We start from the raw sequence: 100314 nt of genomic DNA, 5'->3' as shown, positions 1-100314 counted from the left end.
GACCTCCGGCCGAGCGACCTCCGGCCGAGCGACCTCCGGCCGAGCGACCTCCGGCCGAGCGACCTCCGGCCGAGCGACCTCCGGCCGAGCGACCTCCGGCCGAGCGACCTGCGAGTGGCCCAGGCGCTCGCCGACGTGGTTGCCGTGGCCCTGGTCCGCCGCACCCTCGAACCGGCCACGGTGCTCGCCACCCTGGCGTGACCGCTACCCGTCCGACCCATCGCGACGCCGTCGCTCCCGCGACGGAAACGACCGCACCCGTAAACGACCGCACCCGGACCGCTCCGGCCGCCGTGTTCGGCGGCCTGCGGACCGGGTGCGGTCGGTGAGACGCTGCGACCTGAACGAGCGCAGGTCGAAGAGCGTGACGCGGGGTCAGGCCTTCTTCGTCTCCCAGAAGATCTTGTCGATCTGGGCGATGTAGTCCAGGGCCTTCTGGCCCGTGGCCGGGTCGGTCGAGCCCTTCGCGGCCGAGAGGGCCTTGAGGGCGTCGTTGACCAGCTGGTGCAGCTCCGGGTACTTCTCGAAGTGCGGGGGCTTGAAGTAGTCGCTCCACAGCACCGAGACGTGGTGCTTGGCGAGCTCGGCGCGCTGCTCCTTGATGACGGTGGCGCGGGCCTGGAAGTGGGCGTCGTCGTTGGCGGCCATCTTCTCCTGGACGGCCTTCACCGACTCCGCCTCGATGCGGGCCTGGGCAGGGTCGTACACACCGCAGGGCAGGTCGCAGTGAGCGCTGACCTTGACCTTGGGGCTAAACAGGCGGGAAAGCATTGAGCTGTCCTTCCTCGTGATCGTCTTCTCAGGTGGGACATTACTCCGTGAGGGACGGGTTTTCGCGAGTGCCCCCATGGGCTTAGGACAAAAGTCCAGGGTGAGACTGGGACTCGTGGAGGATGGAACCGGGGAGGTGCCGGGGATGCCGGAGCTGTCGCAGGAGACCGAGCGCGGGAGGGCTGTCCTGCCCTTCGGGGCCGCCGAGGTGACGGGGCCGTCCATGGTGCCCACGCTGCATCACGGGGATCTCCTCGTCGTGCAGTACGGGGCCAGGATCAGGCCCGGTGACGTCGTCGTACTGCGCCACCCGTTCCAGCAGGACCTGCTGGTCGTGAAGCGGGCGGCCGAGCGGCGCGAGGGAGGCTGGTGGGTGCTGGGCGACAACACATACGCCGGCGGGGACAGCACGGACTACGGAACCGTGCCCGAGGAGCTCGTCCTCGGGAAGGTGCGGTTCCGGTACCGGCCGCTGAGGAAGGGTCAGCGCTCGCCGTTCACGCTCGCGCGCTGGGCGCTGTCAGCCGCGCGGCCGGTGCTCTCCGACCGGTCGGCCTCCAGGCGTTTTCGGGCGCGGTAGGCGGCGACGTTCGCCCGGGTCGCGCAGCGGTCCGAGCAGTAGCGCCGGGAGCGGTTCGTCGAGGTGTCGAGGTAGGCGTTGCGGCACGGCGCGGCCTCGCACAGGCCGAGGCGGTCCACGCCGTACTCGGTGAGGTGGAAGGCCAGGCCCATCGCGGCGATGGCGGCGTACCCCGCGGTCGCGTTCGACGGATGGTCCGCCAGGTGCATGTGCCACAGCGGGCGGCCGGTGTCGTCCCGGAAGTCGTGGCCCGAGATCTGCGGGCTGACCGGGAACTCCAGCAGCAGGGAGTTCAGAAGGTCCACGGCGAGCGTCTCGTCGTCGCCGTCCGCCGCCTCGAAGACCGCGCGCAGCCGGGCCCGTACACCGCGGAAGCGGGTCACGTCCGAGTCGGTGGCGCGGCGGGCCGCCGACGCGTTGCCCCCGAAGAGGTCACGGATGGACTCGACCGAGGTGAGCGCGTCCTTGCCCCGGGCCGGCTCCTCGCTGTTGACGAGACGGACGGCGTAATCCGAGTAATAGGCCAGTTCCACTTGTAGTCCTTACAGGGGCGCTCTATGGTCGTGCTGCGGACACGTAATGGCTAATGGTGTCTCCAGGGTATTACACGCTGGAGGGGAAAGGGGCTTTCATGACGACCACTCTCGGTTCGGACTGGCACGCGTGGCAGAAGAGCTGGGACCGGCAGCAGGAGTGGTACCTGCCGGACCGTGAGGAGCGCTTCCGGGTCATGCTCGACATGGTCGAGGCGCTGGTGGGCCCCGAGCCGCGTGTCCTGGACCTCGCGTGCGGTACGGGAAGTATCACGGCCCGGCTCTTCGAAAGGTTCCCGAAGGCGGTCAGTACCGGCGTCGACCTCGATCCGGCGCTCCTGGCCATCGCCGAGGGCACCTTCGCGGGTGACGCCCGGGTCACGTTCGTCACGGCGGATCTCAAGGACCCCGACTGGACCTCCCTGCTGCCGTACGACTCGTACGACGCCGTCCTCACGGCGACCGCCCTCCACTGGCTGCACAGCGAACCCCTCGCGGCCCTCTACGGCCAGGTCGCCGGGCTGGTCCGCGACGGCGGTGTGTTCATGAACGCGGACCACATGATCGACGAGGCGACCCCGCGGATCAACGCGGCGGACCGTGCGCAGCGGCACGCGCGCATGGACGAGGCGAAGGCCGCCGGTGTCCTCGACTGGGCCGAGTGGTGGCGGCTCGCCGCCCAGGACCCCGTACTCGCCGAACCCACCGCGCGCCGCTTCGAGATCTACGGAGAGCACGCGGACGGCGACACCCCGTCCGCCGAGTGGCACGCCCGCGCCCTGCGGGAAGTGGGCTTCGCGGAGTCCCGCGCGGTCTGGCGTTCGCCGTCGGATGCGCTGGTCCTGGCCGTCAGGTAACCGGCAGTTCTCGCCCCCGCCGCCCCTTCCCGTCCCGTCCCGTACCTGGGGGCTGCGCCGCCAGACCCCCGCCATCGCGCTTGCGCGCTCATCCTCAAACGCCGGACGGGCTGAAAGGGCGCTTTCCAGGGGCGCGGGGAACTGCGCGATCAGCCCCCACCGGCCCGCAGGCGTCGGCCCGCAGGCGTCGAACCGGCCCGGCGCAAGCCGAACGCGGAGGGGCCGTACGGAGAATCCGTACGGCCCCTCCGCGCAATCCGCCCAACCGCCGGACGGCTAAAGCACCTTCGACAGGAACGACTGCGTCCGTTCATGCTGCGGGTTCGTCAGCACATCACGCGGGTGGCCGGACTCGACCACCACACCCTCGTCCATGAAGACCAGCGAGTCGCCGACCTCCCGGGCGAAGCCCATCTCGTGGGTGACGACGATCATCGTCATACCGGACTCGGCGAGGTCGCGCATGACGTCGAGGACGTCGCCGACGAGCTCCGGGTCGAGAGCCGAGGTCGGCTCGTCGAAGAGCATCAGTTTCGGTTCCATCGCGAGCGCCCTGGCGATGGCTACCCGCTGCTGCTGGCCGCCGGAGAGCTGCGACGGGTAGCTGCCCGCCTTGTCGGCGAGCCCGACCCGGTGCAGGAGCTGCGCCGCGCGCTCGCGCGCCTGGGCCCTGCTCACACCCTTGACCTGGACCGGCGCCTCCATGACGTTGCCGAGCGCCGTCAGGTGCGGGAACAGGTTGAAGCGCTGGAACACCATGCCGATGTCCCGCCGCTTCAGTGCGACGTCGCTGTCCTTGAGCTCGTACAGCTTGTCGCCCTTCTGGCGGTAGCCGACCAGCTCCCCGTCCACGTACAGCCGTCCGGCGTTGACCTTCTCCAGGTGGTTGATGCACCGCAGGAACGTCGACTTGCCGGAGCCGGACGGGCCGATCAGGCAGAAGACCTCACTGGGCTTCACTTCGAGGTCGATGCCCTTGAGGACCTCGACCGGGCCGAACGACTTGTGGACGCCTTCGGCCTGCACCATCGGTGTACCGGAGGCCGCCTTGGCCACGTTCTTGGTCATGTCGGCGCTCATGCGCTGGCCCCTCCCCCCGAGCGGTTGGACAGTGACAGCATGTTCGCCTTGATCTTCTGGAACGGGGTGTCCGGGAGAGCACGGCTCGAACCGCGGGCGTAGTACCGCTCGATGTAGTACTGCCCGACGCTGAGCACCGAGGTCAGGACCAGGTACCAGGCGGCGGCCAGGAAGTACATCTCCACCGGTGCGCCCGACGACTGGCCGATGTCCTGGGCGTACCGGAACAGTTCGGCGAACTGGACCACCGACACCAGCGAGGTCGTCTTCAGCATGTTGATGACCTCGTTGCCCGTGGGGGGCACGATCACGCGCATCGCCTGCGGGATCACGATCCGGCGCAGGGTCTTGCCATGGCTCATGCCCAGGGCGTTCGAGGCCTCGGTCTGGCCCTCGTCGACCGACAGCAGGCCCGCGCGGCAGATCTCCGCCATGTACGCGGCCTCGTTCAGACCGAGCCCGAGGAGCGCCGTCAGCAACGGCGTCATGAAGCTCGACCAGTAGTCCTTGTAGATCGGACCGAGGTTGATGTACTCGAAGACCAGTCCCAGGTTGAACCAGACGACGAGCTGGACCAGGACCGGGGTGCCCCGGAAGAACCAGATGTAGAACCACGCGATCGACGAGGTCACCGGGTTGTTCGACAGGCGCATCACCGCGAGGAGGATGCCGCCCGCGATGCCGATCACCATCGACAGGACGGTGAGGAGCATCGTCTGGCCGACGCCCTTGAGGATCCGGTCGTCGAAGAAGTAGTCCGGTACGGCACCCCAGTTGATCTTGCCTTGGGCGAACGCGTAGATGATCGATACGAAGATCGCGATCGCGACGACGGCCGAGACGTACCGCCCGTAGTGCCGGACCGGGATGGCCTTGATGGCCTCGGGTCCGCCTGGGGGAGTGTCCTCGGGGTCGGCCGTCTTGCCGATGTCAACAGTCACGGATGTTGCCTTTCAGCGCCGCTGGTCGCGCGGTCACTTGCCGCCGTTGAGGGTGGCTTCCTTCACGGCGCCGGCTTTGACGCCCCACTTCGCGATGATCTTGTCGTACTCGCCGCTCTTGATGACCGCGTCGAGCGCGGCCTTCAGGGCGTCCCGCAGCTCGGTGTTCGACTTGGCGACCGCGATGCCGTACGGGGCGGCCTCGACCTGCTCGCCGACGACCACGAAGTCCTTGCCGCCGCCGGAGGTCTTCGCCGCGTACGCCGCGACCGGGAAGTCCGAGGAACCGGCGTCGCCGCCGCCCGAGCGCAGCCGGGTCTGGGCCTGCTGGTCGTTGTCGAAGGCCTCGATGGAGAGCTTCTTGCCCGCCGGGCACTTCTTGGCCTGATCCTTGGCCAGGTCGTTGGAGACGGTGTTGCGCTGCACCACGACCTTCTTGCCGCAGAGGTCGTCCCAGGTCTTGATGCCCTGGTCATCGCCCTGCTTGGTGTAGATCGAGACGCCCGCGGAGAAGTAGTCGATGAAGTCGACACCCTCGCCGACCTTCTTGCCGGTCTCGGCGTCGATGCCCTCCTGGCGGTCCTTGGTGTCCGTCATCGCCGACATCGCGATGTCGTACCGCTTGGAACGCAGGCCGGTGAGCAGGGTGTCGAACGTGCCGTTCTCGAACTCGAACTTCACGCCGAGCTGCTTGCCCATGGCGTCGGCGAGGTCGGGGTCGATGCCGATCGTTTTGCCGGAGTCGTCCTTGAACTCGACCGGCGCGTACGCGATGTCCGAGCCGACCTTGACGACGCCCTTGTCACGGACGGCCTTGGGCAGCTTGTCGGCCAGCGGGGCCGCGCTGGAGTCCGCGGTGTCCGAGCTGCCGCTGTTCTCGTCCTTGGTCTGGTCACCGCAGCCGGTGAGCAGCAGTGCGCCTGCGACCGCGATCGCACCGACCGCGGCTATCCGGGACTGCGCGGCGGTCGTGCGACGGGTGGAGCGTGCGGTCATGGTGGGTTCCTCCGGCGGGTGGGTGGAGTTGCCGATGGGTCGGCAGTAGCCGATGGGTCGACGAGAACACACACCTTCGGGTGTCGCGACCTCGTGTGATTAGGGCATCTTGCCATTCGGACTCGGCTCTTCAGGGTGCCCGCCATGTCAAAATCGGATAACGGGTGACCCTCGAACCGGACTGGGTCAGTCCGGCAGGACCGGATCCTGTGCGGAAAACCTTCGTGAACACCGGAAGATCTTCGGTGAATGCCGCGATGCGGGCAGCTGATTCTGGGCACTCGAGACACCGTGCTGCTTATGGGTTGTTCATTCGCCAAACGTGTTTGTTCGACTCATTCGGTCATGCGTCATGTCACCGGTATGTGACCTTCGCGCTCCGCTATACGAGCCCGGCCCCTCCGGTACGTGGCCTTCGGCCGTCCACGTGTGACCTTCGCTCCATCGACTCGTCTGCGGTGCGGTCCGTCCGGTAAGAAGGTTCCTTACACCCCTCATCCGGGGCTCAGGGCGCGTGTGCGGCGCGTCCGTCGCGCACGTCCCGTACTCAACAGTCGTCAGGGACATGCGCGGTGCCCGCCCGCTCCTCACCCGGAGCGGCAACCCTCAACCATTAAGACTTAAGGGGTAAAACAAAGTGGCAGCGGAGATCGTCAATCCTCGCAGCGACAGCAGTACGGATCAGGACGGCGGGGCCGAGCCCCTCGATTCCTTCGACCCGGCGTTCGCGCTGCACCGTGGCGGCAAGATGGCCGTGCAGGCCACCGTGCCCGTCCGTGACAAGGACGACCTGTCCCTGGCGTACACGCCCGGCGTCGCGAAGGTCTGCATGGCCATCGCGAAGCAGCCGGAACTCGTCCACGACTACACATGGAAGTCGTCCGTGGTCGCCGTCGTGACGGACGGGACCGCCGTTCTCGGGCTCGGTGACATCGGGCCCGAGGCCTCGCTCCCCGTCATGGAGGGCAAGGCGATCCTGTTCAAGCAGTTCGGCGGGGTCGACGCCGTGCCGATCGCGCTGGACTGCACGGGCGTCGACGAGATCGTGGAGACCGTCGTGCGGCTCGCGCCGTCCTTCGGCGGCGTGAACCTGGAGGACATCTCGGCGCCCCGGTGCTTCGAGATCGAACGTCAGTTGCAGGAGCGGCTGGACATTCCCGTCTTCCACGACGACCAGCACGGGACGGCCGTCGTCACACTGGCAGCCCTGCGGAACGCCGCGCGGCTGACCGGGCGGTCGCTCGGGCAGTTGCGGGCCGTGATCTCGGGCGCGGGTGCCGCGGGGGTGGCCATCGCCAAGTTCCTGCTGGAGGCGGGGCTCGGGGATGTCGCCGTCGCGGACCGCAAGGGGATCGTGTCGGTCGACCGGGACGATCTGACCCCGGTCAAGCGGGAGCTCGCGATCATGACCAACAAGGCGGGTCTTTCCGGCTCGCTGGAGGCCGCGCTCGCCGGAGCCGACGTCTTCATCGGCGTGTCCGGCGGTACGGTGCCGGAGCCGGCCGTGGCCTCCATGGCCGAGGGCGCGTTCGTGTTCGCCATGGCGAACCCGAATCCCGAGGTGCACCCGGATGTCGCCCACAAGTATGCGGCGGTCGTCGCCACCGGGCGGTCGGACTATCCGAACCAGATCAACAACGTGCTGGCGTTCCCCGGGATCTTCGCGGGGGCGCTGCAGGTGCGGGCCTCCCGGATCACCGAGGGGATGAAGATCGCGGCGGCCGAGGCGTTGGCCTCGGTTGTCGGGGACGATCTTGCCGCTGACTATGTGATTCCTTCGCCGTTCGATGAGCGGGTCGCTCCGGCGGTCACCGCGGCGGTTGCCGCGGCGGCGCGGGCCGAGGGCGTGGCTCGGCGGTAGCTTGCGTAGCCGCTTGGCCGTTCGGCAGCTTGGCCGGTTCGGTGGTGGGGTTCGGGTCTCGTCCTGGTGGGCGGGGCCCGAATTTCGTGGGCCGGAAGTTGCTGGAGGTTCGGCCGAGTGGGTGGCTGGTTGGTTGGCTGCGGGTGCGTGGGGGCTGGTCGCGCAGTTCCCCGCGCTCCCAAAAGCACGGGGCCGCGCCCCTGTTCTCCTGGCCTTGTTCTCCTGGTCTTCAGGGGCGCGGGGATCTGCGCGACCAGCCCCAGCCGTCCGCGGATGACACACACGCAGCGACCCCGCAGGCCGCAGTCGAGACACGTTGTTGCCCCCGGTGCCCAGGGCCGTCCGGGGGACGTGTGTCACAGAGGGATGCGGTTTCGCCGGAGGCGGGTGCGGCCTAGGGTCGGGGCATGTTCGCTGCCTACGCTGCTCGTATCGACCGTGACCAGCCCCTGAACGGCCTTGAGCTGGGTGAGCGGCCCGCTCCTGACGTCCGGCCCGGCTGGACGACCGTGAACGTCAAGGCCGCCTCCTTGAACCATCACGACCTCTGGTCGCTGCGCGGTGTGGGCCTCGCCGAGGACAAGCTGCCGATGATCCTCGGATGCGATGCCGCGGGCATCGACGAGGACGGCAACGAGGTCGTACTGCACTCCGTCATCGGGCAGACAGGGCACGGCGTCGGGCCGAAAGAGCCGCGGTCCATCCTCACCGAGCGATACCAGGGGACCTTCGCGGAGCAGGTCTCCGTGCCTGCGTGGAACGTCCTGCCCAAGCCCGCGGAACTCTCCTTCGAGGAGGCTGCCTGCCTGCCCACCGCATGGCTGACGGCGTACCGCATGCTCTTCACCAACGCGGGCGTACGGCCCGGTGACTCGGTTCTCGTCCAGGGCGCCGGAGGGGGTGTCGCCACGGCCGCTATCGCGCTCGGCAAGGCCGCGGGGCTGCGGGTCTTCGCCACCAGCAGGGACGAGGCGAAGCGCAAGCGGGCTCTCGAACTCGGTGCCGTCGACGCCTTGGAACCCGGGGCCCGGCTGCCGCAGCGCGTGGACGCGGTCATCGAGACGGTCGGCGCCGCCACCTGGTCCCACTCGGTCAAGTCCCTGAAGCCGGGCGGCACCCTGGTCATTTCGGGCGCCACGAGCGGTGACCGCCCCTCGCACGCCGAGCTGACCCGCATCTTCTTCCTCGAACTCAAGGTCGTCGGCTCCACGATGGGCACCAAGGACGAGCTTGAGGACCTGCTGTCCTTCTGCGCCGCCACCGGCGTCCGCCCCGTCATCGACGAGGTCCTTCCGTTGGACCGGGCCCGCGAGGGCTTCGAGCGGATGGAGTCCGGTGAACTCTTCGGCAAGGTCGTTCTGACCGCCCCCTGACGCCCCGTTTGCCCATACGAACACACGGACAGACGGTCACACGAACACACGGGCAGACGGTCATGCGCCCGTCTGCCCGTCTGCCCGTCTGCCCGTGTGTTCGTGTGACCGTCTGTCCGTTTTCCCGTTTCACGCGTGCGGCTTGGGTCGTCTCGCACACCCGCATGGACCCATGTGTCAATCACGGTTGACATGCCGGGGTGTGTCAATCTAGGTTGACATCATGACCGAAGCAACGGATCTCGCCGAGCGCGCGGGTGATCGCGATCCGCGGATCGGGCTGCGGGCCGTCTCCGCGTTGCGGCGGCTGCTGGAGCAGCTCGAAGCGGTGCAGGTGCGCAGTGCGCGCAATCAGGGTTGGTCGTGGCAGGAGATCGCCGCGGAACTGGGTGTCAGCAGGCAGGCTGCGCACAAGAAGCACGGGAGGCAGTGATGTTCGAACGGTTCACCAAGGACGCCCGCGCGGTGGTTCTCGGCGCGGTCGGCCATGCCGAGCGGCTGGACGCGGAGAGGGTCGAGGAACAGCACATGCTGCTGGCGCTTCTCGATCGTGAGGCCAGCCGTGCGTCGTTCGCGCTGATGTCGCTGGGGCTCGGCGGACACAGTGGGTCCGTCGAGCGAGCTCTGGCCGAGGCCCGCCGCCGCGGCGGGCTCTCCCGAGCCGACACCGACGCGCTCTCGGGGCTGGGCATCGATGTCTCGGCGATCGTCTCGCGCGTCGAAGAGGCTCATGGCGAGGGTGCGTTGGAAGCTGCGCACGGGGACGGAAAGGGGGGCGGCAAGGGTGACGGCAACGGCGGCGGCAAGGGCGGCGGACGGGGCCGGGGGTGGTGGTCCGGGTTCGTTGGCGGGCGCCGTCCCTTCGCCCAGGGCGCCAAGGATCTCCTCACGGAGTCCCTGCGCATCGCCCTCGCCCAGCAGGACCGGCACGTCGGCGACGAGCATCTCCTGCTCGCCCTCACCGCCCGCCCCGGCGTCCCCGCGGAGGTCCTGGCCGACCACGGGGTGACCTACGCGTCACTGCGGCGTGTGTTGTACGGCGGGGGAGAGGCGAAGGCGGGCTGAGGAGGCGGGCGGTGGTGGGATGGTTGCGCCCGTGGTGGTGCCTGGGGTGGGGCCCGTCAGTCGCGCCCCGCATCTCGGAGGGACCCGCACTTCCCGGCCCGCCGGCCGGGCCCGTGTCCCGCAACCCGGAGGAGCCTTCCCTCCTCGGCCTGCCGGCCGCGGAGGGGCTGCCTGAAGAGGCCGAGGCCGCCTCGATCGTCCGGGCCGGCTCCCGGACTGGCGAGGCCGTCTGGGCCTCCTCCCCGGATGCTGAGGCCGTCTGAGCCGGCCAGGCCGTCGCAGCCGCCCGGCGGACGGGCGGACGGCAGCGCGCCGCTCAGCTCTTGGATGTCCGGAGCGCCGCACTTATGTGAGCCGCCGCCGACGACAAGTGGCGGCGGGCATCGCGCAGCTGTTCCTCCGACACCCCGTGATCGCGGGCCGCGTCGCGGATGTCGTCGCGGAAGCGGTCCAGCAGTCGGTCGAGGTCCCGGGCGGGATCGCCCGTGGAGTCCTCGTGGGCCCAGGAGGGCTCGTAACCGGCGGGGAAGTCCTCCGGGGTGTCCGTGTAGTCGGGCCTCTTCGTCTCAGTCCCAGTCCCAGTCCCAGCCCCAGCCCCAGGCCCGGTTCCGGTGCCTGCCCCCGTCTCAGGCCGGCCGAAGCCGAAGTCCTTCCCGAACTCGTTGCCGAAGTTCTTGCCGAACTCGCCGAACTCCTTGGCGAGTTCGGTGAGGCCGTCCCGGACACCCGTGGGCCAGTCGCCCCGGGTGAAGTGCTCCTGCACCTGGTCCTGGACGCGCTTGGCGATGCGCTGGAGCTCCTCCTGCGCCTGGGCCCGGACCCGCTCCTGGGTCTCCTTGGCCTGGTAGCGGGCGCGCTGGGCCTCGTCGCGGGCCCGTCGGCTCTCGTCCTTGGCGCGCCGGGCCTGCTCCTTCCACTCCTGCCTGACGCGGCGCATCTCCTCCTTGGCGGCGCGCCATGCCTCCTTGTCCCCGAGGTCCGTGAAGTCCCCATGGGCGCCTTCGCGTTCACCGTGTCCCCTGGCTCCGGCACCGGTACCGGCACCGGTGGAGCCCCGCCGGGCCTCGCTCGCCGCCGCCCGCATCTCGCGGCGCAGATCCCCCGCGGCACCGCGCACATCGGCGCGGATCTCCGCGGCCAGCTCGGCGACCGACTCGCGGATCTCCAGCTCCAGATCGGCCAGTTCACCGCTGCGGTCGGCCAGCTCGGCACGGCCGGCGTCCGTGATCGCGTACACCTTCCGCCCGCCCTCGGTGGTGTGGGTGACCAGGCCCTCGGCCTCCAGCTTGGCCAGTCGGGGGTAAACGGTGCCGGCCGACGGTGCGTACAGCCCCTGGAAGCGCTCCTCCAGGAGGCGGATCACCTCGTAACCGTGACGCGGTGCTTCGTCGAGCAGCTTCAGCAGGTAGAGCCGCAGGCGGCCATGGGCAAAGACGGGAGCCATGTCAGAGCCCCTTCTGGTGGGTCGGGCCGTCGGGTGATCCGTCGGCGGCGTCGGGAGCGGGATGCTTGGAGGAGGCGGGGGACCCGGCGCCACTGGCACCGCCGGGTACTGCGCTCTCGGGCACCGCGTCCTTGGGCACCGCGTCCTCGGGTACTGCGCTCTCGGACACTGCACTGTGCCCGTCGCCGGACGTGGGCGGAGGTGCCGTCGCGGAGGCCGACTCGGACTTGAGGGGCTCCGGCCCGGTCTCGGACGCGAATCCCGTTCCGGTCGTGTCAGCAACCGTGTCCTTCGGTTCATCCTCCTCGACGTCCGCCCCCTTCTCGAAATCCACTCCCGCGTCCCACGGCCCGTCCTCCGCCGGAGGCCTCCGTAGCAGCGCGATCGAACCGGAGACGGTGGTCGCCTTCAGCCGTCCGTTCCCCGCGCCGAGCCTGCCGGTGATCTTCTTGGCGCCCCACTGGCCGCCGACCCGGAGGTCTTCGAAGGCGCTGTAGACGGTGCCGCTCGCCGAGTCCACCTCCACCTCCGCGTCGGCCGGATGCGGCAGGCGGACGGCGATCTCCCCCGAGATGCTGGTCAGGCTGATGTCGCTGGCCCGGCCGGTCGGATCGAGGTCGACGATCACGGAGCCGCTGACCGAATCGACCCGCACGGAGGGACTTGAGCCCTCGATGACGGTCAGATCACCGGAGACGGAGTTGAGCCGGAGGTCGCCCGTGAGGGCCTGGGCCTCCACGTTCCCCGACACGGTGTCCGTGCGGACCGGGCCGGAGAGCCCCACGAGTGTGGTGTCGCCGGAGACGCCTCTCACCACAGCCCGCCCCTCGATGCCGGAGATCACGGCGGTGGCGCTGACCACGCCCACCTCGACGCGGGTGTGCGCCGGAACGGCCAGGGAGACCACCGCGCTGCGGCGCCAGCCCTTGCGGTCGAGCCACTTGAGGAAGCCCTTCCAGGGCAGGTCCTCGTAGGCGACCGTGAGTATGCCGTCCTTCTGGGTCACCATCAGGGGCGGACCCTCTATCGAGGACACTTCGAGGCGGGCGGAACTCTCGTCGATCCCCACGACGTTCACCGTTCCACTGGCGACGCGCACGTGGAGAGCCGTCACCGGTTCGTCGAACGTGAGCTTCCTTGGCTCTGCGACGGACCACTCGGACATGGTGCGGACCTCCTCGGCAGGGGCGGGGCACAACACGCCATATCGCGTCTTGTGCTAGACACGATATATCGCGGATCCACGAAGTCAAGGCACCCGTTCCGGTGATCCAGGGGGATGTAATGCGATCAAAGATGCATAATCTGGACTCGTTTTGCCCGTGAGTCGCAGGGATCGCACCTTTGGTGGCTTGGGACGCCGGCCCCGTCATCCCGTCGACCGGGTGTTTCTCGCCCCCGCCGCCCCTACCCGTCCCGTCCCTGGGGGCTGCGCCCCCAGACCCCCGCTGTCGGCCTGGACGGCCTCGTCCTCAAACGCCGGACAGGCTGAAGACCCGCCGGACGGGTATGAAGGGGCGCCGGGTGGGCTGAAGGCGTCCCGGACGGGCTGAAAGACACGTGCGTCGGGCTCGAAGAGCCAGCCCCGTCTACTCCTCGTCGTCCTCGTCGTCCAGGCGTGCCAGCCAGGTCGCCAGTCGTTCCACCGGTACCTCGAAGTCGGGATTCAGGTCGACGAACGTACGCAGTTGCTCGGCCAGCCACTCGAAAGTGACCTCTTCCTGGCCGCGCCGCTTCTCAAGTTCCTCGATACCGCGGTCGGTGAAGTACATGCGTAGTGCTCCGTCGTTCTCGCTGAAAGGCTGTAGAGCAGGATAGGCCGAGCGCATCCGCGCTCTTGGCGCACACTGGCTCGATGCCCGCCGCGTCGGCGGGGTATGTCCTACGGGACGGTCGTGCGCACACGGCACGTGCGGCCTACCGGCCTACCGGCCTGCAGGCCGTCGAAGGCGGCCCGGCCGTCGTCGCCGGCCACGGTGTGACGCCGTGGGCCGGAAGGAGGGAGTCAGGGGATGGGCGTACAGGACGATGCACGGGAGGCCGAGGAGCCGCTGCCGGATCTTCTCGCGATGGGGCTGGCGGAACTGAGGGCGATCGACCACCCTGTGCTCGCCGAGGTGCTGGCGGAGCTCCGGGAGCGAGCGGAGCAGCCGAGCGAGATGCTCTGGGGGTTCAATAACGCCTTCTGAGCCGCCAGGGCCCCGGCCCGGGGCCCTGGAGCACCGAATGGGGCGAGCGCGGCCTGGCGTACGGGACGGGGTGAGCGCTGCCGGGGTGAGTAAGGCGGCCGCACCTGCCGGTTCCGGTCGATCCCCCGGTCGAACCGGACAGGTTCGACCGGGTCGCGTTTGTGATGGCGAAGGTGCCGGGAATGGCGCTGCGGACGGGCGGCCCCGGGAGACGGACAGCGTCGGGGCGCCGCGGTGCGGCGGCAGTGTGGGACGCGGCAATGAGGGACACGGGGAACAACTCGACAGTTTGGGGGTGGCGCGGTGGACGGTCAGGTGATGTCCGCACCATGTGTCCCGGCCGCTCCCTTCCGGCAGTTCATCGTCAAGGTGCACGGGAGATGCAACCTCGCCTGCCGCTACTGCTATCTCTACGAGGGCCCCGACCACACCTGGCGGGACCGGCCCGCCGCCACGCCGCCCGAGGTGCTGGAGCAGGCCGCGTACCGCATAGGCGAACATGCGGCGGCACACGGGGTGACCGCTCTGTCCCTGGTTCTGCACGGCGGTGAACCCCTCCTCGCGGGGGCGGACACGCTCGCCCGTTTCACCACGCTCGTACGCCGGAGCGTCCCCGCGACCTGCACGGTGCATGCCACCGTCCAGACCAACGCCACCCTGCTGACCAGGCACCGCGTCGGTGTGCTCGCCCGTCATGGCATACGCGTCGGCATCAGCCTCGACGGAGGCCTGCCTGCCCACAACGCCGAACGCGTCGATCGCACCGGACGCCCCTCCTGGCCCGCCGCGGTGCGGGGCGCGCGTCTGATGGCCGATCACTTCCCGGACGCCTACGCCGGAGTGCTGACGGTGGTCGACCCGGTCGCTGATCCCGTCGCCGTCTACGAATCCCTGCTCACCCTGCGCCCGCCGGCCCTCGACCTGTTGCTGCCGCACGGGAACTGGTCGGCGCCGCCGCCCCACATCGGGCCGCCGGACGGGGAGACCGGGCGCCGGCCGGCGCCGTACGGCGACTGGCTGTGCGCGGTCTTCGACCGCTGGTGGGCCGGGCGGCGCAGGGAGACCCGGGTGCGCCTCTTCGAGGAGTGCATCGCCCTGCTGACGGGACTGCCCGCGGCCACCGAGTCGCTGGGCCTCGCCCCCTTCGACGCCGTCGTCGTGGAGACCGACGGAAGTATCGAGCAGGTCGACTCGCTCAAGTCCGCTTTCGACGGCGCCGCCCGGACGGGTCTCGACGTCTTCCGGCACGGTTTCGACGAAGCGCTGCGCCATCCCGGCGTCGCGGCCCGGCAGGCCGGTGTCGCGGCCCTGGGAGCCCACTGCCGGGTCTGCCCCCTGCTCGCGGTGTGCGGCGGCGGTCACTACGCCCATCGCTACCGTGCCGGAGAGGGCTTCGCCAACCCTTCTGTCTATTGCCTGGACTTGCAACGCTTCATCCGGCATGTGGCCCGGCGGCTCGCGGCGGCAGTATCAATACCGGCAGCGGACCGCATCCCGGCCGAAACGGACGTTCACGGAGGAGACACGCCTTGATCCCGTCGGTGCTGACCGAGCGGGCCTTGAGCGAACTGGGCCGCACGGCAGGCGGGCCCGACACGCTCGCCCTTCTGCAAAGAGACCAGTACCTACGGCGCCTGCTCCTGCTCCGGGCGGTCCTGGAAGCCGTCGACGCGGCCGACCCGCAGGTGTGCCCCAGGCCGCTGCGCGACCGGCTGAGGGAGGACTGGGCGTTGCTGGAGGAGGCGGACGAGGAGGTCAAGTCGGGAGTTCCGGTGCTCGGTGACGAAAGCATCGTTCGCCGGTCTCCCGCCCGCGCCTTGATCCTGTACCCGCTCGTCGGTCCCTGGGCCCTCAGCTGCCTGCGCGCACTTGGCGCGGTACCGGCCGCCCGTGCGGCGCGTCGGCAGCAGGCCGATGCCGTGCGCCGCGCTCTCGCCCACTTCGGTGCGCTCGCCGCGGCGGCCGCGGTACGGGCGGGTGTGTCCTTCTCCGTACGGCTGACCGCGGGAGAAGGCACGCTGAGCCTGCCGTCACTGGGGGCGCTGCGTACGGCTGAGGCCAGGGAGGGAGCGGTGGACGTCGTCCACCGCGGCGGTCGTACGGTCCTGCGTCGGCACGGCTGTGCCGACGTGGTGGTGGACGATGTGAGCGACGCCCGCGCGGCTTCCGGGGTCAGAGCGGCCACGTCCTCCCGAGCCGACTCCTGGGTCCCGGCGTACAGCCTGCCGGGCCTGCTGCCCGACTCCGCTTCCGTATCCCTCGACGACCTCGATCCCTACCGCATGGTGCACGGCGACCTTCGCCGCCAAGGGCTGAGCGGGCCGGCGACCCTCGACGGGGCGGAACGCGAGCAGTGGCTCCGCTCCTGGGCAGGGGTGCTGCCGATGCTCCGGCTCGGGGGTGAGCACCGGGTGGCGGAGGCCGTCGCACTCCTGCGCTGCCTGGTGCCCCTGGTCGTGCCGGCGGGATCCGGAGAGCAGGGGCGGACGGCGGGAAACTGCAGCGGGACCCGGCGAGAGGCCTTCGGGGCCGTGCTGAGCAGTACGCCGCCGACGTCCGCCACCTTCGCGGCGACCCTGGTGCACGAGGTCCAGCACGCCAAACTCGCGGCTCTCGGCGACATGGTGGTGTTGCACCGAGAAGGCCCGCAGGAACGGTACTTCGCACCATGGCGACCGGATCCCAGACCGTACGACGGGCTGCTGCAGGGGGTCTACAGCCATGTGGCGCTTGCAGACTTCTTCCAGAGGTGTGCGCTCGCCGTTGCGGTTGGTCCTGGACAGCGGGAAGCCGCCTGGCGAGAGCACGCCCGCTACCGGGAGCAGGTGCGGGTGACGCTGCCGGTGATCGCGGGGGCGGACTCTCTCACGTCGTCAGGGCGCCGGCTGGTCGACCAACTGGCCGGCGAGTGCGAGCGGATGAGTGAGAACCCTCCTCCCAGCGGCGCCCGGACCCAGGCTGAGGCAGCGGTCAATACCGCTCGTGCGCTCTGGCTTCGCTCCCGTGCGCCCTCCGGATGAGCGAAAAAATTGGCGTGTCCGCAAGGGTATGACGTGTCACGAAGGAGCATAATTAGGATGTAATCAGACGCAAAATGACGTGCGTGGGGCGATGTGTTCAAGTTCTGCCACCAAGAGTGCTCAGAATGTCAACTCCCGCTAGAGAGCGGTCTGTTGGATAGTCCCTCTGCGCCTTTAGAATGCACGCGTTTTGAAACGCGGGGGAGGCCGCTGCATGTCTGAAAGCCGCGCGCCAGCCGGAGCGGCTCACAGGCATGTCCGCGAAGACTCCGTCACGATCAGCTTTGCCGGTTACGACCGGGCCTGGGCGGCCTGGATCGGTCATGTGCTCGAACGGCGCGGGCTTCACGTCGTGTACCAGCGGTGGGCGGGCTCTCCGGAGATCCTGCTGTCGGACCATCTGCGAGATCTGAAGCTCGCCCGGGGGCGCATCCTCATCATTCTCAGCAGGTGGTACTTCCAGCTCGGACCGCGGACGCACGAGGAGTGGAACGTCGCACTTCGTGAGGTGGTGGCTCCCGACCCGGAGCGGTTCGCCGCGGTTCTGGTCACCGCGGAACCGGTGCCGACGGCGACTGCCGTCCTTGCCGCCATGGATTTGGGCGTCGTGGGGTCGGAGGAAGCCGAGCGGCGGGTGTTCGACCGCCTCGACCGGCTGGACCTGCTCCGTCGGCCCTTACCGGAACCTCGTGTCGGCGCGCGGCGGGTGCCGCGCTTCCCGACCGCCTCTCCGGAGATCTGGGGACCGACGGTACCGAGCCGCAATACCCGTTTCACCGGGCGGGAGGAACTGCTGAACGACGCGTACGAGCTGTTGCAGGATGCCGAGCCGGGTACAGGTGTCGTGACCTTCCACGGCATGCCCGGAGTGGGCAAGAGCCAGCTGGCCGCGGAGTTCGTGTACCGGTTCTGTCTCGAGTACGACGTCGTCTGGTGGGTGCGTGCCGAGACGCGGGCCGTCTACCGGCGCACCTTGGCGGAGCTGGCGCCGAAGCTCGGACTGTCCACCGGCGCCGACTACGGGGAGCGGCTGCGCGCGGTGCGTGACGCGCTGCGCCGGGGCACTCCGTACGCGAAGTGGCTGCTGGTCCTGGACGGTGCCGACGAACCGGAGCAGATCTCGGACCTCGTGCCGACCGGTACCGGCCACGTCCTGATCACTTCGCGCAACCCGCAGTGGCGGGAACACAACAGCCGGCTGCTGGAAGTTCCGGTGTACGACCGCGCGGAGTCGGTGGCTTTCGTCAGCCGCCGCGCCCCGCGGCTGACCAGGGTCGAAGCGGGTCAGCTCGCGGAGGCGCTGGAAGACCTGCCCCTGGTGCTGGACCAGACGGCCGGCTGGCTCAACGACTCCGACATGTCGGTGGCCCAATATGTCGAGCTACTTGCTGGAAACAACGATCAGAACGTGGTGCGCGTGTCCGCTGATTTCCCCATGCCCTTCCAGCGTGCCTGGTCGATACTGCTCAGCAAGCTGTACGAGGCTGTTCCGGAATCGGTCGACCTGCTGCGGCTGTGTACTTTTTTCGCGCCGGGGCTTATCCCCGTGAGCCTCCTCAGGAAGGTGTCGACCGACGGTCTGCCCGAGCGCGTCGCCGGTCTGCTGGACGACCCGCAGGTATGGGCGAAGGCGGTCGGACAGCTGCAGCGCTACTCCGTCATTCCCGAGGAACCCCGGACTGTCGAGGCCGACGAAACCGGCGAGGCCGTCACTCCGGACGAACCTTTCTATCTGCACCGGATGGTCCACCAGATCGTGGGCCAGAACATGCCGGCCGAGGATCGCGCACTCTTCATCGATGTGGTGCGACGGGCGCTTGTGACGGCTGATCCGAACAGGCCGGACGACCGCAGGTCATGGGACAGCTATGCCCAGCTTGTGCCGCATCTCAAGTACGCGGACGTACTGGGAAGCGAGGACCGCGGGGCGCAGCGCCTCATCCTCAACAGCCTGCGCTACCTGTACAGCTCGGGTGAGTACGCGGCCGGCCTCGAACTCGGCGAGCACACCATGGAGGCATGGCGAGCCCTGCTCGGTGAGAACCATCCGAAGGTCTGGGACGCGGCTCATCACTACGCCAACCTTCTGCGTGCGGTGGGCGACTACCAGCGCTCGGAAGCCATCGTGCGTGCGGCGGTGGAATACCTGAAGGAGGCGCAGGGAGAGGATTCGCTGGCGCACTTGCGTGCGGTCAACGGACTGGGGGCCGACCTGCGTGCACTCGGCCGGTACGAGGAATCATTGGAACTCTCCCAGTGGTCAGCCCGGATCTGCCGCAGTTCGTTGAGCGAGAACTCCGTGACGACCTTGCGCGCCGAGAACAACGTCGCTGTTTCCCTGAGGCTCCTCGGCCGGTACGAAGAGGCGCGGGAGCAGGACCGGCGTACGTTGGAGGAGCTACGGGCGAAGCGGGGGCCGGGGCACCCGGAGACGCTGCTCTCCGAGAGTCACTACGCGCTGGACCTTCGCCTGTTGGGCCAGTACAAGATGGCTGGATCGATCCAGCGGGAGAACCGACGTGAGTTGAAAAAGGCCGTAGGGCCTGACCACAGCTGGGTCCTCTTGGCCGAGCACAACCTGGCGTTGTGTCTGTACGACGGTGGCGATCGGCGAGAAAGCGGAGCACTTCTTGCCGACCTCCGGGAACGCAGCGAGCGCGTACTGGGGGAGACGCATCCCTCCACACTGATCATCACTTCCAGCCACGGCTGTTTCGTCCGTCGTCACGGTGACATCGACGAGGCGTACGCCGCCGGCGAGTCCGTGCTCGCCCGCTACGAGGTGATGTTCTCCGACGGGCACCCCTACATCGCGGGAGCCCGGGTGAACCACGCACTGGTCCTTCACGATGTGGGCGAACGCGATCAAGCGCACGCGTTGGCCGAGCAGGCGCTGGCAGGCCTGACCGGGACCGTGGGGAAGGATCACCCCTGGACGTTGGGCTGCGCCGTCAACGCCTCCGGGGTACGCAAGACCATGGGGAACTTCGACGGGGCCGCCGAGCTCAGCTCGGACACCGTCGTCAGAGCCACCGAGACCCTGGGCCGCACACATCCACTGACCCTCTGCGCACGCATCGCTCACGCGGACGATCTACGGGGCCTCAGAAGCAGTCAGCAGGCCGACAAGATCGAGCAGGAAGCGCTGACGGACCTGATCGCCACGTTCGGCGCTCAGCATCCCCAGGTCGTTTCGGCCCGTTCCCGCAGACGGCCCTTCTGGGACTTCGAACCGCAGCACACCTGAGCCGGGGAAGTGAACTCTCCGACGTATACCTTCATATGTACCAGGGAATGAAGCCAGTTCCCGTCCAACGGCGACAGTCGACACCCGTAGAAAACCGGAGAGTTGAACCGGGGGGACGTGTGGTGATTCTGGTGGGCCCCGTGCCGGAGGGCGCGGACGGACCCATCCCCGTCCAGGTCGAGGTGAACCTCGACCCGGGCGCCGATGGCGGTCCCGATGACGGTCTCGCAGCCATCTACGGGGACGAGGAGGTCAGGGGGCGGGCCACGCAGCGTGTCGTGGAGGTGGCCCACGACGCCTACACGGAAGGGCTGGAGCTGGCCAGGCGGTGCGCCGCGCAGGCCGTCAGCCAGTTCCGTGAACTCACGGACGACCTGCGTCCGGATGAGATCGAGATGCAGTTGTCGATAAAGGTCGACGCGGGCATGGCGGCGTTGGTCACCAGCAAGGCCGAAGCGCAGCTGCAGGTCACGTTCCGGTGGCGGACCGCCGCCCGGGCCGAGGCGTTATCGGGCAGCGAAGGGGGAACCGACTCGTGAGCCGTACGACCGGAGCCATACGCATCCTTCCCTACAGCCGTGTGGTGGGACAGAACGATCTCAAGCTGGCGCTCGAACTGAACTACGTGGCACCGCGGATCGGCGGTGTGCTGATGGCCGGGGCGCGGGGCACTGCCAAGTCCACGATCGTCCGCGCCTTCGCGCTGATGGCGCACGCGGAACTGCCCGTCACCCTCCCCATCAACGCCACCGACGACCGGGTGGTGGGGGGCTGGGAGCTGGAGGCGCTGATGCGGGGCGAGGCCCGCCCGCAGCCGGGACTGCTCGAAGAGGCGGCCGGGAAGGGACTCCTCTACATCGACGAGGTCAATCTGCTCGACGACCACCTCGTCAACGTCATCCTCGACGTCGTCTCCACCGGCGTGCTGTCCGTGCAGCGCGAAGGGCTCGCCACCGCCAGGCAGGTCACTTTCGGCCTGGTGGGCACGATGAACCCCGAAGAAGGCTGGCTGCGGCCGCAGTTGCTCGACCGGTTCGGGCTCATGGTCGCCGCGCAGCAGCAGGACACGGACGCCCGGCACCGGACGATAAAGACCGTGCTGACCTTCGAGGAGGAGCACCAGAAGGACGAGTCGCCCTGGCTGGCCGAGGCCGCGCGGGACAACGCCGCCACCCGGGACCGGCTGCAGCGCGCCAAGGACCGGGTAGGCACGATGCGGGTCCCGGACGACGTGGTCCACCTGTGCGCCCAGGTGGCTCAGCGGGTGGACGCCGTCGGACAGCGCGGGGAGATCGTGGCGACACTGGCGGCCCGTGCGCTCGCGGCCCTGGAGGACGCGGACGCCGTGGAGCCCGGCCACCTCCGGCAGGTGCTGCCGATGGCGTTCCGGCACCGTCGGCCCGAGACCGCCCACGGTGGCACGTTCGAGTGGGCTCCCGACGACGAGGCCCGTGTCAAGGACCTCTTCGACGCGGGCTGAGACAGACGATGTCCACCGAGCCGCCGAGCGACGCCGTCCGACGCGCCGGCACCGACACCGATCCGGAGCGGGGAGCGCGGCACCAGCAGGGGGAACAGCCGGACGACCTCGCCCTTCGCCTGTGCCGGGCTCTGGTCTGTGCCGCGGTCGACCCGGCGCTCTGCAGCGTGCTGCTGTTCGACCTGGAACCCCGGCTGCTCGACCCGGTGGCCCTCCTCTTCCGCCGGATCCTGGCCGGCGCCGGGCAGCCGGAGGCCCCGCTGGTCATGCTGGGCGCCACCAGCCGGGACGAGGATCTGTGGACGAGGGCCGCACTGCGCCAGGAAGCGGAGGGCATCGCCTTCCACCTGGAGCCGGGCCCGCTCATCCAGGCCGACGGCCGGCCCGGGGCGCTCCCGCCCGTGGTCGCCGTGCCGGACCTGTGCCGCCTGAGCGTCGCCGGGATGCGCGGCGCCGTCCAGCTGTTGGGCGCCGACGTGGCGGTGGTCGAGCACGCGGGACTGAGCCAGACAGCCTGGCCCCGGGCCCGCTGGCTGGCGGCCTGCGGCTCGGCCGACGCGGGCCGGATCAGCAGCCACCTGCTCGACCGGTTCGCCATCCGGCTGCCCGCAGCCGACCTGCGGCTTCCCGACGCCGAGCGGCTGCTCGGCTCCCTGCCACCGGCCTGGCTCGAGCGCGCCGCCCGGGCCGTCGGCGGGAACGACGCACCCGCCGTCACCGTGACCGACGAGGCGATCACCCGCGTCGGACGTCTCCTGGGCCCGGACACCGGCGTGCGCAGACAACTCGCCCTCGCCCGGCTCGCCCGGGCGCTCGCCGCCCTGGAGGGGGAACACACGGCCGGTGTCGCGCACTGCGACGAAGCGGCCCGGCTCATGGGCCTGGCCGTCACCGAGTCGCCCCAGCCCGCCGGACCGGCGGCCGGTCCGGCGCATGCCGCGTCGGCTCCGCCCCGCCCCGTGCCGCGGCCGCGTGGTGACACCGTGCGACGCGGACAGGGCGACCAGACCGAGCGCCGCTGGGCCGAAACCGGACAGACGCTGCTGGAGACCGAGCCGGCCGAAGGCGTCGGCAGTGCCCCGGGCGGCACACCGGCCGTCTTCGCCACGCCCTATCCGGAGGACCGCGCGGACGTACTGCGCGACTTCGCCCCGCTGCGCAGCCCATGGCAGCGGACGCCGGGGACCGACCCCCAGCGCGGCGTGGTCATCGGCTCCCGGCGGGCCCGGGACCTGAACGACCTCGCCTATGTGCGCACCGTGCGCGAGGCCGCGGTGCACCAGCGCGTCCGCCGCACCGAAAGCTTCACGGTCTCCCCCGCCGACCTGCACAGCCATGTCCGGGCCGGCGCTCCGGAGCGCCTCCTCGTCCTGGTCCTGGACCACACGTGCCGCGGGGACTGGGACTGGCAGGACACCCTCACCCCGTACCTCCAGTGGGCCTACACCATGCGCGCCGCCGTCCACGTCGTGGAGATCGGCGGCGCGTGGGCGGCCGACGAACTGAAGGCGGAGTCCTTCGCCCTGCGCAGCGTGCTCGACCCGCGGCTCCTCGCCGCCCTCTACCGGCCGCCGGGCCGCGCGAGCCCGCTTGCCCACGGCATCGAACAGGCGGCGCTGGCCCTGCGCCGTGCCTTCCGGCAGCACGGCAGCGGTCTCGCCGAGGCATGGCTGGTCGTGGTCACGGACGGGCGCGGCAACGTCCCGCTGCGAGCCAGTCACACGGGACGGCTGGGTGGCCCGGTGGGCGCCGAAGGGGTGGAGGACGCGTTGAACGCCGCGGCGGAAGTCAGGAGCATGGACCGCATCCGCTTGCAGACGGTCGTGGTCGACGCGGGACGCGAACCGTACGGGAACCTGCCGGCCGCCCTCGCGGACACGCTGGGCGCCGCCGTGGTCGAAGGGCGCGGCAGGGGTCCGGACACCGGCCGGGGAGGGGACGCCGGTGAGTGGTGAGCCGCCGCGCGGTCCCCGCTGGCTGACGGGCGCGGGCAGCGCGATCCGCCGGGCGCCCTTGCCCCGCCCCATGGACGCCGTGCGCCGCGAACTCCCGTCGCTGCTGCACCTGCTGCACCCGCCGGAGGCTCCGGTCGGCATGGGCCGTGTCGACGCCAGGCTCCAGGAGCGGCTGGAGAACGGGTACGCGGTGCTCCGCGTCATGCGTGCCGCGGGCGCGGACGGGCGGGACGGCTACCGGTTCCGCGGCTGGTGCGGCGACCTCACGGTCACCTGCGCGCCCGGACCGACCCGGCTCACCGCTCCGGCCGTCGCCCTGGGCAACCTGACGCAGCACGGCCTGTACCCGTCCGAGATCCTGCGCGGGATAGGGCACTGGTCGGACAACCAGGGCGAACTGGCCTCCTGGATCAACAGAGCCCGCGCCAGGCACGGCGACGCGCTGCGCCTCATCGTGTGGGACGACACCGGCTACGAGCTGCCGTGGGAGGCGTTCCGGGTGCCACCGGACCAGGAACACGGCCTGCTGGGCGGCCTGCTGGGCGCCCTGCTCGTCCTGACCCGCTGGACCACCGTGCACGACGGCAGTCAGGATCTTCCGCCGCGCCCCACCGGCGAGTGCCACGGCAGTGTCCTGGCCTACCTGCACCGGGACATGGCCGACGACTCCCACGTCTTCGCGCCGTACCTGCACCGGACGCACCGCGGGATGACCTCCTTCCTGCGGGCCCTCGACGCCACGGACCAGGAGGATCCCACCGGCCTGGTCTACATGGGCTGCCACGGCACCTACGGCGACGCCGTCATGAGCCTGACGCTCGCGGAACGCACCTGGGCGGAGTACAACGGCGAGGACATGCGAGTACTGGGCAGGGACGGCTCCCTGGTGTGCCTGAACGCCTGCCACTCGGGACGCTTCGTCAACAACGTCGGACAGGGCGAGAACGCGCTGCGCGGATTCGCCGAACTCTTCCTGCGCAAGGGAGCGGGCGGCTGCATCGTCACCGCCGGGGAGGTCGGGGACCAGGACGCACGCGTGCTGATCCAGCGGCTGATGCGCCAGGTCGCCGGGCGGCCGGACCTCCCGGTCCCGGAGAGCTTACGGGCCTTCAGAGCCGGGGTCCTGGAGGACTTCGGCAGCCTGGCGGCCATCCCGACAACGCGCAACGATGACGGTCACGTGGACGCGGTCGGCCAGAAGCGGGTCATGCGGCTGCTGTATGCCTTCACCTTCCAGTACTACGGTCATCCGCTCACCACACTGCGACTCGTCACCGAGAAAGGGCACAGCGCCTGGGGAGAGGGTTCGTGATGAACCTCGACGACCACACCCTCCTGATCGAGCCCGTCGTGGCCTGGCCGCGGGAGGCCGAGACGCAGTGCGAGTACCTGGTCACCGTCGATCTGCGGGGTCCGCTGACCGAGGACGGGGACACGGCCGAGCGCTGGCCCTACCCCGACGAGGAGTTCACCTTCACCGTCGCTCTGGACGGTTCGCCCTACTTCGTCTGCACCGCCCTCGACGAGCCGAGCGTCGTCCTGCACCGGTTCGGCGGTACGTACGGACCGGTCCGTTTCCGGGTCTCGACCGGGCGCGCGACCGGACACGCGTCGCTGTGGCTGACGGTCAACAACCAGTGGGGCGTACCGGTCCGCAAGGCCGAACTGCTGTCGGAGATCCGGGAGCGCGTGCCCGGCAGCGCGCCCGCCGCCCGGCTGGCGGAGGTCATACGGGAACGGACGTCCGCGGCCGGTTCCCTGCCGGCCCCCAGGCCACCGGAACGGGCCGGTGACCTCTCCCGGACCGGCTACGGCCCGGACAGGGACGGCGGCCACCACCGTGCGACCGGCCGTCACCGCGCGACCGACCGGCGGAGCGCGCCGGACAGCCTTCCGGAGCTCGGGCCGCCGAGCAGGCCGCGACGGCTGCGCACCGGGCGGCAGACCGTCACGCTCAGCTTCTCGGGCGTCCACCGCAGCTGGGCCGACTGGATCGGACGCCGCCTCGAACGGCACGGCCACCGCGTCGTGCACCAGCGGTGGGGCCCGCCGCCCGGTGTGTCCGTCGAGGAGTCGCTGCGCGACCTCCTGCTGGCGCCCGGGCCCGTCCTGCTGCTCCTGAGCGACCAGTTCTTCAGGCTCGGCACCCGCACGGTCCAGGAGTGGGACGTGGCCCTGCGCGAGGTCGTCGTACCGAACGCGTGGCGCATCGCGGCGGTGACCGTGGCCCCCTCGGCTCCGCCCGCCGGGGCGGCCGTGCTCGATGCGGTCACGCTCCACGACGTGGGAGCCGAGGAGGCCGAACGGCGCCTCCTGGACCGCCTCGACCTGCCGTCCGATCCGCCCCCCGGGGCGTCCGAGGACACGCGTTCCGGCCCGCCGTTCCCCGTGCACACCCTCCGCGTGTGGGGCCGGGTCCCCGAGCGCAACGACCGCTTCACCGGCCGGCTGGCGCTGCTCAACACGGTGTACGAGGCGCTCCAGCGCGAGAGCCGGGTCACCCTGCACGGCCTGTCGGGCGTGGGCAAGACCCAGCTGGCCGCCGAGTACGCCTACCGCTTCTCCTCCGGCTACCACGTGGTGTGGTGGGTGCACGCGGGCAACCGGGCCGCGTTCCGGCAGGGGCTGGCCGACCTGGCGCCCGAGCTGGGACTGCCGACCGGGACCGAGTACGGCGAGCGGCTGCGCGCGGTGCGTGACGCGCTGGGCCGCGGCGACCCGTACCCGCGGTGGCTGCTGGTCCTGGACGGCGCCGACGAGCCGGACGACATCAGGGACCTCGTACCGACCGGCACCGGACATGTGCTCCTCACCTCGTGCAACCCGAACTGGGGCACGCGTCCCGGCGCCATGGTGGAGGTCTCCGGCTACGACCGCGACGAGTCGGTGGCGTTCATCCGGCGGCGGGCACCCCGCCTGACGGAGCCGGACTCCCACCAGCTGGCCGAGGCGCTGGGGGACCTGCCGCTGGTCCTCGACCAGACCGCGGGCTGGCTGGAGGAGTCCGGCATGCCGGTCGCCGAGTACCTCCAGCAACTCCTGGTGGGGGACACGGACCGGGACACCCTGGTCCAGGTGTCGGCCGACTTCCCGATGACCTTCCGGTCCGCGTGGACGTTCCTGCTCGACAAGTTCCGCGAGACCTCACCGGACGCCGTGCAACTGCTGCGGCTGTGCACGTTCTTCGCCCACGACGCGGTGCCCGTGCGGCTGCTGCGCGGGACTCCGGCCGACGGACTGCCGCCGGCCGTGGCGAGGCTGCTGACGGACGACGCCTGCTGGGGCGCCGCCGTCGAACGACTGCGGAAGTACTCGGTGGTCCGGGTGGAGCACCCGCCGCAGGACCCGTCGGACGAGTTCCTCACCGTGCACCGGATGGTCCACCGCACCGTCCGGCACGACATGTCCCCGCAGGAGTACGGGGACTGCGCCGAGGTGGCCCGGCGCGTGCTGGTCGGAGCGGACCCGGGCAGCCCCGACGACACCGGTGTGTGGCGGCGGTACGCCGAACTCGTCCCGCATCTGGACCATGCGGACCTGCTGTCGCGCACCGATCCGGACGTCCAGGAGTTCGTTCTCCACTGCCTTCGCTACCTCTACCTCTCGGGTGAGTACGACACGGGTGTCCGGTTCGCCGAACAGGCGCTGGAAGCCTGGCAGGGACACCAGGACGAGCACTCCGAACGGCTGTGGGACCTCGGCCACCACTACGCCAACCTGCTGCGGGCCATGGGCGCGTACGAGGACAGCGAGATCGTGAACCGGGCGGCGGTCGAGGAGCACCGCGCGACGGGCGGCGTACGGGAGTGGCGGTATCTGCGCGCGCTCGGCGGCCTCGCCGCCGACCTGCGGGCACTCAGCCGCTACGAGGAGTCGCTGCACCTGTCGGAGGAGGTCTGCGAGGGCTATACGGAACTGCGGGGGCAGGACCACCCCGCCACTCTCGGGGCCCAGAACAACCGGGCCGTCTCGCTCCGGCTGCTCGGCCGCTTCGGGGAAGCCCTGGAGATCGACCGACGGGTGCTCGGTCTGCGCGGTGAGATCCTGGGTCCGCAGCACTTCCTGACTCTCTACAGTGAGCTCTACTGCGCGATCGACCTCCGGCTGCTGGGCCGCTATCAGGAGGCCCTGGAGATGCAGCGGGAGAACACGGTCCTGCACCGGGAGGCGCTGGGCGACGACAATCCGCAGACGCTCCGTGCCGTCTACAACCTGGCCCAGTGCATGTACCGCACGGACGACCTGGAGGCCGCGGGGAAACATTTCGCCGCCGCGCGCGTCAAGAGCGAACGGGTCCATGGCAAGCGGCACTCGGACACCCTGGTCTTCGCGAGCGCCCACAGCTGCTTCATGCGCGAGCACGGAGACATCGACCGGGCACGCGAGCTCAGCGAGCGCGTGGTCGACCGGTACGAGCGTCTGCTCGGGCCGGACCACCTGTTCGTCGCCGGCGCCCGGAGCAACCAGGCCCTCATCCTCCGCGCTGTCGGCGAACGGACACAGGCCCGCCATCTCGCCGAGCGGGCGCTGGCCGACATGACGAGCGCCGTCGGACCCGAGCATCCCTGGGCCCTCGGCTGCGCGGTCACCGCCGCGATGACGCTGCATCTCACCGACCGCGTCGAAGAGGCCGTCGAGCTGGGCCGGGACACGGTGGAACGGGCCGGCCGGATCCTGGGCCCGGACCATCCGCTGACGCGAGTCGCCCGCCGCGCCCTCGACGCCGACCTGCACGCCCTGCGGGGCGAGGACGTGCCCGCCCCCGAAGAGCGGGCACGCCTGTACTGGAACTTCGAGCCGCAGACGACCTGACACGGCGCCCGCCCCGGCACCACGGACGGAGGGCCCGGCCCCGAGCCGAAGCTCGGGGCCGGGCCCTCCGTCCGTACAACCACGCCCGTACGGCCGCCGGTCAGGCGTCGAACACCTCGCGCACCAGCTGCTCCTGCTCCGCCTGGTGGCGCTTGGCGGAGCCCACCGCCGGGGACGAGCCGGCCGGACGCGAGATGCGCCGCAGCCGCTCCCCGTGGGGGACGTCCGCGCCGACCGCCAGGTCCAGGTGGTCGATGAGGTTCAGGGCGATGAACGGCCACGCGCCCTGGTTCGCCGGCTCCTCCTGGGCCCACAGGTACTTCTCGGCGTTCGGGTACTTGGCGATCTCCGCCTGGAGCTCGGCACCCGGGAGGGGGTACAGGCGCTCGATGCGGATGACGGCCGTGTCCGTGATGCCGCGCTTCTTACGCTCGCCGTCGAGGTCGTAGTAGACCTTGCCCGCCGTGAACACGACCTTCTTCACCGCCGCCGGGTCCACCGAGTCGTCCCCGATGACCGGACGGAAGCCGCCCGTGGTGAACTCCTCCGCCTTCGACGCGGCCGCCTTCAGACGGAGCATGGACTTCGGGGTGAAGACCACCAGCGGCTTGTGGTGCGGGTTGTGCACCTGCCACCGCAGGAGGTGGAAGTAGTTCGACGGGAGCGTCGGCATGGCGACCGTCATGTTGTTCTGCGCGCACATCTGGAGGAAGCGCTCCGGGCGCGCGGACGAGTGGTCCGGGCCCTGGCCCTCGTAGCCGTGCGGGAGAAGCAGCGTGACGCCGGACGTCTGGCCCCACTTCTGCTCCGCCGACGAGATGAACTCGTCCACCACCGTCTGGGCGCCGTTGACGAAGTCGCCGAACTGCGCCTCCCACATCACGAGGGACTCGGGACGCGCCAGCGAGTAGCCGTACTCGAAGCCCATCGCCGCGTACTCGGAGAGCAGCGAGTCGTAGCAGTTGTAGCGGGCCTGGTCCTCCGAGAGGTACTGCAGCGGGGTGAAGTCCTCGGCCGTTTCCCGGTCGATGAGCACCGCGTGACGCTGGCCGAACGTGCCCCGGCGGGAGTCCTGGCCCGAGAGGCGCACCGGGGTGCCCTCCAGGAGCAGGGAGCCGATCGCGAGTGTCTCGCCCATGCCCCAGTCGATCGTGCCGTCCTCGACCATCGACGCGCGGCGCTGCAGCTGGGGCAGCAGACGCGGGTGGACGGTGACGCGGTCGGGGATGTTGACCTGGGACTCGGCGATCCGCTTGACGACCTCCTGGGAGACGGCCGTGGTGACCGCCACCGGGAACTCGGGCTTCACGTCGGGGGTGTGCGCCTCGGACGGTGCGGACGCCGCCTCGCGGACCTCGGTGAAGACCTTCTCCAACTGGCCCTGGTAGTCCTGCAGCGCCTGCTCGGCCTCTTCCAGCGTGATGTCACCCCGGCCGATCAGCGACTCGGTGTAGAGCTTGCGCACCGAGCGCTTCTTGTCGATCAGGTCGTACATCAGCGGCTGGGTGAAGGCCGGGTTGTCGGACTCGTTGTGACCGCGGCGGCGGTAGCAGATGAGGTCGATGACGACGTCCTTGTTGAACGCCTGGCGGAACTCGAAGGCCAGGCGAGCGACGCGGACGACGGCCTCGGGGTCGTCGCCGTTCACATGGAAGATCGGCGCCTCGATCATGCGGGCCACGTCGGTCGCGTACATGGACGAACGCGAGGACTCGGGAGCCGCGGTGAAGCCGACCTGGTTGTTGATGACCACGTGGACCGTGCCGCCGGTGCGGTAGCCGCGCAGCTGCGACATGTTCAGGGTCTCGGCCACCACGCCCTGGCCCGCGAAGGCCGCGTCACCGTGCAGGGCGACCGGCAGGACGGTGAAGTCCGTGCCGCCCTTGTTGATGATGTCCTGCTTGGCGCGGGCGACGCCCTCCAGGATCGGGTCGACCGCCTCCAGGTGGGAGGGGTTGGCGGCCAGCGAGACCTTGATCTGCTCGCCGTCCAGGCCCGTGAAGACACCCTCGGCGCCCAGGTGGTACTTGACGTCGCCGGAGCCGTGCATCGACTTCGGGTCGAGGTTGCCCTCGAACTCCCGGAAGATCTGCGCGTACGACTTGCCGACGATGTTCGCGAGGACGTTCAGGCGGCCGCGGTGGGCCATGCCGATGACGACCTCGTCCAGACGCGACTCGGCGGCGGAGTCGAGCACCGCGTCGAGCAGCGGGATGACGGACTCGCCGCCCTCCAGGGAGAAGCGCTTCTGGCCGACGTACTTCGTCTGCAGGAAGGTCTCGAAGGCTTCCGCCGCGTTCAGCCGGCGCAGGATGCGCAGCTGCTCCTCGCGCTCCGGCTTGCTGTGCGGGCGCTCGATGCGGTCCTGGATCCACTTGCGCTGCTTCGGGTCCTGGATGTGCATGAACTCGACGCCCGTGGTGCGGCAGTACGAGTCGCGCAGCACACCGAGGATGTCGCGCAGCTTCATCAGGGACTTGCCCGCGAAACCGCCGACCGCGAACTCGCGCTCCAGGTCCCACAGGGTGAGCCCGTGCTCGGTGATGTCCAGGTCGGGGTGCTTGCGCTGGCGGTACTCCAGCGGGTCGGTGTCGGCCATGACGTGGCCGCGGACCCGGTAGGAGTGGATCAGCTCGAAGACCCGGGCGGCCTTCGTGACGTCGTCGTCGTGCGAGGCGTCGATGTCCTTGAGCCAGCGGACCGGCTCGTACGGAATGCGCAGGGCCTCGAAGATCTCGTCGTAGAAGCCCTTCTCACCGAGAAGGTAGTTCGCGACGACGCGGAGGAACTCGCCGGATGCGGCGCCCTGGATGACCCGGTGGTCGTAGGTCGACGTGAGCGTCATGACCTTCGCGATGCCGAGCTTGTTCAGGGTGTCCTGGGAGGTGCCCTGGAACTCCGCCGGGTAGTCCATCGAGCCGACGCCCATGATGACCGACTGGCCGGGCATCAGACGCGGGACCGAGTGGACGGTGCCGAGGCCGCCGGGGTTGGTCAGGGAGACCGTGACACCGGTGAAGTCGTCCATCGTCAGCTTGCCGTCACGGGCCCGGCGGACGATGTCCTCGTAGGCCTGCCAGAACTCGAAGAAGTTCAGCGTCTCGGCCTTCTTGATGCCCGCGACAACCAGCTGGCGGTCGCCGTTGGGCTTCACCAGGTCGATGGCGAGGCCGAAGTTGACGTGCTCCGGCTTGACCAGGGTCGGCTTGCCGTCCTTCTCCACGAAGGAGTAGTTCATGGACGGCATGGCCTTGATGGCCTGCACCATCGCGTAGCCGATGAGGTGGGTGAAGGAGATCTTCCCGCCCCGGGCACGCTTCAGGTGGTTGTTGATGACGATGCGGTTGTCGAAGAGCAGCTTCACCGGGACCGCGCGCACGGATGTGGCCGTGGGGACCTCGACGGAGGCGTTCATGTTCTTCGCGACCGCGGCACTCGGGCCGCGCAGCGTCACGTACTCCGGCCCGCCCGAGGACGCTTCGGCCCCCGACGCGGGCGCGGCGGCGGCTGCGGCCGGCTTGGCCGCGGCGGGCTTCGCCGGGGCGGCAGCCTGAGCCGGGGCCTTGGCAGGAGCGGCAGCCGCGGGCTTCGCGGCAGCCGGCGCGGCCTGGGCCTGAGGGGCCTGAGCCGGAGCGGCCTGGGCCGGTGGCGCGGCGGGGGCGGCCGGAGCCGCCTTGGCCGACGCCGGTGGGGCGGTGGTTCCCGCGGCCCCCGTGGCCGCCGTACCCGCTGGAGCCGAGGCGGCCACACCGCCTGGCTTGTAGTCGGCGAAGAAGTCCCACCAGGCTCGGTCTACCGAATTCGGGTCCTGGAGGTACTGCTGATAGATCTCATCGACGAGCCACTCATTGGGACCGAACGCAGCGGCAGGGTTCTTGCCCGCTTGGCCTTCGGTGGAGATGCTCGAGTTACTGGGGGACTGTGGCGACACGGCGGCAACCGCCCTCTTCCGCTTCACAAGGTGATGGACAGCGGGAATAAAGGCTACGCCCCCCGGACCGCCTAGGTCAGTCCGGGCCTGGCCATCGTCGCGTAAGTCACATCGAAACCCGTGTTTCGGTGGTGGAAATGGCGGGAAACAAGCGGGGTTCCGATGCCGAACGGACGCGTCGGGCCAGGACTACGACCGCGAAAGGCCGAGTCCCCGTGCGCGGAACGCACGATGACACGTGTCCTGCTGCCCGATCACGAGGATCTTGGGCTCTCTCTCGGAACCCTACGTCAACCTGTCCAGCGAGGGCACTCCTGGAAGAGTGACCTGGATCCGGCAACCGCGCTCGGATTCGGCCACGCCGATCCGGCCACCGTGCAGATCGACCGCCCAGCGGGCGATCGCGAGCCCCAGACCTGTACCGCCGTCGCTGCCCGGACCGTGCGGTGCGACGACCCCGCCGCGGTTGAACCGCTCGAAGACCCGGTGCCATTCCGAGCGCGGGATGCCCGGGCCCTCGTCCAGGATTTCGAGGTCCAGGGACTCCGGGCCGTCGCCGCGCCGGGCCCGTACCGTGACGCGGCCGTGCGGCGGGCTGTGCTTGACCGCGTTGTCGATGAGGTTGGCGACGACCTGGTGGATCCGCTCCGGGTCCGCGTGCGCGGTCAGCTCGGGCGGTGACACGTCGAGGTGCAGATGGACGTCCGTGCGCGTGTGGCTGCCGGAGCCCGAGGCGATGCCCGCGCGCGCGGAGGCCACCATGTTGGCCTCCTTCAGGACGCCCGACAGGTACGGCCACACCTCGAAACGGCGCTTGCGCAGCGGTACGACGCCGTTGTCCAGGCGCGAGAGGTCGAGGAGCGTCTCCACCAGCCGCCCGAGCCGCTCCGTCTGCTTCAGGGCCGTGCGCATCGTCTCGGGGTCGGCGGCGGAGACACCGTCCACCACGTTCTCCAGGACCGCGCGAAGGCCCGCGATGGGGGTGCGCAGCTCGTGCGAGACGTTCGCCACGAGCTCCTTGCGCTGACGCTCCTGCGCCTCCAGGTCGTCGGCCATGCGGTTGATCGTCTGGGCCAGGTCGCCCAGTTCGTCGCCGCGGTCGGCGCCTCTGACCCGGCGCGTGTAGTCGCCGTGCGAGATACCCCGCGCCACGGTGCTCATCTCGTCCAGCGGGGCGGTGATCGAGTGCGCCACGAACTGGGTGATCAGCAACGTCGCGATCATCGAGAAGACCGTGATGAAGCGCAGCTCCGTCTCGGTGCGCACCGCGATCATCAGCAGACCGGTGGTGATGAAGACCGCGACGACGACCAGCGTGCCGAGTTTCGTCTTGATGGAGAAGGGGCGCACGTCACTCCAGGAACGTGAACCGGAAGCCGTGCCCATGCCCACGCCCATGCCCGTGTCCATACCCGGGCCTGGAGTCGCGCCCGGTGTCGTACCGGTGATGAGCGGAGCCGAGCCCGCTCCCGAGGCCGAGCCCGCCCCCGAGAAGGCGTTTGCGCCGCCCGCGCCCGCGCCGGAAGCGGCATCAGGAGCGGGAGAGGTGTTGGACACGGTGCCGGAAGCGGTGCCGGATACGGGATCAGGAGCGGCGCCGGACGGCGTGCCGGTACCGGAGGCCGGGCCGGAACGTGAACCGGTGACCAGCCCCGCACCCGCTTTGACGCCCTTGCGCAGTACGCCGAGACCCCTCATCACATCAACCCCTCGATCAGGGTGCCCGACTCTAGGGCGTCGGGGTCTCCAGCGCGTAGCCCACACCGTGCACCGTACGGATCCGCTCCGCGCCGATCTTCCGGCGCAGGGCCTTGATGTGGCTGTCCACGGTCCGGGTGCCGGAGGCGTCCGCCCAGTCCCACACCTCGGCCAGCAGCTGCTCGCGAGAGAGCACCGCGCGCGGCGTGTTCGCCAGGCAGACCAGCAGGTCGAACTCGGTGGGAGTGAGGTGCACGTCGTCGGAGCGCACCCGCACCCGGCGCTGTGCGTGGTCGATCTCCAGCTCGCCGAGGCGCAGGATGCCGGAGCGCGGTGTGGACGCGGCCAGCGCGGCCCGCTCCACCCGGCGTAGCAGCACGTGCACGCGCGCGGCCAGTTCCCGCATGGAGAACGGCTTCGTCATGTAGTCGTCGGCGCCTACGCCGAGTCCGACCAGCATGTCGGTCTCGTCGTCGCGGGCGGTGAGCATCATCACCGGCACCGGACGGGCCGCCTGGACCCGGCGGCAGACCTCCAGGCCGTCGAAGCCCGGCAGCATGATGTCGAGGATCAGCAGGTCGGGCTGCCATGCCTCGGCCGTGTCCACGGCGGCCGGTCCGTCGACCGCTGTTTGCACCAGGAACCCCTCGGCGCGCAGCCGGGCGGCGATGGCGTCGACGATCGTCGGATCGTCCTCGACCACCAGCACCCGGCGCTGAGCGCCCGGCGTGGCCGCCGTGCCGTTGTGCGAGGTGTGTGTCTGCTCCATCGCCCGCCCCTGAGTGTGCTTTCCGGAACCAGTGGGGTGATTCCATGACTGCGCTTGACGCTTGAATGATCCGCGTCAGAGCAGCAGGGTACGGGCAGTGACCGCCGCTCGGCTATCCAGGTCTTACAGCGAGATGCACCACGTCCGGAACGCCCCGGGCAACCGGGATCTCTTCGGTACGCACCCGCTGGAACCCGGCATTCCGCAAGCTTCTTGCGAAATCGGGTGATGGTTTGGCCGACCAAACAGCGAGTACGCCGCCCGACCTCAACACCCGTGCGCACGCGGCCAGTCCGGCCCCTGAATAGAGGCCTCCGTTGCCCTCTGTGACGGTCCACTCGGGCCCGTTGTCGATGTCGAGGCACAGTACGTCGTATGTGTCCGATGTCTCATTGACGTAAGTGACGAGATCGACCTCGATGATCTCGGTGCGCGGATCCGCGAGTGAGTCGCCCGACAGCTCCGCGAGCGGCCCGGACCGGTGCCAGTCGATGATCGCCCGCTCCCGCTCCACGACCGCGATACGGCCCCAGCGGGCCTCGGCCACTGCGTGGGCGAGGGAGAATCCGACGCCGAGACCGCCGATCAGGACCTCCGGTCCGCAGCGTCCGTCCAGCGCCCCGAGCGCGGCGTCGACCAGGCGCCTCTCCGAGCGGCCGTCGGAGGTGTCCATGAGGAAACACCCGTTGGCGATGATCTGCAGCAGTTCACCGTGACGGCGCAACACGACCTCGCCGTACGGCCCCTCGCGGCGGTCGATGACTTCGGGATTTCCGTGAGAAGTGTCGTACGAGGCGGTCATGGGCCCATCCTGGCAAGTTCACCCCGACGGGGCAGCCGAATTCCGCCGAGCCGGGCGGCACCGGAGCCGGTGACGGTGCCCCGCAGGGAGCCCGGTGGCGGGGCCCTTGTGACCCGGAGGCCCGGCCGGACGTTCAGTGCGGGATCACCCAGTCCGGCGTCCAGGTCCCGGCGGTGTCGTGGCCGGCCCCCGTGGCGGCGAGGTGGGCGCGGAGGGTGACCAGTGCCGGGTGAAGGTTGTCGCGGTGCCAGAGGAGTGAGTGCGGGTAGACGGGCGCCGGGTCGGTCACCGGGATGCGGCGCAGGCCGTGGCCGGCGGGCCAGACGAGGCGGGTCTGCCCGCCCATGAAGGTGGCCAGGGCCGGGGTGTCGGCGATGGTGTCGAGGAGTGCGTCGGAGCCGAAGTTGGGGCCGGTCGCCTCGATGGTGAGGCCGAACTCGGCGACGAGGTCCTCGTAGTAGGCGGCCCACTCCGTGCCGGGGACGATGCCGGGCATCCAGATCCGGTGCCCGGCGAGCTGGGCGACGGTCACCGACCGGGCGCCCGCCAGTGCGTGGGCGGGGCCGGTGAGGAGCTGGAGCGGCTCGTCGAGCACCCGGACGGCCTCGATGTCCTCGGGAAGGGGCCGGCCGGGCACGGCGACGGCCCGGAAGGACGCGTCGATCGCACCGGATCTGATGGCGGCGACGGCCGTCTCGACGTCGAACAGCATCACCACGTCGAGCTCGATGTCGGGGTGTGCGCGGTGGAAGCCGCGCAACAGACCCGACTGCGCGCTGCGCGAGGCGATCACGTCGACGCGCAGCGGACGGCGGCCCGTGCGCACGGACGCGACCGCGCGCTCGGCGACGCGCAGCAGCTCGCGCGCGTGGGGCAGGAACGCCTGCCCGTCGATGGTGAGCTCGGCGCCGCGCGCGGTGCGGGTGAACAGCCGCACGCCGAGCTTGCGCTCCAGTGCGGCGATGCGTTTGGAGACGGCCTGCTGGGTGACCGCCAGCTCGGCGGCGGCCTCCTGGAACTGCCCCGTGTCGGCTGCGGCGACGAAGGTCCGGACGGTGTCGAGATCCATCCCGAAACCCTATGGCCACAACCATTGGTTGTGGCGTGCGGCTCTGCGGTTGTTTGATCCCGAGGTGCGGCGCTCGCTTTGATTGCTGCCGATCGCGGATCGGTTGTGTGAGAGAGCAGCGAGAGAGCGGCGAGGGACGGCGGGCATGAGGACATGAGGAGCGGGCCCCGGCTGGGACATCTGCTCGGGCCCCGGCTGGCACATGCGCTCGGGCATCTGCTCGGGCCTCGGCTGGGGCGGCGGTTCGGGTGGCTCTGGGGTGCGTACGCGACCAGCGCGCTCGGCACGTGGCTCGCCTTCGGCGCGTTCCCGCTGATCGCCATCCAGGTGTTGCACTCCGGACCGGGCGAGGTCGCCGCGCTCTCCTCCGTGGGGGCTGCGGTGGGTGCGGTCGTGGCGGTGCCGCTCGGCCCGTGGGTGGAGTTCCGCCGCAAGCGGCCGGTGCTCATCGCGACGGATTCGGTGCGGTTCGCGGCGCTGCTGACGGTCCCCGCCGCGTTCGCGCTCGGGGTGCTCACCTTCCTTCAGCTCCTGCTGGTCTCGGCGATCGTCGCGGCGGCCGACATCAGCTTCCGTGCCGCCTCCGGCGCGTACCTGAAGACCCTGCTGCCGACCGAGGACCTGCTCGTCGCCAACGCCCGATTCGAGTCCACGGCCTGGACGACCACGATCATCGGACCGCCGCTCGGCGGTGCGGCGATCGGTCTCCTCGGTCCGGTGGCGACGGTGGTGGCCGACGCGGTCAGCTACCTGCTCTCGGCCCTGGCCATCCGCGCGATGGGCACCCGCGCAAGGGGCGGCCCCGAGCCGCGGCCCGAGCCGAAGCCGGAGGCCGAGCGCCCGAAGCCCGAGCGTCCGCGGGCCGCGCGGATGCGGCCCGCGGACCTGCTGGACGGTTGGCGGTACATCCTCGGCGACTCGACGCTGCGTCCGCTGTTCTTCAACACCGCCTTGTTCAACGGCCTGGTGATGGCCGCCCAGCCGCTGCTGGCCGTCCTGATGCTCGGCCGACTCGGGTTCGCACCGTGGCAGTACGGCCTCGCCTTCGCCGCGCCCTCGATCGGCGGGCTGCTCGGTTCGCGGCTGGCCCGACCCCTCGTCACCCGGTTCGGACAGCACCAGGTTCTGGTCGTGGCCGGGGCGCTGCGCGCGGTCTGGCCCATCGGCCTGGCCTTCCTGGGGCCGGGCACCGGCGGGCTGCTGCTGGTGGTGGGCGTGGAGTTCGGGCTCATCTTCTGCTGCGGGGTCTTCAACCCCGTCAGCGCCACCTACCGCCTCGAACGCACCGCGACCGGCCGGGTCGCCCGCACGCTGTCGGCCTGGGCGGTGACGACCAAGGCCACGACCGCGCTCCTGACAGCCGTCTGGGGCGTGCTGGGCACCCTGCTCGGCCCGCGTACGGCCATCGGTCTGGCCGGCGTGCTCCTGCTGGCGACCCCGCTGCTGCTCCCTCGCCGCGTGGCAGCGCTTCTCCCGGAGCCGGAGCCGGAGCCGGAGCCGGAGCCGGAGCCGGAGCGGGGGCAGGGGCAGGGGCGGGAGTCGGAGCAGGCGTGCGAGAAGTGATCGCTCACAGCGAACAGCGCCCGGGGAACAATCAGGGACTCACGTGCATTGAGTGTGCATAGCTCAACTTGAATGATGAAGGGGAGATCATGGCTTTGACGTCGGAACCGCTCACTCTGCCCGTGCTGCCGCTCGACGACGAGGTCGTGCTGCCCGGCATGGTGGTGCCTCTGGATCTCAACGACGCCGAGGTACGCGCCGCGGTGGAGGCCGCACAGGCCGCCGCCCCGTCCACCGGTACCAGCAAGCCGAAGGTGCTGCTTGTTCCGCGGATCGACGGCACGTACGCGAACACGGGCGTGCTCGGCACGGTCGAGCAGGTGGGACGCCTCGCCGACGGCGACCCCGGCGCCCTGATCCGCGGCCGTGGCAGGGTGCGTGTCGGCGCCGGTACGACCGGGCCGGGTGCGGCCCTGTGGGTGGAGGGTGTCCAGGTCGAGGAGACCGTGCCGGACCCGCTGCCCGGTGCCGTGACCGAGCTGGTCAAGGAGTACAAGGCGCTGGCCACCAACTGGCTGAAGAAGCGCGCCGCCTGGCAGGTCGTGGACCGCGTCCAGCAGATCGACGACGTGTCCACGCTCGCCGACAACTCCGGCTACTCGCCGTTCCTGTCGACCGCGCAGAAGGTCGAGCTCCTTGAGACCACCGACCCGGTGGCCCGGCTGAAGGTCGCCACCGAGCAGCTGCGCGAGCACCTCGCCGAGCAGGACGTCGCCGAGTCCATCGCCAAGGACGTACAGGAAGGCGTGGACAAGCAGCAGCGCGAGTTCCTGCTGAGGCGGCAGCTGGAGGCCGTGCGCAAGGAACTGCGCGAGCTGAACGGCGAGGCGGAGGGCGAGGAGTCCGACGACTACCGGGTGCGCGTCGAGACCGCCGACCTCCCCGGGAAGGTCCGCGAGGCCGCGCTCAAGGAGGTCGAGAAGCTGGAGCGCTCCAGCGACCAGTCGCCCGAGGGCTCCTGGATCCGCACCTGGCTCGACACCGTGCTCGAACTCCCGTGGAACGAGCGCACGGAGGACGAGTACGACATCCAGGGCGCCAAGTCGATCCTGGACGCCGAGCACGCCGGACTGGAAGACGTGAAGGAGCGGATCACCGAGTACCTGGCGGTCCGCAAGCGCCGTAACGACCGGGGCCTCGGCGTGGTCGGCGGCCGTCGGGGCGGCGCCGTGCTCGCGCTCGTCGGCCCGCCCGGCGTCGGCAAGACCTCGCTCGGCGAGTCCGTCGCCCACTCCATGGGCCGCAAGTTCGTCCGGGTCGCCCTCGGCGGCGTACGGGACGAGGCGGAGATCCGCGGCCACCGGCGTACGTACGTCGGCGCGATTCCCGGCCGTATCGTGCGCGCCATCAAGGAGGCCGGGTCCATGAATCCGGTGGTCCTGCTGGACGAGATCGACAAGGTGGGCTCCGACTTCCGGGGCGACCCGGCGGCGGCCCTGCTCGAAGTGCTCGACCCGGCCCAGAACCACACCTTCCGGGACCACTACCTGGAGGTCGAGCTCGACCTGAGCGACGTGGTCTTCCTGGCCACCGCCAACGTGCTGGAGGCCATCCCGGAGGCGCTGCTCGACCGTATGGAACTGGTGCGGCTCGACGGGTACACCGAGGACGAGAAGGTGGTCATCGCGCGGGACCACCTGCTCCCGCGCCAGCTGGAGCGGGCCGGTCTGGAGGAGGCCGAGGTCACGCTGGAGGAGAGCGCGCTGCGCAGGCTGGCCGGCGAGTACACCCGCGAGGCGGGCGTACGGAACCTGGAGCGGTCCGTCGCACGGCTGCTCCGCAAGGTCGCTGCACAGCACGAACTCGGTGAGCGGAAGCTGCCGTTCACGGTCGGCGCGGACGATCTGCGCGCACTGATCGGCAGGCCGCACCACGTGCCCGAGTCCGCCCAGATCCCGGCCGAGCGCCGCACGGCGGTGCCCGGCGTGGCGACGGGCCTCGCGGTCACCGGCGCGGGTGGTGACGTCCTCTTCGTCGAGGCGTCGCTGGCCGACCCGGAGACGGGTGCGGCGGGTCTGACCCTGACCGGCCAGCTGGGCGACGTGATGAAGGAGTCGGCGCAGATCGCGCTGTCCTTCCTCCGCTCCCACGGTGCCGAACTGGAACTGCCGGTCGGCGACCTGAAGGACCGGGGCGTGCACATCCACTTCCCGGCGGGCGCGGTACCGAAGGACGGCCCGAGCGCGGGTGTCACGATGACGACCGCACTGGCCTCGCTCCTGTCCGGACGCCTGGTCCGTACGGACGTGGCCATGACGGGCGAGGTCTCGCTCACCGGCCGGGTGCTCCCGATCGGCGGCGTCAAGCAGAAGCTGCTCGCCGCGCACCGGGCGGGTGTCACCACGGTGATCATCCCGAAGCGCAACGAGCCCGACCTGGACGACGTCCCGGCCGAGGTCCTGGAGAAGCTCGACGTCCACGCCGTGACGGACGTCCGCCAGGTCCTGGAACTGGCGCTCGCGCCGGCGACGAACGGCGCGGTCACGGAGGTTCCGGTGGCGGCGTGACGGGCGCCACCGGTCAAGGAAGGCCCGGGTCCCTCTTCGCGAGGGGCCCGGGCCTTGCGCGTACAGATGTCAGGATCAGGTGTACGGGCCGCTCAGCCGTTGGCCAGCGCGACCACCCGGTCGAGGGTGCCGTTGAACTTGTTGTGGTCGCCGACGGTGGGGCCGGACGACGTGTACTGCCACATGGTGTAGTAGCTCCAGCCCGCCGGGAGGGTGCCCGCCGCCGAGGCGTAGCGGGCGATCCAGAGCGGGTTGGCGGAGGCGAAGCCCGCGTAGTCGCCGGTGCACTGGGTCCACCAGCTGGTGGCCGAGTAGATGACGGCGTCACGGCCGGTCCGGGCTTTGTACTGGTTCAGGAAGTCACGGATCCAGGTGACCATCGCGCTCTGCGTCTTGCCGAAGCAGGCCGCCCCGTACGGGTTCCACTCGATGTCGAGCGCGCCCGGCAGCGTCCTGCCGTCCTTCGACCAGCCGCCGCCGTGGTCCACGAAGTAGTTGGCCTGCGCGGCGCCGCCCGTCGTGTCGGGGGTCGCGAAGTGGTACGCGCCCCGGATCATGCCGACGTTGTACGAGCCGGTGTACTGCTGGGTGAAATAGGGGTTCGTGTAGTACGTCCCCTCGGTGGCCTTCACATAGGCCCATTTCACCCCGCTGCTCCACAGGGCCGGCCAGGCGACGTTGCCCTGGTGGCTGCTGACGTCCACGCCCTCCGTCTGGGTGGCACGGGAGGTCGGCAGGCCGCCCTGGCCGTCGTGCGGGATGACGCCCATGCCCATGTGGGCGGAGCCGCGGGCCGGGACGTCGGCCGCCCGGACGGGCTGGGCGAGGAGCAGCGAGAAGGCGAGGAACAGGATGCCCACCGCGCTGAGGCGCGCCTTGCTGAGGCGCGTCCTGCGTAGGCGTGTCCTGAGGTGGTCGAGTTCGCGCGAGCGGTGGGCCGTTCCGGATCTGTGCACGGACATGTGCGTGCCTCCGAAGGCTCGATGGTGCTCAGCGGTGGTGCCTGGGTAAATATGGCGTGGGCATGCCATTCAGTACCTGTTGAAGAAGCTACGCACGTGGACGCCGGGCGGGGAAGGGTGCCCGGAGTCCGCCGTTGGTCTATTCCTGCGAAATACTGGCCGAGCTGCGGCAATGGCGGCCTTCGGTGAAAACTTTCAGGATCGGGAAACCGGGTCATGGGTGCTGACGTGCACGAGGACGGTAACGACGAGGGGCACCGGACACGATCCGGCGCCCCGCCGAGTGGTGTGCCCGCAGGCGCCGTTGACCAGGAGTTCCTGGCCCTGGAGCGCGAGTTGGCCGTCCTGCTGCGGCGGGCCCGTGCCTCGTCCGGCGAGATGGTCCGCGAGGTCCACCCCGACCTGGAGTCCTCCGCGTACGGCCTCCTCGTACGCCTGGAGGAACTCGGCCGGCAGCGGGCCACCGAGCTTGCCGCCTACATCGGCGTCGGCAAGGCCACGATGTCGCGTCAGCTGCGGGCCCTTGAGGAACTGGGGCTCGTCGCCCGCGAGCCGGATCCGGCGGACGGGCGGGCCTGGCTCGTCCACCTCACGGAGGAGGGGCGGGAGCGGTTCGGCACGGTCCGGGACGCTCGTCGGGCCCGGTATGTGAGGGAGCTGGCGAACTGGGACCGTGGAGAAGTGGCTGAGCTGGCCCGGTTGTTGCATCGGTTGAACCGTGGGGTCGAGCGGGGCTGACCGGCCGCGGGGCAGGTTGTTCGTCGGCCGCGGGGCCGTCCGTCTGGAGGTGCGCGCCCGTCGGCCGCGGGGCGCTCACAGCTCCACGTGCACCACCGTCGCGTCGTCGTGTGTCTTGGAGCGGCCCAGGAACGTCCGTCCCGTGTCCGCCAGCTCCAGTGCGCGGACCCGGTCGATCAGGGACTGGCCGCCCTCCTTGCGGATCAGGGCGAACAGGTCCGTCCAGTCTCCCTCCCCGAACTTCTCCACCCAGCGGGTCGCGCCGTCCGTGAGGGCGGTGAGGGCGCGGACCTCGGAACGGGGGAGGGTGCCCGTGACGGCCCGGGCCGCGACCGAGGGGTCCGCCGCGGCCGTGAAGAAGCCGCCCTCCTGGTTGCGCAGGGCCGCGTCGGTCGCGGCGACCGAGGTCAGCGTGGCGCGCGGGACGCGGGCGAGGCGGTCGTCGAGAACGGGGGTGACCGCGCCGGAGGGGGCTTCGACGAGGAGCGCCGAGTCGGAGAGGACCAGGTACTCCACGGACTCCGCCGACCAGCGGGCCATCACCACCGTGGCCTGCGGGGTACGCCGGTGAGAAAGATCACAGGTGGTCCGGTGGGCGTCGGCGGTACGCGCGATCGCGTGGCCCAGGACCTCGGCGAGTGTCAGATCTCGTCGGGTAACGGACAGTTCGCCCAGTGCTCCGCCGAGCCGGGCGGTGAACCAGGGGACGGAATGCAGACAGCCGTGATCGGTCACGGGGGGCGTCACACCGTCCAGGACGACGAGCGAACCGCCTTGTCCGGAGGCTGGCAGCCCGACCGACGCGTAGTCCTCGTCGGGGCGGGCGGGGTCACCGGGTACCGAGATCAGTTCCGAACGCATCCGGCCAGTCTGCACGAGCCCTTCACAAGCTTCGCCAAAGGCTGGCAGCCGTCGTGGGACTGACCTGGACCAGCAGGTCAGACGCCTGTATTGCGAGGAATCACCGACTCCGGTGAAGCGTGGCGGCGCATCTTGCCACCGGTCGCTGTCGACGTCCAACCGGCGTGCCGCGCACGGGTGTCGCCCGCGCGGCGGGAACTTGCCGGGCCGCTCCCCGGCGATGTTCACTCCTTCGTGTGGCGGGTCAGGCGATGCGCGACCACTGCCCACCGGCACTGGGAGGGTCGGGAGCCGTACCGGGACGACACGCGAGTTGACGGCTCGTCACCCGGGCCCATGGGGACACGAGTCAAGAATGTGAGCACCGGTGCAGAAAATGCGGCCTCGGCGCAAAGGCAGGCAGCCGGCCTCGGGTGAGGCCTCCGGGCACACGCCGAATCCACCGGCATCGCAGGTGCCGAACTCACCGGCACCGCAGGACACTCCGGACACTCGGGACGACGCTGCTGGACGCGGTCGTCCCGCACACGTACGCAGTCGGCTGATCGTCGCCGTCGCCGTCGTGGCAGCCGCGATCGCCGGAGCGGGCGCACCGTCCGTGATCGCCGCCTCCGGTCAGCTGAACGACACCCAGAACCTGGTGACGCTCGCCGAGCGGACCCAGGACGCGCTGGCGCTCGCGCACTCACTGGCCGACGAGCGCGACGAGGTCACCTCCTATCTCGCGGCCGGCCGCCCCAAGGGCGAAGGTCCCTCGGAGAGCCGCAGCGCCCGCGTGGACCGCCAGGTGGACGAGTTGCGCGTCGACGCCGTCGAGGCGGACGCCCCCGCGGCCTTCCTGGAGACGCTGGACGGCATCGCCGCCGTCCGCCGAGCGGCACTCACGGGAGAGAGCAGCGCTCTCGAAGCGCACCGGACGTACTCGGCGGCCCTCACCGAACTCCACGGGCTCGCCGAGGAACTGGCCGAGGAGCTCCCGCCCCGCGCGGGCTCCGGCGCACACGCCCTCGCCGACCTCGACACCGCCGTCCAGCAGGCCGCCTCGACCCGCGGTCTCCTCCTCGCGGCACTGAACGTCCCCACCACCACCCGGACCACCACCGATCCGGTCACGGGCCTGCCCACCACGACCACCACGTCGTCGGCCGCCCAGACCAAGCAGCGCGACGCGCTCACCGCCGCGGCCCAGCAGGCCAACGTCCGTGAGCAGGCCGCCCTGGCCGACTTCGGCGCCGTGGCACCGAAGGCGGACCGCGCCTCGTACGACTCCACGGTCAACGGACCGGACGTGACGTCCGCCGAGGAGTACCTCGCCCGGCTGGTCGACCAGCCCACGCTCTCCGACTCCGAACTGGCCACCAGCACCAAGAAGCTGGACGCGGCGCTCTCCGCCCGCGTCGAGCAGATGCGCGGCGTCGAGGCGTCCCTCAACACCCAGCGGGCCAAGGATCTCGCACAGCTGCGCGACGACGACGTCACCGCGTTGGAGATCCGTATCGCGGTCCTCGGCGCGCTGATGCTGCTCGCCGTCGGCGTCTCCACGGGGATGGCCCGGTCGCTCACCCGTCCGCTGTCCGTCCTGCGTCGCGGCTCGGCACGTCTCGCCGACGAGCCCGGCACCGGAGAACCGGTCAAGTTCACCGGCCGCAACGACGAGTTCGCCCAGGTCGTGCGCTCCGTCAACACGCTCCACACGCACGCCCTCGCGCTCCACGGGCGGCTGGCCACCCTGGAGAGCGACCGCAAGCACCTCATCGGCCAGCGCCAGAGGATGGCCGACGAACGCGACAGGTTCCGTACCGAACTCGCCGAGGCGGCCGCCCACCTGGAGCAGGTCCGGCAGAGCATCCACGGCACCTTCGTCAGCCTGGCCCTGCGCACCCTGGGCCTGGTCGAGCGCCAGCTCGGAGTCATCGAGGGCCTCGAAGAGCGTGAGCAGGACCCCGAGCGCCTCGCGACCCTCTACCGGCTCGACCACTTCGCCACCGTCATGCGCCGCCACAGCGAGAACCTGCTGGTCCTCGCGGGAGCGGAGCACGGGCACCAGCACCCCGGTCCTGTCCCGCTGGTCGACGTGGTCCGCGCGGCCGTCAGCGAGGTGGAACGGTACGAGCGGGTACGCATCTCCGTGCTGCCGCCGCACGCGCACCTCGCCGGGTTCGCGGCGGACGACATCAGCCACCTGGTGGCCGAACTCGTTGAGAACGCCTCCTCGTTCTCGCCGCCCGACATACCCGTAGAGGTCTCCGGCTGGCTCCTGGAGAGCGGCGAGGTCATGCTCTCCGTCCAGGACGAGGGCATCGGCATGACCGGCGAGCGGCTCGACCGGCTCAACTCCCGCCTGACGGCCTTCGACCCCGAGGACGCGTACGACGAGGAGAGCGGCGAGGGCCTCGGGCTCGGCCTCTACGTGGTGGCCCGGCTCGCCCACCGGCACGGTGTACGGGTGCAGTTGCGCGAGCAGAAGCAGGGCGGCGTCACGGCCGTCGTGGTCCTGCCCAAGAGCCTGCTCGCCGCCGCGCCCGCCGTGGCCGTGCCTCCGTCAGCCACCGTCCGCACGACCGGGGGCGCGGCCACGATGTCGCTCCCGGGAGCGGACGCCGAGGTCAACTCCAACGTCCTGTACGGCCGCCAGGGCCGGGACCCGCTGATCGAGGCGGCGGAGGACAGCCTGCGCGAGGCCGAAGGGACGAGCGAGGTCCACGAGACGAGTGCGGCCGGTGAAGCGAGTGCGCCTGGTGAGGCCGGCATCGAGGAGGGGGTCGCGCAGCCGACGGCCCCCGCAGCCGCCCCCGAGCCCGGGGAACCGTCCGAGCCCGCCGCCCCGCCCCAGCCCTCCGGCCCTGAGACGACCATGGTCCTCATGGCGCCGGTGCCTCCGGTGCCTCCGGCGGACGAGTCCGCCGACCCCGGAGCCACCGGCCCCTCGGACACCCCGTCGGACGCCCTGTCGGACACCCCGCCGGGCGACCCGGCCATCCGGATCCCCGCCCAGGCCACCACGGACCACCGCGCCACCGATCCGTACACCGATGGCCCGTACACCGACAGCCCGTATGGCACCGAGCCTTATGCCACCGAGGCGTCCGCCACCGAGCCGTCCGCCACCGGCCCGTACGCCATAGGCCCCGACACCCACGAGCGAGTTCCGGACAGCCCTCAGGGGGCAGACGGGGCGCACGCGTCCCAGGAGCCGTCGGAACGAGTCACCGACAAGGGGCTGCCCAAGCGGACTCCGAAGATCTCCGCACCCGCGCCGGCCGGCGGCCCGCTCAGGACGTCCGTGGACGCCGAGGCACTGCGCCGCCGCCTCGGCGGATTCCACCGGGGGGCCACCGAGGGGCGCCGCGATGTCGAAGCGGAGATCGCCGAACAGACGTCGGAGCTGCAGACACCCACCGCACATGCCGTAGAAACCCAGGGGGACACCGTCGAGGAGGCAAGCAGTTGACCGCGTCCAGTACTTTCGGACTGAGCCATGAAGCCCGCAATCTGCACTGGCTGCTGACGAACCTCGTCGAGGAGGTGCCAGGCCTCCTGTCGGTCGCGGTGGTGTCCTCCGACGGCCTGTTGCTGCTCTCCTCCGACCCCGGGAGAAACGTGCAGGCGCGGCGGAACGCCGGGAGGCCCACGAGTCCCCGGGGATCCGCGGCGGACCTGGCCGCCATCGTCTCCGGTATCGGCAGCCTCGCCATCGGCGCCGCCAAGCTGATGGACGGCGGCGCCGTCAAGCAGACGATGGTCGCCATGGAGGAGGGCGGGCTCTTCGTCATGTCGATCAGCGACGGTTCGCTGCTCGGTGTGCACGGCGCCCCCGACTGCGACATGAGCGTCGTCGCGTACCACATGGCGCTCTTCGTGGGCCGTGCCGGACACGTCCTGACTCCGGAACTCCGCAGCGAGCTGCGCCAGTCGCTCACGGCCACGACGATGGAGACGGCCAAGTGAGCGACGTGAGTGGCGCGCCCAAACTGCCGGTCCGCGGCGGCGATCGCAAACCGGCCCGCGTACGCCCGTACTCGCTCACCGGCGGCCGTACGCGCTTCGGGCACGTGCTGCTCGTCGAGACGTTCGTGGCGGCGCTCGAAGCCCCGGAGGAACGCCGGGAACTGGAGAATGGTTCACTCTCCACCCGGGTGATGCCGGAGATGAGGGCCATCGTCGAACTCTGCCGCCGGATGCGTACGGTGGCCGAGGTCGCGGCCCTTCTGAAGATGCCGCTCGGTGTGGTCCGGGTGCTCCTCAGCGACCTGGCGGACCAGGGAAAGATCCGTGTGTACGGAACAGGTCACGGTCCGGGACAGCCGGACCGTGCTCTGCTGGAAAGGGTGCTGAGTGGACTCCGTCGTCTCTGACGTCTCCCGCGTCGCGGATGTCTCCCGATCGTCCGGCCTCTCCGAAGCCGAAGCCGAAGCTGCAACCGAAGCCGAAGGCGTGGAGCCCGGCGAGGAGCTGCAGGCCTGGCAGAAGGACCGGACGCGCGCTCCGATCGCCACGAAGATCGTGGTGGCGGGCGGCTTCGGGGTGGGCAAGACCACCCTGGTCACCGCGGTCTCCGAGATCACGCCTCTCCAGACGGAGGCGTTGATGACCCGGGCGAGCGAGGACACCGACGACCTCAGCTCGACTCCGGAGAAGTCGACCACCACCGTGGCCATGGACTTCGGCCGCATCACGCTCGACGACGACCTGGTGCTGTACCTGTTCGGTACGCCCGGGCAGCAGCGGTTCTGGTTCATGTGGGACGACCTGGTGCGCGGGGCGATAGGAGCCGTGGTCCTCGCCGACACCCGGCGTCTCAAGGACTGCTGGCCGGCGCTCGACTACTTCGAGAGCTGCGGGCTGCCGTACGTCGTCGCCGTGAACCACTTCGACGGCAGCGAGAGGTTCGAGCCGCGCGATGTGCGGGAGGCCCTCACGATCCCCCGGCACATACCTGTCATGATCATGGACGCGCGCCACAGGTTCTCCGTGATCGAGACCCTGCTGGCGCTGGTGGGGCACGCGCTCGACGTCAGTCCCGAATAGCCCGACGTCAGGCCGGCCCCGGAACAAGACGTACGCAGAGTGAGGACCAGCATGCGGAAGATACTCGTCGTCGGAGCCGGCCAGTCCGGACTCCAGCTCGCCCTCGGACTCCAGTCCAACGGGTACGAGGTCACCCTGATGTCGAACCGGACGGCGGACGAGATCCGCACCGGCCGGGTCATGTCCACCCAGTGCATGTTCCACACGGCGCTGCAGCACGAGCGCGATCTCCAGCTGAACTTCTGGGAGTCCCAGGCCCCGAGGATCGAAGGACTCGGCGTCTCGGTCGCGGCCCCCGGCTCCTTCGACCCGGGCCCCTCGCAACGCGCCATCGACTGGGTGGGCAAGCTCGACGGGTACGCGCAGTCGGTCGACCAGCGCGTGAAGATGGCCGGCTGGATGGAGATCTTCGCGCAGCGCGGCGGCCAGCTCGTCATCCACGGCGCCGCGGTCTCCGACCTCGACTACTTCGCCCGTACGTACGACCTGGTCCTCATCTCCGCGGGCAAGGGCGAGCTGGTGTCGATGTTCGGCCGCGACGCCGCACGTTCCCCGTACACGGAACCGCAGCGCGCGCTGGCCGTCGCGTACGTCCACGGTCTGGGCCCGCGGCCCGAGCACCCGGAGTTCGACGCGGTCCGCTGCAACCTCGTGCCCGGCGTCGGCGAGCTCTTCGTCATGCCCACGTTCACCACCTCCGGCCGGGCGGACATCCTCTTCCTGGAGGGCGTACCGGGCGGCCCGATGGACGTCTTCCAAGGCGTCAAGGACCCGGCCGAACACCTCTCCCTGACCCTGGAACTCATGGAGCGGTTCACGCCGTGGGAGTACGCCAGGGCCACCAAGGTCGAACTCACCGACGCGGGCGGCACGCTGGCCGGACGCTACGCGCCCACCGTCCGCAACCCGGTCGGCCGGCTGCCCGGCGGCGGCCTGGTCCTCGGCGTCGCCGACGTGGTCGTGGCGAACGACCCGATCACCGGACAGGGCTCCAACTCGGCCTCGAAGTGCGCGGCCTCGTATCTCGACTCGATCCTCGGACACGGGGAGAAGGAGTTCGACGAGGCGTGGATGCGGAACACGTTCGAGCGCTACTGGGACACGGCCCAGCACGTCACCAAGTGGACGAACGCGATGCTCGGCCCCCCGCCGGAGCATGTCCTCAACCTGATCGGCGCGGCAGGCCGGCTCCAGCCGGCAGCGGACCGTTTCGCCAACGGCTTCAACGACCCGTCGGACTTCGAGAACTTCTTCTACGAGCCGGAGAAGACGGCGGCGTACCTGGAGTCCGTGGCGGGGGCCTGACGCGTACGACGCGCAGGACGCCCCTGTCCCCGGGGACACCGACGAGACCAGCGGCGTCTTCGGTCAGCCTCCTACGGGGCGTCCGCGCCGTAGCCCGCGTCCGAGCCGGTCATGGCGTCCTCGGGGAGCTTCGGTGGTGTGTATCGGCGCAGGGTTTCGCCGGACGGGTCGGGGCGTACCGCGCCCAGTACGGGGTTGGCCGCGAGCGGGGAGACCTTGATCTTCGCGCCCGGTCTGGGAGCCTGTACGACCAGGCCGTCGCCCAGGTACATCGCCACATGGGTGGCCTCGGGGAAGTAGATCACCAGGTCGCCGGGGCGCAGGTCGGGCAGGGCGATCCGGGGCAGCTCGGCCCACTGTTCCTGGCTGGTGCGGGGGATGGGGTGGCCGGCGCTCTGCCAGGCCTGCGAGGTGAGCCCCGAGCAGTCGTACGAGTCCGGGCCCTCGGCGCCCCACTCGTACGGCTTGCCGATCTGCCGCACGGCGTACCGCAGTGCCTCGCTCCCCTCCCGGGAGGGCCGGCGTGTGCTGCTGAGCGCGCCCGACGTCACCAGCTCGTCCTGCGCCTCGGCCACCCCGGACCTCTCCAGCTCGGCCACCTGGGAGAGCTGTTCCTCGGTCAGTGAGGCGAGCAGTTCCTCGACGTCCTTCAGCCGCTTCCGTACGAGATCGCGGTCCTTCTTCTGCCGTTCGGCGAAGGTGAGTTGGCCGTCGAGGGCGGTGCGGGCCCGGCGTGCCAGCTCGTCGGTCCGCTGCTCGTCGCCCGCCAGCCGCTCCACCGTGCCGGCCCGCTCCTGCGAGACCTGCCGGATCACGTGGCCCTGATCGAGCGCGTGCTGCGGATCACGGGCGAGCAGGAGCTGTACGTACGAGGAGATCTCGCTCGTGGCCTGGTACTGCTGCCGGGCGAGGCGTCCCGCGGCGCCGCGGCTGTCCTGGAGCGAGAGCCGGGCCGACGCGAGCCGGCTGTCGAGCTTCGCGACCTCGGCCCGCTGCCTCTTCAGCTTCTCCTCGGTCGCGTTGTACGTCTCGGTGGCCGCCTCCGCCTCCCGGTACAGCCGCTGAAGGTCCGTCAGCAGCTCGGCGACGGACCGCTCGCCCCCGGGTGCGGAGCTCTCACCGGGTTCGGGCACCGCCGAGGCCGCTACGGGTACGGGTGCGAGGGCCGCGCCCGCCGCGATCGCCGCCGTGCAGACCAGTCGAAGCAGCCTTCCTGGCAGTTTGCCGGTCGACCTTCCTGGCAACCTTCCTGACACACCATCACCTCCGGTGCGGGGCGGTACTTCCGCTCCTCCGCACCGTGAGCATCAGACGCCCGCGCGAGCCGCGCGCGCCGACCGTGGGCGGTCCGGCCCAACAAGGTCACTCGTGCGTGTCCTCCGGCTTGCCCTTCGGCGTGGTGTCTGGCTTGTCGGCGTCCGGCTCGGCATCCGGCTCGGTGTGCGGCTCGGCGTCCGGCTTGGACCACGGCCACTTGAGCTTGCCGCTCCTGCCGGTGGGGTCGTACTCGTACTTCCACCCCTGATGCAGACCGAGCCTTTTGCTCGCGCCCGCCTGCACGCGGCGGTAGACGAGAAGTGTGGGAGGGCCGCCCGTGCTGTCCGGCACCGGGACCCGGTACACCTTCGGGGGGTGCCCGGTCGGGCCGAGCAGGATCGGCAGAACCCGGCCGTCCAGAGGGCCACCCTCGAAGGGAGTGTCTTCGCTCTTCACCGAGTCAGTGTCCCAGTCCCAGTCCCAGTCCCAGTCCCAGTCCCAGTCCCAGCGTCAGCGTCCCAGGGTTACAGCAGGTGCGCCGCGTCGCTCACCACGGGCAGCACCCGGCGGGCCAGCGAGCCCATCGGCCCGTCCGCCGGCTCCAGCGCCAGCGCGGCGCGTACGACCTCCTCGGTTCGGGGGTCGCGGGCGGCGGTCGCCACGAGGCATGCCACGAACTGCTCGACGAGCCAGTCGCGCAGTTCGTCCAGCGGGGGTTCCTTCTCTTCGTCCAGCCAGATCAACGAGGCGGCCTCGACGGCCGTGATCCACATCCGGACGGTCATCCGCAACCGGGAACCCGGGTCCTCGACGTCCAGATGACTCAGGATGTGCTCGGCCGCGGCCCGTCGTACGCCGTCCACGATGGCCGTGGTCCTCGATGTCTCGACCACGCTGCCGCCCTGGAGCAGAGCACTGAAACCGGCGTCGTGCTGGTCCACGAAGGCGAGGTAGCGGTCCAGCGCGTTGGAGAGCCGCCGGGTGAGGGGGCCGTCCGGCGGCTCGGCGAAGCAGTGCTCCAACTCCTCCGCGGCCGACCGCAGGGCCGCCTCGTACAACTGCTGCTTGCCGCCGGGGAAGTAGCGGTACACCAGCGGTCGGGAGACGCCCGCCGCCTCCGCCACGTCGTCGAGCGAGACGTCCTCCGGGGCCCGTATCGCGAACAGCGACAGTGCGGCGTCGAGGAGCTGACTGCGTCGTTCCTCGACGCTCAGCCGTCGGTATGCGCGGGTGGGGGCCTGCGAGGTCATGTCTCGCAGCGTAGCCCGTCCCGGGGGGTGCGGGGTGGGGTGGGAGTTGGCTGGGGTTCGTGGGTGGGTGCGGGTTCGGTGGGGGCTGGTCGCGCAGTTCCCCGCGCCCCTGAAAGGCGGGGCTGCGCCCCTGCCTTTCCACGAGTCCCCGAGTCCCCAGGCTGCTCGGGGCAGGCTGCTCAGGCCAGTAGGCCTGAGGATTTCCAGAGGCGGCGGCCCGTGCCTCGCAGGACGCCTATGTCGTCCAGGAAGTCGGTCAGGCGCTTCGAGCCCGTCTGCATGATCTCGCGGCGGTGGCCGCTCGCCTTCACCTGGGCCATGGCCTCCCGCTTGTCGAGGCCGATGTTCGCGTACACCTCGGGATTGACGAAGGCGACCGAGAAGACCCGGGCGAACTCGCCGGAGGTGATCCGGGTGAACTCCTGCGACCAGCGGGGCGCGGTCATCATCTGCCGACGGAGTTCCTCCCGTGCGTACCGGACGTGTCGCGCCTCCTCCACCACATGGATCCGCGTCACGCCACGGACCAGGGTCTGCACCCGCTCGTCCGGGAACGTGAGCCGCTGCATCCAGTCGAGCACCTCCTCGCCCAGCAGCGTGGCCGTGAACGAGCCGGGGGTCGTGGACACCGTCTTGAAGAAGCGTCCCAGGTTCTGGTGCGCCCGGCTCACCGGGTAGTGCGGCGTCCCGCCCCGGGTGATCAGCCGCGCGAACATCTTCGAGTGCCGGCACTCGTCCTCGATCTCGGTCAGCGCGTACCGCACGTGCGCGCTCGTCGCCGCCTTGTCGTAGATGTGCCGCACCAGGAGCTGCATCAGGATGATCTCGAACCAGATCCCAGCGAGGCCAGCGCCGCGGCCTCGTGCTGGGAGAGCAGGATCCGCTGCTCCTCGCTCATCCGCTTCCACATCGGAGTGCCGTAGAGCGAGACGAGCTCCGGCGGCCAGAACCACTTGCCCTCCTCGAAGGGCGCGTCCCAGTCCAGCTCCTTGTCCGGGTCGAAGGAGTGCTTCGCGGTGGAGTCGAGCAGCCGCTCGGCCACCTGTTCCCGGTCCTTGAGCAGGCCGAGCGCATCGCGCAGACCCTCGATGCCGCTGTCCTCCGTCACGGTCGTCATGGCTGTGCCCACCTCGTCGTACCTCGTTGTATCTCGTCGTACCGAAAGAGATCGGGTTCAGTGACCGGGGTCAGCGATCAGGGTCGCTGATCGGGACCAGTGGTCGGGGTTACCGCCGGTCACGTCTTATGAGACTGCTTGTCAGCAAGCTCGTCAATCCCTTCCGCGCAACTTGTTGACCCCTCGTCTACTACGTGTGAGCCTGCGAAGCATGTCGACCTACGACCTGTACGCCATGGACCCCGGAGCTCCCCTCTGGCAGGTGCCCGCGACCGGCGCGGCACGGTTCAGCTGGGAGTACGACGAAGGACGCGACCGCCTGCTGGCCCTGTACCAGAAGGGCAAGGACAAGCAGTGGGACGGTCAGAAGCGGATCGCGTGGGACCTGGAAGTGGACCCTCACGACCCGCTGGGCATCCCCGACGAGGCGATCTCGATCTACGGCACGCCGCACTGGGCGAGAATGAACGACCGCGACAGGGGCGAACTGCGCAAGCACTTGGCCTCGTGGCAGTTCAGCCAGTTCCTCCACGGCGAGCAGGGTGCCATGGTCTGCGCGGCCCGGATCTGCGAGTCCGTGCCCGACCTGGACGCCAAGCTCTACTCGGCGACCCAGACGATGGACGAGGCGCGGCACGCGGAGATCTACGCCCGCTTCCTCCACGAGAAGATCGGGATGCTCTACCCGGTCAACGACAATCTCCAGGCGCTGCTCGGCGACACCCTGAGCGACTCACGCTGGGACATGCCGTACCTCGGTATGCAGGTCCTCATCGAGGGGCTGGCCCTCGCCGCGTTCGGCATGATCAGGGACACCACGGACAAGCCGCTGCCCAAGCAGATCCTCGCGTACGTCATGCAGGACGAGGCGCGCCACGTGGCGTTCGGCCGCATGGCGCTGCGCGACTACTACAAGCAGCTCTCCGACGCCGAACTGCGCGAACGCGAGGAGTTCGTCATCGAGGGCTGCTACCTGATGCGGGACCGCCTGCGCGGTGTCGAGGTCCTGGAGAACTTCGGCATTCCGAAAGCGGAGGCCGAGGAGTACAGCGAGCGGTCCGAGTACCTCGCCCTCTTCCGGCAGCTGCTGTTCTCCCGCATCGTCCCCTGCGTCAAGGACATCGGCCTGTGGGGCAAACGCCTCCAGCAGGCCTACGTCGACATGGGCGTCTTCGACATGGGCAACACCAACCTCGACCTCCTCATGGCCCAGGACGAGGACCTCGCCGAGAAGCTCGACGCGGAACGCTTCGCGGCGGAGGAGCAGGCGCGGGTCACCGAGGTGGAGCAGGCGATCCAGGCCGGGGCGGAGTCCTAGACCGGGCACCACTCCGTCTCACCGACCGGGCACCACCCCCGTTTCACCGACCGGGCGCCACCCCGCTGTCACCGGTCGAGCACGGCCTTCATGACGGCACGGGCGATCGGCGCCGCGTCCCCGCCGCCGCTGATGTCGCCCCGGTCGGCCGCCGCGCCCTCGACGACGACCGCGACCGCCACCGCCGGTTCCATGGAGTCCTCGGCCTGCGCCCAGGAGATGAACCAGGCATACGGCGTGCCGGAGTTGTCGATGCCGTGCTGGGCCGTACCGGATTTGCCGCCGACCGTGGCGCCGGGGATGGCGGCGTTCGTACCGGTGCCCTTCTCCACGGCGTCCTTCATCAGCTTGCGCAGCAGTACGGCCGTGGTGGGGGTCATGGCCTGGCGGAGGGTGCGCTGCACGGTGGCGTACACCGTGTCGCCGTCGTCCGTGGTCGTCCGCTCCACCAGATGCGGCGTACGCACCGAGCCGTGGTTCGCGACGGCCGCGGCGACCATCGCCATCTGCAGGGGCGTGGCCCGGGTGTTGTACTGGCCGATGGAGGAGAGCGCGAGCTGGGCCCTGTCCACCCGGGTGTCGAAGGTGCTGGGGGAGACCCGGAAGGGGATCGCCAGCTTCCGGTCGTTGAAGCCGAACCCGGCCGCGGTCGTCCGCATCCCGGCCAGGCCCACCTCCACGCCGAGCCCGGCGAAGACCGTGTTGCACGACCACTGGAAGGCATAGCGCAGGGACGCGTTCCCGCACCCCTCGACCTCGTTGGTCAGCCGCGTCGAACTGCCCGGCAGCCGGTACGGGTCCGGGAGGTCGGTGGGCTCGTCCACATCGCGCACCACACCCGAGTCCAGGGCCGCCGCGGCGGTGACCACCTTGAAGGTCGAGCCCGGCGGATACGTCTGCCACACCGCCCGGTTGAGCATCGGCTGGTCCGCCGCGCCGTTCAGCCGCGCCCATGCCCGGGCCACGGCCGAGTCCGTCCCGGAGAGCTCCTCGGGGTCGTAGGAGGGGGTGGAGACCAGGGCCAGGATCCGGCCGGTGGACGGTTCGAGCGCGGCCACCGCGCCCCGCCGCGAGCCGAGTCCGGCGTACGCCGCCCGCTGTGCCGCCGGGTCGAGGGTGGTGACCACGTGACCGCCGGGGCTACTGGCCCGTGTGAGGTCGTTCCACAGCGGGAACGGCGAGAGCGTCGGGTCGGTGCCCGCCAGGACGTCGTCCGCGGCATCCTCCAGGAGGGCCGTCCCGTACACCTGCGAGGCGAAGCCGGTGACGGGCGCGTACAGGGGGCCGTTCTTGTAGCTCCGTTCGTAGCGGAACCGCTCGCCGGAGTCCTTCGAGCCGGTGACCGCCCTGCCGCCGACGAGGATGTCGCCGCGCGGCTGGCCGTAGCGGGCGATCGTGTGGCGGCGGTTGGCCGGATTCCCGTCGTACGTGCCGGCCTGGACGATCTGGACGCGGGCGGCGTTCACCAGGAGGGCGAACAGGAGGAGCGCGCAGAAGGCGGCGGCATGACGGACGTACCTGGTCATGGGGCTGCCGTTGCCCGTCACGGAGAGGCCTCCCTGTCGTGCGGTGCCTGGTGCTGTTCCTCGTGCTGTTCCTCGTGTCGCTTCTCGGGCCGTTCCCCGTCCCGTTCCCCGGGCGGTTCCTCCTCGGACCGGCCGCGTGCCGAGTCGCTGAGGCGGATCAGCAGGGCCACGATGATCCAGTTGGTGACGACCGAGGAACCGCCCTGCGCAAGGAACGGCATCGCCATCCCGGTCAGCGGGATCAGCCCCGTCACACCGCCGGCGATCACGAAGACCTGGAGCGCGACGATCGAGGAGAGTCCCACCGCGAGCAGTCGGCCGAAGGGGTCGCGCAGACCCCCCAGGCCCGCCCGGATGCCGCGCTCGACCAGCAGCCCGTACAGGAGGAAGATCGCGGAGAGGCCGGCCAGACCCAGTTCCTCGCCCGCCGTGGCCAGGATGAAGTCCGACTTGACCGCGAAGCCGATGAGGATCGAGTGGCCGAGGCCGAGCCCGGTGCCGAGGAACCCGCCCGCGGCGAACGCGAAGAGCGACTGGGCGAGTTGGTTGGGGCCCCGGCCAGCCTCGATCGACGCGAACGGGTGCAGCCAGTCCTCGACCCGGCTGTGTACGTGGGGTTCCAGCCAGCCGACGGCGAAGGCTCCGCACGCCGCCAGCAGGAGCCCCACCGCGATCCAGCCGGTGCGGCCCGTGGCGACGTACAGCAGGATCACGAAGAGGCCGAAGAACAGCAGCGAGGTGCCGAGGTCCCGCTCAAGCACCAGCACGCCGACGCTCAGGAGCCAGACCGTGAGGATCGGGCCGAGCACCCGCCCGGTGGGCAGTTGGAGCAGCCAGACCCGCCGGCCCGTGTACGCGAGGGCGTTGCGGTTGGCGGCGAGGTAGCCGGCGAAGAACAGCGCGAGCATGACCTTCGCGAACTCGCTCGGCTGGAGGGAGAGTCCGCCGACCCTGAGCCAGATCCGGGCGCCGTTCACCGAGGGGAAGAAGATCGGCAGGACGAGGAGGACGAGCGCGGCGACGACGGACACGTACGTGTAGCGCTGGAGCACCCGATGATCGCGCAGGAGCACCACCACCGCGATGAACAGGCCCACGCCCAGCGTCGACCAGACGAGTTGGGTGGGCGCCGTCCGGTCGGCCGGGGTCTCCAGGTCGAGCCGGTGGATCAGGACCAGCCCCAGACCGTTGAGCAGGACGGCGATCGGCAGCAGCAGCGGATCGGCACAGGGGGCGCGCAGGCGCACCGCGAGGTGTGCGAGGAGCGCGAGCACGCCCAGCCCGACGCCGTAGCCGGCGGCGCCGGGTGGGACGGATCCGGTCCTGGCGAGGCCGACGGCGCAGTAGCCGTACGCGCAGAGCAGGACGGCCACGACGATGAGGGTGAACTCGATGCCACGGCGCCGGGGGAGGCGTACAACGGGAGCCGGCGGATCCGCCTGCACGGTCGTTCCGGGCGAGAGCATGTCCGGAAGTTAGCAAGCAGGTCGCCCGATGTCCTGTTATGTCGCAACAATCGGGCTCTTCCGGTGCTCCTCGCGTGCCGGGGTCCGGCCTCAGGGAGGGGCGTTCAGCACCAGCGGGGTGTAGGGCCGATGTTGTCGATGTAGTGGGCTGCTCCCCAGGCCCAGGTGCCGTCCGTGAGGAGGTACCAGAGGTGGTTGCCCCGGACGCTCTCGCCGGGCGTCTTGCAGAAGATGGAGACTTCCTGGCCTTGCGGCACGAAGCCGATGACGGCGCTGCCGCGGGTCGGCCTGTCGCGCAGGTTCAGGCCGCCGGGCGCGTTGACGCGGCCCTTGTAGTACTTGGGGTGGTGGCCGTGGTGGCCGTGGTGGTCGCCCCAGTCGTCGCTCGCGAGGGCGGGGCTTGCGGCACCGGCGACGAGAGCGCCGCCGGCGGCGGCTATGCCGAGACGGATGAGAGTGGCACGCAGGGGCATGGCGGTCTCCTCGGGGAAATAGAGGGCAGGACTGACTAATCGCCACATTAAGAGCGCACTTCGGCGCGCGCCCGCCACGCTGAGCCATCGGAGATGCCGCCGCCCGGGCTCGCCTGCGCTCCGCTGGGCCACGGGGTATGCCGCCGTCCGGGCTCGCTCGTGCTCCGCTGTCGGAGCCGGGCCGGCGTCGACAGCGGTGGAGCGGCTACCGAACACTTGCCCAGTGCTCCACCCTTCAGGGTGGAGGTGAAGGGCATCCTGCCCATAGCGGCCCAGAGGGTCGCAGTGGCATGGCTGGGATCGCCTTGCCGGACAACGGGGTTGTCCGGCCTACCGCCGGACGGGCGGGAAGTCAGGCCTGCGGAGGCCACGTAAGACCGACCCTCACCGGTCGGCAGAGGCCCGTGAAACAGGAACCCGTGGTGGTACTGCGTAGCAGTACGGACCGGAATCACCTGCCCTCGGGCAGGCGAGGGCGTCAATCGGCCAGCTCCTCAAGGAGCCGGGCGGTGGCCAGCCCTGTCCGCAGGTACTGCACGAAGAGGTCGTTGTGCAGGGCCCACGGGGAGCGGCGGGTGCGGATGAGGCGGATCGCCTCGTCGGCCGAGTGCCCGGCGAGCATCAGGGTGTGGGCGATGAGCAGCCCCGAGCGGTTGTAACCGTGGAAGCAGCGGACCAGGACGCGCCGGCCGTCGTCGAGCGCCTCTCCCGCCGTCCGGGCGAGCCGCATCACGCCCGCCAGCTGGGTGCCGTCCAGTGGCCCGTCCGGGACGGGCCACACATGGTGTTCGACGCCCGTGTCGGGGCCGTGGCCGGGTAGTCGCAGCAGGGTCAGCACCAGGTCGAACTCGTCGTGCACGACGGCGGACTCCGGTTCTCCCGACCGGCCCGCGTACTCGTGTCCGCCCATCCACAGGCCGGGCACTATCTCGCTCCACGGGCTGTCCGGGGCCGGCACATCGGGTTGCTTCCTGCGAGCCCGCAACGGCGCCTCCCCCTCAACTGCTCCCAAAGGTAACCGGCTTCTTGCCCCTGGAGCACCCCGCCTGTTCCCATGGTCGAGGGGTGATGGTGCATGAACGCACTGCGCGTCATACCGACCTGGCGGCACGGTCAGGAACGGCTCTACGTCTGCCGTACGGACGGCAGGAACGTCGCCTGGTACGACAGGGAGGCGGCCCGGGTCAACCTGCTCAGCGAGGAGCGGCGCGAGGACGTGCTCGATGCGCTCGGCCCGTTTCTGACCGGAGAGGTGACGATCGGGCCGCCGCCGGTGCCGACCCCGGCCGAACTCGCGCGGCTGTCCCTGCACCCGGACGACGACCTTGCGCCGAACCGGCCCGGAGAGGCCCTGCAGAGCGTGCTCGACCACGAGCCGGGTCCGCAGCGGCGGATGCGACCGGACCCCAGGCGGCGGGCGCTCGCGGCGGAACTCGCGGTGGGCGAGGCACTGGACCGGCTGGAGGGGGCCGGATGGCATGCCCTGCACTCGGTGCCGCTGCCCGGCGGGGACCGCGTCCATCACCTGGTGATCGGCCCGGGAGGACTGTTCGCCGTCCACACGGTGTACGCCCGCAAGCAGCGCGTTCTCGTCGCCGATCCGATGGTCACGGTGGGGCGGCGGGAGGCTCGGCCGTTGCTGCGGCTGGTCCGCGCCGTCGCGGACCGCGCGTCGTACGCACTCACCGCCGAGGTCCACCCCGTACTGGCTTTCTTCGGGCCCAGGGACGTGTCGGTGACGGCACCTCCGCGTGAGGTGCGCATCCTGCTGGACACCGATGTGACCTCGTTGGCCCGCTCGGGGGGTGTCCTCAAACCGGCGGACGTCGAGGCGCTGCACGCCATGGCCCGCGACCGGGGGACGTGGGTACGGGTCTGAGGGCGCGCCACCTGGGTCGCTGATCGCCGGTCGCCCTTTGTCCTTCGTCCTTCACCGTCAAGGCAGTGGCCCGGCCCGGCCGGTGTCGAGCAACGGTTCCAGCAGGTCTCCGTGGCGCTCCAGGCGCGGCGCGATGTCCTCGGCCCGGAAGGTCAGTCCGGACGCGGTGGTGCAGGACTCGACCTCGTCCCAGGTGACCGGGGCGGAGACCGTGGGGGCCTCGCGGGCCCTGAGCGTGTACGGGGCGGCCGTGGTCTTGCGGGCCGCGTTCTGGCTGAAGTCGACGAAGACCTTGGCGGGGCGCAGGCTGCGGGTCATGCGGTGGACGACCAGGTCGGGAAGGTCGGCCCGGGCTTCCACCGCGAGCGCCTTGGCGTAGGCGGTGACCTCGGTGGAGGGGGTGGGTGCGAGGGCGGCCAGCAGATGCAGGCCCTTGGATCCTGAGGTCTTCGCGTAGGCGGTCAGGCCGTCCGCCGCGAGGCGTTCGCGCAGCCACAGGGCGACGCGGCAGCACTCCACGATCGTGGCCGGCGCACCGGGGTCCAGGTCGAGGACCAGACGGTCGGCGAGGTCCGGGGTGTCCGCCTGCCACTGCGGGGTGTGGAATTCGGTGACCAGGTTCGCCGCCCACATGAGAGAGGGCAGATCCTGGATCAGGACCATGCGGGCCGGGCCCTGCGAACGGGGGACCTCCGTCGTGGCGACCCAGTCGGGCGTACCGGGCGGGACGTTCTTGGTGAAGAAGACCTGGCCGTCGGGGCCGTCCGGGTAGCGAAGGAAGGAGACCGGGCGGTCATGGAGATGGGGGAGGAGTGCCTCCGCCGCCGTCGCGTAGTAGTGCAGCAGTTCGCCCTTGGTGAAGCCCGTCGCGGGGTGGAGGACCTTGTCCAGGTTGCTCAGGGTCACCTTTCGCCCCGCCACCTCCGTGATTGGCGTCATACGATGAGAATCCCACGTATTCGTGAATAAACAGGTGAAAGCTACCTGAAGGGTGTCGAACGTGAGATCCATTTGGAATGGTGCCATCTCCTTCGGCCTGGTCAGCATCCCGATCAAGCTGGTGAACGCCACGGAGAACCACTCGATCTCGTTCCGCCAGATCCACACCGAGGACGGCGGCCGCATCCGCTACCGCAAGGTGTGCGAGATGGAGGAGCGCGAGGTGACGTCGTCGGAGATCGGCAAGGGGTACGAGGACGCGGACGGCACGATCATCCCGATCACGGACGAGGATCTGGCCTCCCTGCCGATCCCGACCGCCCGGACGATCGAGATCGTGGCCTTCGTCCCGGCCGAGCGGATCGACCCGCTCCAGATGGGCACGGCGTACTACCTGTCGGCGAACGGAGTGCCGGCGGCCAAGCCGTACACCCTGCTGCGCGAGGCCCTGAAGCGCAGCCACAAGGTCGCCATCGCGAAGTTCGCGCTGCGTGGACGGGAGCGGCTCGGGATGCTGCGGGTCGTCGACGACGTGATCGCGATGCACGGGCTGCTCTGGCCGGACGAGATCCGTACGCCCGACAGTGTCGCGCCGGACGCGAGTGTCACCGTCCGCGACAAGGAACTCGACCTGGCCGACGCGTTGATGGACACGCTGGGGGAGGTCGACCTCGCCGAGCTCCACGACGACTACCGTGAGGCGGTCGAGGAGCTGATCGCCGCGAAGGCCTCCGGGGAGGAGGCGCCCTACGCTCCTTCCGCCGAGAAGCCGGGGGGCAAGGTCATTGATCTGATGGCGGCGTTGGAGAACAGCGTGCGGCAGGCTCGGGTGGCGCGGGGGGAGGGTGCCGGCGGCTCCGGATCCGGCTCTGATTCCGACTCCGACTCCGGTGGGGGTGGGGCCGAGGTCAGGCCTCTTCGTAAAGGGGCTGCTGGTAAGGCGTCCAGGGCCGCTCCCAAGGCGGCTTCCGGGAAGAAGTCGACGTCCGCGGGGGCCTCGGCCAAGAAGGCCCCGGCCAAGAACGCGTCGGCGAAGTCGGCAGCCGGGTCCGGTTCGAAGAAGGCCGCGGACAAAGCCGCGGACAAAAAAGCTTCGGCCAAGAAGACTGTGGCCAAGAAGGCTTCGGGTGGGGCCAAGAAGGCGGCACCCCGGAAGCGGGCGTCGGCCTGACCCCGGGCCTTGACCTCGCTCGCCGGCTTGCCGACCCGACCTGCCGGGTTGCTGGTCCGCTGCGGCCGGGCGGTGGGCGGCGAAAGGTTTCAGCGGGTCCCGGTCCGCATCTCCCGCGGGCTCACCCCGAAGCGCTGTCTGAACGCCGTGCTGAGCGCGCTCGCGGAGGAGAAGCCCGAGGCGTACGCGAGGTCCGTGATCGTCAGGTGCTCACACTCGCCGCACCGAAGCCGGTCGCGGACCACGCGCAGCCGTTCCTCGCGGATCAGCTCGCGTGGGGTGGTGCCAACGCGTTGGAGGGCGAGCTGGATCTGGCGCAGGGACCAGCCGAGGGCCCGCGCCATGGAGGTACCGGTCAGGCCGGGGTCGGCCGCGTGCTCACGCACATGGCGGCGGACCACCGCCTCGACCTCCGTCAGATGGCCTGGCGCGTCCGGCCGGTCGTCGCCGACGGCGAGCATGCACAGCAACTCGACTATGCGGTCGGAGACGGCGTTGAACTGGGGATCGGTGAGGGTCTCCCGCTCCTTGTGCAGGTCGTTCAGCATGGAGCCGATCACGCGCCCCAGGCCCCTGCTCAGATCCAGCGCGGTGACCAGCGGGGACTTACGGTGCAGTGGGCCGTCCAGCTCACGCGCGGGAATGGTGAAGATGAACGCCCTGGTGGACGCGTCCTGAAGGCACTCGAAGGGTTCTCCGAAGGTCAGGACCGTCCCCTGCCCCGGCGTCAGCCGCGCCTCCCGGCCGTCCTGCCGCAGTACCAGTTCCCCGGTGAGGGGGAGCAGCAGGCGGTAGTCCTCGTCGGGGTCCTGGCGGACCTGGTGCGAGGTCCGGCTGTACTCGATCTCGTCCGACCGGAACTTGACCAGCTGGTAGACGCCGGTGCACTGGCGGACCGTCTCGCCGCGGAAGTTGTCGGTGCGGGCGAATTTGTACCCCATCCGGGACTGGACCGACCCGATGTGCTCGCTCCAGAAGTCGGTCCGCTCAGGTGGATCCACCTCACCGGTCGTCTGCGACTCCACGATGTAGGTTCCCGCGGGCAATGCGCTTCCTCCGCTTAGGGTGCCCCGGCCGTCGCCCGAGCCCCTCCCAGCCGGACTCTGAGCTACTGCAGTTACAGGCGGTAAGCGTAGTGCAGACAATCTGTTTCCGTGCTGCGGGGTCGAAACGTGCTCGAAATGCACACGATGCGCACAGGTGTATGTCACAGGGGCGTGTGTGACGGTCGGTGCGGCAGGTTACGCCGGCGCCGCCAGGGTGCGGGTGGTGCAGAACGTTCTCGGGGTGCACAGGGTGCACAGGGTGCACAGGGTGCACAGGGTGCACACGGTGTTGGTGGTGCGTCTGAGGGCAACTTCCTTGCGCGCTCGGGAAAGTGCGCGCGCCGGCTCGCTAGTAGCGTCGAGCGCCGCATCTCCCACCCCCACCACCACCCCCGCCCTCCCTGTCGACTCCCCCCTTGCCCTTGAGGACTTCATGAAGGAACAGATCCCGGAGGCGGTGCTCTGGTGCGTGGCCCTCGGGCTGCTCGCCGTCACCGTGCTGCTGGTACGCCAGCGCGGCATCACCGCACGGCTGCGCCGGCGCAACGCCGAGCTGGCCGAAGGCCTGAGGACCCGGGAGGAGGAGGTACGGCACCTGGTCGCCGTACGCCTCCCGGCGCTGGAGGACCACGGACCCCAGCAGCAGGCCCCGGGCATCGGACTGCTCGACGCCAGACTGGCCGGCAGCGGCTTCGCCAAGTGCCTCGACCACGTCCTGGAGCGGTTCGCGGGCGCTGTGGAGCACGCGCGGGCCCGCGCCGACCAGTCCGCGAGGGCCGCTCTGAAATCGTCGATGCGCTCGATCCAGGCACTGGCCAACGAGCAGCAGGTCGCCATCTCCGACATGCAGGACCGGCACGACCGTCCCGACGTGCTGAGCGACCTGCTGGAGATCGACCACGCCAACGCCCAGTTCGGCCGCCGGGCCCAGGCCATCGCCGTACTGTGCGGGTCCTGGCCCGGCCGTCAGCGCTCCACCTCCCTGGTGATCGAGGTCGTCCGCGGCGCCACCTCCCGCATCCGCGACTACCGGCGTGTCCAGATCCACGGACAGGCCGACATCGCCGTGGAGAGCCGGGCCGTCGAGCCGGTCGTGCTCACCATCGCCGAGCTGCTCGACAACGCGGCCCGTCACTCGCAGCCCAACACCAAGGTCGAGGTCAACGTCCAGTCCGTGCACAACGGCGCCTGCGTGATCATCGACGACGCGGGCGTCGGCATGGACGCCCACGCGACCGGTCGTGCCGCGGCCCTGCTGTCCGGCCGCGACGCGGTGGACGTCACCCGGCTCGACGACCCGCCCCAGTTCGGCTTCGCCGTCATCGGTGTCCTCGCCACCCGCTACGGGTTCAGCGTCTCCGCCGACACCCGCTCCCCGTACGGCGGCGTCCGCGCCGTCGTGTTCCTGCCGTCCGCCCTGCTCACGCACCGGGACCCCGCGGAGGAGCTGCCGCCCGTGACCACGCCTCCCGCCCGCGCCTCGGCCCGTACGCCGTCGGCGTCGCCCGGTGCGTCCGAGGTCGCTCGCCCGGCGGTTGACGCGTCCGCGTCCGCGGCCACGGCTACGGCTACGGCCACGGCTGCGGCTGCGGCTGCGTCGAGCCGGCCGGGAGCGTCTGGCCGTACGGGTGAATCCGTCGCCGTCGGTACGTCCGATGCGGCGTCCGTGCCGGCGCCCGACGCCGGGACGGCGACCACGGCCGGCGGGCTGCCCAAACGCCGGCGCCGGAGTCAGGCACCGGCCGAGCCGGCCGACGGTGCGCAGGCCGCATCCGAACCCGAACCCGAGCCCGTCGAGGTTCCGGCCACCCGCTCGGCCGAGGAGAGCGCCCGTCGCATGGGCGCGTTCGCCCGGGGCACGTTCCACGGACGCGCGGACCAGGACATCACCGACCATGAAGACGAAGGGAACATCCAAGGATGATCGAGCCCGCGAACAACGAGTTGGGCTGGATGCTCGATGAGGTCCTGAAGGTCCCCGAGGCGCGGCACGCGATCCTGCTCTCGGCCGACGGCATGCTCCGCGCCCACTCCGCGGACATCGGCAGGGACGACGCCGAGCGGCTCGCCGCGGGGCTCTCCGGCGTCCAGTCGATCAGCCGCAGCACGGCCGAGTTCTGCGGCAGCCCGGCGACCCCCTGGCGGCAGACGCTGATCGAGTTCGCGCACGGATACGTCTTCCTCGTGGCCGCAGGCGAGGGCGCCTACCTCGCCGTGTCCACCACCGAGAACGTGGACATGGAGGCCGTCACGTACCGCATGCACAAGCTCGTCGACCGGCTCGGCAAGGAACTGACCAGCCCGGCGCGTCGGGACGCCGGCAGCCCGGTATGACTCCGCCCAGGCGTCCCGGAGGGAAACTGGTACGGCCGTACGTCGTCACGGACGGCCGCTCCAACCCGACCCGCAACACCCTGGACCTCGTCACACTGCTGATCGCCGCCGACGACCTGCCGCTGACCGGGCTGAGCCCGGAGAAGCGGGCGCTGATGGAGCTGTGCCGGCCCGGCGCGCTGTCGGTCGCCGAGGTGGCCGGACATCTGTCGCTGCCGGTCAGTGTCACCAAGGTGCTGATCGCCGACCTCATGGACAGCGGCCATGTCGTCACCCGCGCCCCCATCCCGTCCGCCCGGCCTTCCGAGACCCGCATCCTCCAGGAGGTCCTCGATGGGCTTCGCGCCCGCCTCTGAAGACGGCCCCGACCGGGGCGACGGCCCCGACCGGGGCAACAGCCTCAACGAGGGCGACAGCCCCAATGAGGGCGACAGCCCCCACGGGGGCGTCCACCTCGCGAGCGGCGTGCAGACCGCCGTCAAGCTCCTGATCGTGGGGCACTTCGCGGTCGGCAAGACCACCTACGTCGGCGCGCTGTCCGAGATCCGGCCGCTGCGCACCGAGGAGGTCATGACCCAGGCCGGCGCGCTCGTCGACGACCTTGCGGGCACGACGGACAAGACGACCACCACGGTCGCCCTCGACTTCGGCCGGCTCACCCTCAACGACTCCCTGGTGCTCTACCTCTTCGGCACCCCGGGGCAGCAGCGCTTCACCGAACTGTGGCAGGACATGACCCGCGGGGCGCTCGGCGCGCTCGTCCTTGCCGACACCCGGCGCCTCGGCCAGTCCTTCGACGTCATGGGCGTACTGGAGGATCTGGGTCTGCCGTACGCCGTCGCCCTCAACGACTTCGGCGACACCGGTGAGCACGACCTGACCGAGATCCGCGAGGCCCTCGACCTGCTCCCCGAAACCCCCCTCGTGCGCTGCGACGCCCGTGACCGGATCTCCTCCACGCACGCGCTGATCGCGCTCGTCGAGTACCTCCTCAGCCGCGGTGGCCTCGATGGCACCAGCGCAGGCGGTGGCAGCGGCGGCAGCGGCAGTGCCGGCAGCAGCGCCGGCGACAGTGAACTGGAGCACGCGTGACTCTTCCCGAAGCATCCGTCCCGGGCGGCCCCGCGTCCGCCGAGTCCGAGTCCGAGGCCGGCGCCGGCGGCGGCGTGGCGGCCGAGGGGTGCCCCTATCACCACCCCATGTACGGGGCCGAGTTCGCCGCCGATCCCGGCGCCCTCTACGACAAGCTGCGGGCGCACGGCAACACCGCGCCGGTCGAACTCGCGCCCGGCGTCCGGGCCACCCTCGTCACCGGGTACGAGGCCGCGCTGCACGTTCTGCGCAGCCCTGAGACCTTCTCCAAGGATCCCCGCCGGTGGCGCGACCTCGCCGAGGGCACCGTCGCGCCCGACAGCCCGGTCGTGCCGATGATGATGTACCGGCCGAACGCGCTGTTCACCGACGGCGAGGAGCACCGCAGGCTGCGCGGTGCCATCACCGACAGCCTCGCCCGTGTCGAGCCCAACACCCTGCGCGGATACGTCGAGCGCAGCGCCGACACGCTCATCGACCTGATCGCCCCGCGGGGGCACGCGGACCTGCTGGGCGAGTACGCCCAGGTGCTGCCCCTGCTGGTGTTCAACCGGCTCTTCGGCTGCCCCACCGACCTCGGGGAGCGGCTGGTCGAGGGCATGTCCGGGATCTTCGACGGTGTGGACGCCGAGAAGGCCAACGAGCTGCTGGCGGTGACCCTGCTCGAACTCGTCGCGCTGAAGCGTGCGCAGCCGGGGCAGGACATGATGTCCTGGCTCATGGCCCATCCCGCCGGGCTCACGGACGAGGAGATGGTCCACGAACTCGTCGTGCTCATGGGCGCGGGCACCGAGCCCCAGCAGAACCTGATCGCGAACAGTCTGCGGCTGCTGCTCTCCGACGACCGGTTCGCGGGCAACCTGGGCGGTGGGAGCCTGCCCGTCGAGGACGCCCTCGACGAGGTGTTGTGGACCGACCCGCCGATGGCCAACTACGCGGTTCACTATCCGGTCCGGGACGTCGTGTACGAGGGCACGCTGCTGCGGGAGGGCGACCCGATCGTCGTCAGTCTCGCCGCCGCGAACACCGACCCGGCGCTGACGAACGACCAGCGTGCGGGGAACCGGGCCCACCTGGCCTGGAGCGCGGGGCCGCACAACTGCCCCGCGCAGAGCCCGGCGCGGCTGATCGCCGCGGTGGCGGTCGAGAAGCTGCTCGACCGGCTGCCGGATGTGCGGCTCGCGGTGCCCGTGGAGGAGCTGGAGTGGCGGCCCGGGCCGTTCCACCGGGCGCTGGCGTCGCTGCCGGTGCTGTTTCCGGCGGCGCCGGTTTCCGGGGAGGCGCAGCGTACGGATGCCGTGCGGCGGCCTGTGCTGCCCCCTGGCGTCACGGGCGTCACGGGCGTCAGGGGCGTCACGGGTCCGGAACCGTCGGCATCCGCACGTCCGCTGGGTGGCTGGGGGCGGCTGAAGGCTTGGTGGCGCGGGGAGTAGGTGGCGCGAGGAGTGGGGGTGCGGGGTGGTGGGGGCGCGGGGGTGGTGGGCGGCTGCGGGAGCGTTGTGGGGGCGCCGTTCCCCGCGCCCCTTTTGCGCCTGCCGGTGTGTGTGGGGGCGGGGTCGACCCGGGAGATCCGAACGCCGCTCTCGGGCTTGTGAGTGGACGTAACTTGCCGCGACGTTCGGACGTCCCGGGCCGCCCCCTCGCGTCGTCACAGCGTCTACCGGCCGGTGGGGGAGGACTGCCCTCCCGGTCAGCGGGTGCCGGTGAGATGTACGGGCAGAGTTCGGTGGCCGTTGGAGATGAAGGACGCCACCGGTGACAGCTCGGAGGCAGGTATGGCGAGTTGCATGTCCGGGTACCGCTCGAAGAGCGCCGGAAGCGCTATACGGGCCTCCATACGACCCAGTGGAGCGCCGAGGCAGAAGTGCACGCCGTGCCCGAAAGCCAAGTGCTCCTTGCTGAGCCGGGTGACGTCGAAGCGGTCGGCATCCGCCCCGTGGTCCTCCGGATTGCGGCCCGCGGCAGCGTACGCCGCGAGGATCGCGTCACCCTTGCGGATGACCACCCCTTCCGGCCCGCCCAGTTCGCCGACCGCCAGGTCCTCCACGGCGTACCGCAGGGGAAGGCTGGCGACCGGGGCCTGGACCCGCAGCGTCTCCTCGATCACGTCGTCCCACGTGGCGTGGCCCGCGCGGACATGCGCGAGCTGCTCGGGGTGAGTGAGCAGAGCGTGGATGGCGTTGTCGATGAGATTGACCGTGGTCTCGTGCCCCGCGCTGATCATCAGCACCAGCGTGTCGAGCAGCTCCTGCTCGCTCAGCCGGGTGTCGCCCTCGTCGTCACGGGCCGCGATGAGCCCGGAGGTGAGATCGTCGCCCGGTGACTCCCGTTTGGCGGCGACGAGTTCGCCGAGTGCCGCGTACAGCCTCGTGTAGATGTCCGTGACCTCCTCCGGGGTGGCGGCGGTGTTGAAGATGCCCTCCACCACGGCTCGCAGCTCCGCGGCCTTCTCCTCGGGCAGCCCGAACAGCTCGCTGATCACCTGGATCGGCAGCGGATAGCAGAACTCCTCGCGCAGGTCGACGAACTCGGCGCGGCGCCCGGCCTCGTCGACGCGGTCGAGCAGCTGCTTCGTGATCTCCTCGACGCGCGGCTGCAGCGAGGCGGTGCGGCGGGCGGTGAACGCCTTGGACACAAGGGTCCGCAGCCGTTTGTGCTCTCCGCCGTAGGCCGTGAACATGTTCTGCACGGCGACCCAGGTGAACAGCGGCCACTCCGGGGAGATCTCCCCGTTGATCCACAACGGCCAGTGCAGCCGTGGATCCTTCGACACCCGGGGGTCCGTGAGCAGGCGTTTCAGCAGGTCCGTACTGCTGACCGCCCAGGCCTCCACACCGTCGGGGAGCTCCACCCGAGTCACCGGGCCACGCTCGCGCAACCGTGCGGCCTCGCCGTGAAGGTCGCGACCGGACGGGTCGATGACGATGGATCCCTGCTCCGACATGGGAGCCTCCCAGTACTCGAACCGCTGGAACACCGATACAGCGAGTGACGTTACGCGGCCGTAGGGTGCGTCAACGAGGTCGCGCGAGGCCCATTGCGTACGTCGGCAAGTTCCCTACGCGTACCGACAAGTCGAGGGCTCCCGGTGCCTCCTCCTCAGCCCCTCGCAAGCCCCTCGCATCATCCTGCCGCCAGGATCTTGACGGCTTGAGTTACCGGTAACATGATGGTTTTCGCAGCGCCGCCGCCGACGCCCCGGTCGGCTCGTCGCCCACGGATGCGTGGGTCATCAGTCAACTGGAGTCCGCGTGAGTGACGACGTGAGAGACGACGTGAGGGACGACGATCTGACAGATTCGTCGATCGCGCAGACGGTCACAGGCGCCTCGGGGTCCGTGGCCGGCCGGGGAGGTGTGGACGTGCCCGTGTTCAGCCGGGCGGCCGTCGTCGCCTCCTGTGCTGGGTTCGTTCTCATCGGGGCGCTCCAGGCCCTCTACGGGCCCGCGATTCCCGCGTTCCGTGCGGAGTTCGGGCTCTCACCCTCGGCCGCGGGGCTGGGGCTGAGCGCGCATTTCGTCGGTGGTGTCGCCGGAGTGCTGCTCTTCGACCGGCTGTACGGGCGCATCGGCAACCGGCGGATCCTCGGGGCCTCGTACCTGCTCATGGCTGTCGGCGCGGCCGGCTTCGCGCTGGCGCCGAACTGGCCCGTCGGACTGGTCGCGGCCCTGCTCGCCGGACTCGGTTTCGGCGGTATCGACTACGGGCTCAACCAGTTGTTCGCCGTCGGCTTCGGCCGTCGTTCCACCGCCATGCTCAATATCCTCAACGCCCATTTCGGCGTGGGCGCGATCCTCGGCCCCGCCGTGATCGGCGCGGTCGGATCCGAGCACTACCCGGCTGTGTTTCTTGTGTTCGCCGCCGTCAACCTGCCCTTGCTGCTGTGCCTGAAGGGCGTACGCGAGCACACGCCACCGCCGGGCAAGGGGGCGCAGCAGGTCGGCAACACCTCGGTCCTCGGTCGCAGCCTGGGTTCGGTGCTCGCCATGTTCGTCACCCTCTACGTCCTGCACGTGGGCATCGAGGCCGGCGTCGGCGGCTGGGAGCCCACGCACCTGGAGACCGTCGGATACGGCGCCGGCGCCGCGGCCACCGCCACCTCCGTGTACTGGCTGATGATGACCATCGGCCGTTTCCTCGTGGCACCGCTCGCGCTGCGCCACTCCGCCCAGTCGATCATCACCGTCTCGTGCGCGGGCATGACGGTCTGCCTGCTGCTGGCCACGGTCCCCGGACTCGCCCCCTACGCGTACGCGGGTGTCGGCCTGTTCATCGCGCCGATCTTTCCCACCGGGCTGCCCTGGCTCAACAGTGCGGCCCCGCGGGCCCGCAGGGCCGGTGCGCTGGTCATCGCCGCCTCGATGGTCGGCGGAGTCGTCGCGGGACCCGCGCTCGGCAAGGCCATCGAGTGGTCCGGGGTCCGGGCCGTCCCGCTCCTGTTGTGCGCGGTCTCGGCGCTGTGCCTGGCGGCCACGCTCTGGCTGGTCCGCGCCACGCGCACGGTCGCCACGCACACGGTAGCCGCGAACCGCTGACGCACCCCCACACCGACCCCGAAGTTGAAGGGAAGCAGCATCAATATGTCCCCTCTGACGACGTCGTCCGACGGTTTCCTCCTCCACGGGGAGCCGTTTCGCATCATCTCCGGTGCGATGCACTACTTCCGCATCCACCCCGACCAGTGGACCGACCGGCTCCGCAAGGCCCGTCTGATGGGCCTCAACACGGTGGAGACGTACGTCCCGTGGAACCTCCACCAGCCCGAGCCCGGCACGCTGGTCCTCGACGGCATCCTCGACCTGCCTCGCTACCTTCGGCTGGCCAAGGCCGAGGGCCTGCACGTCCTGCTGCGCCCCGGGCCGTACATCTGCGCCGAGTGGGACGGCGGCGGCCTGCCCTCCTGGCTCACCACGGACCCCGACATCCGGCTGCGCACCAGCGACCCCCGCTTCACCGACGCCCTCGACCGCTATCTCGGCCTGCTGCTGCCCCCGCTCCAGCCGCACTTCGCCGCGTCGGGCGGCCCGGTGATCGCCGTACAGGTGGAGAACGAGTACGGGGCGTACGGCGACGACGCCGCGTATCTCGAACACCTGGCCCAGTCCCTGCGCACCCGGGGCGTCGAGGAACTCCTCTTCACCTGCGACCAGGCCAACCCCGAGCACCTGGCGGCCGGCAGCCTGCCCGGCGTTCTCACCACCGGCACCTTCGGCAGCAGGATCACGCACTCCCTGGAGCAGCTGCGCGCCCATCAGCCCGAAGGGCCACTGATGTGCTCGGAGTTCTGGATCGGCTGGTTCGACCACTGGGGCGAACCGCACCATGTGCGTGACGCGGCCGACGCCGCCGCCGACCTCGACCGGCTGCTCTCGGCAGGCGCCTCGGTCAACATCTACATGTTCCACGGCGGCACCAACTTCGGTTTCACGAACGGCGCCAACCACGACCACGCGTACGAGCCCATCGTGACCTCGTACGACTATGACGCGGCCCTCACCGAGTCCGGCGACCCGGGTCCGAAATACCACGCCTTCCGCGAGGTCATCGCCCGCCACGCCCCGGTCCCCGACGAGCCCGCCCCGGTGCCGGCCCCCAAACTCCCGCACACAGCTGTGGAGTTGGGCCGTCGGGCGTCGTTGCTCGCGCACGCGAGCGTGCTGGCCAAGCCGGTGCGTGTCGACGCCGATCCGGTGACGATGGAGGAGCTGAGCCTGCGGGCGGGCTACGTCCTGTACCGCACCACGGTTCCCGTACCCGGCGACGGCGACGGCGACGGCGTGCTGCGTTTCGCGGGCGGTGTCGGCGACCGCGCCCAGGTCTTCGTGGACGGCGCCCCCGTCGGCGTACTCGAATGCGAACGCCACGAAGAGGCCCTGCCCGTGCGGGTCCCGCGGGCCGGAGCCACGCTGGACGTGCTCGTCGAGAACATGGGCGGTGTCAACTACGGCCCGCGCATCGGGTCGCAGAAAGGCCTGCTCGGCCCGGTCACCTTCAACGGCACCGTCCTGCACGGCTGGGACTGTCATCCCCTGGCGCTGGACACGGTGGCCTCGGTGCCCTTCGCCGCGACGGAGATCGAGGGGACCTCGGGGACCCCGGGTGCTCCGGGGAACTCGAAAACCCCGGGAGCCCCGAGAGTTCCGGGAGCTTCGGACGCCGGGCCCGCCTTCCATCACGGCACCTTCGAGGTGCGGGCGCCCGCCGACACGTTCCTCTCGCTGCCCGGCTGGACCAAGGGCCAGGCCTGGATCAACGGTTTCCACCTCGGCCGGTACTGGAACCGCGGCCCGCAGCGCACGCTGTACGTGCCGGCACCCGTCCTGCGCCCCGGCACCAATGAGCTGGTCCTGCTGGAGCTGCAGGCCACGACCGAGTTGCGCGCCCACCTCACCGACACGCCCGACCTCGGACCGGTGAAGCCCTGATGCCCCTTGGCCCGACGTCCCTGCGCGGAGTGCCCCTTCGGTTGCGAGTCACCACGCCCGTCGCGCCGCCGCTCACCGGCCACCTCCCGTTATCCGACGCCCCCGGCGTCCCCGACCCGATCGCGGTCACCAGCCGCTGCCTCACCCGTGGCGGCCGCCCCTGGTTCCCGGTCTCGGGCGAGTTCCACTACACCCGCTACCCGGCCGGGCAGTGGGAGGAGGAACTGCTGAAGATGAAGGCCGGCGGGGTGACGGCCGTCGCGAGTTACGTCATCTGGATCCACCACGAGGAGGCCGAGGGCCGGATCCGCTTCGACGGTGACCGGGATCTGCGGCGATTCGCCGAGCTCTGCGCCCGCCACGGCCTGGACTTCATCCCGCGCATCGGCCCCTGGTCCCACGCGGAGGTACGCAACGGCGGCCTCCCCGACTGGCTGCCGGCCCGCACGAACGCCCCGCGCACCGACGACCCGGCCTACCTGAAACCCGTACGCACCTGGTACGAGGCCATCGCCGGGCAACTGCGCGGGCTCGACCGCGCGCACGGCGGCCCGATCGTCGCGATCCAGATCGAGAACGAACTCTACGATCAGCCCGGCCACCTGCTGACACTGAAGCGCCTGGCACAGGACGCCGGACTGAGCGCCCCGCTCTGGACGTCGACGGCGTGGGGCGGCGTCCAGCTCCCGCCCGACGAACTGCTTCCGCTGTACGGCGGCTACCCCGAGACCTTCTGGACGGAGGCGGACGGCGGCTGGCCCGACACCTGCCGCAAGCACTTCTTCTTCACCCACCAGCGCGACGACGAGGGCATCGGCGCCGACCTGCGCCCGACGACGGTACGCGGCGGCGACCCGGCGGCCCTCGCGGCCCTCACGGACAGGTTCCCCTGGGCGACCTGCGAGTTGGGCGGCGGCATGGCCGTGTCCTACCACCGCCGCCCGCGGGTCGACGCGGCCGACGTCGGCGCGCTCGGCCTCACGAAGATCGGCTGCGGCTCCGTGTGGCAGGGCTACTACATGTTCCACGGCGGTACGAACCCGACCGGCACGCGGACGACCCTCCAGGAGTCCCACGCGACGGGCTACCCCAACGACCTCCCCGTCCTCACGTACGACTTCCAGGCTCCGCTGGGCGAGCACGGCCAGTACCGGCCCTCGTACGACGAACTCCGGCTCCAGCACCTACTGTTGGCCGACTTCGGTCACCTCGTCGCACCGATGGAGTCCTTCCTGCCCGAACGGCAGCCCGCGGGCCAGGACGACCGGGACACCCTGCGCTGGGCGGTCCGGGGTTCGGGGACGTCCGGCTTTCTCTTCGTCAACAACCACCAGCCGCACGAGGCGCTGCCGGCCCACCCGGACACCTCGTTCACGGTCGAGTTCCCGGCGGCGCCCGCGCTCACCTTCCCGAGTGCGCCGGTCACGGTCCCGTCGGGCGCCTACTTCTGCTGGCCGCTCCGCCTCGACGTGGGCGGCCTGCGACTGGACTGGGCCACCGCCCAGCCCGTGTGCACGGTCGACGACGACGGCCGTACGGTTCTGGTACTGGCCGCGACGGACGGCATACCCGTCGAACTAGCCCTGGACGCACGGTTGTTGACGTCGGTCGCGGTGCCCTCCGGGACATGCGCCACGCTCGAAGGCCGGGTCCTGGTCACGGGGCTGCGTCCCGGCACCGACGCCCTGGTCGAGGTGGACATGGCCGATGGCGCACGGGTCGGCCTGCTGGTCCTGGACGCGACGACGGCCCGTACCGCCTACCGGGGCGTCGCCTGGGGGGCCGAACGACTGGTGCTCTGCGATGGCGGTGGCGATGACGGTGGCGGTGTCGTCTTCGACGAGCACGCGGGGGACGGACAGCGCGGAGAAGGCGGACAGGGGGGGCGGAGCGGGCAGGGCGAGGTGCGCGTGCACGGCTCGGCCGCCGGCGAACTGTCGTTCGCCGTGCTGCCCGCGCCGCGGCGGCCTCCGGTGGTGACGGGTGCGAGCGTGCCGGAGACGGCGAGCGTGAGGGAGACGGCGGACGGGGTGTTCACGCGGTACACGGTGCTGGGCGACGGTCAGAACGTGCGGTTCGGCCAGGGCACACGGTTCGGCCAGGACACGCGGTTCGAGGGGGCGTCGGCCAGGCTGGTCAGGGCCGCGGGCCCGGCGCCCGAACCTGTGACAGGCGTGCAGGGCCGGGCGAGCGCCCCCGCCGACAAGTACTACGACACGGCCGCCGCCGAGTACGCCATCGCCCTTCCGGACGGACTGCCGCTCACCGGAACCCTCCTGCGCGTCCACTGGACCGGAGACGTGGCACGCGCCTACGTGGGCGACACACTCGTGGCGGACCAGTTCTACGCGGGGCGCGTCTGGGACATCGCCCTGGACCGGCTCCCGGCGTTCGCTCTTCGTGGCGAGGGGCTGCGGCTGAGAGTGCTGCCGCGGCACGCGGACGCCCAGGTGTACGTAGCGACGGAGGCGGCCGGGGCCGACGCCGAGGGTGACGCCGGGGGCGCAGTGGCGGCGGTCGGTCACGTCGAGTGGGTGTTGGCCCGCACGTGGGTGGCCCGGTCGGGCTGAGCGCGCCGAGCCACCCTCCCGCCCGGCGGCCTATCCTGTGGGCCAGCCGGGCGGGGCACGACCGCCGGGACGAACCACGGACCCGAAGGACCTCACCCGCCATGACCCGAAGTGCCGGTGACGGCGCGCCGCCCCAAGGACCTGGACCGCACAAGGACCTCCCGAAGGGCCGCAGCCGGCGCAACTTCGCGGGAGCGCGCCCGGTGATGGACGACGTGGCGCGGATGGCCGGTGTCTCCAAGCAGACGGTGTCCCGCGTACTGAACGACAACCCGGCCGTCCGCCCCGAGACCCGCGAGGTGGTCCTGACCGCCATGCGTACCCTCGGTTACCGCCCGAGCCGCAGCGCACGTTCCCTGGCCAGTGGCCGCACCCGCATGCTTGGCGTGATCTCCTTCGACGCGGCCCGCTTCGGCCCCGCGTCCATCCTGACCGCGATCAACACCGCGGCCCAGGACGCCGGTTACCTGGTGAGTTCCATCGCGCTCGACACGGCCGACCGGGCCACCGTCGTACGTGCCGTGGACACGCTGTCGGCCGAGGGCGCGGACGGAGTGATCGCCATCGCCCCGCAGCGCTGGGTGGGCAAGGCGCTGGCGGAGGCACAGCTCGACACCCCGCTGATGGTCCTGGAGAACGACCTCGGCAAGGACGCGTCGTTCGTCACGGCGGACAACTGGGCGGGTGCCCGCAAGGCGACCGAGCACCTCCTGGACTTCGGCCACGCGACGGTCTGGCACATCGCGGGCCCCACCGGCTGGCTGTCGGCGGACCGCAGGGTGGAAGCCTGGCGGGCCACGCTGAAGGCGGCGGGGGTCCCGGTTCCCGAGCCCCTCATCGGCGACTGGAGCGCCGACTCGGGCTATGAACTGGGCCGCCAACTGGCAGGCCGTCCCGACGTCACCGCGATCTTCGCCTCCAACGACCAGATGGCCCTGGGTGTGCTGCGAGCCCTCCACGAGTCGGGCCGCCATGTCCCCGACGACGTCAGCGTCGTCGGCTACGACGACATCCCCGAGGCCGCGCACCTGCTGCCCCCGCTGACCACCGTCCGCACCGACTTCCCCGAGATCGGCACGCGTTCCCTGCGGCTGCTCCTGTCCCTGCTGGACGGCCCGCCGGAACCGGCGATGGACCGGGTCGTACCGGTCGAACTGATCGTGCGCAGAAGTACGGGCCCGGCGCCGGGAGCGCGGATCAGATGACTGGACGGGCACTTCGGCGAGATAAGGGCGAGGGCGGACCGGCTGATTGCCGCGGGTCTCGCCGAGCGTCGGACCAACCCGGTCAACCGCCTCGAGACTCTGCTTCAGCTCACGGGGGAGGGACGGCGCACGGACGAGGACGTGGCCGCCCGTCGGCGTACCGAGATCGCCACGACCGTCGAACGGTTCACCCCGGAACAGCGGACGGCGATCATCGAGGCGCTGACCGCCTTCAACGAGGCGGGCGGCGAGCCCCCGGTCCCGGAGGACACGGAACCACACCCCCTGGGCTGGGTGGATACGACAACGAGGCCCGACGCCTGAACCCGTCCCAGCCCCTCTACTCGTACGTTCCTGCGTGTGCGTGTGCGTGTGCGGCTCCGCGGGCTCAACCGACGCTCGGGCTGGGTGTCGGTGTCGGGGAGGTCGTGTTGACGTCCAGCCCCGGCGGCTCCTTGAGAACGAGGACCGGCGCGCCGGCCTGCGGCGCGGGCGGGGTCATCTCGGCCTTGGGAAGCTTCGGCGGGCTGGTCTGCTCGAAGTTGACCTGGTCGTAGTTGACCAGTTCGGTCTTCTCCAGCACCGTGATGTGGTCGAGGACGGTGTCGTTCGCCAGGTCGGCAAGCTCACGGATCATGGAGTTCTTGGTGTTCGCGCGGATCTTGGCGATAACCGGGAAGATCTGCCCGTGCGTTATGCGCATGATGTTCACCGCGGTCGTGTCGAACTGCTTGCCGGTGCTCCCGTCCACGGTCGCCACGAACTGCTGCTGTTGCGGGCTGGCCTGGTTGGGCAGGGTGAGACCCAGCTCCGGGGCGATCTTCCGGCACAGCTCGTCAAGTCCGGAGTGCCCCGCGACCAGATGTTTTCCGGCCTCCTTCATCGCGGGGGTCGTACCTCGCTCCATGGCCATGAGACCGAGCGGATGTTCCCACAAGCCGGCGGCCCGAACCTTGACCACGAAGTCCCGGTCGGCCTCGGTCAGCGGCCCGTACCGGGTGTTGGAGATGATCCGGTCCTGACTGGTCGCCGTGTTCTCCACGCCGAGCATGGCCGGATAAGCGAGCGCGGCGAGGGTCACGACCAACCCGCCGACCACGAATACGGTCCCTGCCGTGCGTTGCGTGACACGCATGCTTCCTCCTGAAGTGAACGGCTCGGTCCACTTGAGGTACGTACGAGACCCGCAAGATAATCACTGTCCAGGATAAATTTTGCACTCTAGATCTTGATGAAGGTGACGCGCCCGCAGCAGAGCGGGCGAGGTCCTCGGGGTCAGAGGTGAGAACGGTGATGGGTCCGGGGGGACGGCCGGTGCCGTGGTGCCACGGCCGGTTTCGAGACCGCACGGGTGAGAGCGCCGCGCCCCCGTACCGGGTGCATGCCGGGTCGCCACCGTGGTGGACCGCGAACAACAACGAATCCGCTGGCACACCGGGCATCTGTGAACCGAGGCGATTCGGAACTACTTGGGTCATTCGCCGCTGTAGAGCCTGTCCAGATCCACTAGTTGGATGGTGCGGTCGTGTTCGGCGGCTTGGCGGAGTTCGTTGGTGAAGCCTGCACCGCTGAAGCAGACAAGGCGTGTCTGCTCCGCCGATGTGGTGTCGCGGGCGTGGCGGAGTGCGCGGATGTGCCGCAGGCGTTGCAGGTGGCTGACGCCCATGGTGTCGTTCCATTTGGCTTCGCCGATGGCGAGCAGGGCTTCGCTGTCGGAGCCGCTGTCACCGTGTCCGAAGACAGCGACGTCGACTTCGTGGCTGGTTTTGGCGGCGGGGTCATTGACGGTGCCTGCGGCGACCCGGGTGGGGTGGCCACCGTAGGTTTCGTCGGCGGCGTGCCAGCGGGCCCACTCGCGGCAGAGGGTTTCGAAGTGGGGGCCGAGGACTTTGCTACGGAAGGTTGTCTGGGCGCGTTTCCAGACGGCGGTGGCGCGGCCGGGGCGCTCCAGGTCGCCCCAGTTGGGGCGCATTACGGAGTGGTAGAAGGTGACGAGAGGCTCCGCGATGCGGTATGCGGAGCGGTTCCTGCGAAACGCGTCGGGTTCATGGCGGATGAGGCCGACGTCTTCGAGGACGGTGAGCGAGTGGGCGAGGTCGGTGGACTTGCGGCCGAGGTAGTCGGCGATGCCGCCGCGTGCGGCGTTGCCGGAGGCGATGGCGGCGAGTACGGAGTGGTAGAGCGCGGTGTCGTGGAGCTCGGGTTCTTCGGCGAGGAGGTAGCGGGCTTCGCGGAAGAGGGGGCGGCCGGGGTTGAGCACGGCGCGGGTGACCCAGTTGTCGAAGTCGTCAGGACCGGCAGGGGAGTCGCCCTGTGTGAATTCGCGTCGGTAGGCGGGGGTGCCGCCGACGATGGCGTGGGTGAGGGCTGCGGTACGGGGGTCGGCGATGTCCCAGAACTGCGCGGCGAGGCGGTAGTCCAGGGTGGGGACGACGAGTTCGAGGCCCGCCCGGCCGCGCAGGGGGGCGTTGCCGGAGAGCAGGCGGCCCATGAAGGACAGGGCTGAGCCGCACAGCAGGAGTCGTACGGGCGTGTTGTCGCGGCGTGCGGCGGGGTCCAGGGCGCGCTGGATGATGGACGGCAGCGCGGGCGAGGCCTTGGCCAGGAAGGGGAACTCGTCGATCACGGCGATCGTGGGGCCGTCGGTGGCGATCCGCATGAGCCGGGCGATCGCCTCGTCCCAGTGGGCGAAGCGGAAGGGCCCTGGCTCGTCCAGGTAGGCGGCGAGGGCTTCGCCGAATTGCCGGAGTGCGTCGGCCTCGGTGGTTTCGGTGGCGGTGAACATGAAACCGCCGGAGGAGCGGGTGATGCCGTCGAGGAGGAAGGTCTTGCCCTGGCGCCGACGCCCGGAGACGACACCCAGGGTGGCCTCACGGCCGGGGTAGGCGGCGAACCGGGTCAGCTCGGTCCACTCGAAGTCCCGGTCGAACATCTCGGCAGGCTTGTCCGCCAGCATCACTCTCTCCTCACTATGGATAGGCTCGCTTATTATAGCTGGAGTTATACATATACTCCCACTCGCTCGGCCCTGGGCGACTTGCGCAGCGCCTTCAGCTCTTCGCGTCTATGGGCGAGGGTGCTTACCTTCGGATGAGGGTGAGATGCGCCCGCACCGCCTTGCCGATGGCGGACGCGGGTCGACTCCCCAGCGTCCGTCGCGTCGACTGGAAGCAGTCCCCGCCCAGACTCCTCCGTGGGTGCGACGGCGCATGCGAGAGGCGGTCGCTCGCCCCGGGGATCGGCTGCCTCGACACGGAGGGTGTCCGGATCTTCGGCGTCCACATCGTGCCGACCAGCGACATGGTCACTCAGTTGGCCGACCGCCTGGCCCGAAGCGGCATCGCCCCGACGGAGATCACACAGGACGGACCGAGGGGCGACCAGGGCGTCCACATTGGCACCATGTACCGCTTCAAGGGACTGGAGTACCGCTGCCTGATCATCGCCGGGGTGGCCGAAGGGCTTGTGCCCCGGTCTTCCGTGGACGCCTGGGAGCACACCGACCCGACCCGCCACCAGCGGGAAGCCCTCACGCTCGGACCTTGTCTTGGTGGCTACGGCCATGGTTCAGATTGGGATGACTCCGCGGTTGGCGGCCCTGCGGCGGAAAGCACCGAAGGGGATTGGCACCGCAGGCGAGAGTCGATGCTTAGACCTTGATGACGGTGATGCGAGAGCCGCACAGGGTGGTTAGATCCTCGGGGTCTGAGGTGAGGATCGTCGTCGGACCGGGGGCAGCGAGGGCCATGGCGCTGAGCATGGCATCGATGGCGTACTTGTGACCGTGTAGCCCGGCGTTGGCGAGGAGGGTGGCGGCGTGACGGGCGATGGGCTCGGTGACCGGTTCGATGACAAGGCGGGGCAAGGTCCATTCCAGGGCTGGGCGATTGATCCGTGGGTGAATCACTTCCACGAGGGTGGCCGCGGATGTGATCACCCGCAGGTCATCGGCGCGGGCGAGGGCGAGCCAGCCAGTGACCGCGCGGTCGCGCAGGACAGCCTTGGCCAGCCCTTCTCTGTCGAGGATCAGGGTGCCGCCGGGGGTGGCCGGGGAGGGGGTCACGTGGCGTTCGCCCCACCTTGGGTCTGTTGCTCTCGGGTTTGATGGAGTTGGTCGCGCAGAGCCTGAATCTCTTCGTCGGTGATGGGGCCGTGTTCGGCCTCCGCGACCGTGATGAGTTCGTTGAGGTTGTCCCGCTCGATCTGGCGGGCAACGGCTGCGGCGACGTAGGCGGACAGTCCGGAGGGGCCACTGCGGGCCTTGGCGGCTTCGGCGATATCTCGTGGCATGGTGATCGAGTACTTGCCGGTAGGCTCACTCATGCTACCTATCCTACCAAGCATCCTCCCCCCGTCGAACGGGGCTGCCAGAGAGATTCGCCGCGATGCTGCTCCGACCCGAGCTCGAATCTGGGGATGGTGATCCCCGCAGCTCAGGCAGGCACCCGAAGCTCCTGGCCCCGACGAGTTGATCTGGTCAGTCGCCCGTCCAGGACCCAGCATCTTTGACGTGCAGAACGTGGGCGGAGCCGCTCAGTGGGGTCCGTCCAGCGGGGTGAGCAGGACGATCGGGAGTTCGCGGTCGGTCTTCTGTGCGTAGTCGTCGTAGAGCGGGAAGATGTTCACCATCTGGGCCCAGAGGGGTGCGCGCTCGGCCGAGGACACGACGCGGGCGCGTGCGGTGAACCGGCGGGTGCCGACCTGCACGCCGACGCTGGGGTCCGCCGCGAGGTTCATGAACCATGCCGGGTCCTCCTCGGCGCCGCCCTTGGAGCCGACAACGACGTAGTCGCCGCCCGAGGTGCCGTAGATCAGGCAGGTGCGGCGAGGCGTACCGGTCCGGCGTCCGGTGGTGGCGAGCACGAGGGTGCGTACGCCGTTGTTCTCATGGCCTTCGGTGCCGCCCGAGGCCAGGTACGTGCGGGTGTGCTCGGCGACCCAGTCCCACTGCGAGTCAGTGGCGCGGTCGAGGTCCTCGGCGATGGCCATGGCGGCTGTCCTTCCGGTACGTGGGACGGCGCGGCCACGCCGGCCGCATCTGCCCCTGGGACGGAGCCGCCACGCCGGTCTCGACATCCCGGCCGCATCTTTCGCCGAGAACCTCCAGCCCCAGCCCTGCGGGCACCCGGGTCAAGGCCGTCCAAACGCCGACCCTCGGCGACCGACATGAGGTTGGAAAGCCTCATTCCAAGCGTGCTCCAACGCGGTCCAGTCGGTACCAGTCAGTGTGTGGTGAGGGTCGGGCAGGCTGACCGGTGACGGTTCGTTGGTATCCGTCACGTGATCTGCCACAGGGGAGCGGAGTACTGCTTCGGGTGGCTGCTGATGAGGAGCTGGCGCAGGTCCTCGCGCTGGGAGCCGTTGAGGTTCAGGGCCTCAGTGAGGTGGCGGAATGTGGTGTAGGTGACTCCGCGGCTGCGAGCTTCGCCCTCGAACCGGCCGAGTTGGGTCAAGACGGTCTGCGGTACCAAATCCGTGGGCGCTTGATCCTTGAGCCATGCGGCTTTGTTGCGCTCGTAGTCGATTTCCGAGTAGCCGCAGATTTCGCGGCTGTAGGCCTCGACCTCGTCCAGGGTCTCGGTCGTCATGATGGCGCGAGCCAGCTGATTACGGCTGACGGCGTCGTCCAGGTCGACCTCGTGGACTGTCGGACCCTCATCCGTGAGCGCGATGGGGAGGCCGGCGTCTCGGACCTCGCAGGTGCCGCGCACTCCTCGGGCGGTGGCGGCGAGCATCCCCGTGGTCTCCGAGGGGTGCCATTCCAGGACTGAGGTGACCCGCTCCACGTCCTCCGCGGTGAAGGTGTGGATGAGGGTGCCGAGCAGACCGCGCAAGTCATCGAGAGGAAGTTCGCCATCCAGCCCAGGGCCTGCGACCAACAACCGAACGGGCGCGTTCACTTGGCAGCAAGCCGCGAGGGTGAGGTGCGCATCGTGCCGATTCCACCGCCGCTCGTACGGCTGCTCCGGGAGCACCTGAAGGAGTTCGGCACGGCGAAGGACGGCCGGCTCTTCGCCAGTGAGCGAGGCAACGTCGTAGCTGCGTCGTCGTACTCACGAGTGTGGAAGCAGACACGAGAGCTGGCGCTCCTGCCGGAACAGGTCTCGTCCGTGCTCGCCTTCCGTCCGTACGACCTTCGGCATGCGGGCGTCTCGCAGTGGCTCAACTCCGGAGTTCCGGCAACGGACGTGGCCGCTCGCGCGGGTCACTCGGTCGATGTGCTGCTCAAGATCTACGCGAAGTGCATCGACGGCCAGGAGCACGAGATCAATGACCGGATCTTGAAGGGTCTGGGGGAGGAGGACGACACCGGAAAGTGAAGCGGTCCGCAGGACCGATGGACGTGGGCCCTGGAGAGATCCGGGGCTTTCGTCATGTTCGGAGGCTGGACCGCTCGGCTCGATTGGAGCGGTCGGACAATCGGCGAGCGGCGTGAGGCCTAAATTACGGCTGTGCATCCCCTTCACTTCCAGAACTCGAAGGAGCAGGGCATCAATGTCTACCGCTACCTTCCAGGCACGCAGGCAGCCGTAACCCGTCACTGGCCGGGTCTGTCCCAAGACTGGCCGCCCGAGCCGACTCCCTTCACTGAGTACGCGGTGAACAACAACAATATGGAAGAGGTGGCTGTTTACACCGGTCTGGTCTGGCGGTTGACCGCGGGGCTGGCTCGATACGCGATTCCTACTTACTACCGAGACGAGGCCGCACAGGCCTTGGGGCGCGAACCGGTACTCGTCGACTGGGAGTACGCCATCGAAGCCGAGGATCCGCACGCGGTTCGTGACAACGGCTTCGTCCCAGGACGCTCAACTGCCGATAGTCGTCGGCCGGATGCCTGGAAGGACGTCCATCGCGCTGGGCTGTTCGATCTCTCAACACCCCGAGATCTTGTTCGTCTGCTGCATGCCGTCCTGTTGGACGCGTGCTCAGAGATCACGGTCTTTGCGGTTGCCCCCGGCCCCGCCCGGCGGAAGGATCTCGTCGCCTCGCTGTCCGGCTCGTCCAGGCCTAGCCTGCGCTCGGTCATCAGGGACGCGGACGTCTTCGTCGACCTGACCATCGGCAGTGACGTCGACTACTACGACGCGATCACGGTTGCCTCGCAAGCTGACCTCCAACCACGGCTTGACGCGTTGGCGAACGACTTCGCACGACGGATCGAGGTCTTTGAAGGCCGCGTAGACAGCCTGGCTGACATGGAGGCTTTCCTCGGGGTCGTCCCCGAGCTGTCAGGGATCGACCTGAATGCCAAGTGAACGTGCGTGCCGGGCGTCGAATGCCACCGGAAACGGAGTCTTCTACGGCGCCTGAGCTTCGGAAAGAGTGCCCAAGATCAACACGCTATTACAACGTGATCACTGTCATCGGGCTGATTTCGGCGGCATTCGACTGCACAAACGCCAAGACCCCGTCCTCAGCTATAGCGCTGATGGCGGGGTCTCTGGGCACCTGATCCAAGGTGCCCCCGGCAGGATTCGAACCTGCGCACACGGCTCCGGAGGGCATGATCAGCTAGAGCTGCATTGTGCGTTTGACCTGCGGAAACGCGGTATCAAGATCACGTAGGCGAGATTTTCACTCGCCACTCACTCGGAGGGGCTTCTGAACCCGACGTACAGGGCCGCGCTGCTGGGCAGCCATGGGATCCTTGACGACGAGCAGCAGAGAGACGCGAGAGGAGCCGAAGTGTCGGAGGCCAGTCCACGCGGAACCTACTTGGTCATCTCGGAGGCACTGCGGAAGGCGATCGAAGAGGGTGAGATCAGCGACACCCTGCCGTCCGAGGCTGATCTCATGCGCTCGCACGGCGTCTCTCGCAACACCATCCGTCGCGCCCTCAAGGTCCTCGAAGCCGAGGGCGCCGTTGAGTCCGCCCCAGGGATCGGCTGGCGCGTAGCCCGGGGTGGCGACCGCCGATCCCTTCCGGAGCGGATGACTGACGTGATCGCTGAAGACTCGCTGGCGATCGGCGATACGTATCCGTCTGAAGCGAAGCTCTGTGAGCGCTTCGGCGTATCTCGTACGGCGGTGCGCCGCGCGCTTGCCCAGATGGAGGGAACCGGCTTGCTCGCCACCGTTCATGGCAAGGGGCGCACCGTACGCGCTCTCCCGGCGCCATCCGTCCGGCCGTAGCCTTGGCCGTCATGGGACTGAATGAGTGGGCGTACTCGCTCTCCGAATCGCTGCTGTCCGATCCGCTGCCGCGCCGGTGGGCGCACTCCCTCGGGGTCGCCAAGCGTGCTCGTTCCCTGGGGACGATCCTTGGCGACGATGCGGAGCTGCTGGAAGCAGCCGCCGTGCTGCACGACATCGGATACTCGCCGAGCATCGCTGCCACTGGCTTTCACCCGCTGGACGGGGCCCGGTTCCTCCGAGACCAGGAAGCGGCGGACGAACGGGTGGTCTGCCTCGTGGCCCATCATTCCTGCGCCCTCTTGGAAGCTGAGGAGCGCGGACTGAGGCATGAACTGGAGAGCGAGTTCGAGCTAGAGCGCCCCGATCTCGTTGACGCTCTGCTTTTCTGCGACATGACGACGACGCCGGACGGGACGCACACCACGCCGGCCGATCGGCTTGACGAGATTGTGCAGCGGTACGGACCCGACACGATCGTCGGACGCTTCATCCAACGTGCGGCGCCGGAGATCTACGCAGCCGCGGAACGGGTTGAGGGCCGCCTGGCCAAGGTGGCTGCTGGAGATCAGCCGATGTAGGGCTCATGGCGGGAGTCGTCCAGGCCGTGCTGGATGCGCAGCCGCATGGACGGGTGAATGTTCAGGTCGTCGAGGTCCGCTGGGTCAACCCAGCGGACCTCTTTCGATTCGCTGCTTGTACGCAGAGATCCGCCGGTTGGGTGGGCGCGGAAGCAGATCGAGAACTGCTGCCGTACCTCTCCATCGTCGTACGCCAGGACATGCTCAGGGTTGGTGTAGAGCCCCACGATGCTGTCGATCTGGACAGTGATCCCGGTTTCCTCCACCACCTCCCGCACCACCGTGTCACCGATACTCTCCCCGATGTCGTGGCCCCCTCCGGGGAGTGCCCACAGGTCGTTGTCGGTCTTATGGATGACCAGAAGCCGCCCGTCGTCGTCGAGGACGACTGCTGTGACCGAGGGCACCACGGAGTTGGCTTTGGGCGCGTTCGGATCGCGGAAATAGTCGATTCGGCTCACGCTTGCAGACCTCCGCAATCGGCGGGTGAAGTGATGGGCCTGGCAGTCTCCCAGACCCGTTCGATGCTCTCAGCGTACGCATCGAACAGTTCGCCCCCTGGTACGCGCTGAATGTGCAGCACCGGGGCCATGTACGCCCCGACCCCGTACAGGTGGCCGTTGGCCAGCATCTCGTCATCGGCCCGGTAGATCGAGTTGTAGAGCGTGGTGCTGTGGAGTCGGAACTCGACTCCGGGGAGTCCGAACAACGGGCTGTAATTTATGAGGGCGTTTCGAATCTTGCTGGCCATGGCCGGTCCGATTCCCTCATCCTCGCCACGCACGGCCACGGCAGGGCTGCCTGGATCTCCGAGCATGAAGCGGATGCGCACGCCGGCCGATGACTTCTCCTTGACGACTCGGTGGAACGCGGGGTCCTCAGTGAGCCAGAAGCCCGAGTACACGAGCACGTCGAAGCACTCGCGTGCTTGCGCATAGAGCTGTGGCCACAGCCGGTTCGGCACGACAGACCGGTGTGGATACAGCTTGATCAGCTCAGCGTTCCCAGTCTCGGTGACCTCGGCTGATGTCCGCTCCTCGGGCCACAGGTAGGACACCTCACATTGCAGTAGCGAGGCAGCCGCGTACTGGAAGCGCCGGTAGGGCTTGCGCTTCGGATCACCGATCCAGCGCTCAACCGTCTTGGCCGACACCCCCAAGCGCGCGCCCACTTGATCGAGCGTCATGCCGCTCTCGACGATCGCGCCTCGGAGCCTCTCGTTGGCCATGTCGTGCTCTCCCCCCGGCTGGGACGACTTGGGACGACTTCACCGTAGCGAAGTCGTCCAAGGGCTGTACACGTACGGGGTCGATCGTCTTCGCCTCTGAGGCCAAGCTGTAAGCACATCGACAGCGAGGGACTCGCAGAACCGAACAGCCGAAGGGCTTGACGGAGCGAATCTCTCTCTGCATGATGAGGAACACGTAATACATGTACCTCATTGCGACAGTGCCCGTCTGAACCGGCGGAGCCGCACGAAACCGCAGTACCCGCACCAGCCGGAAGAACCGGGAAGGCGACGTTGTCGCACGCCAACGGGCTGGGAGTGGTCGTTTCTTGAGAACTGAAACAGAGTGCCAAGAACGAGTGATTTTGGCTGCTGATGCCTCCCCTGTGGAGGCGTCAGCAGCAATGACCACTCGTCTTCGACGAGCGGTCGCCGTGGCCCGGATTCCTGGGGTCGCACGGCTTGCTCAGCACATTCCTGCCGGGGTGGCCGCCTCTCGCCAAAGACCGAGGCTGCCCCGGCTCCCTTCGTTGTCAGGAGAACTTCCATGCATACGTACATCGGCCGCCAACAGGCCACCACCCCCGAGGACTTCGCGGAACTGGCGCTCGGTACCCCGGTTGAGCTGTGGCTCGGGGTCGAGGGCGAGAGCGACGAAGAGCGCGCGGCCCGTCTGGACGCGGCGCGCGACATCCTCGCCGACGACCCGGGCCTGCCCGACGGTCTGATCCGCATGGTCGCGCAGGTCATCGCCGACAACCCGGACTTGTTCGACGTCATCCCGCTGGTCCGCCCCGCCCGCCGACGCATGATCCGCAAGGGGGTGGCGGCATGAGGGCCATGGCCCCCGCTCCTGAGGTGCTGGCTGACCACACCGGCAAGCCGCGCCCCGTCGTGGCCATGCCGGGGCTGACCTACGAACAGACCCGGCTGGGCGTTGCCTTCCACGAGGCGGGGCACGCCGTGCTGTCCCTGGCGTACGGCATGCGCGTGATCACCAGTGAGGTCATCGCGTGGACCGACGACACGGGCCGGGTGACCGTCACCGGTAACACCGCCTGGCAGGCACAGAACACCCCGCCGTGGCACTTCGCCGCTCAGGCTGCCGCCGGGGAGATCGCACACGTCACCTATCTGATGGTGTCCGGGCTGTGGACCCCGGAGCGCGCCGCTGCGGGTGCGGCCGTCCATGACCGCGAGCACGCCATCGAGGTACTGGCTCAGGCGGGCTACCGGCTCGGCCGTCGCCATGTTCCCGAGGGCGGCAAGTCCTGGGGGATGGTGCGCGGGATGGCCCGCCGCAAGGCCGGTCACCTGTGGGGCGAGATCCGCACCGTGGCGCACGCCATGGATGCGCGCACCGTCCTGACCGGCGATGAGATCGCCGCCCTGACCGGTCTGGTCAACGCGCGGGGAGGTGCGGCATGAGCGAGAACCTGACGCTGGACGAGGTGGCCGTGCCGCTGCGCGCGCTGCGTCTGCTGGCCACCGACTTCGGGCACCTTCCCGCGCCGACCGTGCACGTGTCGACCATCTACCCGGAGCGGCTTGAGCTGGTGTTCTACGACGACCTTGCCGGTTTCGAGGCGTGGCGGGAGGCCCTGGGTATCGTCCCGGACGCGGTGATCTACCGCGTGCACAACGACGGCCGGACGGGAGTCCTGCGCGCGGACGCCGACCATGCGGGCGCCACGGTGCTCCTGACGGCTTACGCGGACGTCGTCGCCCCGGTGCCGGTCGGGGGTGCGGCATGACGACTACGACTGCGCAGAGCATCGAGTTTTCGGGTGTGCCGCCGCTGACGAAGCCGGAGATGGGGCTCGCCGGTGTCGGCGCGCTCGGCGCGGCCGGTGTGGGCGCGCTCGGGCTGGTCGCTTCCTTCGCTGCCGTCTCTGAGGCAGCGGCCCGGTGGGGGTTCACCTCGCCGTGGATGCTGCCGGTCGGTATCGACGTGGCCATTCCGGTGTTCACCGTGGCCAACCTGCTGTTGATCCGGATGGACATGGCGCTGGCGTGGGTGCGGTTCGTGCCCTGGGTGCTCACCCTGATCACGTGCGGGCTGAACGTCGCTGCCGGACACGAGGTGTGGGCGAAGGTCGCGCACGGCACGATGCCGCTGCTGTGGGTGGTGTTCTCCGAGATCGGCGCGCACATCTACGCCGTGCGGATCGGCGCGGCCACCGGACGCCGCATGGAGAAGATCCGGTTCTCCCGCTGGCTGCTCGCCTTCCCCTCCACCTTCGCGCTGTGGCGCCGCATGACGCTGTGGGAGATCACCTCCTACAGCGAGGCACTGGCGCGGGAGAAGGACCGGCAGTTGGCCCGCGCGGACCTGCGCGAGCGCTACGGCTGGAAGTGGCACTGGAAGACCCCGCGGCGCGAGCGCGTGATGCTCCGCATGGGCCACCTCGCCCCCGGCATCGAGCCGGACGCTCCGGCGCCGCCCGCGCCGGAGAAGCGGCCGGCACAACCGGCCGCCTCCAAGCAGCGCCCGCCCCGACAGGACAAGGCGAAGGCCAAGGGCACACCGCAGCGCACCTTTGAGGAGCTGCTGAGCGAGGCTCGCGCGCTCACCGCCCCGTGGACGGATGCGGAGCTGAACGGCGAAGCCATCCGTACCGCGGTGCACTGCTCAGCCGCCAACGCCCGCAAGCTCCGCGACGCGCTGAAGACCGAGCGAGTCGAGGGCCGTCCGCTGCACTCCGTGGACGACCCGGAGGGCGAGACACCGACGGCTGAGGCCGCCTGATGTCCGCGGCCTGGGGAAAGTGCTTCGACCCGAACGGCGCCCGCTACGGCGTGCCCACCTACCCATGGCGCCTCGCCCCGGACGGCTACGCCACGCGTCGCCAACTCCGAGCGCGGGGGATGCGGCCGGGCGGTCAGCCGATCGCGGCACAGGTGATGCGGGCCAACCGGCGCGCCGGAGGCGTCCGTGTCGCCTACCTCTACCGCCTCGACCTGGCCAAGCCGGTCCGGCCGATGACGTCGCGCAAGTGGGGCGCGCTCGCGCTGGCGATGCTCGCCCGCCGAACCTGCCCGAGCTGCCTGCTCGATGTCGGTTACTGCATCCCCACCTCGTACGGCGTCTGTGGCCTGTGCATCGCCCTCGAAGAACAGCGCGCCGCCTGACTGCTCAACCACTCTCGCGCGGGGTCCGGTCGCCCACCTCCTACAGCGACGGCCGGACCCCGCCTTTCCTCCCCTTGGAAGGAACCACCTCAGTGAACCAGCCCGACGACAATGAACTGTTCAACCGGCTCGAAGCCGAGATGACGGCCGACTCCGGCGCGGACGTGGTCGACCTCGACAAGGCCCGATCCGCCCGCGACCAGTCGGCCGACCCGATCGCCCCCGCCTCGCCCGACTCGACCCCCGACCGGTCGCCCGACCCGGGCGCCGACCCGTCGGCCGACTCGGGCGATGACGAGTCGGAGGGTGAGTCGGCCGTGATGGTCGACTCGGCCGCGCCGACCGGTCCGGGTCTCATGGACCGGATCCGGGGCGCCCGTCGGCGCGACGTCGTCCCGGCATGGGCGAAGTCCAAGCCGGAGTTCCTGACCGCGCTCGGCTGGCTCGGTGGCTATGCCGGGCACTCCGTTGCCTTCCACATGGTCCGCCTGCCCTGGTACTCGATCCGCCTCGCCTTCCAGGCTCCGGCCGGAGCCGCCAAGTTCGTTGGTGGCGCCATGCGGTGGGTGGCCGACTCGGAGGGCGACCCGCTGCGGCAGGTCGCCGCCCGGCGCGAGGATGTCGAGCAGTACCTCAAGCTGTCCCGGCAGCGCGACAACCGGGTCAAGCTCCGCGGCATCCTCATGGTGCTCGGGCTCATCCTCGGGCCCGTGCTCGCGCTCGTGTTCTACGTGCTCGCCCCCGCCTGGCTGACCGCGCTTGCTTTCGCGGTGCTCACGGCCGGACTCGGTTTCCTCGGGGCCCCGTCTGACAAGCCCGTCATCTCCCGCGCCGTCGTGACGACCGAAGTCGAGCGGCTCACCTCCGGCATCGTGGAACGGGCGTTGGGCGCGCTCGGCATCGCTGAGATCAACAAGGCGCTCGGCAAGGGCGGGGAAGGTATCAAGTTCCCCGCGCCGATCACCCGGGACGGTCCCGGCTGGCGCGCGGATGTCGACCTGCCGTACGGCGTCACGGTGCCGGACGTCCTGGACCGGCGCGAGAAGCTCGCCTCCGGCCTGCGCCGCCCGCTCGGGTGCGTGTGGCCGGAGCCGGTTGCCGACGAACACGCCGGCCGGATGATGCTGTGGGTCGGGGACCGTGCGCTGAACAAGGTGCCCTCGCCCCCGTGGCCGCTGGCCAAGTCGGGTTCGGCGTCGCTGTTCAAGGCGCTGCCGTTCGGTACCGACCAGCGCGGGAGGAACGTCGACCTCACGCTGATGTACGACAACGTCCTGATCGGCGCCATGCCCGGCATGGGCAAGACGTTCTCGCTGCGTACGCCGCTGCTGGCCGCGGCGCTGGACGTGCTCGCGGAGCTGCTGGTCTGGGAGTTGAAGGGCACCGGTGACCTGGAGCCGCTGACGAAGGTTGCGGCCGACTACGGCTCCGGCCCGGACGACGACACGGCCGCCGCGGCGCTGGATTCGATCCGTTATGTCTACAAGGACCTGGAGCGCCGCGCCAAGGTCATCAGCAGTCTGCCCAAGGACAAGTGCCCGGAGAACAAGGTCACCCCGCAACTGGCCGCGAACCGCTCGCTCGGGCTGCACCCGCTCGTGCTGGCCATCGACGAATGCCAGGAACTCTTCTCGCACGAGAAGTACGGCAAGGAAGCCGGATCGCTGTGCACGTCCATCATCAAGCGCGGCCGTGCCCTGGGGGTGATTTTGCTGCTGGCCACGCAGCGTCCGGACAAGGATTCGCTGCCCCCGGCCATCAGCGCGAACGTCGGTACGCGGTTCTGCCTGCGGGTCATGGGCCAGTTGGAAAACGACATGATCCTGGGCACGTCGAACTACAAGAACGGCATCCGCGCTACCTCGTTCACCAGGTCCGACAAGGGCATCGGTTACCTGGTCGGCGCCTCCGACGACCCGCAGATCGTGCGCGGCTACTACATGGACAACCCCGCCGCGGATGCCATCTGTGAGCGGGCCCGCAAGGCCCGCGTCGAGGCGGGCACCTTGACCGGCCTGGCTGCTGGCCAGCAGCCGGAGCGGCGCGAGGCGGTTGACCCGCTGCTGGACGACATCCTCGCGGTCAGTGCCGCGGATGAGGCCAAGCCGTGGAACGACGTCACGGTCGAGCGGCTCGCGGAGCTGCGGCCGGAGAAGTACGGCGCGTGGGCCGAGATGGAGCCCGCCGACAAGGCGCGGCAGCTCACCGCGGCCCTGAAGCCGTACGGCGTGACCACCGGGCAGGTGGCCCGCCGCATCAAGGGCAAGACCGTCAACCGGACCGGCTTCGAGCGCGCCCACATCGTCACGGCGATTGCGGAGCGTGACCGTAAGCGGGACGCGGGCTGACCGTCCGGGGTCTCTAGCGCTAGAGGAGTGACCCTCTAGCGCTAGAGACCCCGCTAGCACCCCATACCGCGTCTGATCAGGTTGCTAGCCGATAGCGGCCCACCTGCGCAAACCCTGGAAACCCGCCTGGAAGGGCCCGTGATGACCCCTGCCCTGCTCGCTATCACTCTCCTGTTCGGTGTCACGTTCTGTTACGTCGCGGTGTGTGCTGGCTCGCCGTTCGGCAACTGCCGCAAGTGCTCCGGCTGGGGCTTCGCGATGAAGACCGACCGCAAGGGCCGCATGAAGCGCGGCAAGGACTGCCGCCGCTGCAAGGCGACCGGCAAGCGCATACGCGTGGGCCGCTGGCTCTACAACCGCGCCGCCCGCATCCACCGCGCCGGCACCACCGGCTGAGCAGGCGACCGGCGACCGCCCGTCATGAGACGGACCCCGCATCACGCAGACGCCAGGTGGGCGCGGTCGCCGGTCAACGCCCCAGGTTTGCCAGCGTCCGGGGCCCGCAGAGCGTACCCACCCGTCCACCTCGCCCGGAAGCGAGTTTCCCCCATGGCCGTGACCGTCTCCCTCGCGCTGCTCTTCGGCTTCGTGCTGTTCATGCTGCTGCGCTCCAAGTCCCTCGGAGCGGGCTCCGCGTTCGTCGCCGTGATGTTCGGCTTCTACCTCGCCGACAGCGGCGCCGCCGACACCGTCAACCAGCTCATGAACGCCATCGTCACCGCGATCCCGGACCTGTAGGAGGCCGACCGTGAACGAACCCACCGCATACCCGCGTCCCGCCGTGCGCAACGCGGCGGCCGTGGAAATCCACCACCCCGCGCCCCTCGCCCCCGTGCAGCACGCCGCACCGTACGCACCCGTGCAGCCGGGCAGCATCCCGTCCGTGGCAAGCGTCGTCCTGCCGGACGGCCGTGTCGTCACCGGCTACGCCATGGAGCCCGCCAAGCCCGAGCCGGTCGCCGTCAAGCCGGCCGTCTCGCGCACGGCGGTGAACATCGCCCTCGGAGGGATCGGCTTCGGCGCCGTATGCGGCGGGCTGTTCCTGCTTACCGCGTTCATCACCGCACTCACCGCGCTCATCACCCAACTCGTCATCCTCGCCGCCGTCGTCTTCGGCGGCTGGGTCGCCGTACAGGTCTTCAGCGCGAGCGGCCACCGCGGCGGGACCACGGTCAACATCCGCAAGGCCGTCATCAAGCGCAACCACTTCCACGGCTGACGGTCAGCCTGCGCCCCGACCGGCCTTCCGCAGGATGACAGCGGCCATCCACTGGCCGCCTACCGAGGCCGCCGTCAGCGTCAGGGCGAATGACCAGGAGTCCTCCCAGGATTTGCCCATCACCACATGCCACACCACGGCAGCCAGCCCGTACACGGCACCCGTGACGGCCAGCACCACCAGCCAGCGCACCACCCGGCGCCGGTGCCACGGGGTGGGTGCCTCATCGCCCGTCTCCTGGCATTCCGTCATGCCCGACCAACTACCCCTGAAAGGGGACTTCGTGTTCGAGATCCGCATCATCTGTGACCCGGCCGACAGCGACCGCGTCAGTCAGGCCCTGTCCGAGGCCTTCACCACCGGTCCCGTACGCCAGCACCCCACCCGCGACGACAAGCGCACCCGCCTGTACGTCACGGCCGATCACCGCACCAACACCGGGCCGTGGCCGACACCGGAAGAGGCGTACGCGCTCGCCCCGAGCATCATCAGCGAGATCGGATGGACCGCCCAGACAGCTACCGACAAGCCGTTCGGCACCCGGCTTCCCCGTGACTTCTGGCTCCGCAAGGCCGCCGTCCTGGACCGCATCGCACTCCAGGACGAACCCGGTGGCGCCGCCGCTGACGCAACCGAGGTGGCGACCGAGGCGGCCGAGCGGCTGATGGACCTGGACGACACGGCCGTCATCTGCGACCCGCGCTACTACGTCCGACAGCAGTACGCCCACTGGGCCAAACACCAGTAGATCCGCCCGGGGCGGTCGCCTCTCGCCAAAGACCCGACCGCCCCGGTTCTCCGTCCCTTCGCAGAAACAGGAGACCCCCAGCATGACACCAACCCTCGCCCCGGCGCTGCTGTGCGCCGCCCTCGCTGCCGCTGAGCGCGGCTGGCCCGTCTTCCCCGTGCGGCCCGGCGACAAGCGGCCCGCCGGACACCCCGAACGCAACTGCCCCCGCACCGGCCGGTGCGCGGACGGGCACCGCACCCCGGAGCAGCGCGCCACCCTCGACGCCGAGCACATCACCCAGTGCTGGCAGGCGGCCCCCTACAACGTCGGCATCGCCACCGGCCCCGCCAACCTCGTGGTCGTAGACCTCGACATCCCCAAGGACGACACCGACACCGCACCGCCCGAATGGGCGGGCATGGCCGATGGCTTGGACGTGTTCGCCGCGCTGTGCGAGCGCGCCGGCGAGAGGCTGCCGACCGAGACCTACACGGTGCGCACCCGCCGGGGCGGACAGCACCTGTACTTCACCGCACCTGCCGAAAAGCGGCTACGCAGCACGGCGGACGCGTTGGGGTGGAAGGTCGACACCCGGGCCTGGGGCGGGTACGTGGTTGCGGCCGGCAGCGTCGTGGGCGGAGCACCGTACGAGATCATTCACGACGCTCCTCCGGCCCCCCTCCCTGCGTGGCTTGGTGACCCGCTCACCCCGCAGCCCGCACCGGCCCCGATGCCGCTTGCGGAGCTGTCGGCCCGGATGCGCAACGCCACCTCCTACAGCACCGCAGCGCTGCGCGGGGAGCTGGAAAAGGTGCTGTCCGCCCGCCAGGGCGGTCGTAATCGTGCTGTGTACTTCGCCGCCTACGCCCTCGCCCGGATGATCCGCAACGGCGATCTCACCGAGGCCGCTGTCACCGGCGAACTCATGAGCGCAGGGCAGTCCATCGGCCTGCCCGCCGGAGAGTGCCGCACCGCGATCCGCTCCGGACTCATCCGCGGCGGCGCGCTGGAGGCGAGTGCGGCATGAGCGCACAGCCCGTGGAAAGCTCGGAACTGTGGGCCGGATTCGAAGCCCTGGACGCACGGCAGGAAGCCGCCGCGCCGTGGGAAGAGCCGATCCCGCTCACCGCCCGCCGCGAACTCCCCGCTTTTCCCACTGAGGTCTTCCCGGCCTGGCTCGGGGACTTCGTGAGGGCGGTTGCCGAGGAGACGCAGACACCGGTGGACATGGCCGCCTCGCTCGCGCTCGCGGTGCTATCGACCGCAGCCGGAGGCCGCGCCGTGGTCCACGTCCGGGGCCGCTGGCGTGAGCCCACGAACGCGTTCGTGGTCGTCGCCCTGCCGCCGGGCAACCGAAAGTCAGCCGTCTTCTCCCTGATGACCAACCCGCTCTACAAGTCGGAAGCGCTGCTGGCCGCAGCATCGGCCAGCACCATCATCGAGGCCGAGATCACGGCGAAACTCGCCAAGGAGGTCGCGGACAGCGCGGCCACCAAGGCGGCCCGCGCGGACGCCGACAAGCGTGATCAGCTCATTGCCGAGGCCATCAGCCTCGCGCAGACCGCCGAATCTCTCACCGTGCCCGCCAAGCCCCGTCTGCTGGCCGATGACGCGACACCGGAGGTTATTGCCTCACTGCTGGCCGAACAGGGCGGCAGGCTGGCCGTGATGAGCGCGGAGGGCGGCATCTTCGACATCATCGCGGGACGCTATTCCGGCACCCCCAACATGGAGGTCTTCCTCCGGGGCCAGGCAGGTGACCGGCTGCGCGTGGACCGGCGAGGGCGTGAGGAGTTCATCGAAGCGCCCGCGCTGACCATGGGCCTGACGGTTCAGCCGTCCGTCTTGGAGGACATCGGCCGCATCAAGGGAGCAGGGGACAGGGGCCTGTTGGCCCGGTTCCTGTACTCGCTGCCGACCTCCCTCGTGGGGCACCGCAAGATCCTGCCCGACACCATCTCCGACGAGGTGGCCGACACCTACGAGGAACGCGTGATCGCGCTGACCATGTCCCTCGCGGACTGGACAGACCCGGCGGTCCTTCAGCTCTCACCCGAGGCGAACGATGTGCTGGTCGCGTACGAGAAGCGGCAGGAACCGCGGCTGCGCAAGCGCGGTGGGGACCTCGGGCACATCGGCAACTGGGCCGCGAAGCTGGGCGGCGCGACCTGCCGCCTCGCCGGGCTGCTCCACCTCGCCGCGCACATCGAGAACGGGCACACCCAGCCCATCACCGCCGACACCATGCGCGACGCGGTGAAGCTCTCGGACTACTTCACCGGTCACGCCCTGGTCGTCTTCGACCTCATGGGCGCCGACCACACCGCCAACCGCGCCCGCATCGTCTACGAGCTGCTGCGCGCAGGCGAGTGGACCGAGATCAGCAAGCGCGAGGTCATGACGAAGCTCTCCCGCTCGGAGTTCCCCACCGTGGCGGATCTCGACCCCGCGCTGAACCTGCTGGAAGACCACGGATACATCCGAGCCCAGCCGGTTCACCGCTCCGGAGGACGTGGCCGGCCACCATCCCCGCGCTACCTCATCCACCCGCAGTTGAGCGAACCCACCGTCTGACCCCTGCCACAGAAACCACAGAATCACAGAAATAACCCCGTACCGCCCCTGACCTGCACGAACACGGCCAGGGGCGGCAGAGAGGCGGCTGCCACAGAAACCCGCAGAAGAACCACACAAATACGAGCCCACCCCGGCCCGCTTATTTCTGTGGAACTTCCCGCGCTTTCTGTGACAGCCCGCCCAACCATGCCCCGACCGGTGTTCTCCCAGCTCACGGCCACCGTCCCGGCTTTCTGTGTATTCCGTGGTTTCTGTGGCGGCCCTCAGACGCTCCTCTCCCCACCTGCCTTGCTCTCTCGCCCAAGGAGGAGTCGTGGCCAAGCCCCGCGACGAGAAGTTGACCATCCCCGAAGTCATCGAAGAGATCGGCGTACCACGCTCCACGTTCTACCGCTGGCGGCAGCTCAGGAAGGGCCCCAGGGCCATCAAGCTCCCGAACGGATCGGTTCGCATCCGTCGTTCCGAACTGGACCGATGGATGGAGACCTTGGAGGAATCCGCGTGAACCACCGCAAGGCCAGCGAGACCCCGGGCGCCCGCAACGGCGGGCGCCCGTCCGGGGCTGAGACACCGGCACCCACCCTTTCCACCGACGTGCGAGTGTGGAAGGTCAACAAGGTGAAGAGCAAGAAGGCGCCGTATCAGCTCCGTTGGACGGTCGCGGGCAAGGTGAAAGCATCCAGCTTCACCACGGTCGCGCTCGCTGAAAGTCGCCGCTCGGAATTGTGGCAGGCCATGCGCAAGGGCGAGGCATTCGATGTGGACACCGGTTTGCCAGAGTCCGAACTTCGGGCCGCAGCGGCGAAAGAGAACACCAAACCGGACCCGTCATGGTGGGACTTCTGCCAGGAGTACATGGCGGCACGGTGGCGTACCACAGCAGCGAAGACGCGTGAAGGCATCGCCGATAGCCTGGCCACGGTGGCGATCGCCATGATGGGTGACGGAGCGAAGGCACCGACGCCCGAGGAAGTGCGGCTGGCCGTGCGCTGGACTGTCGTACCGGCCCACAAGGGCGAAGAGCCCCCGCCCGATCTCGTGGCCGCCTGTACGTGGCTCTCCAACCGTTCGCTTCCGCTGTCCTCGCTGACGGACCCGAGAATTCTCCGGGACGTCCAGTACAGGCTTTCCTTCAAGTTGGACGGCACCCCAGCGGCAGGGGAGACGTACAAACGGCGCCGCCGTGGCTTCAATACCGCAATGGAGCACGCGATCGAGTCGGGCTACCTGGACGAAAATCCGCTGGCAAACGTGAAGCGGATCGGATCCACGGGTGGTGACGTGGTGGATCCTCGGGTCCTGGTCAATGCGGTTCAGGGGAATTCACTTCTCACAGCCGTCTCGTACGTGGGGTCCGTGCACCGCAATCGCGGCCGTCGACTGGTCGCTTTCTTCGGCTGCCAGCTCTACGCCGCAATGAGGCCAGCGGAAGCGGTCGGGTTGCGAGAGAAGGACTGCTATCTGCCCGAGACTGGATGGGGGACCCTCACTCTTCGGGAAACCCGCCCGGTGTCCGGCAAGAAGTGGACCGATTCGGGGCAGCGTCACGACAAGCGGGGGCTCAAGTCGCGTGAGGTCAAGGCCGACCGGCCTGTTCCCATACCGCCGCTGCTGGTCGCGATGCTCCGTGAGCACGTCAAGGAGTTCGGTACAGCCAAGGACGGCAGGCTCTTCGCCAACGAGCGTGGTGGCGTGCTGGGGACGTCCAGCTACTGGCGGGTGTGGCAGGAAGCAAGACCCATCGCGCTCCCACCGGACAAGACGGATTCCCCGCTCGCACACCGGCCCTACGACCTTCGGCATACCTGCATCACGAACTGGTTGAACGCTGGGGTCCCCGTGGCCGAGGTTGCCCGTCGTGCGGGCAACTCCCCGGAGGTCATCCACCGGCGCTACGAGGGCTGCATTGACGGCCACGAGGAGGTGAACAACAAGAAGATCGAACAGGCGATGGGGTGGAGCGAGGTGCCCAAGAAGGAAGGCACCGAAGGGTGATCCTTGGGCGGTGACCGCTGCTGAGATCTCACTCGCCACTCACTCGCGATCAGTGACAGACAACGATAAAGAGCCGGACTCAGTGGGACTGGGTCCGGCTCCTCATACGTGGCACTCGTGCAGGTCAGCGACTTGATCGTGCTGGTTGCTGCGGAGTGCCCCCGGCAGGATTCGAACCTGCGCACACGGCTCCGGAGGCCGTTGCTCTATCCCCTGAGCTACGGGGGCGTGTCGGGCGCGGTGTTTGCGGCGACGGGTAGAACCCTATCAGCTCTTTCGGGGTCGCCATGAACGGGTTTCAGGGGTGGGGGAGGGGGTGTCGGGAGCCAGTTGGATCTTGTGGGAGTCGTGGAGTCGCAGAGGCGCGGTACGTCGGCCTCGCCCTCGGTTCGTGGCGCCCCCTGAGGGGGTCGGCGGTCCCCCGCACGGGGTGGAAGTGGGGAAAAGCCGGACGCGGCCCCGTGTGCCGACCTACTCTCAAGTTGTGTCAGGCGCGTCGGGCCGGGTGCTTGTTGTGGACGACAACAAGGTCATCCGGCAACTGATCAGGGTCAACCTTGAGCTGGAGGGTCTCGAGGTCGTGACCGCGGCCGACGGTGTCGAGTGCCTGGACGTCATCCACCAGGTTCGGCCCGATGTGGTCACCCTCGATGTGGTCATGCCTCGGCTGGACGGGTTGCGTACCGCCGCCCGGCTCCGGGCCGATCCGCGGACCCGTAACCTCCCCCTCGCCATCATCAGCGCCTGTACCCAGTACGAGGTCGAGAACGGCCTCGACGTCGGCGTCGACGCCTTCCTGGCCAAGCCCTTCGATCCGGCGGAACTGATCAGGCTCGTACGCCAGTTGCTGGAGCGGCGGGAAGCCGCCGGTTCCGGTGTGCCGTTCGAGAGTGCCGAGAGCTTCCACGGACCCGGTGAAGCCGAGCGCGCCGGACGCACCGGCAACTGAGCGAGCAAGCGAGCAAGGGAAGAGAAGCAGGAATGCCGAGGGCAGAGAAGGAAGAGGAGTAGAGAAAAAAGAGGGGAGAAGGTAGGGGGAGAAGTAGGTAGAAGGTAGAGGGTGGGCAAGGGGAGACCTGCACGGGGGCGGGGACGGGAACCGGTGCCGGGGTGGGGACTCGAGTGGAGTCCCCGTATGCGGAGTCCCTGTATGTGGGGGTGACGTGTTCTCGGGGGCCTTCAGCACCGCCTTAGCCCGCCTCCTGGGCGCGGGCCGCCACCCCCACCCGTCCACATCCCGGACCCTCGCCCAAACCCATTCGCCTACCCACCCCCCTCCTCCCCTACCCTTGTCCCGTGACCCCCGTCGAGCTCTCCAGCACCGTTCTGTGCGCCGTGCGCCGTGCGGTGGACGCGGGTGAGCTGGCCGTGGGGGTGCCCGAGCAGGCGCAGGTCGTGGCGCCCGGGCCCGGGGGGTGTGGGGACTACGCCACCAACGTCGCCCTGCGGCTGGCCCGCCCCGCCGGCCGTCCGCCTCACGAGGTCGCCGAGATTCTGCGGCCGTACCTCACCCGTGTGGCGGGAGTGACACGGGTCGACATCACCGGGCCCGGTTTCCTCAACATCACGCTCAGCGGGAGAGGGCGGGCCCTGGTCGGCGAGGTTCTGCGGTGCGGAGGGCGGTACGGGTACGCCGCCGGGCCCACCGGTGAGGTCGTTCAGTTGCATTGCCCCCGCGAAGTACGTGCCGTCGTGATCGGCCAGGTTCTCGCCGGCGTTCTTCGGTCTCAGGGTGCCCTCGTCCGTACCTCCTGCGAGGCCGAGCCCGACCCGGCCTGGGCGGGGCCCCTCGGTGTCACCGTCGACGCCCACGGCAGGCCCGGCGCGCCCGCGCCCCTTGAGGTCAACCTGCGGCCCGTGCCC

General features: G+C 69.8%; 89 protein-coding genes, 1 tRNA gene and 4 pseudogenes (1 of these 94 only partly in view). 58 read left to right on the top strand and 36 right to left on the bottom strand.

What is annotated here, in order from left to right; all coding sequences use genetic code 11:
- A partial coding sequence (locus tag AB0D14_RS15945) for a hypothetical protein (protein WP_362778953.1) occupies positions 1-201 on the top strand: 201 nt, incomplete at its 5' end.
- A 174-nt stretch (positions 202-375) separates the two neighbouring features.
- Here AB0D14_RS15945 and sodN read toward each other — a convergent pair.
- Positions 376-771: a superoxide dismutase, Ni gene (gene sodN / locus AB0D14_RS15940; RefSeq protein ID WP_362778951.1), complete on the bottom strand. Its 396-nt coding sequence runs from the start codon at positions 769-771 to the stop codon at positions 376-378.
- 145 nt (positions 772-916) lie between these two features.
- Here sodN and sodX point away from each other — a divergent pair, with 145 nt between their 5' ends.
- Positions 917-1351, top strand: coding sequence for a nickel-type superoxide dismutase maturation protease (sodX, locus tag AB0D14_RS15935; protein ID WP_362778996.1), 435 nt, complete (start codon positions 917-919; stop codon positions 1349-1351).
- Here the strand turns inward: sodX and AB0D14_RS15930 are convergent.
- Positions 1255-1884 (bottom strand): CGNR zinc finger domain-containing protein, encoded by a 630-nt coding sequence (locus AB0D14_RS15930; RefSeq protein WP_362778949.1) that lies wholly within the window; start codon positions 1882-1884, stop codon positions 1255-1257. The genes sodX and AB0D14_RS15930 overlap by 97 nt on opposite strands.
- Positions 1885-1982: 98 nt before the next feature.
- On the opposite strand from AB0D14_RS15930, the gene AB0D14_RS15925 reads away from it, so the two are divergent.
- Positions 1983-2741: a class I SAM-dependent methyltransferase gene (locus AB0D14_RS15925; protein WP_362778947.1), complete on the top strand. Its 759-nt coding sequence runs from the start codon at positions 1983-1985 to the stop codon at positions 2739-2741.
- Between the two features lie 276 nt (positions 2742-3017).
- Here the strand turns inward: AB0D14_RS15925 and AB0D14_RS15920 are convergent, their stop codons facing one another.
- The 3 genes from AB0D14_RS15920 to AB0D14_RS15910 are packed head-to-tail and all read right to left on the bottom strand — an operon-like array spanning position 3018 to position 5758.
- Positions 3018-3770: an amino acid ABC transporter ATP-binding protein gene (locus AB0D14_RS15920; RefSeq protein ID WP_362778994.1), complete on the bottom strand. Its 753-nt coding sequence runs from the start codon at positions 3768-3770 to the stop codon at positions 3018-3020.
- A 47-nt stretch (positions 3771-3817) separates the two neighbouring features.
- Positions 3818-4762 (bottom strand): amino acid ABC transporter permease, encoded by a 945-nt coding sequence (locus AB0D14_RS15915; RefSeq protein WP_362778946.1) that lies wholly within the window; start codon positions 4760-4762, stop codon positions 3818-3820.
- A 33-nt stretch (positions 4763-4795) separates the two neighbouring features.
- Positions 4796-5758 (bottom strand): ABC transporter substrate-binding protein, encoded by a 963-nt coding sequence (locus tag AB0D14_RS15910; protein ID WP_362778944.1) that lies wholly within the window; start codon positions 5756-5758, stop codon positions 4796-4798.
- A 637-nt stretch (positions 5759-6395) separates the two neighbouring features.
- On the opposite strand from AB0D14_RS15910, the gene AB0D14_RS15905 reads away from it, so the two are divergent.
- The 4 genes from AB0D14_RS15905 to AB0D14_RS15890 all read left to right on the top strand — a co-directional run bounded on the left by AB0D14_RS15905 (position 6396) and on the right by AB0D14_RS15890 (position 10057).
- Positions 6396-7619, top strand: coding sequence for an NADP-dependent malic enzyme (locus tag AB0D14_RS15905; RefSeq protein ID WP_362778942.1), 1224 nt, complete (start codon positions 6396-6398; stop codon positions 7617-7619).
- A 407-nt stretch (positions 7620-8026) separates the two neighbouring features.
- Positions 8027-8992, top strand: coding sequence for a zinc-binding dehydrogenase (locus AB0D14_RS15900; RefSeq protein ID WP_362778940.1), 966 nt, complete (start codon positions 8027-8029; stop codon positions 8990-8992).
- A 223-nt stretch (positions 8993-9215) separates the two neighbouring features.
- On the top strand, positions 9216-9425 hold the full coding sequence (locus tag AB0D14_RS15895) for an HTH domain-containing protein (RefSeq protein WP_362778938.1): 210 nt from the start codon (positions 9216-9218) through the stop codon (positions 9423-9425).
- Entirely contained in the window at positions 9425-10057 is a 633-nt protein-coding gene (locus tag AB0D14_RS15890) for a Clp protease N-terminal domain-containing protein (protein ID WP_362778936.1), read from the top strand. Before AB0D14_RS15895 ends, AB0D14_RS15890 begins: the two co-directional genes overlap by 1 nt.
- Positions 10058-10373: 316 nt before the next feature.
- On the opposite strand, the gene AB0D14_RS15885 is transcribed toward AB0D14_RS15890, so the two are convergent.
- The 3 genes from AB0D14_RS15885 to AB0D14_RS15875 form a co-directional block, all read right to left on the bottom strand.
- Positions 10374-11501, bottom strand: coding sequence for a helix-turn-helix transcriptional regulator (locus AB0D14_RS15885; RefSeq protein WP_362778934.1), 1128 nt, complete (start codon positions 11499-11501; stop codon positions 10374-10376).
- Position 11502: 1 nt separating this feature from the next.
- On the bottom strand, positions 11503-12666 hold the full coding sequence (locus tag AB0D14_RS15880) for a hypothetical protein (RefSeq protein WP_362778933.1): 1164 nt from the start codon (positions 12664-12666) through the stop codon (positions 11503-11505).
- Positions 12667-13090: 424 nt separating this feature from the next.
- Positions 13091-13273 (bottom strand): DUF6104 family protein, encoded by a 183-nt coding sequence (locus AB0D14_RS15875; RefSeq protein WP_362778931.1) that lies wholly within the window; start codon positions 13271-13273, stop codon positions 13091-13093.
- A 240-nt stretch (positions 13274-13513) separates the two neighbouring features.
- On the opposite strand from AB0D14_RS15875, the gene fxsA reads away from it, so the two are divergent.
- The 9 genes from fxsA to fxsT (AB0D14_RS15830) all read left to right on the top strand — a co-directional run bounded on the left by fxsA (position 13514) and on the right by fxsT (AB0D14_RS15830) (position 28204).
- The gene (gene fxsA / locus AB0D14_RS15870; protein ID WP_362778929.1) at positions 13514-13690 is read left to right on the top strand and encodes an FxSxx-COOH cyclophane-containing RiPP peptide; all 177 of its coding nucleotides are present in this window, start codon (positions 13514-13516) and stop codon (positions 13688-13690) included.
- A 318-nt stretch (positions 13691-14008) separates the two neighbouring features.
- Positions 14009-15223, top strand: a complete 1215-nt coding sequence (locus AB0D14_RS15865; RefSeq protein ID WP_362778926.1) for an FxsB family cyclophane-forming radical SAM/SPASM peptide maturase — start codon at positions 14009-14011, stop codon at positions 15221-15223.
- Positions 15220-16710, top strand: a complete 1491-nt coding sequence (locus AB0D14_RS15860) for an HEXXH motif-containing putative peptide modification protein (RefSeq protein WP_362778925.1) — start codon at positions 15220-15222, stop codon at positions 16708-16710. Before AB0D14_RS15865 ends, AB0D14_RS15860 begins: the two co-directional genes overlap by 4 nt.
- 214 nt (positions 16711-16924) lie before the next feature.
- Positions 16925-19957, top strand: a complete 3033-nt coding sequence (gene fxsT / locus AB0D14_RS15855; protein ID WP_362778923.1) for an FxSxx-COOH system tetratricopeptide repeat protein — start codon at positions 16925-16927, stop codon at positions 19955-19957.
- Between the two features lie 119 nt (positions 19958-20076).
- Complete coding sequence (locus tag AB0D14_RS15850; RefSeq protein WP_362778921.1) at positions 20077-20496, top strand: CU044_2847 family protein; 420 nt, start codon at positions 20077-20079, stop codon at positions 20494-20496.
- Positions 20493-21437 carry an AAA family ATPase gene (locus tag AB0D14_RS15845; protein ID WP_362778918.1) on the top strand — a complete coding sequence of 315 codons (945 nt, stop codon included), beginning with the start codon at positions 20493-20495 and terminating at the stop codon, positions 21435-21437. Before AB0D14_RS15850 ends, AB0D14_RS15845 begins: the two co-directional genes overlap by 4 nt.
- A gap of 8 nt (positions 21438-21445) precedes the next feature.
- A complete protein-coding gene (locus AB0D14_RS15840; RefSeq protein ID WP_362778915.1) occupies positions 21446-23392 on the top strand; it encodes a magnesium chelatase in 1947 nt (648 codons plus the stop codon).
- On the top strand, positions 23382-24704 hold the full coding sequence (locus tag AB0D14_RS15835) for a CHAT domain-containing protein (protein ID WP_362778913.1): 1323 nt from the start codon (positions 23382-23384) through the stop codon (positions 24702-24704). Before AB0D14_RS15840 ends, AB0D14_RS15835 begins: the two co-directional genes overlap by 11 nt.
- Positions 24704-28204 carry an FxSxx-COOH system tetratricopeptide repeat protein gene (gene fxsT, locus AB0D14_RS15830; RefSeq protein ID WP_362778911.1) on the top strand — a complete coding sequence of 1167 codons (3501 nt, stop codon included), beginning with the start codon at positions 24704-24706 and terminating at the stop codon, positions 28202-28204. Before AB0D14_RS15835 ends, fxsT (AB0D14_RS15830) begins: the two co-directional genes overlap by 1 nt.
- Before the next feature lie 100 nt (positions 28205-28304).
- On the opposite strand, the gene AB0D14_RS15825 is transcribed toward fxsT (AB0D14_RS15830), so the two are convergent.
- The 5 genes from AB0D14_RS15825 to AB0D14_RS15805 form a co-directional block, all read right to left on the bottom strand.
- Positions 28305-32135 carry a multifunctional oxoglutarate decarboxylase/oxoglutarate dehydrogenase thiamine pyrophosphate-binding subunit/dihydrolipoyllysine-residue succinyltransferase subunit gene (locus tag AB0D14_RS15825; RefSeq protein ID WP_362778910.1) on the bottom strand — a complete coding sequence of 1277 codons (3831 nt, stop codon included), beginning with the start codon at positions 32133-32135 and terminating at the stop codon, positions 28305-28307.
- A gap of 285 nt (positions 32136-32420) precedes the next feature.
- A complete protein-coding gene (locus AB0D14_RS15820) occupies positions 32421-33533 on the bottom strand; it encodes a HAMP domain-containing sensor histidine kinase (protein ID WP_362778991.1) in 1113 nt (370 codons plus the stop codon).
- Between the two features lie 331 nt (positions 33534-33864).
- Positions 33865-34602: a response regulator transcription factor gene (locus AB0D14_RS15815; protein WP_362778908.1), complete on the bottom strand. Its 738-nt coding sequence runs from the start codon at positions 34600-34602 to the stop codon at positions 33865-33867.
- Positions 34603-34714: 112 nt separating this feature from the next.
- Positions 34715-35404, bottom strand: coding sequence for a spermidine synthase (locus tag AB0D14_RS15810; RefSeq protein ID WP_362778907.1), 690 nt, complete (start codon positions 35402-35404; stop codon positions 34715-34717).
- A 133-nt stretch (positions 35405-35537) separates the two neighbouring features.
- Positions 35538-36473 (bottom strand): LysR family transcriptional regulator, encoded by a 936-nt coding sequence (locus AB0D14_RS15805; protein WP_362778905.1) that lies wholly within the window; start codon positions 36471-36473, stop codon positions 35538-35540.
- 153 nt (positions 36474-36626) lie between these two features.
- Here AB0D14_RS15805 and AB0D14_RS15800 point away from each other — a divergent pair, with 153 nt between their 5' ends.
- Complete coding sequence (locus tag AB0D14_RS15800) at positions 36627-38036, top strand: MFS transporter (RefSeq protein WP_362778903.1); 1410 nt, start codon at positions 36627-36629, stop codon at positions 38034-38036.
- Positions 38037-38125: 89 nt separating this feature from the next.
- Positions 38126-40543 (top strand): endopeptidase La, encoded by a 2418-nt coding sequence (gene lon / locus AB0D14_RS15795; RefSeq protein WP_362778901.1) that lies wholly within the window; start codon positions 38126-38128, stop codon positions 40541-40543.
- A gap of 92 nt (positions 40544-40635) precedes the next feature.
- Here lon and AB0D14_RS15790 read toward each other — a convergent pair whose 3' ends face one another.
- A complete protein-coding gene (locus tag AB0D14_RS15790; RefSeq protein ID WP_362778900.1) occupies positions 40636-41505 on the bottom strand; it encodes a lysozyme in 870 nt (289 codons plus the stop codon).
- A gap of 228 nt (positions 41506-41733) precedes the next feature.
- Between AB0D14_RS15790 and AB0D14_RS15785 the strand changes: the two genes are divergently transcribed.
- Positions 41734-42243, top strand: a complete 510-nt coding sequence (locus AB0D14_RS15785) for a MarR family transcriptional regulator (RefSeq protein ID WP_362778989.1) — start codon at positions 41734-41736, stop codon at positions 42241-42243.
- Positions 42244-42318: 75 nt separating this feature from the next.
- Here AB0D14_RS15785 and AB0D14_RS15780 read toward each other — a convergent pair whose 3' ends face one another.
- A complete protein-coding gene (locus AB0D14_RS15780; protein ID WP_362778898.1) occupies positions 42319-43104 on the bottom strand; it encodes a hypothetical protein in 786 nt (261 codons plus the stop codon).
- A 367-nt stretch (positions 43105-43471) separates the two neighbouring features.
- Between AB0D14_RS15780 and AB0D14_RS15775 the strand changes: the two genes are divergently transcribed.
- From AB0D14_RS15775 to AB0D14_RS15755, 5 genes are all read left to right on the top strand, one after another.
- On the top strand, positions 43472-46555 hold the full coding sequence (locus AB0D14_RS15775) for a nitrate- and nitrite sensing domain-containing protein (protein ID WP_362778895.1): 3084 nt from the start codon (positions 43472-43474) through the stop codon (positions 46553-46555).
- A complete protein-coding gene (locus AB0D14_RS15770; RefSeq protein ID WP_362778893.1) occupies positions 46552-47052 on the top strand; it encodes a roadblock/LC7 domain-containing protein in 501 nt (166 codons plus the stop codon). The genes AB0D14_RS15775 and AB0D14_RS15770 overlap by 4 nt, the downstream gene beginning before the upstream one ends.
- Before the next feature lie 5 nt (positions 47053-47057).
- The gene (locus AB0D14_RS15765) at positions 47058-47459 is read left to right on the top strand and encodes a DUF742 domain-containing protein (protein ID WP_362778986.1); all 402 of its coding nucleotides are present in this window, start codon (positions 47058-47060) and stop codon (positions 47457-47459) included.
- Between the two features lie 79 nt (positions 47460-47538).
- A complete protein-coding gene (locus AB0D14_RS15760; protein WP_362778985.1) occupies positions 47539-48132 on the top strand; it encodes an ATP/GTP-binding protein in 594 nt (197 codons plus the stop codon).
- A gap of 51 nt (positions 48133-48183) precedes the next feature.
- On the top strand, positions 48184-49437 hold the full coding sequence (locus AB0D14_RS15755; protein WP_362778891.1) for a styrene monooxygenase/indole monooxygenase family protein: 1254 nt from the start codon (positions 48184-48186) through the stop codon (positions 49435-49437).
- A gap of 71 nt (positions 49438-49508) precedes the next feature.
- On the opposite strand, the gene AB0D14_RS15750 is transcribed toward AB0D14_RS15755, so the two are convergent.
- From AB0D14_RS15750 to AB0D14_RS15735, 4 genes and pseudogenes are all read right to left on the bottom strand, one after another.
- Positions 49509-50657, bottom strand: a complete 1149-nt coding sequence (locus AB0D14_RS15750; RefSeq protein WP_362778983.1) for an NlpC/P60 family protein — start codon at positions 50655-50657, stop codon at positions 49509-49511.
- Positions 50658-50799: 142 nt separating this feature from the next.
- Positions 50800-51150 (bottom strand): hypothetical protein, encoded by a 351-nt coding sequence (locus AB0D14_RS15745; RefSeq protein WP_362778889.1) that lies wholly within the window; start codon positions 51148-51150, stop codon positions 50800-50802.
- Positions 51151-51218: 68 nt separating this feature from the next.
- Positions 51219-51944 (bottom strand): helix-turn-helix domain-containing protein, encoded by a 726-nt coding sequence (locus AB0D14_RS15740; RefSeq protein ID WP_362778887.1) that lies wholly within the window; start codon positions 51942-51944, stop codon positions 51219-51221.
- Positions 51945-52123: 179 nt separating this feature from the next.
- Positions 52124-53061 (bottom strand): annotated as a pseudogene (locus AB0D14_RS15735) (diiron oxygenase).
- A gap of 211 nt (positions 53062-53272) precedes the next feature.
- Here AB0D14_RS15735 and AB0D14_RS15730 point away from each other — a divergent pair.
- Entirely contained in the window at positions 53273-54379 is a 1107-nt protein-coding gene (locus AB0D14_RS15730; RefSeq protein ID WP_362778884.1) for a ferritin-like domain-containing protein, read from the top strand.
- 68 nt (positions 54380-54447) lie between these two features.
- Here AB0D14_RS15730 and AB0D14_RS15725 read toward each other — a convergent pair whose 3' ends face one another.
- The 4 genes from AB0D14_RS15725 to AB0D14_RS15710 form a co-directional block, all read right to left on the bottom strand.
- Complete coding sequence (locus AB0D14_RS15725) at positions 54448-55905, bottom strand: penicillin-binding transpeptidase domain-containing protein (protein ID WP_362778980.1); 1458 nt, start codon at positions 55903-55905, stop codon at positions 54448-54450.
- 17 nt (positions 55906-55922) lie between these two features.
- Positions 55923-57371 (bottom strand): FtsW/RodA/SpoVE family cell cycle protein, encoded by a 1449-nt coding sequence (locus AB0D14_RS15720; RefSeq protein WP_362778881.1) that lies wholly within the window; start codon positions 57369-57371, stop codon positions 55923-55925.
- Between the two features lie 104 nt (positions 57372-57475).
- Positions 57476-57844 carry an SH3 domain-containing protein gene (locus AB0D14_RS15715; protein WP_362778878.1) on the bottom strand — a complete coding sequence of 123 codons (369 nt, stop codon included), beginning with the start codon at positions 57842-57844 and terminating at the stop codon, positions 57476-57478.
- Between the two features lie 478 nt (positions 57845-58322).
- Positions 58323-58829 (bottom strand): dual specificity protein phosphatase family protein, encoded by a 507-nt coding sequence (locus AB0D14_RS15710; protein WP_362778875.1) that lies wholly within the window; start codon positions 58827-58829, stop codon positions 58323-58325.
- A 90-nt stretch (positions 58830-58919) separates the two neighbouring features.
- On the opposite strand from AB0D14_RS15710, the gene AB0D14_RS15705 reads away from it, so the two are divergent.
- Positions 58920-59723 (top strand): nuclease-related domain-containing protein, encoded by an 804-nt coding sequence (locus AB0D14_RS15705; RefSeq protein WP_362778872.1) that lies wholly within the window; start codon positions 58920-58922, stop codon positions 59721-59723.
- A 57-nt stretch (positions 59724-59780) separates the two neighbouring features.
- On the opposite strand, the gene ligD is transcribed toward AB0D14_RS15705, so the two are convergent.
- On the bottom strand, positions 59781-60662 hold the full coding sequence (gene ligD / locus AB0D14_RS15700) for a non-homologous end-joining DNA ligase (RefSeq protein WP_362778871.1): 882 nt from the start codon (positions 60660-60662) through the stop codon (positions 59781-59783).
- A 61-nt stretch (positions 60663-60723) separates the two neighbouring features.
- On the opposite strand from ligD, the gene AB0D14_RS15695 reads away from it, so the two are divergent.
- Positions 60724-61833 (top strand): Ku protein, encoded by a 1110-nt coding sequence (locus AB0D14_RS15695; RefSeq protein ID WP_362778869.1) that lies wholly within the window; start codon positions 60724-60726, stop codon positions 61831-61833.
- A gap of 89 nt (positions 61834-61922) precedes the next feature.
- On the opposite strand, the gene AB0D14_RS15690 is transcribed toward AB0D14_RS15695, so the two are convergent.
- Complete coding sequence (locus tag AB0D14_RS15690; RefSeq protein WP_362778867.1) at positions 61923-62879, bottom strand: helix-turn-helix domain-containing protein; 957 nt, start codon at positions 62877-62879, stop codon at positions 61923-61925.
- 433 nt (positions 62880-63312) lie between these two features.
- On the opposite strand from AB0D14_RS15690, the gene AB0D14_RS15685 reads away from it, so the two are divergent.
- The 5 genes from AB0D14_RS15685 to AB0D14_RS15665 all read left to right on the top strand — a co-directional run bounded on the left by AB0D14_RS15685 (position 63313) and on the right by AB0D14_RS15665 (position 67738).
- Positions 63313-64803: an ATP-binding protein gene (locus tag AB0D14_RS15685; RefSeq protein ID WP_362778864.1), complete on the top strand. Its 1491-nt coding sequence runs from the start codon at positions 63313-63315 to the stop codon at positions 64801-64803.
- Positions 64800-65213: a roadblock/LC7 domain-containing protein gene (locus tag AB0D14_RS15680; RefSeq protein ID WP_362778861.1), complete on the top strand. Its 414-nt coding sequence runs from the start codon at positions 64800-64802 to the stop codon at positions 65211-65213. The genes AB0D14_RS15685 and AB0D14_RS15680 overlap by 4 nt, the downstream gene beginning before the upstream one ends.
- Complete coding sequence (locus AB0D14_RS15675; RefSeq protein ID WP_362778859.1) at positions 65210-65569, top strand: DUF742 domain-containing protein; 360 nt, start codon at positions 65210-65212, stop codon at positions 65567-65569. The genes AB0D14_RS15680 and AB0D14_RS15675 overlap by 4 nt, the downstream gene beginning before the upstream one ends.
- Positions 65547-66305: an ATP/GTP-binding protein gene (locus AB0D14_RS15670; RefSeq protein ID WP_362778856.1), complete on the top strand. Its 759-nt coding sequence runs from the start codon at positions 65547-65549 to the stop codon at positions 66303-66305. The genes AB0D14_RS15675 and AB0D14_RS15670 overlap by 23 nt, the downstream gene beginning before the upstream one ends.
- A 107-nt stretch (positions 66306-66412) precedes the next feature.
- A complete protein-coding gene (locus AB0D14_RS15665; RefSeq protein WP_362778978.1) occupies positions 66413-67738 on the top strand; it encodes a cytochrome P450 in 1326 nt (441 codons plus the stop codon).
- Between the two features lie 257 nt (positions 67739-67995).
- Here AB0D14_RS15665 and AB0D14_RS15660 read toward each other — a convergent pair whose 3' ends face one another.
- The gene (locus AB0D14_RS15660; protein WP_362778854.1) at positions 67996-69249 is read right to left on the bottom strand and encodes a cytochrome P450; all 1254 of its coding nucleotides are present in this window, start codon (positions 69247-69249) and stop codon (positions 67996-67998) included.
- Positions 69250-69643: 394 nt separating this feature from the next.
- On the opposite strand from AB0D14_RS15660, the gene AB0D14_RS15655 reads away from it, so the two are divergent.
- The 5 genes and pseudogenes from AB0D14_RS15655 to AB0D14_RS15635 form a co-directional block, all read left to right on the top strand.
- A complete protein-coding gene (locus AB0D14_RS15655) occupies positions 69644-70840 on the top strand; it encodes an MFS transporter (RefSeq protein ID WP_362778975.1) in 1197 nt (398 codons plus the stop codon).
- A gap of 45 nt (positions 70841-70885) precedes the next feature.
- The gene (locus tag AB0D14_RS15650; RefSeq protein WP_362778851.1) at positions 70886-72730 is read left to right on the top strand and encodes a beta-galactosidase family protein; all 1845 of its coding nucleotides are present in this window, start codon (positions 70886-70888) and stop codon (positions 72728-72730) included.
- Positions 72730-75300: a beta-galactosidase gene (locus tag AB0D14_RS15645; RefSeq protein ID WP_362778848.1), complete on the top strand. Its 2571-nt coding sequence runs from the start codon at positions 72730-72732 to the stop codon at positions 75298-75300. Before AB0D14_RS15650 ends, AB0D14_RS15645 begins: the two co-directional genes overlap by 1 nt.
- Positions 75301-75401: 101 nt before the next feature.
- Positions 75402-76505 carry a LacI family DNA-binding transcriptional regulator gene (locus AB0D14_RS15640; RefSeq protein ID WP_362778845.1) on the top strand — a complete coding sequence of 368 codons (1104 nt, stop codon included), beginning with the start codon at positions 75402-75404 and terminating at the stop codon, positions 76503-76505.
- A 36-nt stretch (positions 76506-76541) separates the two neighbouring features.
- Positions 76542-76829: pseudogene (locus AB0D14_RS15635) on the top strand (MarR family transcriptional regulator); the annotation flags it as partial.
- Between the two features lie 64 nt (positions 76830-76893).
- Here AB0D14_RS15635 and AB0D14_RS15630 read toward each other — a convergent pair.
- A complete protein-coding gene (locus AB0D14_RS15630) occupies positions 76894-77640 on the bottom strand; it encodes a DUF4142 domain-containing protein (RefSeq protein WP_362778842.1) in 747 nt (248 codons plus the stop codon).
- Between the two features lie 339 nt (positions 77641-77979).
- On the bottom strand, positions 77980-79461 hold the full coding sequence (locus AB0D14_RS15625) for an ATP-binding protein (protein ID WP_362778839.1): 1482 nt from the start codon (positions 79459-79461) through the stop codon (positions 77980-77982).
- A 329-nt stretch (positions 79462-79790) separates the two neighbouring features.
- Between AB0D14_RS15625 and AB0D14_RS15620 the strand changes: the two genes are divergently transcribed.
- Complete coding sequence (locus AB0D14_RS15620; protein WP_362778836.1) at positions 79791-80165, top strand: hypothetical protein; 375 nt, start codon at positions 79791-79793, stop codon at positions 80163-80165.
- Here AB0D14_RS15620 and AB0D14_RS15615 read toward each other — a convergent pair.
- From AB0D14_RS15615 to AB0D14_RS15600, 4 genes and pseudogenes are all read right to left on the bottom strand, one after another.
- On the bottom strand, positions 80155-80568 hold the full coding sequence (locus AB0D14_RS15615) for a PIN domain-containing protein (RefSeq protein WP_362778834.1): 414 nt from the start codon (positions 80566-80568) through the stop codon (positions 80155-80157). The genes AB0D14_RS15620 and AB0D14_RS15615 overlap by 11 nt on opposite strands.
- Positions 80565-80828 (bottom strand): CopG family transcriptional regulator, encoded by a 264-nt coding sequence (locus AB0D14_RS15610; protein ID WP_362778832.1) that lies wholly within the window; start codon positions 80826-80828, stop codon positions 80565-80567. Before AB0D14_RS15610 ends, AB0D14_RS15615 begins: the two co-directional genes overlap by 4 nt.
- Positions 80829-81038: 210 nt before the next feature.
- Positions 81039-81494, bottom strand: a complete 456-nt coding sequence (locus tag AB0D14_RS15605) for a nitroreductase family deazaflavin-dependent oxidoreductase (RefSeq protein ID WP_362778829.1) — start codon at positions 81492-81494, stop codon at positions 81039-81041.
- A 287-nt stretch (positions 81495-81781) separates the two neighbouring features.
- Positions 81782-82438, bottom strand: a pseudogene (locus AB0D14_RS15600) (DUF1152 domain-containing protein); the annotation flags it as partial.
- Between AB0D14_RS15600 and AB0D14_RS15595 the strand changes: the two are divergent.
- From AB0D14_RS15595 to AB0D14_RS15580, 4 genes and pseudogenes are all read left to right on the top strand, one after another.
- Positions 82424-82825, top strand: a pseudogene (locus AB0D14_RS15595) (tyrosine-type recombinase/integrase); the annotation flags it as partial. The pseudogenes AB0D14_RS15600 and AB0D14_RS15595 overlap by 15 nt on opposite strands.
- A 132-nt stretch (positions 82826-82957) precedes the next feature.
- On the top strand, positions 82958-83764 hold the full coding sequence (locus tag AB0D14_RS15590; RefSeq protein WP_362778827.1) for a hypothetical protein: 807 nt from the start codon (positions 82958-82960) through the stop codon (positions 83762-83764).
- A 430-nt stretch (positions 83765-84194) separates the two neighbouring features.
- Positions 84195-84641 carry a winged helix-turn-helix domain-containing protein gene (locus AB0D14_RS15585; protein WP_362778825.1) on the top strand — a complete coding sequence of 149 codons (447 nt, stop codon included), beginning with the start codon at positions 84195-84197 and terminating at the stop codon, positions 84639-84641.
- Positions 84642-84652: 11 nt separating this feature from the next.
- Positions 84653-85222 carry an HD domain-containing protein gene (locus tag AB0D14_RS15580; RefSeq protein ID WP_362778822.1) on the top strand — a complete coding sequence of 190 codons (570 nt, stop codon included), beginning with the start codon at positions 84653-84655 and terminating at the stop codon, positions 85220-85222.
- Here the strand turns inward: AB0D14_RS15580 and AB0D14_RS15575 are convergent.
- Both AB0D14_RS15575 and AB0D14_RS15570 read right to left on the bottom strand, forming a co-directional pair.
- Complete coding sequence (locus AB0D14_RS15575) at positions 85210-85683, bottom strand: NUDIX domain-containing protein (RefSeq protein ID WP_362778819.1); 474 nt, start codon at positions 85681-85683, stop codon at positions 85210-85212. The two genes, AB0D14_RS15580 and AB0D14_RS15575, sit on opposite strands and share 13 nt — an antisense overlap.
- Positions 85680-86450 carry a helix-turn-helix transcriptional regulator gene (locus AB0D14_RS15570; RefSeq protein WP_362778817.1) on the bottom strand — a complete coding sequence of 257 codons (771 nt, stop codon included), beginning with the start codon at positions 86448-86450 and terminating at the stop codon, positions 85680-85682. Before AB0D14_RS15570 ends, AB0D14_RS15575 begins: the two co-directional genes overlap by 4 nt.
- Positions 86451-86997: 547 nt before the next feature.
- Between AB0D14_RS15570 and AB0D14_RS15565 the strand changes: the two genes are divergently transcribed.
- The 9 genes from AB0D14_RS15565 (at position 86998) to AB0D14_RS15525 (ending at position 93149) form a co-directional block, all read left to right on the top strand.
- A complete protein-coding gene (locus tag AB0D14_RS15565) occupies positions 86998-87285 on the top strand; it encodes a hypothetical protein (protein ID WP_362778814.1) in 288 nt (95 codons plus the stop codon).
- Positions 87282-87878, top strand: a complete 597-nt coding sequence (locus tag AB0D14_RS15560; protein ID WP_362778812.1) for a hypothetical protein — start codon at positions 87282-87284, stop codon at positions 87876-87878. The genes AB0D14_RS15565 and AB0D14_RS15560 overlap by 4 nt, the downstream gene beginning before the upstream one ends.
- Positions 87875-88204 (top strand): hypothetical protein, encoded by a 330-nt coding sequence (locus tag AB0D14_RS15555; protein WP_362778809.1) that lies wholly within the window; start codon positions 87875-87877, stop codon positions 88202-88204. The genes AB0D14_RS15560 and AB0D14_RS15555 overlap by 4 nt, the downstream gene beginning before the upstream one ends.
- Complete coding sequence (locus AB0D14_RS15550; RefSeq protein WP_362778807.1) at positions 88201-89199, top strand: DUF2637 domain-containing protein; 999 nt, start codon at positions 88201-88203, stop codon at positions 89197-89199. The genes AB0D14_RS15555 and AB0D14_RS15550 overlap by 4 nt, the downstream gene beginning before the upstream one ends.
- On the top strand, positions 89199-89582 hold the full coding sequence (locus AB0D14_RS15545) for an RRQRL motif-containing zinc-binding protein (protein ID WP_362778805.1): 384 nt from the start codon (positions 89199-89201) through the stop codon (positions 89580-89582). The genes AB0D14_RS15550 and AB0D14_RS15545 overlap by 1 nt, the downstream gene beginning before the upstream one ends.
- A 92-nt stretch (positions 89583-89674) precedes the next feature.
- The gene (locus AB0D14_RS15540; RefSeq protein WP_362778803.1) at positions 89675-91930 is read left to right on the top strand and encodes a cell division protein FtsK; all 2256 of its coding nucleotides are present in this window, start codon (positions 89675-89677) and stop codon (positions 91928-91930) included.
- A 141-nt stretch (positions 91931-92071) separates the two neighbouring features.
- Complete coding sequence (locus AB0D14_RS15535; protein WP_362778801.1) at positions 92072-92326, top strand: hypothetical protein; 255 nt, start codon at positions 92072-92074, stop codon at positions 92324-92326.
- 153 nt (positions 92327-92479) lie between these two features.
- Positions 92480-92668: a hypothetical protein gene (locus AB0D14_RS15530; protein WP_362778798.1), complete on the top strand. Its 189-nt coding sequence runs from the start codon at positions 92480-92482 to the stop codon at positions 92666-92668.
- 10 nt (positions 92669-92678) lie between these two features.
- Positions 92679-93149, top strand: coding sequence for a hypothetical protein (locus AB0D14_RS15525; RefSeq protein WP_362778795.1), 471 nt, complete (start codon positions 92679-92681; stop codon positions 93147-93149).
- Positions 93150-93152: 3 nt separating this feature from the next.
- Here AB0D14_RS15525 and AB0D14_RS15520 read toward each other — a convergent pair whose 3' ends face one another.
- Positions 93153-93401: a hypothetical protein gene (locus AB0D14_RS15520; RefSeq protein ID WP_362778793.1), complete on the bottom strand. Its 249-nt coding sequence runs from the start codon at positions 93399-93401 to the stop codon at positions 93153-93155.
- Between AB0D14_RS15520 and AB0D14_RS15515 the strand changes: the two genes are divergently transcribed.
- The 5 genes from AB0D14_RS15515 (at position 93400) to AB0D14_RS15495 (ending at position 98451) form a co-directional block, all read left to right on the top strand.
- Entirely contained in the window at positions 93400-93897 is a 498-nt protein-coding gene (locus AB0D14_RS15515) for a hypothetical protein (RefSeq protein ID WP_362778791.1), read from the top strand. The two genes, AB0D14_RS15520 and AB0D14_RS15515, sit on opposite strands and share 2 nt — an antisense overlap.
- 82 nt (positions 93898-93979) lie before the next feature.
- Complete coding sequence (locus AB0D14_RS15510) at positions 93980-94906, top strand: bifunctional DNA primase/polymerase (RefSeq protein WP_362778789.1); 927 nt, start codon at positions 93980-93982, stop codon at positions 94904-94906.
- Positions 94903-96453, top strand: coding sequence for a YfjI family protein (locus AB0D14_RS15505; protein WP_362778786.1), 1551 nt, complete (start codon positions 94903-94905; stop codon positions 96451-96453). Before AB0D14_RS15510 ends, AB0D14_RS15505 begins: the two co-directional genes overlap by 4 nt.
- A 316-nt stretch (positions 96454-96769) precedes the next feature.
- Positions 96770-96961, top strand: coding sequence for a helix-turn-helix domain-containing protein (locus AB0D14_RS15500; protein ID WP_362778784.1), 192 nt, complete (start codon positions 96770-96772; stop codon positions 96959-96961).
- A 113-nt stretch (positions 96962-97074) separates the two neighbouring features.
- Positions 97075-98451, top strand: a complete 1377-nt coding sequence (locus AB0D14_RS15495; RefSeq protein WP_362778782.1) for a site-specific integrase — start codon at positions 97075-97077, stop codon at positions 98449-98451.
- Between the two features lie 156 nt (positions 98452-98607).
- Here the strand turns inward: AB0D14_RS15495 and AB0D14_RS15490 are convergent.
- Positions 98608-98679: transfer RNA gene (locus tag AB0D14_RS15490), tRNA-Arg, on the bottom strand.
- Positions 98680-98881: 202 nt separating this feature from the next.
- On the opposite strand from AB0D14_RS15490, the gene AB0D14_RS15485 reads away from it, so the two are divergent.
- Entirely contained in the window at positions 98882-99400 is a 519-nt protein-coding gene (locus AB0D14_RS15485) for a response regulator (protein WP_362778780.1), read from the top strand.
- A 347-nt stretch (positions 99401-99747) separates the two neighbouring features.
- Positions 99748-100314, top strand: partial view of an ArgS-related anticodon-binding protein NrtL gene (gene nrtL / locus AB0D14_RS15480; RefSeq protein WP_362778778.1) — the 5' portion only. The gene runs 549 nt beyond the window's last position; the window shows 567 of its 1116 coding nt (coding positions 1-567); it begins with the start codon at positions 99748-99750; the stop codon falls past the right edge of the window.

It is taken from the genome of Streptomyces sp. NPDC048484 (genome assembly GCF_040651415.1).
GTDB lineage: Bacteria > Actinomycetota > Actinomycetes > Streptomycetales > Streptomycetaceae > Streptomyces.
This window is presented reverse-complemented; position numbering and strand designations above follow the sequence as displayed.

What these genes read in the sequence shown, in the direction of transcription:
- AB0D14_RS15560 (WP_362778812.1), top strand. Translation starts at nt 87,282, where the DNA reads ATGAGGGCCATGGCCCCCGCTCCTGAGGTGCTGGCTGACCACACCGGC.
- AB0D14_RS15685 (WP_362778864.1), top strand. Translation starts at nt 63,313, where the DNA reads ATGAAGGAACAGATCCCGGAGGCGGTGCTCTGGTGCGTGGCCCTCGGG.
- AB0D14_RS15505 (WP_362778786.1), top strand. Translation starts at nt 94,903, where the DNA reads ATGAGCGCACAGCCCGTGGAAAGCTCGGAACTGTGGGCCGGATTCGAA.
- AB0D14_RS15630 (WP_362778842.1), bottom strand. Translation starts at nt 77,640, where the DNA reads ATGCGTGTCACGCAACGCACGGCAGGGACCGTATTCGTGGTCGGCGGG.
- AB0D14_RS15520 (WP_362778793.1), bottom strand. Translation starts at nt 93,401, where the DNA reads ATGACGGAATGCCAGGAGACGGGCGATGAGGCACCCACCCCGTGGCAC.
- AB0D14_RS15625 (WP_362778839.1), bottom strand. Translation starts at nt 79,461, where the DNA reads ATGCTGGCGGACAAGCCTGCCGAGATGTTCGACCGGGACTTCGAGTGG.
- AB0D14_RS15545 (WP_362778805.1), top strand. Translation starts at nt 89,199, where the DNA reads ATGTCCGCGGCCTGGGGAAAGTGCTTCGACCCGAACGGCGCCCGCTAC.
- AB0D14_RS15665 (WP_362778978.1), top strand. Translation starts at nt 66,413, where the DNA reads ATGTACGGGGCCGAGTTCGCCGCCGATCCCGGCGCCCTCTACGACAAG.
- AB0D14_RS15640 (WP_362778845.1), top strand. Translation starts at nt 75,402, where the DNA reads ATGACCCGAAGTGCCGGTGACGGCGCGCCGCCCCAAGGACCTGGACCG.
- AB0D14_RS15535 (WP_362778801.1), top strand. Translation starts at nt 92,072, where the DNA reads ATGACCCCTGCCCTGCTCGCTATCACTCTCCTGTTCGGTGTCACGTTC.
- AB0D14_RS15875 (WP_362778931.1), bottom strand. Translation starts at nt 13,273, where the DNA reads ATGTACTTCACCGACCGCGGTATCGAGGAACTTGAGAAGCGGCGCGGC.
- AB0D14_RS15890 (WP_362778936.1), top strand. Translation starts at nt 9,425, where the DNA reads ATGTTCGAACGGTTCACCAAGGACGCCCGCGCGGTGGTTCTCGGCGCG.
- AB0D14_RS15605 (WP_362778829.1), bottom strand. Translation starts at nt 81,494, where the DNA reads ATGGCCATCGCCGAGGACCTCGACCGCGCCACTGACTCGCAGTGGGAC.
- AB0D14_RS15580 (WP_362778822.1), top strand. Translation starts at nt 84,653, where the DNA reads ATGGGACTGAATGAGTGGGCGTACTCGCTCTCCGAATCGCTGCTGTCC.
- AB0D14_RS15715 (WP_362778878.1), bottom strand. Translation starts at nt 57,844, where the DNA reads ATGCCCCTGCGTGCCACTCTCATCCGTCTCGGCATAGCCGCCGCCGGC.
- AB0D14_RS15815 (WP_362778908.1), bottom strand. Translation starts at nt 34,602, where the DNA reads ATGGAGCAGACACACACCTCGCACAACGGCACGGCGGCCACGCCGGGC.
- AB0D14_RS15840 (WP_362778915.1), top strand. Translation starts at nt 21,446, where the DNA reads ATGTCCACCGAGCCGCCGAGCGACGCCGTCCGACGCGCCGGCACCGAC.
- AB0D14_RS15810 (WP_362778907.1), bottom strand. Translation starts at nt 35,404, where the DNA reads ATGACCGCCTCGTACGACACTTCTCACGGAAATCCCGAAGTCATCGAC.
- AB0D14_RS15530 (WP_362778798.1), top strand. Translation starts at nt 92,480, where the DNA reads ATGGCCGTGACCGTCTCCCTCGCGCTGCTCTTCGGCTTCGTGCTGTTC.
- AB0D14_RS15515 (WP_362778791.1), top strand. Translation starts at nt 93,400, where the DNA reads ATGCCCGACCAACTACCCCTGAAAGGGGACTTCGTGTTCGAGATCCGC.
- AB0D14_RS15780 (WP_362778898.1), bottom strand. Translation starts at nt 43,104, where the DNA reads ATGCGTTCGGAACTGATCTCGGTACCCGGTGACCCCGCCCGCCCCGAC.
- AB0D14_RS15755 (WP_362778891.1), top strand. Translation starts at nt 48,184, where the DNA reads ATGCGGAAGATACTCGTCGTCGGAGCCGGCCAGTCCGGACTCCAGCTC.
- AB0D14_RS15725 (WP_362778980.1), bottom strand. Translation starts at nt 55,905, where the DNA reads ATGACCAGGTACGTCCGTCATGCCGCCGCCTTCTGCGCGCTCCTCCTG.
- ligD (WP_362778871.1), bottom strand. Translation starts at nt 60,662, where the DNA reads ATGACGCCAATCACGGAGGTGGCGGGGCGAAAGGTGACCCTGAGCAAC.
- AB0D14_RS15790 (WP_362778900.1), bottom strand. Translation starts at nt 41,505, where the DNA reads ATGTCCGTGCACAGATCCGGAACGGCCCACCGCTCGCGCGAACTCGAC.
- fxsA (WP_362778929.1), top strand. Translation starts at nt 13,514, where the DNA reads ATGGGCGTACAGGACGATGCACGGGAGGCCGAGGAGCCGCTGCCGGAT.
- AB0D14_RS15650 (WP_362778851.1), top strand. Translation starts at nt 70,886, where the DNA reads ATGTCCCCTCTGACGACGTCGTCCGACGGTTTCCTCCTCCACGGGGAG.
- AB0D14_RS15645 (WP_362778848.1), top strand. Translation starts at nt 72,730, where the DNA reads ATGCCCCTTGGCCCGACGTCCCTGCGCGGAGTGCCCCTTCGGTTGCGA.
- fxsT (WP_362778911.1), top strand. Translation starts at nt 24,704, where the DNA reads ATGAACCTCGACGACCACACCCTCCTGATCGAGCCCGTCGTGGCCTGG.
- AB0D14_RS15910 (WP_362778944.1), bottom strand. Translation starts at nt 5,758, where the DNA reads ATGACCGCACGCTCCACCCGTCGCACGACCGCCGCGCAGTCCCGGATA.
- AB0D14_RS15705 (WP_362778872.1), top strand. Translation starts at nt 58,920, where the DNA reads ATGAACGCACTGCGCGTCATACCGACCTGGCGGCACGGTCAGGAACGG.
- AB0D14_RS15900 (WP_362778940.1), top strand. Translation starts at nt 8,027, where the DNA reads ATGTTCGCTGCCTACGCTGCTCGTATCGACCGTGACCAGCCCCTGAAC.
- AB0D14_RS15570 (WP_362778817.1), bottom strand. Translation starts at nt 86,450, where the DNA reads ATGGCCAACGAGAGGCTCCGAGGCGCGATCGTCGAGAGCGGCATGACG.
- AB0D14_RS15720 (WP_362778881.1), bottom strand. Translation starts at nt 57,371, where the DNA reads ATGCTCTCGCCCGGAACGACCGTGCAGGCGGATCCGCCGGCTCCCGTT.
- AB0D14_RS15865 (WP_362778926.1), top strand. Translation starts at nt 14,009, where the DNA reads ATGTCCGCACCATGTGTCCCGGCCGCTCCCTTCCGGCAGTTCATCGTC.
- AB0D14_RS15920 (WP_362778994.1), bottom strand. Translation starts at nt 3,770, where the DNA reads ATGGTGCAGGCCGAAGGCGTCCACAAGTCGTTCGGCCCGGTCGAGGTC.
- AB0D14_RS15675 (WP_362778859.1), top strand. Translation starts at nt 65,210, where the DNA reads ATGACTCCGCCCAGGCGTCCCGGAGGGAAACTGGTACGGCCGTACGTC.
- AB0D14_RS15660 (WP_362778854.1), bottom strand. Translation starts at nt 69,249, where the DNA reads ATGTCGGAGCAGGGATCCATCGTCATCGACCCGTCCGGTCGCGACCTT.
- AB0D14_RS15805 (WP_362778905.1), bottom strand. Translation starts at nt 36,473, where the DNA reads ATGGATCTCGACACCGTCCGGACCTTCGTCGCCGCAGCCGACACGGGG.
- AB0D14_RS15895 (WP_362778938.1), top strand. Translation starts at nt 9,216, where the DNA reads ATGACCGAAGCAACGGATCTCGCCGAGCGCGCGGGTGATCGCGATCCG.
- AB0D14_RS15740 (WP_362778887.1), bottom strand. Translation starts at nt 51,944, where the DNA reads ATGACCTCGCAGGCCCCCACCCGCGCATACCGACGGCTGAGCGTCGAG.
- lon (WP_362778901.1), top strand. Translation starts at nt 38,126, where the DNA reads ATGGCTTTGACGTCGGAACCGCTCACTCTGCCCGTGCTGCCGCTCGAC.
- AB0D14_RS15550 (WP_362778807.1), top strand. Translation starts at nt 88,201, where the DNA reads ATGACGACTACGACTGCGCAGAGCATCGAGTTTTCGGGTGTGCCGCCG.
- AB0D14_RS15680 (WP_362778861.1), top strand. Translation starts at nt 64,800, where the DNA reads ATGATCGAGCCCGCGAACAACGAGTTGGGCTGGATGCTCGATGAGGTC.
- fxsT (WP_362778923.1), top strand. Translation starts at nt 16,925, where the DNA reads ATGTCTGAAAGCCGCGCGCCAGCCGGAGCGGCTCACAGGCATGTCCGC.
- AB0D14_RS15670 (WP_362778856.1), top strand. Translation starts at nt 65,547, where the DNA reads ATGGGCTTCGCGCCCGCCTCTGAAGACGGCCCCGACCGGGGCGACGGC.
- AB0D14_RS15800 (WP_362778903.1), top strand. Translation starts at nt 36,627, where the DNA reads ATGAGGAGCGGGCCCCGGCTGGGACATCTGCTCGGGCCCCGGCTGGCA.
- AB0D14_RS15880 (WP_362778933.1), bottom strand. Translation starts at nt 12,666, where the DNA reads ATGTCCGAGTGGTCCGTCGCAGAGCCAAGGAAGCTCACGTTCGACGAA.
- AB0D14_RS15610 (WP_362778832.1), bottom strand. Translation starts at nt 80,828, where the DNA reads ATGAGTGAGCCTACCGGCAAGTACTCGATCACCATGCCACGAGATATC.
- AB0D14_RS15820 (WP_362778991.1), bottom strand. Translation starts at nt 33,533, where the DNA reads ATGGGCGTGGGCATGGGCACGGCTTCCGGTTCACGTTCCTGGAGTGAC.
- AB0D14_RS15565 (WP_362778814.1), top strand. Translation starts at nt 86,998, where the DNA reads ATGCATACGTACATCGGCCGCCAACAGGCCACCACCCCCGAGGACTTC.
- sodN (WP_362778951.1), bottom strand. Translation starts at nt 771, where the DNA reads ATGCTTTCCCGCCTGTTTAGCCCCAAGGTCAAGGTCAGCGCTCACTGC.
- AB0D14_RS15885 (WP_362778934.1), bottom strand. Translation starts at nt 11,501, where the DNA reads ATGGCTCCCGTCTTTGCCCATGGCCGCCTGCGGCTCTACCTGCTGAAG.
- sodX (WP_362778996.1), top strand. Translation starts at nt 917, where the DNA reads ATGCCGGAGCTGTCGCAGGAGACCGAGCGCGGGAGGGCTGTCCTGCCC.
- AB0D14_RS15555 (WP_362778809.1), top strand. Translation starts at nt 87,875, where the DNA reads ATGAGCGAGAACCTGACGCTGGACGAGGTGGCCGTGCCGCTGCGCGCG.
- AB0D14_RS15510 (WP_362778789.1), top strand. Translation starts at nt 93,980, where the DNA reads ATGACACCAACCCTCGCCCCGGCGCTGCTGTGCGCCGCCCTCGCTGCC.
- AB0D14_RS15730 (WP_362778884.1), top strand. Translation starts at nt 53,273, where the DNA reads ATGTCGACCTACGACCTGTACGCCATGGACCCCGGAGCTCCCCTCTGG.
- AB0D14_RS15925 (WP_362778947.1), top strand. Translation starts at nt 1,983, where the DNA reads ATGACGACCACTCTCGGTTCGGACTGGCACGCGTGGCAGAAGAGCTGG.